General features: G+C 59.7%; 101 protein-coding genes and 1 pseudogene (1 of these 102 running past the window's edge). 29 read left to right on the forward strand and 73 right to left on the reverse strand.

Features of this window, described 5'->3' with window-relative positions:
• Positions 1-972: 972 nt before the first annotated feature.
• Positions 973-2,253, forward strand: coding sequence for a DUF4238 domain-containing protein (locus tag FY152_14050; protein UXS33298.1), 1,281 nt, complete (start codon positions 973-975; stop codon positions 2,251-2,253).
• Between the two features lie 40 nt (positions 2,254-2,293).
• Here FY152_14050 and FY152_14055 read toward each other — a convergent pair whose 3' ends face one another.
• Entirely contained in the window at positions 2,294-3,301 is a 1,008-nt protein-coding gene (locus FY152_14055) for a trypsin-like peptidase domain-containing protein (protein ID UXS33299.1), read from the reverse strand.
• A gap of 205 nt (positions 3,302-3,506) precedes the next feature.
• Here FY152_14055 and FY152_14060 point away from each other — a divergent pair.
• Both FY152_14060 and FY152_14065 read left to right on the forward strand, forming a co-directional pair.
• Positions 3,507-3,749: pseudogene (locus FY152_14060) on the forward strand (cupin).
• A gap of 52 nt (positions 3,750-3,801) precedes the next feature.
• On the forward strand, positions 3,802-4,164 hold the full coding sequence (locus tag FY152_14065) for a hypothetical protein (protein ID UXS33293.1): 363 nt from the start codon (positions 3,802-3,804) through the stop codon (positions 4,162-4,164).
• A gap of 128 nt (positions 4,165-4,292) precedes the next feature.
• On the opposite strand, the gene FY152_14070 is transcribed toward FY152_14065, so the two are convergent.
• On the reverse strand, positions 4,293-4,937 hold the full coding sequence (locus FY152_14070) for a hydrolase (GenBank protein ID UXS33300.1): 645 nt from the start codon (positions 4,935-4,937) through the stop codon (positions 4,293-4,295).
• A gap of 154 nt (positions 4,938-5,091) precedes the next feature.
• Between FY152_14070 and FY152_14075 the strand changes: the two genes are divergently transcribed.
• Entirely contained in the window at positions 5,092-5,985 is an 894-nt protein-coding gene (locus FY152_14075) for a LysR family transcriptional regulator (GenBank protein ID UXS33301.1), read from the forward strand.
• Positions 5,986-6,041: 56 nt separating this feature from the next.
• Here FY152_14075 and catB read toward each other — a convergent pair whose 3' ends face one another.
• The 14 genes from catB to FY152_14145 all read right to left on the reverse strand — a co-directional run bounded on the left by catB (position 6,042) and on the right by FY152_14145 (position 22,867).
• The gene (gene catB, locus FY152_14080; protein ID UXS33302.1) at positions 6,042-6,671 is read right to left on the reverse strand and encodes a type B chloramphenicol O-acetyltransferase; all 630 of its coding nucleotides are present in this window, start codon (positions 6,669-6,671) and stop codon (positions 6,042-6,044) included.
• 382 nt (positions 6,672-7,053) lie between these two features.
• A complete protein-coding gene (locus FY152_14085) occupies positions 7,054-8,844 on the reverse strand; it encodes an ABC transporter ATP-binding protein (protein UXS33303.1) in 1,791 nt (596 codons plus the stop codon).
• 465 nt (positions 8,845-9,309) lie between these two features.
• The gene (locus tag FY152_14090) at positions 9,310-10,299 is read right to left on the reverse strand and encodes a tripartite tricarboxylate transporter substrate binding protein (GenBank protein ID UXS33304.1); all 990 of its coding nucleotides are present in this window, start codon (positions 10,297-10,299) and stop codon (positions 9,310-9,312) included.
• Between the two features lie 107 nt (positions 10,300-10,406).
• Positions 10,407-11,102 (reverse strand): superoxide dismutase, encoded by a 696-nt coding sequence (locus tag FY152_14095; protein ID UXS33305.1) that lies wholly within the window; start codon positions 11,100-11,102, stop codon positions 10,407-10,409.
• Positions 11,103-11,283: 181 nt separating this feature from the next.
• Complete coding sequence (locus FY152_14100) at positions 11,284-11,613, reverse strand: hypothetical protein (GenBank protein UXS33306.1); 330 nt, start codon at positions 11,611-11,613, stop codon at positions 11,284-11,286.
• Between the two features lie 244 nt (positions 11,614-11,857).
• Positions 11,858-12,898: a response regulator gene (locus tag FY152_14105; GenBank protein UXS33307.1), complete on the reverse strand. Its 1,041-nt coding sequence runs from the start codon at positions 12,896-12,898 to the stop codon at positions 11,858-11,860.
• A gap of 4 nt (positions 12,899-12,902) precedes the next feature.
• A complete protein-coding gene (locus tag FY152_14110) occupies positions 12,903-13,340 on the reverse strand; it encodes a response regulator (protein UXS33308.1) in 438 nt (145 codons plus the stop codon).
• Positions 13,337-14,791, reverse strand: a complete 1,455-nt coding sequence (locus FY152_14115; GenBank protein ID UXS33309.1) for a histidine kinase — start codon at positions 14,789-14,791, stop codon at positions 13,337-13,339. The genes FY152_14110 and FY152_14115 overlap by 4 nt, the downstream gene beginning before the upstream one ends.
• 183 nt (positions 14,792-14,974) lie before the next feature.
• Entirely contained in the window at positions 14,975-16,786 is a 1,812-nt protein-coding gene (locus FY152_14120; protein UXS33310.1) for an ABC transporter ATP-binding protein, read from the reverse strand.
• 4 nt (positions 16,787-16,790) lie between these two features.
• Positions 16,791-18,575: a gamma-glutamyltransferase family protein gene (locus tag FY152_14125; protein UXS33311.1), complete on the reverse strand. Its 1,785-nt coding sequence runs from the start codon at positions 18,573-18,575 to the stop codon at positions 16,791-16,793.
• 21 nt (positions 18,576-18,596) lie between these two features.
• Positions 18,597-19,469, reverse strand: coding sequence for an ABC transporter permease (locus FY152_14130; protein ID UXS33312.1), 873 nt, complete (start codon positions 19,467-19,469; stop codon positions 18,597-18,599).
• 12 nt (positions 19,470-19,481) lie between these two features.
• The gene (locus tag FY152_14135; GenBank protein ID UXS33313.1) at positions 19,482-20,429 is read right to left on the reverse strand and encodes an ABC transporter permease; all 948 of its coding nucleotides are present in this window, start codon (positions 20,427-20,429) and stop codon (positions 19,482-19,484) included.
• A gap of 66 nt (positions 20,430-20,495) precedes the next feature.
• Positions 20,496-22,004, reverse strand: coding sequence for an ABC transporter substrate-binding protein (locus FY152_14140; GenBank protein ID UXS33314.1), 1,509 nt, complete (start codon positions 22,002-22,004; stop codon positions 20,496-20,498).
• Positions 22,005-22,093: 89 nt separating this feature from the next.
• Positions 22,094-22,867, reverse strand: coding sequence for a FadR family transcriptional regulator (locus FY152_14145; protein ID UXS33315.1), 774 nt, complete (start codon positions 22,865-22,867; stop codon positions 22,094-22,096).
• Between the two features lie 251 nt (positions 22,868-23,118).
• Here FY152_14145 and FY152_14150 point away from each other — a divergent pair, with 251 nt between their 5' ends.
• The 4 genes from FY152_14150 to FY152_14165 all read left to right on the forward strand — a co-directional run bounded on the left by FY152_14150 (position 23,119) and on the right by FY152_14165 (position 25,772).
• Positions 23,119-24,597 carry a PAS domain S-box protein gene (locus FY152_14150; protein UXS33316.1) on the forward strand — a complete coding sequence of 493 codons (1,479 nt, stop codon included), beginning with the start codon at positions 23,119-23,121 and terminating at the stop codon, positions 24,595-24,597.
• 138 nt (positions 24,598-24,735) lie between these two features.
• Positions 24,736-24,915 carry a CsbD family protein gene (locus tag FY152_14155; GenBank protein UXS33317.1) on the forward strand — a complete coding sequence of 60 codons (180 nt, stop codon included), beginning with the start codon at positions 24,736-24,738 and terminating at the stop codon, positions 24,913-24,915.
• A 30-nt stretch (positions 24,916-24,945) separates the two neighbouring features.
• The gene (locus FY152_14160) at positions 24,946-25,269 is read left to right on the forward strand and encodes a BON domain-containing protein (protein ID UXS33318.1); all 324 of its coding nucleotides are present in this window, start codon (positions 24,946-24,948) and stop codon (positions 25,267-25,269) included.
• Positions 25,266-25,772, forward strand: a complete 507-nt coding sequence (locus tag FY152_14165; GenBank protein ID UXS33319.1) for a DUF992 domain-containing protein — start codon at positions 25,266-25,268, stop codon at positions 25,770-25,772. The genes FY152_14160 and FY152_14165 overlap by 4 nt, the downstream gene beginning before the upstream one ends.
• A 49-nt stretch (positions 25,773-25,821) precedes the next feature.
• Here FY152_14165 and FY152_14170 read toward each other — a convergent pair whose 3' ends face one another.
• Together FY152_14170 and FY152_14175 are read right to left on the reverse strand one after the other, a co-directional pair.
• Positions 25,822-26,538: an aspartate/glutamate racemase family protein gene (locus FY152_14170; GenBank protein UXS33320.1), complete on the reverse strand. Its 717-nt coding sequence runs from the start codon at positions 26,536-26,538 to the stop codon at positions 25,822-25,824.
• Positions 26,539-26,560: 22 nt separating this feature from the next.
• Positions 26,561-27,190, reverse strand: coding sequence for a flavin reductase family protein (locus FY152_14175; GenBank protein UXS33321.1), 630 nt, complete (start codon positions 27,188-27,190; stop codon positions 26,561-26,563).
• 130 nt (positions 27,191-27,320) lie between these two features.
• Between FY152_14175 and FY152_14180 the strand changes: the two genes are divergently transcribed.
• Positions 27,321-27,998, forward strand: a complete 678-nt coding sequence (locus FY152_14180) for a GntR family transcriptional regulator (GenBank protein UXS33322.1) — start codon at positions 27,321-27,323, stop codon at positions 27,996-27,998.
• Between the two features lie 8 nt (positions 27,999-28,006).
• Here FY152_14180 and FY152_14185 read toward each other — a convergent pair whose 3' ends face one another.
• From FY152_14185 to FY152_14215, 7 genes are all read right to left on the reverse strand, one after another.
• Entirely contained in the window at positions 28,007-29,017 is a 1,011-nt protein-coding gene (locus FY152_14185; protein ID UXS33323.1) for an ATP-binding cassette domain-containing protein, read from the reverse strand.
• A complete protein-coding gene (locus tag FY152_14190; protein ID UXS33324.1) occupies positions 29,014-29,997 on the reverse strand; it encodes an ABC transporter ATP-binding protein in 984 nt (327 codons plus the stop codon). The genes FY152_14185 and FY152_14190 overlap by 4 nt, the downstream gene beginning before the upstream one ends.
• Positions 29,990-31,483 carry an amidohydrolase family protein gene (locus tag FY152_14195; GenBank protein ID UXS33325.1) on the reverse strand — a complete coding sequence of 498 codons (1,494 nt, stop codon included), beginning with the start codon at positions 31,481-31,483 and terminating at the stop codon, positions 29,990-29,992. The genes FY152_14190 and FY152_14195 overlap by 8 nt, the downstream gene beginning before the upstream one ends.
• Positions 31,483-32,676, reverse strand: a complete 1,194-nt coding sequence (locus tag FY152_14200; protein UXS33326.1) for an amidohydrolase family protein — start codon at positions 32,674-32,676, stop codon at positions 31,483-31,485. The genes FY152_14195 and FY152_14200 overlap by 1 nt, the downstream gene beginning before the upstream one ends.
• Before the next feature lie 5 nt (positions 32,677-32,681).
• Positions 32,682-33,632: an ABC transporter permease gene (locus FY152_14205; GenBank protein ID UXS33327.1), complete on the reverse strand. Its 951-nt coding sequence runs from the start codon at positions 33,630-33,632 to the stop codon at positions 32,682-32,684.
• Between the two features lie 18 nt (positions 33,633-33,650).
• Entirely contained in the window at positions 33,651-34,619 is a 969-nt protein-coding gene (locus tag FY152_14210; GenBank protein ID UXS33328.1) for an ABC transporter permease, read from the reverse strand.
• 259 nt (positions 34,620-34,878) lie between these two features.
• Positions 34,879-36,444, reverse strand: a complete 1,566-nt coding sequence (locus FY152_14215) for an ABC transporter substrate-binding protein (GenBank protein ID UXS33329.1) — start codon at positions 36,442-36,444, stop codon at positions 34,879-34,881.
• A 167-nt stretch (positions 36,445-36,611) separates the two neighbouring features.
• On the opposite strand from FY152_14215, the gene FY152_14220 reads away from it, so the two are divergent.
• Entirely contained in the window at positions 36,612-38,099 is a 1,488-nt protein-coding gene (locus tag FY152_14220) for an amidohydrolase family protein (protein ID UXS33330.1), read from the forward strand.
• 242 nt (positions 38,100-38,341) lie between these two features.
• Here FY152_14220 and FY152_14225 read toward each other — a convergent pair whose 3' ends face one another.
• The 7 genes from FY152_14225 to FY152_14255 all read right to left on the reverse strand — a co-directional run bounded on the left by FY152_14225 (position 38,342) and on the right by FY152_14255 (position 46,135).
• Positions 38,342-39,388, reverse strand: a complete 1,047-nt coding sequence (locus FY152_14225) for a porin (protein ID UXS33331.1) — start codon at positions 39,386-39,388, stop codon at positions 38,342-38,344.
• A 443-nt stretch (positions 39,389-39,831) separates the two neighbouring features.
• A complete protein-coding gene (locus FY152_14230; protein UXS35072.1) occupies positions 39,832-42,006 on the reverse strand; it encodes an EAL domain-containing protein in 2,175 nt (724 codons plus the stop codon).
• Positions 42,007-42,232: 226 nt separating this feature from the next.
• Positions 42,233-43,168 (reverse strand): 2-hydroxyacid dehydrogenase, encoded by a 936-nt coding sequence (locus FY152_14235; GenBank protein UXS33332.1) that lies wholly within the window; start codon positions 43,166-43,168, stop codon positions 42,233-42,235.
• A 23-nt stretch (positions 43,169-43,191) separates the two neighbouring features.
• Positions 43,192-43,923: an amino acid ABC transporter ATP-binding protein gene (locus FY152_14240; protein UXS33333.1), complete on the reverse strand. Its 732-nt coding sequence runs from the start codon at positions 43,921-43,923 to the stop codon at positions 43,192-43,194.
• Positions 43,904-44,563 carry an amino acid ABC transporter permease gene (locus FY152_14245; protein ID UXS33334.1) on the reverse strand — a complete coding sequence of 220 codons (660 nt, stop codon included), beginning with the start codon at positions 44,561-44,563 and terminating at the stop codon, positions 43,904-43,906. The genes FY152_14240 and FY152_14245 overlap by 20 nt, the downstream gene beginning before the upstream one ends.
• Entirely contained in the window at positions 44,560-45,264 is a 705-nt protein-coding gene (locus FY152_14250) for an amino acid ABC transporter permease (GenBank protein UXS33335.1), read from the reverse strand. Before FY152_14250 ends, FY152_14245 begins: the two co-directional genes overlap by 4 nt.
• 67 nt (positions 45,265-45,331) lie before the next feature.
• Positions 45,332-46,135 (reverse strand): transporter substrate-binding domain-containing protein, encoded by an 804-nt coding sequence (locus FY152_14255; GenBank protein ID UXS33336.1) that lies wholly within the window; start codon positions 46,133-46,135, stop codon positions 45,332-45,334.
• Positions 46,136-46,429: 294 nt separating this feature from the next.
• Between FY152_14255 and FY152_14260 the strand changes: the two genes are divergently transcribed.
• Together FY152_14260 and FY152_14265 are read left to right on the forward strand one after the other, a co-directional pair.
• Positions 46,430-46,750: a hypothetical protein gene (locus FY152_14260; protein UXS33337.1), complete on the forward strand. Its 321-nt coding sequence runs from the start codon at positions 46,430-46,432 to the stop codon at positions 46,748-46,750.
• 157 nt (positions 46,751-46,907) lie between these two features.
• Positions 46,908-47,930, forward strand: coding sequence for a LacI family DNA-binding transcriptional regulator (locus FY152_14265; protein UXS33338.1), 1,023 nt, complete (start codon positions 46,908-46,910; stop codon positions 47,928-47,930).
• A gap of 278 nt (positions 47,931-48,208) precedes the next feature.
• Here the strand turns inward: FY152_14265 and FY152_14270 are convergent, their stop codons facing one another.
• From FY152_14270 to FY152_14300, 7 genes are all read right to left on the reverse strand, one after another.
• Positions 48,209-49,237 (reverse strand): proline racemase family protein, encoded by a 1,029-nt coding sequence (locus FY152_14270; GenBank protein UXS33339.1) that lies wholly within the window; start codon positions 49,235-49,237, stop codon positions 48,209-48,211.
• Positions 49,238-49,247: 10 nt separating this feature from the next.
• Positions 49,248-50,957: a DUF521 domain-containing protein gene (locus FY152_14275; GenBank protein UXS33340.1), complete on the reverse strand. Its 1,710-nt coding sequence runs from the start codon at positions 50,955-50,957 to the stop codon at positions 49,248-49,250.
• Positions 50,958-50,969: 12 nt separating this feature from the next.
• Positions 50,970-52,211 (reverse strand): FAD-binding oxidoreductase, encoded by a 1,242-nt coding sequence (locus tag FY152_14280; protein ID UXS33341.1) that lies wholly within the window; start codon positions 52,209-52,211, stop codon positions 50,970-50,972.
• A complete protein-coding gene (locus FY152_14285; protein ID UXS33342.1) occupies positions 52,211-52,933 on the reverse strand; it encodes an amino acid ABC transporter ATP-binding protein in 723 nt (240 codons plus the stop codon). The genes FY152_14280 and FY152_14285 overlap by 1 nt, the downstream gene beginning before the upstream one ends.
• Positions 52,926-53,579: an amino acid ABC transporter permease gene (locus FY152_14290; GenBank protein ID UXS33343.1), complete on the reverse strand. Its 654-nt coding sequence runs from the start codon at positions 53,577-53,579 to the stop codon at positions 52,926-52,928. The genes FY152_14285 and FY152_14290 overlap by 8 nt, the downstream gene beginning before the upstream one ends.
• 12 nt (positions 53,580-53,591) lie before the next feature.
• Positions 53,592-54,257 (reverse strand): amino acid ABC transporter permease, encoded by a 666-nt coding sequence (locus FY152_14295; GenBank protein ID UXS33344.1) that lies wholly within the window; start codon positions 54,255-54,257, stop codon positions 53,592-53,594.
• A gap of 71 nt (positions 54,258-54,328) precedes the next feature.
• The gene (locus FY152_14300; GenBank protein UXS33345.1) at positions 54,329-55,135 is read right to left on the reverse strand and encodes a transporter substrate-binding domain-containing protein; all 807 of its coding nucleotides are present in this window, start codon (positions 55,133-55,135) and stop codon (positions 54,329-54,331) included.
• A gap of 537 nt (positions 55,136-55,672) precedes the next feature.
• Here FY152_14300 and FY152_14305 point away from each other — a divergent pair.
• The gene (locus FY152_14305; GenBank protein ID UXS33346.1) at positions 55,673-56,710 is read left to right on the forward strand and encodes an Ldh family oxidoreductase; all 1,038 of its coding nucleotides are present in this window, start codon (positions 55,673-55,675) and stop codon (positions 56,708-56,710) included.
• Between the two features lie 199 nt (positions 56,711-56,909).
• Here FY152_14305 and FY152_14310 read toward each other — a convergent pair whose 3' ends face one another.
• From FY152_14310 to ftsZ, 3 genes are all read right to left on the reverse strand, one after another.
• Complete coding sequence (locus tag FY152_14310; protein ID UXS33347.1) at positions 56,910-57,875, reverse strand: dihydrodipicolinate synthase family protein; 966 nt, start codon at positions 57,873-57,875, stop codon at positions 56,910-56,912.
• 108 nt (positions 57,876-57,983) lie between these two features.
• Positions 57,984-58,682: a GntR family transcriptional regulator gene (locus tag FY152_14315; protein ID UXS33348.1), complete on the reverse strand. Its 699-nt coding sequence runs from the start codon at positions 58,680-58,682 to the stop codon at positions 57,984-57,986.
• Positions 58,683-59,070: 388 nt separating this feature from the next.
• Positions 59,071-60,033: a cell division protein FtsZ gene (ftsZ, locus tag FY152_14320; protein UXS33349.1), complete on the reverse strand. Its 963-nt coding sequence runs from the start codon at positions 60,031-60,033 to the stop codon at positions 59,071-59,073.
• Positions 60,034-60,410: 377 nt separating this feature from the next.
• Between ftsZ and FY152_14325 the strand changes: the two genes are divergently transcribed.
• Positions 60,411-60,854, forward strand: coding sequence for a response regulator (locus FY152_14325; GenBank protein ID UXS33350.1), 444 nt, complete (start codon positions 60,411-60,413; stop codon positions 60,852-60,854).
• A 480-nt stretch (positions 60,855-61,334) separates the two neighbouring features.
• Here the strand turns inward: FY152_14325 and FY152_14330 are convergent, their stop codons facing one another.
• From FY152_14330 to FY152_14380, 11 genes are all read right to left on the reverse strand, one after another.
• A complete protein-coding gene (locus FY152_14330) occupies positions 61,335-61,481 on the reverse strand; it encodes a DUF1127 domain-containing protein (GenBank protein ID UXS33351.1) in 147 nt (48 codons plus the stop codon).
• A gap of 169 nt (positions 61,482-61,650) precedes the next feature.
• On the reverse strand, positions 61,651-62,253 hold the full coding sequence (locus tag FY152_14335) for a hypothetical protein (GenBank protein UXS33352.1): 603 nt from the start codon (positions 62,251-62,253) through the stop codon (positions 61,651-61,653).
• 134 nt (positions 62,254-62,387) lie between these two features.
• A complete protein-coding gene (locus FY152_14340) occupies positions 62,388-63,506 on the reverse strand; it encodes an ABC transporter permease (GenBank protein ID UXS33353.1) in 1,119 nt (372 codons plus the stop codon).
• Entirely contained in the window at positions 63,503-66,280 is a 2,778-nt protein-coding gene (locus FY152_14345; protein ID UXS33354.1) for a ribosome-associated ATPase/putative transporter RbbA, read from the reverse strand. The genes FY152_14340 and FY152_14345 overlap by 4 nt, the downstream gene beginning before the upstream one ends.
• A gap of 11 nt (positions 66,281-66,291) precedes the next feature.
• Positions 66,292-67,356: an HlyD family efflux transporter periplasmic adaptor subunit gene (locus FY152_14350; protein ID UXS33355.1), complete on the reverse strand. Its 1,065-nt coding sequence runs from the start codon at positions 67,354-67,356 to the stop codon at positions 66,292-66,294.
• A gap of 474 nt (positions 67,357-67,830) precedes the next feature.
• Complete coding sequence (locus FY152_14355) at positions 67,831-69,204, reverse strand: alpha-glucosidase/alpha-galactosidase (GenBank protein ID UXS33356.1); 1,374 nt, start codon at positions 69,202-69,204, stop codon at positions 67,831-67,833.
• A 22-nt stretch (positions 69,205-69,226) separates the two neighbouring features.
• Complete coding sequence (locus FY152_14360; protein UXS33357.1) at positions 69,227-70,897, reverse strand: ABC transporter ATP-binding protein; 1,671 nt, start codon at positions 70,895-70,897, stop codon at positions 69,227-69,229.
• Between the two features lie 12 nt (positions 70,898-70,909).
• Positions 70,910-72,046, reverse strand: a complete 1,137-nt coding sequence (locus FY152_14365) for an ABC transporter permease (protein ID UXS33358.1) — start codon at positions 72,044-72,046, stop codon at positions 70,910-70,912.
• A gap of 1 nt (position 72,047) precedes the next feature.
• Positions 72,048-73,055, reverse strand: coding sequence for an ABC transporter permease (locus FY152_14370; protein ID UXS33359.1), 1,008 nt, complete (start codon positions 73,053-73,055; stop codon positions 72,048-72,050).
• Positions 73,056-73,220: 165 nt separating this feature from the next.
• Positions 73,221-75,308, reverse strand: coding sequence for an ABC transporter substrate-binding protein (locus tag FY152_14375; GenBank protein UXS33360.1), 2,088 nt, complete (start codon positions 75,306-75,308; stop codon positions 73,221-73,223).
• 108 nt (positions 75,309-75,416) lie between these two features.
• Positions 75,417-76,883, reverse strand: a complete 1,467-nt coding sequence (locus FY152_14380) for an alpha-glucosidase/alpha-galactosidase (protein ID UXS33361.1) — start codon at positions 76,881-76,883, stop codon at positions 75,417-75,419.
• Between the two features lie 198 nt (positions 76,884-77,081).
• On the opposite strand from FY152_14380, the gene FY152_14385 reads away from it, so the two are divergent.
• Together FY152_14385 and FY152_14390 are read left to right on the forward strand one after the other, a co-directional pair.
• Positions 77,082-77,975, forward strand: a complete 894-nt coding sequence (locus tag FY152_14385) for an AraC family transcriptional regulator (GenBank protein ID UXS33362.1) — start codon at positions 77,082-77,084, stop codon at positions 77,973-77,975.
• 74 nt (positions 77,976-78,049) lie between these two features.
• Positions 78,050-78,517 carry a hypothetical protein gene (locus FY152_14390; protein UXS33363.1) on the forward strand — a complete coding sequence of 156 codons (468 nt, stop codon included), beginning with the start codon at positions 78,050-78,052 and terminating at the stop codon, positions 78,515-78,517.
• An 11-nt stretch (positions 78,518-78,528) separates the two neighbouring features.
• On the opposite strand, the gene FY152_14395 is transcribed toward FY152_14390, so the two are convergent.
• The 3 genes from FY152_14395 to FY152_14405 are packed head-to-tail and all read right to left on the reverse strand — an operon-like array spanning position 78,529 to position 83,085.
• Positions 78,529-79,440, reverse strand: coding sequence for a DMT family transporter (locus tag FY152_14395; protein ID UXS33364.1), 912 nt, complete (start codon positions 79,438-79,440; stop codon positions 78,529-78,531).
• Positions 79,437-81,839, reverse strand: a complete 2,403-nt coding sequence (locus FY152_14400) for a PIG-L family deacetylase (GenBank protein ID UXS33365.1) — start codon at positions 81,837-81,839, stop codon at positions 79,437-79,439. Before FY152_14400 ends, FY152_14395 begins: the two co-directional genes overlap by 4 nt.
• A gap of 19 nt (positions 81,840-81,858) precedes the next feature.
• On the reverse strand, positions 81,859-83,085 hold the full coding sequence (locus tag FY152_14405) for an ROK family transcriptional regulator (protein UXS33366.1): 1,227 nt from the start codon (positions 83,083-83,085) through the stop codon (positions 81,859-81,861).
• Positions 83,086-83,329: 244 nt separating this feature from the next.
• On the opposite strand from FY152_14405, the gene FY152_14410 reads away from it, so the two are divergent.
• From FY152_14410 to FY152_14435, 6 genes are read left to right on the forward strand one after another with little or no spacing between them, the layout of a single operon-like run.
• A complete protein-coding gene (locus tag FY152_14410; GenBank protein UXS33367.1) occupies positions 83,330-84,595 on the forward strand; it encodes an extracellular solute-binding protein in 1,266 nt (421 codons plus the stop codon).
• A gap of 15 nt (positions 84,596-84,610) precedes the next feature.
• The gene (locus FY152_14415) at positions 84,611-85,552 is read left to right on the forward strand and encodes a sugar ABC transporter permease (GenBank protein ID UXS33368.1); all 942 of its coding nucleotides are present in this window, start codon (positions 84,611-84,613) and stop codon (positions 85,550-85,552) included.
• Entirely contained in the window at positions 85,549-86,391 is an 843-nt protein-coding gene (locus FY152_14420) for a carbohydrate ABC transporter permease (protein ID UXS33369.1), read from the forward strand. The genes FY152_14415 and FY152_14420 overlap by 4 nt, the downstream gene beginning before the upstream one ends.
• Positions 86,392-86,395: 4 nt before the next feature.
• The gene (argH, locus tag FY152_14425; protein UXS33370.1) at positions 86,396-87,910 is read left to right on the forward strand and encodes an argininosuccinate lyase; all 1,515 of its coding nucleotides are present in this window, start codon (positions 86,396-86,398) and stop codon (positions 87,908-87,910) included.
• On the forward strand, positions 87,910-88,950 hold the full coding sequence (ugpC, locus tag FY152_14430) for a sn-glycerol-3-phosphate ABC transporter ATP-binding protein UgpC (protein UXS33371.1): 1,041 nt from the start codon (positions 87,910-87,912) through the stop codon (positions 88,948-88,950). The genes argH and ugpC overlap by 1 nt, the downstream gene beginning before the upstream one ends.
• Positions 88,947-89,837 carry a carbohydrate kinase family protein gene (locus FY152_14435; GenBank protein ID UXS33372.1) on the forward strand — a complete coding sequence of 297 codons (891 nt, stop codon included), beginning with the start codon at positions 88,947-88,949 and terminating at the stop codon, positions 89,835-89,837. The genes ugpC and FY152_14435 overlap by 4 nt, the downstream gene beginning before the upstream one ends.
• 15 nt (positions 89,838-89,852) lie before the next feature.
• Here FY152_14435 and betC read toward each other — a convergent pair whose 3' ends face one another.
• Both betC and choX read right to left on the reverse strand, forming a co-directional pair.
• Positions 89,853-91,367, reverse strand: a complete 1,515-nt coding sequence (betC, locus tag FY152_14440) for a choline-sulfatase (GenBank protein ID UXS33373.1) — start codon at positions 91,365-91,367, stop codon at positions 89,853-89,855.
• Between the two features lie 15 nt (positions 91,368-91,382).
• Entirely contained in the window at positions 91,383-92,336 is a 954-nt protein-coding gene (gene choX / locus FY152_14445; protein ID UXS33374.1) for a choline ABC transporter substrate-binding protein, read from the reverse strand.
• 94 nt (positions 92,337-92,430) lie between these two features.
• Here choX and FY152_14450 point away from each other — a divergent pair, with 94 nt between their 5' ends.
• A complete protein-coding gene (locus FY152_14450) occupies positions 92,431-93,327 on the forward strand; it encodes a LysR family transcriptional regulator (protein ID UXS33375.1) in 897 nt (298 codons plus the stop codon).
• A 30-nt stretch (positions 93,328-93,357) separates the two neighbouring features.
• Here FY152_14450 and FY152_14455 read toward each other — a convergent pair whose 3' ends face one another.
• The 6 genes from FY152_14455 to FY152_14480 all read right to left on the reverse strand — a co-directional run bounded on the left by FY152_14455 (position 93,358) and on the right by FY152_14480 (position 99,328).
• Entirely contained in the window at positions 93,358-94,809 is a 1,452-nt protein-coding gene (locus tag FY152_14455) for an aldehyde dehydrogenase (GenBank protein UXS33376.1), read from the reverse strand.
• A 16-nt stretch (positions 94,810-94,825) separates the two neighbouring features.
• Positions 94,826-95,548, reverse strand: coding sequence for an ABC transporter ATP-binding protein (locus FY152_14460; protein UXS33377.1), 723 nt, complete (start codon positions 95,546-95,548; stop codon positions 94,826-94,828).
• Positions 95,541-96,269: an ABC transporter ATP-binding protein gene (locus FY152_14465; protein UXS33378.1), complete on the reverse strand. Its 729-nt coding sequence runs from the start codon at positions 96,267-96,269 to the stop codon at positions 95,541-95,543. Before FY152_14465 ends, FY152_14460 begins: the two co-directional genes overlap by 8 nt.
• Positions 96,266-97,174 (reverse strand): branched-chain amino acid ABC transporter permease, encoded by a 909-nt coding sequence (locus FY152_14470; protein ID UXS33379.1) that lies wholly within the window; start codon positions 97,172-97,174, stop codon positions 96,266-96,268. The genes FY152_14465 and FY152_14470 overlap by 4 nt, the downstream gene beginning before the upstream one ends.
• Positions 97,171-98,043, reverse strand: a complete 873-nt coding sequence (locus FY152_14475) for a branched-chain amino acid ABC transporter permease (protein ID UXS33380.1) — start codon at positions 98,041-98,043, stop codon at positions 97,171-97,173. Before FY152_14475 ends, FY152_14470 begins: the two co-directional genes overlap by 4 nt.
• A gap of 70 nt (positions 98,044-98,113) precedes the next feature.
• Positions 98,114-99,328 (reverse strand): ABC transporter substrate-binding protein, encoded by a 1,215-nt coding sequence (locus FY152_14480; GenBank protein UXS33381.1) that lies wholly within the window; start codon positions 99,326-99,328, stop codon positions 98,114-98,116.
• A 134-nt stretch (positions 99,329-99,462) separates the two neighbouring features.
• On the opposite strand from FY152_14480, the gene FY152_14485 reads away from it, so the two are divergent.
• Complete coding sequence (locus tag FY152_14485; protein UXS33382.1) at positions 99,463-100,335, forward strand: helix-turn-helix domain-containing protein; 873 nt, start codon at positions 99,463-99,465, stop codon at positions 100,333-100,335.
• 94 nt (positions 100,336-100,429) lie between these two features.
• Here FY152_14485 and FY152_14490 read toward each other — a convergent pair whose 3' ends face one another.
• Positions 100,430-100,786 (reverse strand): antibiotic biosynthesis monooxygenase, encoded by a 357-nt coding sequence (locus tag FY152_14490; GenBank protein ID UXS33383.1) that lies wholly within the window; start codon positions 100,784-100,786, stop codon positions 100,430-100,432.
• A gap of 126 nt (positions 100,787-100,912) precedes the next feature.
• Between FY152_14490 and FY152_14495 the strand changes: the two genes are divergently transcribed.
• The gene (locus FY152_14495) at positions 100,913-101,800 is read left to right on the forward strand and encodes a LysR family transcriptional regulator (protein UXS33384.1); all 888 of its coding nucleotides are present in this window, start codon (positions 100,913-100,915) and stop codon (positions 101,798-101,800) included.
• A gap of 40 nt (positions 101,801-101,840) precedes the next feature.
• On the opposite strand, the gene FY152_14500 is transcribed toward FY152_14495, so the two are convergent.
• Genes FY152_14500 through FY152_14515 form a run of 4 tightly spaced genes read right to left on the reverse strand, consistent with a single transcriptional unit; the run spans position 101,841 to position 105,749 of the window.
• A complete protein-coding gene (locus tag FY152_14500; GenBank protein ID UXS33385.1) occupies positions 101,841-102,665 on the reverse strand; it encodes an ABC transporter ATP-binding protein in 825 nt (274 codons plus the stop codon).
• Positions 102,662-103,702 (reverse strand): iron ABC transporter permease, encoded by a 1,041-nt coding sequence (locus FY152_14505; GenBank protein UXS33386.1) that lies wholly within the window; start codon positions 103,700-103,702, stop codon positions 102,662-102,664. The genes FY152_14500 and FY152_14505 overlap by 4 nt, the downstream gene beginning before the upstream one ends.
• A complete protein-coding gene (locus FY152_14510; protein UXS33387.1) occupies positions 103,699-104,742 on the reverse strand; it encodes an iron ABC transporter permease in 1,044 nt (347 codons plus the stop codon). Before FY152_14510 ends, FY152_14505 begins: the two co-directional genes overlap by 4 nt.
• Positions 104,739-105,749: an iron-siderophore ABC transporter substrate-binding protein gene (locus tag FY152_14515; GenBank protein UXS33388.1), complete on the reverse strand. Its 1,011-nt coding sequence runs from the start codon at positions 105,747-105,749 to the stop codon at positions 104,739-104,741. Before FY152_14515 ends, FY152_14510 begins: the two co-directional genes overlap by 4 nt.
• Here FY152_14515 and FY152_14520 point away from each other — a divergent pair.
• Entirely contained in the window at positions 105,748-105,969 is a 222-nt protein-coding gene (locus tag FY152_14520) for a hypothetical protein (protein ID UXS33389.1), read from the forward strand. The genes FY152_14515 and FY152_14520 overlap by 2 nt on opposite strands.
• 2 nt (positions 105,970-105,971) lie before the next feature.
• On the forward strand, positions 105,972-108,092 hold the full coding sequence (locus FY152_14525; GenBank protein ID UXS33390.1) for a TonB-dependent siderophore receptor: 2,121 nt from the start codon (positions 105,972-105,974) through the stop codon (positions 108,090-108,092).
• Positions 108,093-108,236: 144 nt separating this feature from the next.
• Here FY152_14525 and FY152_14530 read toward each other — a convergent pair whose 3' ends face one another.
• Positions 108,237-109,112 (reverse strand): helix-turn-helix transcriptional regulator, encoded by an 876-nt coding sequence (locus FY152_14530; GenBank protein UXS33391.1) that lies wholly within the window; start codon positions 109,110-109,112, stop codon positions 108,237-108,239.
• A 167-nt stretch (positions 109,113-109,279) separates the two neighbouring features.
• Here FY152_14530 and FY152_14535 point away from each other — a divergent pair, with 167 nt between their 5' ends.
• Positions 109,280-109,558 carry a hypothetical protein gene (locus FY152_14535; protein UXS33294.1) on the forward strand — a complete coding sequence of 93 codons (279 nt, stop codon included), beginning with the start codon at positions 109,280-109,282 and terminating at the stop codon, positions 109,556-109,558.
• 208 nt (positions 109,559-109,766) lie between these two features.
• Here the strand turns inward: FY152_14535 and katG are convergent, their stop codons facing one another.
• On the reverse strand, positions 109,767-111,938 hold the full coding sequence (gene katG, locus FY152_14540; GenBank protein ID UXS33392.1) for a catalase/peroxidase HPI: 2,172 nt from the start codon (positions 111,936-111,938) through the stop codon (positions 109,767-109,769).
• Between the two features lie 215 nt (positions 111,939-112,153).
• Here katG and FY152_14545 point away from each other — a divergent pair, with 215 nt between their 5' ends.
• Complete coding sequence (locus FY152_14545) at positions 112,154-113,062, forward strand: LysR family transcriptional regulator (protein ID UXS33393.1); 909 nt, start codon at positions 112,154-112,156, stop codon at positions 113,060-113,062.
• Positions 113,063-113,108: 46 nt separating this feature from the next.
• Here the strand turns inward: FY152_14545 and FY152_14550 are convergent, their stop codons facing one another.
• Entirely contained in the window at positions 113,109-113,987 is an 879-nt protein-coding gene (locus tag FY152_14550) for a DUF3313 domain-containing protein (GenBank protein UXS33394.1), read from the reverse strand.
• A 107-nt stretch (positions 113,988-114,094) separates the two neighbouring features.
• Positions 114,095-115,343: the 3' portion of a HAMP domain-containing histidine kinase gene (locus FY152_14555; protein ID UXS33395.1), read on the reverse strand. Its footprint extends 86 nt past the window's final position; the window shows 1,249 of its 1,335 coding nt (coding positions 87-1,335); its start codon lies off the right edge, out of view; the stop codon is at positions 114,095-114,097.

Here is a 115,343-nt window from a genome sequence, read left to right on the forward strand (position 1 = left end):
ACCTTCAGGTGTGCGTATATAATTCACCACGGTATATATTTTATATGTTTGCGCGCTGGTTATTATATAAATATATATTTACGGAAGCCGCCCATATCGCATCTGGCCTACCCTACTCATATCCGTCAACGAATCCATATTCTCCTTTTGGTTGTGTAAATATTGCTTCTTAAGCTGCCGATTTCGAAGCTTTGTCCTGGCATAAAGAGATCGCGCCAGCTTTCTCCTCATCAAGGCAGTATCCGCCCGAGCGGCAAGAACGTATATCTCGTAAAGACCCATCAAACACACCTTTCTATCACGCGACGCGTTTGCGACCGTGTTATGAACTTCATCTCTTCTTTCCATCAGCCTTTCAGCTCGATGGGCATTTCAACGGGGCACTGAAAATTGCCGCCTATGGGAATGAATGACACTTATCAGTGCCCCGCTTCAGCGGTTTATGCCTGTTAGAGAGACTGCCCTTCAGCCAATGGATTTCGGAGAAATAGAAAGGTTCACCACCAACCAGATTCCATCTCACCTCCGGTCATTGCCAGAGGGCTTTCCCTTTCAGGCCCCGAAATATGAGAGCGACGTCTTCTCTCACAATCGGCGCCGGCTCCGCATCAAAACAGGAACATTTCCCGGTTCATCGCGGAACAGGGGCATTATAGGTCAGGCAAAAAGAGTGGGGATGAACGGGGACACAAAAAAGTCCTTCCCATAAAACAAAAAAACAGGGGTAGGGAGAAAAGTCGTTAAAGCATTAAAAAAAATACATTACTAACCTCGAAATATACAGGCCATAACCACGACAGCACAATCAAAACAACTTTTGAGTTCGGCATCATCGCCCCGCTAGGATCTGGGATATTAAATGGTGGATTCGTTTAGTCCACGAATCCGCCTGATATCTGCTAGGGCTTTACTTGTTGGGGAAAAATATCACTGATAGGTGATCGAGAGCACCCGCCCAGTTATAATTCGCACATGTCGAACGGCAAACCGAATCAGCAATATCGCCACAACCACTATGTTCCCGAGTGGTATCAGCGTCGATTCATGCTCCCGGGACAGCACAAATACTGGTACCTTGACCTAAAACCGGAAAAACGGACCAGCGGCGGGGTGACGTACACTCGCCGTGGCCTTCTTCATTGGGGCCCTGAACGCTGCTTCGCGCAAGACGATCTCTATACGACCGAGTGGGGCGGCATCGTAAACACCGAGATCGAGCAGTTCTTCTTCGGCAACGTGGACTCCGAAGGCAAGAAGGCGACTGAGTACTTCGGCGGCTTCAAACACCCGTCCGTCAACGGCGGCATGCTGGAGACGTTTATTCCCTACATGAGCGTCCAGAAACTTCGGACACCTAAGGGGATGGCCACGCTGCAGGCCATGGCCCAGCCCGGGAACCGAAACCTTATGTTGATGCAGCTCCAACGCATGCAGAACATATACTGCGCGATATGGACAGAATCCGTATGGCAGATCGCGGACGCGACCGACTCGCCCACGAAGTTCATCATATCCGACCACCCGGTTACGGTGTATAACCGCGAGTGCTTTCCCATGTCGCAATGGTGCCAGAACCACAACGATCCCGACATCCGGTGCCACGCGACGCATACCTACTTCCCGCTCTCCCTGGATCGGGTTCTCATCCTGACCAACCTATCATGGGTGAGAAATCCGTACCAAAATGCTTTAGCGTTCCGACCGAATCCAGAGTTCTTTCGGCACACCATCTTCAACTTCCTTGCCATCCAGACGGATCGAATGCTTTCCGAGCAGGAAGTTCTCGAGATCAACTGGGTCACCAAGCAGCGCGCATACCGATACGTGGCCGCAGCAGAGAAGGAGTGGCTGTATCCCGAAAGGCAACTAAAGAACCCGCACTGGCGGAAACTTGGCGACGGCTATCTGTTCATGCCTGACCCACGGCATATCCACATGGGTGGGGAGATTATGATTGGCTATGAGGGTGGCAGGTCCGACGCGTTCAGCGAGTATGGGCACAAGCCTTGGGACCGAGATTACAAGAACGAGAAGCGGGATCGCAGGGACGGCGCTGCCCTCGACAGGTTCCAGGCCGAGTGGGCGTCGATGATGGGCCGCCGCTACCGTGGCATTTCCTACGACTTCTACAGCCCCGATCGTCCTCCTACTACCGAAGAAAACGAAGAAATGCACACGCATCATCTCGAGATAGACCGTAGGAATCGCCGGCAGCCCGAAGAGAGACAGCGCAGACGCCGCCTGATGCGCTGATCAGGCCGCTTTCGGCCTCAAAAGGTTACGGTAAGGCTACTCAATGGCAATAGGGACCGATAAAATCCAAAACGTGTCTGGCTGGTATGGCAGAGCTCGCCTTTTCTGTTCCACCTTCGTGTTGGGTCTCAAATGAATTGACTACAACTCCCAAACACAGCCCCGCTTCGTCCAAGACAGGTCCACCGCTGTTTCCTGGTGCGACCAAGTTTGAAATGATTAACCGATCCTCGCCGTGGTAAGTATTGACGACGGCGTTTAATTCGCCGCCATGGGCCAAAAGGTAAGACGAGTCCGTTGTAGCTATACCCGGATAGCCGAGAGTAATGGTTCGCGTGAGTACCGATGGACTGCCTATTGGGAAAATTGGTGCGACAGTGTCATCGCATTCAACCTCCAGAAGTGCCAAATCAAGTTTCGGATGCAAAATCCATTCCCCATTGATCGGTTTTAAAATGCTTCCATCAGGCTGATTCAGCCCAACGAATATGATGTTATCATTGGGATCGACGTTATGTTTTGCAGTAACGATAACGCATTTTCCACCATCGCCCCTATTGGTTGCAATAAATCCGGTGCCTGTAAATTCATCGCCCCCTCGACGAACGTATAAAGCTGGGACACTTCCACGATACTTACGCGCGACATAGCTGGGTCCGAGGAGAATATTGTCGACAATTCGCAGTGTCACGAACAACGCGATTCTAGCTTTGTTCCAAGTGTGACTTATCAAAGCACGGCCGCCGAACATGGACTGATCTACGACAAGTCCCCACTCAATCAGACGCCGAAATAAAGGCATCAAGGCTGAAGTGCTTGTTCCCTCGCCGTCCCCACAAGCATGCACAAAATGGAGGAAGTCTTGCGTGTCGAAATATCCCATCTCAAGCAGTGATTTACGTGTATCGAAGTCTGCCAAAGTGGTCGAGTTACTATTAAGAAATTCGCAATAAGGAGCGTCCTGTGCGGCTAACCCGACAAGCTTTATCAGAGCTATGATTTCCTTTGGGGGATTAGTGGCGATCTCATCTAGAAGTCTAGCAACCATCGCTTTTGTTTCTCACCTTATTGACTACGAGAACTAAACTTCTACAGCTTTCTGCGTTGATGGTCATCGCGCTATAGCCGCACAAAACTAAGAAGGACAGTTTTCGCGAAGTCAGCGCCCGTGATGCGGCGAAAATAGTTGGCTAGACTCGTCACGCGGGTCTGAAACTACAGCTACAACGGCCAGATGCGCGAGGGGCAGTAATATGAACGTCGAAAAAATCATCTTCAATCCAAGCGATCAGATTCCCAACAACCAGACCTTCCCTGTTATCATCTATTGGCAAACGAACTCGCGGCTCGACTCCACCTCATTCGAAGTAATGTTTTCCCGAAACGGTTGGAGCGGCGCCTGGCGCAATGGTGTGTTTGACTACCATCATTGCCACAGCGGCGCGCATGAGGTTCTGGGTGTGGGGCGTGGTGAGGCAACATTAAAGATCGGTGGCCGGAAGGGCGCGATTTCTAGTCTAGCGAGAAAACACGAATGAGGATCAGGAATTGAAAGTCATCACAGGAACCGGATTTACCGTTGCCGCCCTGCTTTTTTCGGTTTCAGGCGCCCTTGCCGCGCCAACATACCTTAGCTGCGAGTTCGCCGGTTCGAAGGGAGCCCCTCAGGTGTTCAATTTCGTTCTCGACGAAGCCGCCGGGACATTTGGAGTTTATGTCCCGGCTTCTGGAAGCCAGAGAATGGAGAAAGGCACCTTTGCCGGTGGTAAAGCGAGCCTGAATGAAGGCTCGGTGGCGTGGGAGATCGACATTGCCAAACGTTCAGTCATTCGTGACAAGCGCATGGTTGGCGAGAAGGATGGCGGGACCTGCAAGACGATCTCGGAAGCGCAGAGCGGCTTTGAAGAATAATTGCCGGTCTGGACAGGAGTCAGCATCAAGACGTGTGCACATAGGGCTGATGGCCATGAGTTGAAGGTGGTGAAGGCCGGCAAACGATCGTTCCGCCCCTCACCGGAATTTCACAATGCCAGCTGGGATCAGCCAGCGACCGGCGTGTTGAGAAGCTGCTGTTCCCAAAGATAGGCGATGCCGCTGCCGGCGAAGTGCTGAATGAGAATCTCGGTCAGCTCCTCGACATGCTCGGTGCGCGCCCAATCGCGTTGCCATTCGCCAGCCAGCGCCATAACGGTCATGACGTTCGCGCCGGCGGAGATCATCCGCTGGACGGCAACTTCGTGAGACTCCTTCGAAATGCCGCCCGAAGCGTCGGTGATGACGGTTACGTCCCAGCCTTCGCCTGCGGCCTGGATCACGGGCATTGCGACGCAAACTTCGGTCCACAGGCCGGCGATGATCAGCTGCTTGCGGCCGGTAGCCTTGACGACATTCACCACATTTTCGTCCTGCCAGGTGTTCACCCAGGTGCGATCGATAACTTCCTGACCCGGAAATACGTCGGTGATCTGCTTGAATAGAAGTCCACCGCGTGCCGCGATCACGCTGGTGAGAATGGTCGGAACATTGAAAGCTTTGGCCAGCTTCGCCAGCGCGGTCGTGTTGTTGACCACAGCTTGCGGATCGTGGCTGTTGAGATTTGCTAGTTGGTAGGGCTGATGGTCGATCAGAACGAGGACCGAATCTTCGGGACGAAGAAGAGAATCGAGGCCGTTACGAAGGGTCATCAAGACTTCCTTTCTCTGCCGCCATGGGCGGCGATGGGTTCAAGAGAGACATGCGTCAGCGGGCGACGTTGCCTGGAAGCAATTTGCTGTTCCTTTTAATGGTGCGGTAGTGCCATAGTCTGGCGAGCTGTGTCGCGAAATGAGGAACGCCAGAATGGACATCGAAGATCTCCGGACATTCGTCGCCGTGGCGGATGCCGGGGGCGTCTCGGCCGCTGCGCGCCGGCTCGGCGTCTCCAAATCAATCGTCAGTCGGCGGTTGCTGCGGGTTGAAGCGGACCTTGGCGTTCAGCTGCTTGCGCGAACGACCCGTGGCGCCGCACTTACGGAGGCGGGCATCACCTTCAGGGAACACGCTGCCCGGGCAAGCGCCGAGATAGATACGGCCAGAGAAACGATCCTCCCCACTGGTGAATTGCGCGGCCGTTTGAGGGTTTCAATGCCGCTGACTTTCGGCCCGAGCCATTTCGCCCCCGTGCTTGCAGAAATGGCGCGCCAGCACCCGCAGCTTCACATCCATACCTCCTACAGCGATCGCTTCGTCGATCTCATCGCAGAAGGTTTTGATTGCGCGATTAGGAGTGCCTACCTCCAGGATTCAAATCTGATCGCGAAGCGCGTTGGGCCGATCAACGGAAAGCTTGTCGCCAGCCCGGCTTATATCAAAGCCCATGGTTCCCCTGAGACGACAGAGCAAATCGCCGACCATCAGGCCCTCATGCAGGGAACGGAACCCTGGCAGTTCATGGATGGCGACAGGATCGTCACGGTGCAGCCACAGGGCAGGTTCAAGGCCGACAGCGCCACGGCGCTTGCCGCAGCGGCGGCGGCAGGTCTCGGCATAGCCTGGCTGCCCGATTGCATCACGCATGCCTATGTGGCCTCCGGCGAACTGGTTCCGATCATGACACGTTATCCGGTCCCTCCGGGGGCCACATATGTCGTGCGCCCGCCGAGCCAACATCCCACCCGCAAAGTGCGGGTGCTTACCGAAATGCTGGCGGAGTACTTCAAACGGAACCCGGAACTTTGGGGCGTGGATAATTAAATCCACGGGCTTGGGATGCTGGCCCGCCCTGATCAGACGGGCCAGCAGCTTCAGCTTTACAGAATGTCCGACTGCCAGAAGCGATGAAGCTCTGCGACATTGATGCTGGTCATCAGCGGCATTGCGGCTTTGAGCTTTTCTGCCGGCCACTCCCACCATTTCATCTCCAACAGAAGAGCGACACTATCGTCATCAAACCGCTTGCGGATGGTTCTGGCGGGGTTGCCGCCGACGATGGCGTAAGGTTCGACATCCTTCGTCACCAGCGCTCGTGTTCCGATGACAGCGCCATCACCGATCTTGATGCCGGGCATGATGATCGCTTCCGAACCGATCCAGACATCATTGCCGATGACGGTATCGCCAGCCGGCAGATAGCCGTTCTCAGCATTCTCAAATTCCGGCACTTCGGGCATGAAGAAGAACGGGAAGGTGCTGATCCACTCATTGCGATGACCCTGATTGCCCGCCATGATGAAGGCGGCACCCGAACCAATCGAGCAGAAGCTGCCGATTATCAGCTTATCCGCACCGTCATCAGATAGCAGATAACGAGCGCAATCCTCGAAGCTGTGGCCATGATAATAGCCTGAATAATAGCTGTATTTCCCGACCACGAGGTTCGGGTTCTTTACCTGCTTATCAAGCGTGATGCCCCGGAACGGGCTTTCGAAATAATTTTCCATTGAGGTAATCTCACTGCATGTGTTCGCTTTCGCTTGCCTTCAGGCAAGCAGACGCCGAGCGCGAAGCCGGCCGGCTTCTCGCCCAATGCTCCTCGCGCTGCGGCGGGAGCTAGATGCAGGTGATACTCGATGCTTTTATCATTCAGTCTGGTTACCGCAAAAAGCGAGGAAGGCCAAGCCGTTGCGAGGTCCGATCGTCGAACAGGCGCCGATCCACCTCACCGTTTGACCTTCCCCATCCTTTGGACGCGTCGCGCGACACAGGCTGGCTGATCTGATGCACAGACGAGCCAAGCGCAATGTCACCGCCGAGAAGAGCAGCCCCATGCCGGCAAGATCGATACCACAGGCAAGCGATCCTCAACCTTCGGCATAGCGTTTCTCAGGCCACCAGCCCCTTCGTCAGTTCCAGCGCCTGCCGCTCGAACAGCCGGCGGTAGATGCCGTCATTCAGCCGGATCAGCGCCTGATGGTCACCTTCTTCGACGATATTGCCCTTGTCGAAGACCAGCAGCCGGTCCAGCGCCCTGACCGTGGAGAGGCGGTGCGCGATGACGAGCGTGGTGCGGCCTTCCATCAGGCGTTCCATGGCCTGCTGGATCTGCACTTCGCTTTCGCTGTCGAGGCTTGAGGTTGCCTCGTCCAGGATCAGAACCGGCGCATCCGCAAGGAATGCGCGGGCGATGGCGACGCGCTGTCGTTCCCCGCCCGAGAGCTTGACGCCGCGTTCGCCCACCATGGTTTCATAACCCTTGGGCAGGGACATGATGAACTCATGGGCGCTCGCCTGTTTCGCCGCCTGCTCGATTTCGCGCCGCGAGGCGTTTGGCCGGCCATAGGCGATGTTTTCCGCCAGCGTGCGGTGGAACAGGATGGGTTCCTGCTGCACGATGGCGATCTGGCCACGCAGGCTCGATTGCGTGACGCCGGCGATATTCTGGCCGTCGATGCGGATCGCGCCCGACTTGATGTCGTAAAGCCGCTGGATGAGCTTGACGAAGGTTGTCTTGCCCGAGCCGGAATGGCCGACCAGCCCCACACGCTCACCCGGCTTGATGGTGACCGAGAAGTCCTCATAAAGCGGGGTGGGATGCGCGCCATATTGGAAAGTGACGTTATCGAAGACGATCTCGCCCTTGCCGATATTGATGCGCCTGGCCTCCGGCCTGTCTTCGACGCCAAGCGCCATCTTGTCGAGCAGCACCAGCTCTTCCATGTCGTTGACGGCGCGTTGCAGGTTGCGGATATCCTGACCGACATTGCGCAGATAGCCCTGCAACACGAAGAACATCGCCAGCACGAAGGTGATATCACCCGGCGTGGCCAGCCCCTTTTGCCACATGAGAAGACCCGTTCCGAGGATGCCGGCCTGCATGGACACCATCATGAAGCCCTGAATGGTGCCGCTCAGCGTGCCGCGGCGCCATGTCCGGCGCGTGCGGTTGTCCCATTTGGCCAATACATGGCCCAGCCGGGTTTCCTCACGGTTTTCGGCACCGAAGGCTTTGACCACCGAGTTGCAGCTGACGGCATCCGCCAGCGCGCCGCCGAGCTTGGTATCCCAGGCATTGGCAAGCCTTGCCGCCGGAGAGACGAAGCCCATGGAGAGCAACACGGTGACGCCGATATAGATCAGCGAACCGGCACCCACGATGAGGCCCATGACCGGCCAGTAACTGCCCAGCACGATGGTGGCGCCCAGCAGCATGGTGATGGACGGCAGCAGCGCGATGAGCAACAGGTCATTGAGGGAATCCAGCGCCCACATGCCGCGCGTGATCTTGCGGACCGTGGAACCGGCAAAGCTGTTGGCATGCCAGTCCGTGGAGAAACGCTGCACCCGGTGGAAGCCGTTATTGGTGACATCAGCCATGATTTTCAGGGTGAGCCTGATGATGCCGTTGAAGATGAACCAGCGCAGCGCCACGCTGGTGAGACCCAGCGCCACCACGATGACGAAGGCGCGCAAAGCCTTGTCAGCCCCGTTGCCGCCGGCGATGGCATCAACGATCTGGCCGGAGAAAACCGGCACCATGACTTCGGCCAGCGTGCTGGCGACGACCAGCACGATGATGAAACCCACCAGCGCCTTTCGGTGGCTCCAATGATGAAAAACAAAGCCGAGCACATGGCGATAGGCATCGGCGCGGAAATCGAGCTTCTTGCGAGACATTTTAACCAGCACGGCGCCAAAGGGTCGGCAACCGGTCCTCAAAAACGGAAGTTGGATGGCACAGCCCGGGCGGGAAACGATATGATCCCGTCAGATCAATCGGGCTATGAAGGGAAACAGAACCGCATGGCGCTTGCGCGGGGCGGGCCGCGAATGGATATGACCTAGTGTCGGGTCATTCCCTGCGGGAGGATTTCGGTGAATGCTGGTGTCATGCAACGCCTCCCTTTGTTCGATCTGACGCGGTGATGTTTTTTTTGTAGCGGAGCAGCCCGTTTTTGCCAAGCGGGATTTTGCAACCTTATGGCAAGTGATGCGGAAACGACACATCGGCCAGGGCGCTAAATACAACCGTGGCCGATGCCAATGACGGCTTCGGCCACGTTTTTCTGAATCAAGAGCTTATGTTGCGCATCCCGGGTGGGCTGCGCGACGAGAGAACAGGACCCTGCCTATCGTTCCCGATCAATCCATCTGCACATTGGCATTCTTGACGACGGGTTCCCACTTGGCGATTTCGGCCGCGACGTGGTTTTTCAGCTCCTCGGGCGACGAAGCGACGATTCTGGCGCTGAACTCCGCCATGCGCGCGGCGACAGCCGGATCGGCAAGCGCCTTTTTGGCGGCGGCATTCAGCGTGTCGACCACCTCGGCCGGCGTGCCGGCAGGCGCAAAGAGTGCGTTCCATGTGTAGGTCTCATAACCCGGCACGGTCTCGGCAATGGTCGGCAGATCCGGGAAGGATGAGGCGCGCTCGGCGGTGGTGACACCAAGCGCCTTCAATGTGCCGGACTTGATGTGGCCGGATGACGACGGCAGATTGTCGAACATGATCGAAATCTGGTTGCCGAGCAGATCGTTGAGCGCCGGGCCTGCCCCCTTATAGGGAACATGCTGCATGCTGACACCAGCCATGCTCTTGAACAATTCGCCGGAAAGATGCAGCGGCGTGCCGTTGCCGGAAGAGGCATAGGCATATTTATCCGGTTCGGCCTTCAGAAGCGCGATCAGTTCCGCGACGCTGTTGACGTTCAGCTTGGGATTGACGACCAGCACATTCGGCACCACCACCAGCAGCGAGACCGGCGCGAAATCCTTTTGCGGATCGTAAGGTTTCGTTTTGAGAATGAGCGGGTTGAGCGCATGGGTGGCAACCGTGCCCATCAGGATGGTATAGCCGTCAGGCTCGGCCCGGGCGACCCGGTCGGCACCGAGATTGCCGCCGGCGCCGGCGACATTTTCAACGACGATCTGATGGCCGAGCTCATCGCCCATTTTCTGCGCGATGACCCGCGCCACCACATCGGTGGAGCCGCCTGCCGCGAAAGGAACGACCAGCGTAATGGTTCGATCGGGAAAGCCCTGTGCGCTTGCCGTCATTCCCAGCATGCCAAAAGAAACCGCCGTGGCGGCAAGTTTCAACAGCATGCGCCGTTTCGAAGACCGGTAATTCATGAACCCTCCTGTAAACATGGCCTCCCCGCCATGCCGGGCATAGTAGCTCAAATGAACCTGAGGGCAACCCGTTGGCCTTGCTGCGGGAAACAAGAGGACGTGACGTCCTAAGCGTTCATGCGTTCTTCAACGACCCGCCAGTTGACCAGCCTGTCGAGCACGGCGCGGATATGCTCGGGTTTGCGGTTCTCATAATCGAGGTAATAGGCATGCTCCCATATATCGATGCCGAGATAGGCCGGTCGGCCCACCGCGACCGGGTTATTGCCGTCCTCGTAACCAATGAGTGCGAGTTTATCGGCGTCGTCGCGCGTCAACCAGACCCAGCCTGTCCCGAACACGGTGTCGGAAACATCGACTGCGCGTTTGATAAACCCTTCATAATCGCCAAAGCTCTCGTTCACACGGGTCGCAAGCTCACCCGTCGGTCGGTTCGGCCCACCCGGAACGAACTGATCCCAATAGGCGACGTGGTTCCAGGCCTGCGCGGCATTGTTGAAAATCTTGACATCTGCCGCCTCTTTGGACTTGGCCGCCTCCTTGACGATATCGACAAGCTCCATGTCGGCATAGCGGGTATTGGCTGCCAGCGTATTCAGCTTGTCGTAATAGGCCTTGTGATGTTTTCCGTAATGGAGGCCGACCGTTTTTGCCGAAATAACGGGCGCCAGATCTCCCTCCGCAAACGGAAGGGACGGCTGTTTCAATGGCAGGGCGGCACGCGCCACATGCGGCCTGGGGAAAATCGTTGCGGCAGCGGCCACAGCGCCGCCTGCGAGAATTGTGCGTCTGGTGATGTTCATGTTTTCCTCCTTTGAATGACAGCCACATGGGTTAACCCGCAACTGCGGCGCAGGTTTCCTCAGGTCGAATCAATTCGACCGCGGACACAGGGTCATCATGCAAAGACGGGGATTGGGGCAGTCCGCTACGGGAAGGGACATAAAGGAAAGGCCCTCCCGGTTGAGAGAGGGCCTGATCCGATTACCAGCGATAATAGTCGCGGCGGTCTCGCCATTCGCGGTGTTCCCGCCAGTCTCGCCGCTCACGCCATTCTCTGCGTGCCTGACGCTCGCGCCACTCGCGGCGGCCCTCCCAGCGATCACGCCGGTCCCAGCCGCGCTCATAGCGTGGCGGTCCGTTTGGCCGGCAATATCCACGCGGCGACAGATGAAAACCGCGTCCACAGGCATAGTCGACGGTTTGAACATTCGATGTCGCGGGTGCGGACGGTTGACCGATGGGCATGGCGTTCGCGCCACTACCGAACAAAGCGCTAAGAATTATTCCAGCGCTTAAAATCATCTTGCGCATCTCATTTCCCTCCTTGTGGGATGGGGTGATTTAGCGCCATTGCCCGTGAACTGCAGGTGAATGAAACGAGGTGTTTTCGTGGCAGCGGAGCCGCAATTATGGCCATTTTGGGCGAGTTTTCGCAGCGAATAGCTGAACACCCTGAACACGAAAACAGAGAAATCCGCTGTGGCAACGATTATGGCTGAAGGTGTGGAACGCCCCGAGCAGGCCAGATCATTCAGGAGCAGACATCACGCCCTGCTCACTGCTTTTCATTCCACGTCATCACGTAACGCGTGCCCTTGCCCAGCTCCGGGTGCGTATGCGTCTGTTCAACACGCGCGCCAATATTCTGGGCCATCGCCATGATCAGCTTTGTACCGAGGCCCGTCCCGCGGGGTGTTGCCTCGGGCTTCGAGCCGATACCGTCGTCTTCAACAACGAGAGCAAATTGCTGGTCCTCTTCCGAAAGCCGGACGCGAACCGTGCCGGACTGATCGGGATAGGCATATTTCAGCGCATTGGTCAGAAGCTCGGTGATGATGACGCCGAGCGCCACCGCGTGATCCGCTTTCAGACTGACGTCGCAAAGCGATGTTTCCACCGTGACGGAGGACGAACCGGGAACGGCCTGAAACAGGTCGCTGATGATCGACGTCAGGTAGGAATTGAGCGACACCAGGCCGACATTATCGGTATTGTAGAGGCTGCGATGAACGCCGGCGATCGCGGAAATCCTGCTCTGGGTTTCCAGCAGGGCGACCTCGGCTTCCGGCGATTTGACGGTGTTGATCTGCAGCCTGATCATCGCAGAGACCAGCGAAAGACTGTTGGCGACCCGATGGTTCATCTCCTTGACCATCATTTCCGCGTGTTCCTTCGCCTTTACCAGCAACCGGTCGGATTCCTCCTTGGTCTGGCGCAGGCGATGGTTTTCCAGGGCCTGATTGATCGCGGTGCGCAATAGCGGGAAAAAGTCGTCGCCGACATTCTTTATGACGAAGTCGGCAGCCCCCGCCTTGAGGGCATCGATCGCGATCTGGGCTTCATTGGATCCCGTAACGTAAAGCACGGGAACGCGCCCCGGTAACGACTGGATCGCCGCCAGAAATTCCATTCCCGTCGACATCTGAAAATAGTGATCGAGGACGACCACATCGAATTGCTCGTTTTGAAATAGCTCGAGCCCCGAGGCGACGGAGGCGGCATGCACCACCTCCATTCCATGACGACCAAGGACACGGCTGGAAAGCCGCGCCAGCGCTGGATCATCATCAACATACAAAACGCGCAAATCCATCATGCCTTCAAGGTATCTGAATCACAGAGAAAAACAGGCCGAGGTTCTTGATCGCGTTGGCGAAACCTTCGTAGTCGACCGGCTTCGTTATATAGACATTTGCGCCAAGGTCATAACATTTCTGGATTTCGGTTTCGTCATCCGTCGTCGTCAGCACGACGACCGGCAAACGGCGTGTATGTTCGTTGCTTTTGATCTGCTCGAGAATGCGGATACCCGACATATCGGGAAGATTGAGATCGAGCAGGACGAGAAGATAACGATCCTTGCTGACAAGGCCATCCCGGCTTTCGCCAAGGATGAAATCAAGCGCCTTTGCACCCAGCGTAAAGGGCACGATCTCGTTGTTCACACCCGCACGACGCACGTTTTTTTCGATGAGACGAGCATGACCCTCGTCATCCTCGATCATCACGATCGTTACCTCTTGACCGGTTGCCTTCATTGTTCGCCTTCTTTCGTCACTTTTCTGAGGTCGCTCGGCAGGAGCAGCGTGAATGTGCTTCCTTTGCCAAGCTCGGACTCCACCCTAATGTCACCTCCTAAATTTCTGATTAGCGAACGAACATGAGCAAGGCCAATTCCTTCCCCGGGCTGATCCTGATTGCCGGCGCGGCGGAAGAGCTCGAATATGCGCTCCAGATCCTGCTCGCCAATGCCGCGACCATTGTCGCTGACCGCGATGGAAATGGCGCCACGTCCGGCCGGATAGGCGCGTGCGGTCAATTTGAGCGGGCGTCCCGGCATCTGGTATTTCACCGCATTGTCGAAGAGATTGCCGAGGATCTGGTCGAGAGAGATACGATCCGTATAGACGGTCAATTTTGAGCTATCGACATTGATCTCGCCGCCATTGGCAGTGACCTGGTGACGAACCGTCTCGGAAAGCGACGACAGCAACGTTTCTATATCGACCTTTTCCGGTTGCAGCTTTCGCTGGCCATCACGCGAGATTTTCAGGATCGCATTGATCAGCTGGTCCATTTTACGGGTCGAGGAGCGGATGAAGCCGATTGCCTCGGGAATATCCTCCTCGACGGCCAGCCGCGCTTCGCGGATGACGTCTTCCGGCGGCGTCTTGCCATCGGCGAGAACATAGGCCGAGACCGGCTTCAGCGACGTATCGAATTCGGCGAGGAACCCCATGATATTAACGAGCGGCGCCCGCAGATCATGCGTGACGATATAGGCGAAGCGCTGGATTTCCTGATTGGCGCGGCGAAGGTCGCGCGTTCTTTCTTCCACACGTTCCTCAAGATGGCGATTGAGCTCGTCCACATCCTCCCGGGAGCGGTTCAGGGCGCGGATATAGGTAAAGACCAGCAGGATCGAACCGCCGACGACGATCATGATGGCGAAGGCACCGCCGATCGTCACCAATTGCAGCCTGTTGGCGGCCTCGAGTTGATCGCCGACGATGACGCGCAACCGATCATCCGTGTCCGATTGCAGCTTCGACAGCACCGTTCTGATTTCATTCATGAAACGTTTGCCGTCATTCTCACGGACGATCTCGACCGCCTCGGTGATGCGCCCCGCCTTTTGCAGATCGATGGTTTCGCGGGTTTCGGCCAGCTTGTTGTCAATCGCGACTGCCATATCTGACAGAGGCTGCCGATATTGATCGCGATCCTTCAATAGATCGAGAAGCCTGGAGCGCCGTTCCGGCAGGCGGCCCAAAGCCTCCTCATATGGCCCCAGATACTCGACATTATTGGTCAGCAGATAACCTCTCTGACCGGTTTCGATGTCCTGCATCGAGGTCAGCACATCGAGGATGGCCGCGCGCACGCGGCGCAGTTCGGCTGTTTCCTGAGAGTACCGGTTGTTCACCTGCACCAGCCATAACGACATGGCGACCATTCCGGTCAGGATGGCGACACCAACAGCGAGCATGAGAAGGCTTCGCTGAGCGAACGGCGAAAAATTGGTCACAGTAATAATATTCCCGGTAGGCAGCTTATTTGTCGGGCAAATTAGAATATGACAGACGCGGAAGCGAACATTTTATTTCCCGCCGGCGCCGGAACCACTTTTCACAACAGGCGTTAAGCACGGTTCGGAAGTAGAAAAGTCGCCTCACGCCACCTGAACAAAATGGCCCGGGGAAACCGTCCTGTAGCTTCGCTGCGGCACCTCATAACCCATCGGCCGGATCGGGCTTTTCAGTTCGTCATTGGATATGCCGCGTCTTATCCCGCGCCGCGCCGGATCGGGCACCGGCACCGCCGCCATGAGCTTCTTCGTATAGGCATGTTGCGGATTGTCGAAGACGGCCGCACGCGGACCGATTTCGACGATCTCGCCGAGATACATCACCGCGACGCGGTGGCTCACGCGCTCGACCACCGCCATGTCATGGGAAATGAACAGAAAGGCGAGGTTGAGGCTCTGTTGCAAGTCTAGCAACAGGTTGCAGACCTGCGCCTTGATCGAGACATCGAGCGCCGACACGCTTTCATCGGCGACGATGACCTTCGGATCAAGCGCGAGCGCACGGGCGATTGCGATGCGCTGGCGCTGGCCGCCTGAGAATTCATGCGGGTAGCGGCTCGCCATATCGGCGGTGAGACCAACCTTCTCCAGAAGATCGGCCGTCTTTTCCTTTGCCTGTTTCGTAGTGCCCAATTTGTGCTTGATGAAGGGTTCGGAAATCGCGGTCCCCACCGTCATGCGCGGATTGAGCGACGAGAAAGGGTCCTGAAAGATCATCTGGACCGACTTACGCATATTGCGCAGCCCCACCGTATCGAGCCGCATCACATCATAACCGTCGAGCGACACGTCGCCGGACGACGGTTCCACAAGACGCATGATAGAGCGCCCGGTGGTGGATTTCCCGCAGCCCGATTCACCGACGAGCGACAAAGTTTCTCCCTGGAAAAGATCGAAAGAAACGTTTTCGACCGCATGAACCGCGCCCGTCTGGCGCGCCAGCAGCCCGGAACGGATGGGAAAACGCGTCACGAGGTTCTTGACCGCCAGAACCGGCGTCTGTCCGCTCGCAACCGTTTCCGCCACCTGCACCGGTTCTGTCGACAGGCCGGTCTTGATGTCGAGAACCGGAAAGCGCGTCGGCCATTGCCGGTCCTTCATCGAGCCGAGCCTCGGCACCGCCGAAAGCAAAGCACGCGTATAGGGGTGCTTGCCGCGCTCAAATATATCCTCCGTCGGCCCGGTCTCGACCTCGTCGCCCCGGTACATGACGATGGTGCGGTCGGCGATCTCTGCCACCACGCCCATATCATGGGTGATGAACAGGACCGACATGCCCTCCTCTTCCTGCAACAGCTTGATCAGGTCGAGAATCTGGCCCTGAATGGTCACGTCGAGCGCGGTTGTCGGTTCGTCGGCGATCAGCAGTTTCGGCCGGGAGGCGAGCGCCATGGCGATCATCACGCGCTGGCGCATGCCACCGGAAAACTGGTGCGGATATTCGTCGAAACGGCTGCCGGCATTGGGAATACGGACCTTTTCCAACAGTCGGATCGTCTCTGCCCTTGCCTGCTGCTTCGAAAGGCCCTTGTGCCTGATGAGGACTTCGGAGATCTGGCGACCGATCGTGAAGATCGGATTGAGCGACGTCATCGGCTCCTGAAAGATCATCGAGATGTCGTTGCCACGCACGCCCCGCATCTCCCTTTCGGAGAGTGCAAGAAGATTGCGCCCGTTCAGCAGGACCTCACCTTCGATACGGCTGGAAGCCGGGGCAAGGAGGCGCATCAGCGACAGGGATGTGACGGATTTTCCGGAACCGGACTCGCCGACAATGGCGACGGTTTCACCCGGCGCGACATCGAAGGAGACATTGCGCACAACGCTTTTCCATGCGCCATCGACAAGAAAGGACGTGGTCAGGTTACGAACGGACAGGACAGGTGCTGGTGTCATGATGTCATCTCCCCACGGCATAGGCCTGCATCAACCGCGGTGTCGCGGCGGCGCGCAGCAGACCGTCGGCATCGCGGCGCGCAGCGGTAAGCCGCCCGACCGACCAGGCATCGGCAACCGTGACGCGGTGGCCACGGCGGCGAAGCGCCTCAAGCGTTGCATCCCCCACCGTAGCTTCCACCATGATCTCGCCCGGCGAGCTGGTACGCGGATAAAACGAACCCGGAAAATGCGAGGTGTGGAACAAAGGCATGTCGATGGCCGCCTGCAGGTTCTTGCCGTGATGCGCATAACGCAGGAAGAAGGGCAGCTGCCATTGGTCCTGCTGGTCGCCACCCGGCGTGCCGAAGACCATGGATGGACGCCCCTGATGCAGCGCAAGCGATGGCGTCAGCGTGGTGCGCGGGCGTTTGCCCGGCGCGAGCGAGGTCGGCAGGCCCTCCTTCAGCCAGAACATCTGGGCGCGGGAATTGAGCGCGAAGCCGAGGCCCGGAACGATGGGCGAGGATTGCAGCCAGCCGCCCGACGGTGTGGTGGAAACCATGTTGCCCCAGCGGTCGATGACATCGATATGCACCGTATCACCGCGCTTTTCCGTCAGATGCGACATGGTCGGCTCGTAGACGGCCCCGGTGCCGCTCATCTCGGCCAGCATCGCCATGGTGGCATCCACCTGTTTTTCATAGCCCGGCACCGTGCCGGGGCGCAATTCGAGCGATGCCTCGCTGCCGATCAGTTTGCGACGCCCGGCATTATAGCCCTCGGAAAGAAGATATTCCGTCGGAATCTGGCCGAATTCCGGATCGCCGTAATAGACCTCCCGGTCGGCGAAGGCGAGCTTCATGGCTTCGACGACGGTATGGATGAAATCGGGACCGGACGGGTCCATCGCCGCAATGTCGAAACCCTTCAGCAGGGCGAGCGATTGCAGCAGAACCGGCCCCTGCCCCCAGGCGGGCGTCTTGGCAATCGTCCAGTCGTGATAGTCGAACGTCTGCGGCGCTTCCACGGTCGCGCGCCATTCCGCCATGTCCTGCGCCGTCAGCACGCCCTTGTGTTTCGCGCCACTGGCATCCATCACCTCCGCGGTCCTGACGTAACTGTCGATGGCTTCCGCAACGAAACCCCGGTAAAAGGCATCACGTGCCGCCTCGATCTGGTTTTCGCGGCCGGAGCGCGCTTCCGCCTCGGAGACGATCCGCTGATAGGTTGCGGCGAGAACCGGGTTCCTGAAATTGGCGTGCGGCTCGGGTGCGGCACCGCCCGGCAGCCAGGTCTCATGGGATGTCGGCCATTCCTTCTCGAAGAACTCCGCCAGTCCCTTGATGGTGGCGGAGACGCGCGGCAGGGTCGGATGCCCATGGTCGGCATAATAGATGGCGGGTTCCAGCACCTCGCGCACGCTCATCGTGCCATAGTCGCGCAGCATCAGCATCCAGCCGTCGAAGGCGCCGGGAATGACGGTGGCCAGCAGCCCGTCGCCGGGGATCAGCTTCAGCCCTTCCGAGGTGTAGTGGTCAATCGTCGCCCCGCTCGGGGCCGGGCCCTGTGCACAGATGACCTCGACCTTGTCCGTCTTCTTCGAATAGAACACGGCGGGCATGTCGCCGCCCGGGCCGCAGAGATGCGGTTCCACGATCTGCAGAACGAAACCGGTGGCGACGGCGGCGTCGAAGGCGTTCCCTCCCTTTTCGAGGATCGCCATGCCCACGGCCGATGCGATCCAGTGCGTCGAGGTAACGACGCCGAATGTGCCGAGGATCTCGGGGCGTGTGGTGAATTCGGTCATTCAGTCAATTCCTTATAAAAATCATGCTTCGCGCGGATCGAGCGCATCACGCAGGCCATCGCCCAGAAGATTGAAACCGATGACGACGAGGAAGATGGCGATGCCGGGCCACATCGTCATCCATGGCGCCTGGCTCAGGAAATTCTTTGCCGTGTTCAGCATCGAACCCCATGAGGGTGCGGGCGCCTGCTGGCCAAGTCCTAGGAAGGAAAGGCTCGCCTCCGCAATGATGGCGGTCGCGACCGTCAGCGTCGCCTGCACGATGATGGGGGCAAAGACATTCGGCAGGATGTAACGCGTCATGATGTCGACGTGGTTGAGGCCGATCGACCTTGCGCCCTCGACATAATCCTCCATCTTGACCGCCAGCACCTGCCCACGGGTCAACCGCACGAAAATCGGCATGGCGGAAAGGCCAATCGCGATCATGGCATTGGTGAGGCTCGGCCCGAGGAAGGCTGCGAGCGCAATCGCCATGATGAGGAAGGGCATGGCCAGCAGCGCTTCGGTGATGCGCGATATGACCATATCCACCCAGCCGCCGAAATAACCGGCAATCAGGCCGAAAGGCACGCCGATGACCACCGCGATCATCACCGAGACGACGCCGGCCATCAGCGAGGCGCGTGCGCCATAGATCATGCGGGAAAGGATGTCTCGGCCGAGATCGTCGGTGCCGAGCCAATGGGCCGCTGAAGGCGCCTTGCGGATGGCGGACCAGCTGGTCGCAACCGGATCGGCAATCGGCAGGATCGGTGCGGCTATGGCAAGGACGGCGAAAAACAGCACGATAATCATGCCGGCCAGCGCCGATTTGTTGCGCTTCATCTTCTTCCAGGCGCGGCTTTCCTGCCGCGTTACCGGTACGGAGAGGTTTTGATCGAGAACGGTCATGATATCAGGGCCTCAGATCGTCGCCCTGAGGCGGGGGTTGAGCAGGACATAGGCGATGTCGGCCAGAAGGTTCATGAGAATGAAGCCGACGGCGGTGCAGAGCACGATGCCCTGTACGACGGCATAGTCGCGGGTGAACACCGCATCGACCGTCATCTTGCCGAAGCCGGGAATGGTGAATATCTGCTCCGTCAGAACCGCCCCGGCAAGCAATTCGCCGAAGAGCAGCGCCAGCAGCGTGATGACGGGCAGAAGCGCGTTGCGGAAACTGTGCGACAGGATGATCTCGCGCGGCGAGAGCCCCTTGGCGCGGGCGGTGCGGATGTAATCGGAACTCAAGACCGCGACCATCGCCGAGCGCGTATGCCGCATCAGCGTCGCCGCAAGCGCATTGCCCAGCACGAAGGCGGGCATGATCATGGTTTCGATGGAGCGGACGGGATCGACGAAGATCGATTCATAACCGGATGCCGGCAGCCAGCCGAGTTTGACCGACACCAGCAGGATCAGCATGATGCCGAGCCAGAAGTTCGGGATCGACAGGCCGGAAAGCGCCACGATATTTGCCGTGTAATCGATCCACGTGTTCTTCTTGACGGCAGCCAGAATGCCGATGGGAATGCCGATGACCATGGCAAAGAACATCGCCATGACAGCCAGCTGAATGGTGACCGGCAGCTTCTGGCCGATCAGTTCCAGCACCGGCTGGTTGGTGCGCAGGGAAATGCCGAAATCGCCGGTCACCACGCCGCCCAGCCAGTTGAGATATTGCAGCGGAACCGGATCGTTCAGGCGATATTTCTCGCGCAGGAATTCGATTGTCGCGGGATCGCGTTCCTCACCCGCCATGGCAAGAACCGGATCGCCCGGCAGGAGCTTCTGCAACGAGAAAACGAAGATGGAGATGATCAGAAGGGTCGGGATCGCGACCAGCAGTCGCTTGCCGATATAAACAGGCATGGCATTGCCCCCGTTTGGGTCCGGTCTGGGGGCCGCACGGCAAGCCGTGCGACCTGTTCGAAGCTGTCAGTCCTTGCTGACGCCGAGAAGGCGGATCATGCCATCCGGCGATGGCGCCCAGCCCTTCACCTTCTTGGAGATGGCATAGGCGTAGGGCTGATGGCCGAGATAGATGATCGGCATGTCGTCGTTCAGGATGACGCCTGCGGCATCGTATTTTTCCTTGCGGACCGCATCTTCGGTCGAGGCGCGGGCCTCGTTCAACAGCTTGTCGACCTCGGGATTGCAATATTTCACATCATTGATGCCGCCCTTGCAGGTGACGAACTGGTGCAGGTTGCCATCGGGATCGATACGTCCCGACCAGTCGGAACGGCTGAGCTGGTAATTGCCGGCCGTCTGTTCGGACAGAAGCGTCGCAAATTCGGTCGCCTTCAGGGTCACGTTGAAGCCGGCTTCCGCGACCATGGACTGGATCACCTGCATCATCTGTGTCTGCGTGGTGTTGTTGGCGTGCTGAAGTTCGACATCGAGCTTCTCGTAACCCGCCTCCTTCATCAGCTGCCTGGCCTTGTCGATATCGCGGGGTGGCACCGGCAGATTCTGGTTGAACCAGGGGCTTGTCGGAGGATAGGCCTGATTACCGGCCTTGGAGGTGCCCTCGAAAACGATCTGGCCGATCGCCTCGCGGTCGATCGCATAGGAGAATGCCTGACGCAGGCGCTTGTCCTTGCCGAGCGGGTTGTCCGCCCGCGCACCATTGTTGACGTTGACATACATGGCCATATAGCCCGGCCCGATCACATCCGCATAGGTAAGATTGGCGTCGTTCCTGACGGATTCCGCATCGGAAGCCGAAATGCGCTCGGCTATGTCAAGGTCGCCTGCGCGAAGGTTAGCAAGCTTAACTGTCGTATCGGGTATCGGCAGATAGACGATCTTGTCGACAAGGATCTTGTCCTTGTCCCAATAGTCGGCGAATTTTTCCAGCACGATACGATCCTGCTGAATGCGCTCGACGAATTTGAACGGACCGGCGCAGACCGGTTTCGAGCCGAAATTCGCGCCCAGTTCCTTGGCTGCCTTCGGCGCAACAATCATGCCGGCGCGGTCGGAAAGCTGGGCGAGCAGCGTAACGTCAGGCGTCTTCAGCGTGAACTTGACCTCCAGCGGGCCGGTCGCCTCAACCTTCTCGACCGAGGAAAGCTCGCTCTTGCGGCGGGATTCCGGCAGGGTCATGTTCCGCTCGATGGTGGCGACGACAGCGGCCGCATCCAGCGTCTCGCCGTCGTGGAACTTCACGCCATCGCGGATTTTCATCGTCAGCACCTTGCCGCCCTCGGACCAGGCCCATTCGGTGGCGAGCTGGGGAACGATCTTCATGTCCTGGGAGATGTCGACCAGCTTGTCGCACATGGCGGTATAAACGATGCGGCCGACGAAGGTGCGCGATTGCGCGGGATCAAGCACATCCGCGTCATCGTTGAGACCGATGCGCAATTCGGAAGCCATAACGGGCGCGGTCAGGAACGCGCTGGCCATCAGGGCCGCGGTCAAAATATATGTTTTCTTCATTTTCCATCCTCTGGTCTGGTTTTCTTTGTTTTTGTATTTGTCTTGTTATTTGGCCGGCCCCAAGAGGCCGAAGGCTCCTGACCCACGGCCTATGAGGCCGGGGCAAGCGGGTTGCCGGCTTCGTCGTGGCTGTGGGCCGCCCCGCCTTCTTCAGCTTTATCCTCCTGAAATCCGAGCGACGTGGCGCGGATCAGCCTTTCCTGATGCATGAGAAGGTGCTGGCGCATCGCTTCTCCGGCTCTGGCCGGATCACGGTCGGCTATGGCATCCACGATGGCCATGTGCTGTTCGAAAGAGGCCCTGCCATTCGTGCCGGTGCGGCGGGCAAGCTCGCGTATCGACTGCCAGGCATCGTCCTGGCGAATGCGGTTGACGACGTCAAAAATCGACAGGAAGAGCTTGTTGCCGGCGCTCTGGGCAATTTGCCGGTGGAGCGAGCCGTCCCATAATTCCTTGGCGTCGGCATCCGTGCTCTGGCCGGTCTTCTGGACAAGGGCGCGCATGCGTTCCACCTCGGCAGGCTTGGCCCGCATGGCGGCAAGCTGCGCCAGCTGCGGCTCGATGCGCAGACGCACCTCCATGATTTCCATGATATCCGTGCCGGCGACCAATTCAGTGACCTGAGCGGACCAATCATCCGGCTTTTCACCCACAAAGGTTCCGGCCCCCTGCCGCCGCCAGATCAGGCCTTCGGCCTCAAGAACCTCAAGAGCACGGCGAACAGCCCGTCGCCCGACATTAAAAGTCTCCGCAAAGGCCCGTTCCGTCGGCAAACGCCCGTCTTTTGCAAGATCCTGCGTCTGAATATACGACCGCAGCTTCGCAAGAGCGTAGTTGGAATTGTCGTTAGGGCCTGCCGCCACGTCGCACCATTTTTTGAACCAATCTTACATTGGTTCATTTGTTGAGAAATTTTCGCGGACGTCAAGCGCATTTTTGAGCGGTAAAAATGGCCGCTCAAAATATGGGCACACAGCGTTTTTTGAGTGCAGGAAAAGCATGGCTCTGCCGCATTGCTGACCCGTACACATTTCCCCTCCACTACCGCCCAACGCAACACTTGCCGAAACCGCGCGTTATAACGGGCGCAAACCAACAGAATGCCGGGGGCGACATGGACGACAGCGTAAACATTCCCAAGATCAACCGGCTGGTACTGCAAAACCTCATAGCCGGGCTGAGCGACGGGCTTATCCTGCTTGAGAATGACGGGACGATTGCCTGGGCGAACAGGGCGGCGCTTGAGATGCACCGCATTGAGGCCCTGTCGGACCTGGGCGAGAACGCTGTCGATTACAGGCGCAGATTCACGCTCCGCTATCGCAACAATCATCTGCTCGGTGAAGGACAATATCCGCTGGAGCGGCTCTTGGCCGGCGAGACTTTCGACGAGGTGACGGTGGAAGTATTGCCAAGCGGTGATGAGGCGGAAAGCCGGGTGCACACGGTTCGCGGACTTATTCTGGAAGATGCCGGCGCCAAGCCGGATGTTCTGGTTCTGATCATTCGCGACGAGACGCCGCGCTTCGAAGCGGAGGCACGATTTGAGAGCGCTTTTAATGCCAATCCCGCCCCCGGCCTGATCTGCCGTCTGGAGGATGAGCGATTCATCCGCGTCAATCAGGGCTTCCTTGAAATGACGGGCTTTACGCGCGAGGAAATCATCGGCATCAGCGTCGAGGAACTCGGGCTTTTTTCCGCTTGCGATACCGGTGAAGACGCACTGAAGAGACTGCATGAAGGCAGGGTCATCCGCCAGCGGGAAGCGCTCATTCCAATGCGTGGAGGCGACCGGCTGGTCATCGTTGCGGGCGAGACGATCGCAGTTGCCGAAGAGCCCTGCATGCTCTTCACTTTCGCCGATCTTGATGGACGCCGCAAAGCCCAGAACGCGCTGCGCCAAAGCGAGGAGCGGTTCTTCAAATCATTTCGCCTCTCACCTACACCGGCCGCCGTCTCGAGGCTGGAGGATTTCGTGCTGACCGAAGTCAATGACGCCTTCCTGCAATTATGCGGGCGCACGGAAGCAGAGGTGGTGGGCAAGACGGCAAGCGAATTGCGGCTCTGGGAGGACGTTTCGGCCCGCCGGGATCTGGAAAAGCGGCTGCGGGACAATATCCCGATTCGCAACGAAAACATGCGCATGAAGCTGAGCGATGGTGATGCCGCCGAATGTGTCGTTTCCGCCGAGCGCGCCGAAATCAACGACCAGCAATGCGTCATCTGGGCGATACAGGATGTGACCGAGAGGAGACGGTCGGAGAACGAACTGATCGAAGCGATCGAAAGCGTGATGACCGATACCTCCTGGTTCAGCCGCACTGTTGTCGAGAGGCTGGCGGGACTGCGGCAGAACGCAAGCAGGGCAACGCCGTCCGCCTCGCTGAAGGACCTGACGGATCGCGAGGAAGAAATCCTGTCGCTGATCTGTGACGGTTGCAGCGACAAGGAGATGAGCGAAAGGCTTCACCTTTCCAAACACACGATCCGAAACCATATTGCATCGCTTTACGGCAAGATCGGCGTGAACCGCCGCACCGCCGCCGTCATCTGGGCGCGTGAGCGCGGCTTTGCCGGGCGCAAGGGAAAATAAGCCTGATCGAGTGAAAATAGGTCATTTTGTACCAGTTCAACTAGTAGCTAATGCCCTGCTAAAGGCGCCTGCGCCGGACTACCTTTCCATCATGCCGTTATCAACAGCGGCAACATCTAACGATGGAAGGAGTTCGTTATGGATAAGAACCGGATCGACGGAATTGCCCGCCAGGCAAAGGGCACCATCAAGGAAGCCACCGGCAAGATAACCGGCAACGAGAAACTTCAGGCGGAAGGAAAGGCTGAAAAGATTGCCGGCCAGGCACAGGAGAAACTTGGCAAGGCAAAAGACGCCGTCGCCAAAACATTCAAGTGATCCCAAATGTTCAAGGCAGGAGGTTTCACGATGATGCTCTCAGGCGATGCACACACGGCGACGGGTTTCAATCCGCAGGAAGTCAGCCTGTGCGCCGCGCTGCAGGCTCTGATTACTTATGCAGATGGGCAGGAAAACAGCTGCATATCCGTCACATCTTCGGATGGGCGCATCATCCTTACCGGTGAGGTTGAAACTCTTTCCGCCTTCGAACGAGCGGTCATCATCGCAGAATGTTTCGCGTCGCGGCCGATCATCGCCGATCTGGCGATCCGTCAGCAAACGCAAACTTACCTGAGTGCGTCTTCCCCACGCATTCATCTCGTGACCAACAACAGGAGTGATACACCATGAAGAAATTCGTTCTTGCAACCGCAATTGCAACGCTTGCGCTCGCGCCAATCGCTTCCGCCGAAACAAAACATAACTCCAAACCCGCGAAAGAGACCGCACAGAAGGAACGCGTGGGCACCCTTTCCTGCGAAATCGCCGGCGGCGTTGGCCTTGTTGTCGGCTCCAGCAAGAGCGTGGACTGCCAGTTCCGTCAGCGCTCCGGCAAGACCGAGCGTTATACCGGCAATATCGGCAAGCTCGGCCTCGATATCGGCGTGACGGGTAAGACCTACATGAGCTGGATCGTGCTCAACACCGCCGCCAGCCGTATCGGTGACGGTGCGCTGAGCGGTGACTATGTCGGCGCTTCCGCCGGAGCTTCCGTTGGCGTGGGTGTCGGTGCCAACGCGCTCATCGGCGGTAACGCCAAGAACTTCGCACTTCAGCCCATCAGCGCCGAAGTCGGTACGGGCGTGAACGTTGCAGCCGGCGTCTCCCGCCTGCAACTGAAGCAGGTTCGCTAACCTCTCTCCCCGATGCGCGGTTTCGGGCCCTCCCGAAACCGCGACTCAGTCAGGCCACAAGTTTGGTTTCCTTGATGCGCGGATAATCATAGGCATTGACCTTTGAGGTGCTGTATCCAGCGCCCACCAATGCCTCCGCCAGCTTGACGGCGGCCGTGACACCATCGATCACCGGAACGCCCGTTGCCTCGCGCAGCCTGTCGCACAGCGCCGACATGCCGGCGCATCCAAGGATGATGGCCTCGGCCGCATCCTCTTTTTTGGCCGCTTCGATTTCGCGGATCAGCATCGTTTCTGCGGCAAGCGGGTCCTCCTCAAGGCCGAGCACCGGCAGATTGATGGCGCGGACCCGACGGCAGTGACGCTGCGCGCCATAATTGTCGACGAGGTCTTCGATAATCGGAATGGAGCGCGGCAGCGTCGTGATGATGGAAAAACGGCGGCTGATGGTCATGGCCACCTGAATGCCGGCCTGGCAGATGCCGATGACGGGGCCGCGCGCCACTTCGCGGGCAGCATGCAGGCCGGGATCGTCAAAGCAGGCAATGACATAGGCATCGACGCCCAGACGTTCACCCTTGCGGATTTCCTCCAGCATGCCGGGAACGGCCAGCGCCTCATCGGCCCCGCCTTCAATGCTGACGGGCGTATCGAGGGGATTTGTCGCTGAGATCGTCGTGTGCGCCTGTTTCACACGCATGGCGCTGTCCAGCGCCTGCGCCGTCATGGAGGCGGTTGAGTTCGGGTTGATCAGACGAATATGCATTCGGGCTCGCCTTTCAGGACGCTCATTTGCCATCTGGCTTGATGAAGTCGGTCATCGGTGGCGCCTTCAGGACAAACTGGCGATCCGAGGTGATGTAATTGTCGGCATGGAGGCGCGCGATCGGCTGGTATCGGTCCGGATCGACATAATGCCCCTCCGTGTCGAGGCAGTCCCTGTGGACGTGCATATGCACGACCTCCCCCAGAACCAGCGCACGGCGCGGGTAATCGATCACACGTTCGACGCGGCATTCGAAGGCGCAGGGCGATTCCGCCGCAAAGCTCGCATCGATCTTGCTGCAGGGCGCAGGCGTCAGCTTCGCCATGGAAAGCTCGTCGACCTCGCTGTCAAAACCGAGACCGCAGACGAGCATATGTTCGGAGATAGTCATATCGACCATGTTGACGACAAACTCGCCGGTGCGGCGAATATTGGCCATCGTATCCTTCTCCTCGCCATTCAGACGCGGCTGGATACCCAGAACGACGATGGGCGGATCATGGGAGAAAACGTTGAAAAAGCTCATCGGGGCCGCGTTGTTGTGGCCCGCTGCCGAACGCGTCGTGACAAGCGCTATCGGCCGGGGACCGATAAAATTCGTCAGCAGCCGATAACGGCTCTGCGGCTCAAGCGTGGTGAAGTCGAATTCCATGACAGTGGCCCTATTTATAGTATACAATATTGTTTCATATTGTTGACAATTATGCAACCAAAACCCTGTTGAAACAGTTGACTTTTTCGGCGGCATCACGCTTCTCTAACCCTAATGGAGAGCGAAACAAATGACCGAGCAGAACGGCCAGTCCACGCAGCAAATTGTCGAGAAAGTCTGGCTGTCCATCGCCGAGCGACGGCTGCGCCCCGGCGTGCAGCTGAAAGAGGAGCAGCTGGCGACGATTTTCAACGTCAGCCGCGCGCGTATCCGTCAGGCGCTCTCGGTGCTGGAGCGTGACGGTCTCGTCACCATCGTCCCCAATCGCGGCGCCTTCGTTTCGAAACCATCGGTCGAAGAGGCGCGAGACGTGTTCTTCGTGCGCCGCACCGTGGAGCAATGTGTCGTCGAGCGCCTGTGCAGATCGGCGACCAAGGCCGATCTGAAGCGGCTTCGCGACCATGTGGCCAAGGAGCGTGTCGCCAATGCTCACAACATCACCACGGATATCATCAAGCTTTCCGGCGGGTTCCACCTGCTGCTTTCGGAAACGCTGGGTTCCGATTTCCTGTTCACCACCATGCGCGACCTCATTTCGCGTTCCTCCCTCATCACCGCCGTTTACCGCAATACCGACCGCTTCAATTGCGGCCCGGACGAGCATGCGGAAATCGTCGACGCGATTGCCAACAACGATCCGGCAAAAGCCATACATCTGATGACCCATCACCTGGAACATGTGGAAGCGGAACTCGATCTTAGCGAAATCCGCGACCTTTCCCACGATCTGCGCGCCGCACTCGCCTGACCTTCCGGTCAGACGAGTTCCTGTGCCGCTACCACCCGTTCTTCCTGCTCTTCCACCAGATGGCATGCGACACGTGTGCCGCCGGCAAGCGTGCGCACCTGCGGCACCTCCGCCGAACAGCGGGCCGTTGCGAGCGGACAACGCGGATGAAACGTGCAGCCGGATGGCGGCTTGAGCGGGCTTGGGACTTCACCGGCAACCAGTTCCCGGTCGCGGCGCGGCGCGTCGATATTGGGAATGGTCTGCAGCAGAAGCTGGGTATAGGGGTGGCGCGGGCGGGCGAACAGCTCCTCGGTGTCGCCCTCCTCCACGATGCGACCAAGATACATGACCGCGATACGGTCCGACATGTGGCGAACGACGCTCATATCGTGACTGATAAACAGATAGGTCAGCCCTAGCTCGTCCTGAAGGCGACGCATCAGGTTCAGCACCTGCGCCTGCACCGAAACGTCGAGCGCGGATGTCGGCTCGTCGCAGACCAGAAACTCCGGCTCGCTTGCCAAGGCACGGGCAATCGAGATGCGCTGGCGCTGGCCGCCTGAAAATTCATGCGGAAACTTTTCGCCGTCCGAAGCGGAAAGGCCGACGGTGCGCAGCAGCTCTTCCACCCGCTCCATGGTCTCTGCACGGGTCGCGCGCAGTTTCAGTTCGCGGATAGGCTCGGCGATGATGTTTTTCACCCGCCAGCGCGGATTGAGCGAGGCATAGGGGTCCTGAAAGATCATCTGCGCCGAAAGCGGCGTATCCTTGCGGCCCTTGGCGAAGCGGAAATCACCGGCGCTTGGGCGGAACAGGCCCGTCACCAGCCGGGCAACCGTCGATTTGCCGCAGCCGCTTTCCCCGACGATGCTGAGACAGCCGCCAGCCGGCACCGTAAAATCGATGTCGTTCACGGCCTGCACGAATTGCCGGGGCTTCCGCTCGATGACCCGGTTGAGCCATGGCGCGGAGACATCGAAGGTCTTGGTGAGACCTTTAACCGTCAATGCCGGCGTTTTAACCACGGACGTTTTCATGCTGTACCTCCTGCATTCATCCAGCAGGCGCTGGCGCCATCGCCCGCCGCTTCCAGTTCCGGCCGCTCGCGAAGACAGCGCGGCCCTGAAAATCCGCAGCGCGGATTGAAGGCGCAGCCGGGCGGGATGGCGTCAAGACGCGGCATCGCCCCGTCGATCTGGTTGAGCCGTTCCACCCGCACGCCAAGCGAGGGAATGGAGGCCATCAGGCCCTGCGTATAGGGGTGCTTCGGCGCATGCAGAACCTGCTCGACCGGACCAACCTCGATCAATCTGCCGGCATAAAGCACGGCAACGCGGTCGGCAGCCTCGGCGATGACGCCCATATCATGCGTGACGAGCATAACGGCGGTCTGCTTCTCCTTGCAGAGCCTGCGCAGCAGCGAGATGATCTGCGCCTGGATCGACACGTCAAGCGCCGTCGTCGGTTCGTCGGCGATGATCAGCTTCGGCGACGCTGCAAGTGCGAGCGCTATGACGACGCGCTGGCGCATGCCGCCGGAGAATTGATGCGGATAGTGATCGATGCGGTCTGCCGGAGACGGAATGCCGACATCCCGCAAAAGCTGCACGGCACGCGCCTGCGCATCTTTTTTCGAGAGCGGCAGATGCTGCCGGATCGTCTCGACCAGCTGCGCACCGACCGTGAACAGCGGGTTGAGCGAGGTCAGCGGATCCTGAAAGATCGCGCCGATTTCCCGGCCGCGGATGCTTTCCATCGCCCTGTCGTCGAGTTTGTCGATGCGGCGCGAGCCGAGCCATATCTCGCCATCCGCGATGCGGCCCGGTTTTTCCAGCAGGCCCTGTATCGCAAGGCCGGTCATGGATTTTCCGGCACCGGATTCCCCCACCACACCGAGAATTTCACCGGGGCGGATGGAAAGGCTGATGTCCGAAAGCGCCGTCACCGTTCCCCGGCGGCCGGGAAACTCGACTTTCAGATTGCGGACATCGATAACCGACTGGTTCATGTCATCCATTGGCGTTCACCTCCACCGGGTAGCTCGGGGGGAAGATTTCCGAAACGGGCGGATTGGCCCAGCTTCGCTCGGGATATTTTGCAATCAGCCCATCGAACTGCGCCTGCGCCTGAATGCGGGCACGCGCCATGTCGATATTCGCGACCTGTCTCTCCCGCATGGAGAGACGGCCATCGACGAAGACCGCGCGCGTGATCTTGCCCGAACCGCCGGTAACAATTGTCGTGATCGGATCGACGCTCGGCGCCATGACCGCGTCATCGAGATCGAAGACCGCGATATCGGCGCGGGCACCCTTGGAAAGATGCCCGAGATCGGCGCGACCCAGCGCCCGCGCGCCGCCAAGCGTTGCGGCATCGAACAGATCGGCCGAGCGGACCCTGTCGGGAGCGCCATCATTGATGCGGCAGGTGATGAGGCCGACAAGCAGGTTCATCAGCATGTCGGCGGGCGCCGTATCGGTGCCCATCGCAATGTTTATTCCAAGCTGCCGGCACGCGGAGAAGGACGACAGCGTGCTGCCGCTTCTGGCCGACACCAGCGGACAGTGGACAATCGACACGCCGTTTTCCGCGTAAAGCGCCAGATCTTCCTGCGTCGCATTGGTGGCGTGCGGCGCGATAAGGCGGTCGCTCAAGAGGCCGGCCCTGGCGAGCCATACCGGCGCGGTCGAGCCGTGCAGCTTGCGGACCGTGTCCACCTCCATGGTGCCCTGCGCCATGTGCAGGCGGAACTTGCAGCCAAGATCACGGGCGGCGGCATCGGTTCTCTGCATCAGCGCGAGCGTGGATGTTTCGACACGATCAGGTGCCAGCAGGCCGCGTACGAGGTCGCCGTGCCTCCCGGTCTGTCGCTCGATGAACGATACCGCATCCCTCAGCCCCTGAAGACCGCGTTCCTCATCAAACACCGGCACCATGCGTCCCGGCTCTTCCAGCACCATGCCGCCGGAGCGGAAGGCGGGGCTGAGATAGACCCGCAGGCCAAGTTCGCCGGCGGCATCGGCTGCGGCTTCGAATTCGGCGACCGTTTCTCCCCATTCACGATAAAACAGCGAGGCGATGGGTGCCGCCGTGGTGATGCCGTTGAGGAGAAGCTGGCCGAAGGCGAAACGCTTCTGGAAGGCAAGCTCTTCCCGGGAATACATTTCGTAGGGACCGGCCTCGACATAGGAGCGCGGCCAGACACGGCCCTTCGCCCAACCGGGGTGATTGTCGATGCCCAGAATGGTCGTATCGAGATCGGAAAGGGCATCGAGGTCGATCAGGCCGGGGCTGATCAGGGCATTGCCGAAATCGACGCGGCGAGCAACCTCACCGGGAAAGTCATGCCCGACGAAAAGGATTTCGCCGTTCTCGAACACGACCTCGCCGTTTTTCAGCAGCCGGTGAGACCCGTCCTTATGGCCAACCACCCAGCTGGCGTTAAGCAGCGTGCGGCCGGAAGGGCGTTCACCGAGCGCGAGGGACTGAAGCGAAGCGTTCATCAAGGTGCCTCCACCACGGCCTTGCCGCCTCTGGCGGTGACACGCCCGCCCTTCACGACCAGCGGCCTTGGCGCGATATCGACAACGGCATGGGCCAATGTCTCGCCGGTCAGCAGCGTGAAATCGGCGGCGCAGCCAACCTCAAGACCGTAATCCTTGAGGCCCATGACATCGGCGCCGCCCTGCGAGACGACATGCAGGACGTGGGCAAGCTCGATATCCGAGCGCAGACCGTTCTTCATGCCGATGATCTTGGCACGGTCGAGCATATCCGGCTGACCCCACGGACCCCAGGTATCGCGAATGCCGTCACAGCCGCCGCCGACACGCACACCGGCTTCCTTCAGGCGCATGATAGACGGCACATTTGCCGAGGGCGCGCCCGTCGTCAGGATCGCCACATCGAGCCGGGCGATCTCATCGATCAGCTTGCCGACCCGGAGATAGTCATTCATGCCGAGCGCAAAGGCGTGGCTGATGGCGACCTTGCCTTCCATGCCGTTGGCGCGGATGCGCTCGAAAATCAGCTCCATGGTGAAGGCGCCGAGATCGGCAGCCTCATGCAGATGAATGTCGATCGGCACGCCGTGCCTGACCGCGAGTTCAAACAGGATATCGAGCTGGCCCTTCGGATCGCGATCGATGCCGCAGGGATCGATGCCGCCGAGGACTTCACAGCCCTGTTTCAGCGCCTCATCCAGCAGTTCCACCGTGCCGGGCATGACCATGACGCCGGACTGCGGGAAGGCAACGACCTCGATGTCGATGATGCCTTTCAGCTTCTCGCGCGTTTCCCATATGCCTTCGACAAGCTTCAGGCCATGGGTCGGATCGATATCCACGTGGCTGCGAATATGCGTGCCGCCGTTTGCGGCAAGACCGATGGCGTGGCGCATGGACTGGCGGTGCGGATCGATGCCGATCTGGCTGCGGTTCTCGCGCTCGAAATCGATCCGCCCGCGCAGGATTGCGGCACGGTTGTTCTCATGCCAGGGCATTCCCCAGGTCGTCTTGTCGAGATGGGTGTGGGCGTCGATCAGGCCGGGCGCAAGGATTGCGCCGTTGCCATCCTCGACCGACATGCCGGGTTCGGCCTCGAACTTTCCAAAACCGGCAATCTTTCCCTGCCTTATCATGATGTCGCAGGTGTCACCCGCCATGGGCCTGATGTTGCGGAGCAGAAGATCGTGCATGGAACTCACCTCAGTTTCGGATTGAGCGCATCGCGCAGCCAGTCACCCAGAAGGTTGACGGTGACGACGAGCAGGCAGAGTTGGAAAACGGGAAACAATACGATCCACCAGGAGCCGGAAAACAGGAACTGGTTGCCGATGCGGATCAGTGTTCCAAGCGACGGCTGGCTGGGCGGCATGCCGATGCCGAGGAACGACAGGGTCGCCTCAGTCAGGATCGCCATGCCGAAATTCAGCGTGGCGGCAACCATGATCGGCGTCAGCGTATTGGGCAGAATATGGTTGGCCATGATGCGGCGCGCGGGAACGCCGATGAGCTTGGCCGCCTGCACATAATCCTTGCCGGTCTCCACAATCGCCTGCGCACGCACGGTGCGCGCATATTGCACCCAGGCGGAAAGCGCGATGGCGAGAATGAGCACGGCGGAGGCGCCCACCTCTCGAAGACTGTCCGGCAGCATCTGCCTGACGACCGTGGAGACGAGGATGGCCACCAGAATTGTCGGGATGGAAAGCGTGATATCGCCGATGCGCATCAGGAGATTATCGGAAAAACCGCCGAAATATCCGGCAACCAGACCGGCGGTCATGCCGATGACCAGAGACAGCGCCACGGAGGCGACACCGATGACGATGGATATGCGCGTGCCGTAAAGGATGGCGGAGAGCATGTCGCGCCCCTGCGTATCCGTGCCAAGCAGATAGGGCCATTCCCCACCCTCCTGCCACACCGGCGGCAGTTCAGCCTTCCACATGTCGAGCGAAGCGCCGTCATAGGGGTTCTGCGGTGCGATCAGCGGCGCGAAAATGGCGGCAAGGATGAGGATTGCCAGGATTAGCGCGCTGATCTTCGCCGATCTGCTGTGGCTGAACGACCAGTAGAGATCGCTGTTGCGTATGCGCTTGATGAGCGACGGGCGGGCAGGTTTTGCCGTTTGCGGAAGGTCTGTGGCCATGAAACCGGCTCCCTTCGGTTAGCGCGCGGTGCGCAGACGCGGATCGATCACCGCATAGGCAATGTCGACGAACGTGTTGAGGACAACGAAGATGAAGGAAATGATGCAGAGATAGGCCGCCATGACGGGGATATCGAGAAACGTCACCGCCTGTATGAACAGCATGCCCATGCCCGACCACTGAAACACCGTCTCGGTGATGAGCGCAAAGGCGATGAGCGAACCGACATTCATCGTCGTCAGCGTCACGACAGGCATCAGACAGTTGCGCAGCGCATGGCGGAAATAGATGCGCCAGCGGGGAATGCCACGGGCACGGGCGAACTTGACGAAATCGGACCGCAGCACCTCCAGCATTTCGGCGCGGACCAGACGCATGACCAGCGTGATCTGGTAAAGCGAGAGCGCAATGGCAGGCAGAATGAGCGCTGCACGCCCCGACGAGGTAAGCAGGCCCGTGGACCACCAGCCAAGCTGCACGACATCCCCTCGGCCGAAGGCCGGCGCCCAGCCAAGCGACACCGAAAAGACGAGGATAAGCAGAATGCCGACAACGAAGCTCGGCAGCGAGACGCCGACAATCGACAGGAACTGCAGGCCCTCCGTATACCATTTTCCGCGCCGGATCGCCGTCAGCACCCCAAGCGGCAGGCCAACGACGAGTGAAAGGACGGTGGCCACCAGAACAAGCTCCAGCGTTGCCGGAAACCTTTCCGCTATCAGCGGCAGCACCTGCTGGCCGTTGCGATAGGAAACGCCGAAATTGCCCTGGGCCGCGTCTTTGACGAACCGCAAATATTGCGTCGGCAGACTGTCGTTGAGGCCGAGCCGCTCACGCAAAGCGGCGCGATCTTCCTGCGATGTCTGCTCCCCCACCATCAGCTCGACAGGATCTCCCGCCAGCCTGAAAATGAGAAATGCAATAAGCGCGACGGAAAGCATGACCAGAATGGCATTTCCCATACGCTTGATGATGAAAACCAGCATTGTTACCTCTCGGATGCGAACCCATGGACATGATGCCAGCCAGGTTCGACCATTCTTTTCCAGAGACGGGGCACAGGTCGTTTACGCCTGCCGCATTGTCGACAATAACATCGGCAGCTGATCGCCGATCAGGCTGGCAAATCTCCAGCGGCGACGAGCCGCATCGCTTTTTGCCCAATATGCCCGCAAGTGACGAAGGCTGCCCCGGATGGCCCAAAAGGCGTTCGGCACGATGCCGAACGCCTTTCAGAGTTCCGGATTATTTGTCGAGTTGTGTCAGCCAGTGGCGCGGCTTGTTGTCGGCGCGGAAATCGACGCTCTTGACCTTGCCAAGCATCGCCCATGCAATCGGCTGCTGGTGCAGCGGCACAAGCATCGCCTCATCCTTGGCGATTTTCAAGGCCGCCTCTTCTAGGGCAAGACGTTTGGTATTGTCCTGCTCCTGCGCTGCCTGGTCCACCAGCTTGTCGATCTCGGGGTTCGACCAGCCGCCATAGTTGGAGACGCCCATTGCGCCCTTTCGGGTGGAGAGGATCTGCGACAGGAAGGAGAAGGCATCGAGCGTCGGTTCGTTCGCCCAGCTGAGGTTGAAGACATCCGCCTTGCCGCCATTACGCTTCGGAGACTGCACGGAGCGCGGCGCTATATCGATCGTCGGCTGGAAACCGCCACGCTTCAGCATGTTGGCGACGCCCGAGCAGATATCTTCCTCGTTGATGCTCTCATCATTCATGCAGGTATAGGTGAAAGCGAGGTTCTTCATGCCGGCATCGGCAAGAAGCTTCTGCGCCTGTGCCGGATCGGCGGGCTGGAATGTATCGAGCGACTTGGCGTAACCCGAAATTTCAGGCGCGATGAGCGAGCCGGATGGCCTTGCAAGGCCGCGCATGACCTTCTTATTGATGAGATCGCGATCGATCGACAGTTCGAATGCCTGGCGAACACGAAGATCGTTAAAGGGGTTCGGCTTGCCGTCCTCCAGCTTTTCGCGGCGGTTGAAGCCGATGAACAGCGTGCGCAACTCGGTGCGCTTCTTCACCGTGATATTGGGCGAGGATTCAAGCCGCGGCAAATCCTGGATCGGTGCGGAATCGATCAGGTCGATTTCACCGGAGAGCAAAGCTGCGACACGGGTGGCAGCAGAGGCGATCGGCACGAATTCGATGCGGTCGAGATTGTGTTTTTTCTGATCCCACCAGGCCTCATTGGCGACAAGAACCGTCTTGCTATCGGGCACGCGGCTTTCAAGCTTGAAGGGCCCGGTGCCGTTGGTGTGCATCGTCGTATAGCCATCGACCTTGGAGGCGAAATCGGTCGGCTTCTCGCTATTGTTATCCTTCAGCCACTTGGCGTTGAAGATGAAGATATTGGTGATGTCGTTGAGGAAGAGCGAGGTGGGCGCGGTGACGTCGAGATCGACGGTATAATCATCGACCTTCTTCACGCCCGCAAAAACCGGAATATTGCCGCGCAGCGGCGAAGTGGCATCCGAGGCGCGCGTGAAGGACGCGACGACATCGTCAGCGGTGAAATCAGCGCCATCATGGAATTTCACGCCCTTGCGCAGGGTGAAACGCCAGGTCTTTCCATCAACAAGCTTCCATTCCGTCGCAAGAGCCGGCTCGATCTTGAAGTCGGGTCCGTAACGGACAAGCCCCTCATAGATATGATTGAGAAAGGCGAGGTTGGAGGTGGACGGCACCGAATATGGATCGAGCGAATAAAGGTCGGCGCGGCCGGCCCAACGCAGGGTTTCCGCGCTTGCGGGAACGGCAATGGCGGCCGCCGCCAGAGCGGCCAGGACGAAACTTCTCATTCGGGACATTTGATCCCCCCTTTTTATAAATCGTTGAAGTGCCGGCTGACCTACCGGCCGGACAAGGCGGAGTATTGTTTCGCTCAGCCTTATTGTCAATAATATTGTTGACAATTATCGTATCCAAAATCGACGCATCCTGAATACCAGCTGCGAATACAAGGGAGGAAGGCTGAATGGGGAATTTTCTGCTGCTGCACGGCACGATGGTGACCGTGGACCGTGAGCGACGCATCATCGAGGATTGCGGCCTTGCCATAAAGGACGACCGGATTGTTGACATCGGCACGGCGGAGGAACTGGCGCCACGCCACACCGACAAGCAGGTGATAGACTGTCGGGGAAAACTGATCATTCCCGGCCTCATCGATGCCCATGGCCATGCCGGGCACGCCTTGATCCGCAGCATTGCCGCCGACACCAATGCGATGTGGATGAAGGTGGTGACGCCGACCTATTACCACTATGTCACGCGCGACTACTGGTATGCGGACGGCCTTGTCTCCGGCATTGAGCGGCTGCGAGCCGGTGTCACCACCGGCGCCAGTATCATCACCTCGATGCCACGCGCCGACGACCCTGTCTTTGCCATCAACCACGCCCGCGCCTATGACGAGATCGGGATTCGCGAAATCATCTGTGTGGGACCTTCCGGCCTGCCCTGGCCGCACCCGGTGACCCGATGGGAAAGCGGCTCTCCGGAGCGCCGCAACATCAGCTTCGAGGAGATGATCGAGGGCAGCGAAGCCACGATAGAGGCCCTCAATGGAACGGCTGATGGACGCATCAGCGTCTTCCTGACACCCTTCACCATCGTTCCTTCCGTCGAGCCCTCCAACGCTTCAAGCCCCGACCAGGCGGTGAAACTGACGGATAATGACCGCATGCAGGCCCGCCGGATACGTGAGACCGCCCGCAAAATGGGCGTCCGGCTGCATTCGGACGCATTTGCGGGACAAATCCGCATGGCCTTTCAGGACAAGGAAAATGCGCTGCTTGGCCCCGATATCCACCTTCAGCACTGCTGGGGCATTTCGCATGACGAGATTGACATTCTAGCGGAAACCGGCACACGCGTGACCCATGCCCCGCCGGGCCGCGCGACGCCGATCATGGAAATGATGTCCAAGGGAATTCGTGTCGCCATCACCACCGATGGCGCCGCACCCAGCCGTCACTTCGACATGCTGCAGACCGCCCGCATGGCGCAATTCACGCAGCACCTGCTGCACAATCACGATCGTTACCTGCTGCCACCCGGCAAGATATTCGAAATGATCACCATCGACGCCGCCCACGCCATCGGCATGGAGGATGAAATCGGTTCACTGGAAATCGGCAAAAAGGCCGATATCGCCATCATCGACATGCGTAAACCGCATCTGATGCCGATGTGGATGCCGGTACACCGTCTGGTACATCAGGTGCTCGGAAGCGACGTCGACACCGTTTTCGTCGATGGCAAGATGCTGATGGAAAACGGCCGCGTTCTGACGACGGATGTCGATGCTGCCATCTCCTTTGGGCAGGAAGAAGCACTGGCCCTCGCCGCCCGCGCCGGTCTTGAAGCGCATATGCACGATCCGGGTTGGGGACGCCTGTTGCGGACCTTCGAGGAACCGGTCCACCCGCCCCTGCCACCCGATCCGGCGTTCGGTCGGTAATCTGGCAAAACAGGGCCATCAAGCGCTGCAATGCATCCACGCTTGCAGATGGCCGCAATAACATTGTCGACAAAACCGCGCGCAATCCCTTACGACAATAAAAACTCCCCGGCCTGGAGGGGTCCGGGGAGCAAACCTGACTTCATGTCAGGAACTTTGACTGGAGCTAGCACTCACCCGTTCGAAAACGGGGTGGATCTGAGTCATCTAACCAGGTTTATGCTTTTTTCTTATGTGCAGTATTAGAACGAACGCTGCAGGCGAACGAAGCCGGTCCAAGCCTCAGGCTTGTTGTCGACGTCGAGGTAGTTGGCGGTGAGCTTCGTGGTGAGGCCATCCGTGATCTTGTAATCAACAGTCAGACCAGCCTTCCAGGCGTCGTTGTTGGAGAACTCATCCCAGGAAACGAGGCCGTAGCTGCCGTAGTACTGGAAACCGGGGGTGATCTTAAGCTTGTCGGTAGCCTTGATGGCGTATTCCGCAGCAACTGCCCACTCGGAGACATTGTAATAAGCGTTTGCGCCGGAGGCCCAAACACCGGACAGGCCAAGAGTGCCGGGACCAACGCCAGCCGTTGCGATCAGGCGGACGGAGCCGTTTTCGCGATCGGTGTCGTAGCCGCCGATGAGCTGCAGGGTTACGCTGTCGAACTTTGCACCAGCGCCGAGAGCAACACCGATATTGTTGTCGCGCTCGTTGTAAGAGCCAACGGAGATGCCTTCGAGTTCGTCAACCGAAGCGCCTGCCCAGAAGGAACCGGCGTCGTAGGTGTAACGAATGGAGTTGAACAGAGCGTTGGAAGCCAGTTCGTCCGTTTCGCCAGAGAGGCTATCGTCCCACCAGCTGTAGAACTTACCAACCTTCAGGCCGCCGAGTTCGATGAAAGCCTGGTCAACGAAAACTGCAGAACCCTTGTCGCCCGAGCCAGACGTGGTGGACGCAGCGGCAGAACCCGTGTCAGCATTGCCACGGAGGCCAATGAAGCCACGCAGGGCACCGAGGTCGGTATCGGTGCGGGTGTCAATTTCAAACTGGGCGCGTGTGAACGAATCCCAGTCAGAGGTGCCGGTCTTGTCACGACCGAAGTCGGTCTGGAAACGGACATAACCCTGAAACTTCAGGCAGGTTTCGGTGCCGGGGATGTAGAAGAAGCCGGTGCCGAAAGCGTCGCAAACGCGAACATATTCCATGGGCTCGGGCTCGGCAGCGACGATAGCGTCAGCGGCCTGTGCGCCGGATACTGCTGCGAGAGCGGCAGCGGAGCCGATAAGAAGGCTCTTGATGTTCATTTTTAATCTCCAGTCAAAAATTTTTCAACGAATGCGCAAATTTGAGGGCTGGTCTTTCCCTGCCGCCCGCTTCCCTGCGCTGATTCAGCAAATGACAGAAACAACCGGAGACTCGCAATTCAAATCGGCAAAATCAAAATACAATAAAAGCAAGCAATCCAATTACGTAGTAAAATTACAACAAATAAGTATTTTAAACTATAATAGTTTTATGATTTAATTCTAAATAACATTATTTATTACTTATATAATGTGGGCTTATATGAAAAATTTATGACAATATTGCAATACAAAACGGAAGAACAAAAGACATGGCCTTCGCAGGGATCCGTGCACAGACGATTGGAGTTTGCCGTAATGGAGACGGCGCAAGGCGGCAGATACCAGCATGGGCATCGCCGGATCAGTTCAACACTGTCAGGACAAAGATCGCCGCGCAGAGCCTATATCGAGTCGCTGGACAATCCCGTGAGAAACCTCGTCATGTTTCCCAGCATGTCACCGATCACGTCCGCCTGCACCGGCCGGCTGAAATAATAACCCTGCCCATAGGGACAGCCGGCGGTGCGCAGAAATGCCGCCTGTTCAGCCGTTTCCACACCCTCGGCAATGACATCGATATCGAGAGACCCGGCAAGCTGGATCATGATGGAGACGATGGCGCTGTCCTTGGTTTTTTCCGGCAGATGGGTGAGGAACGAGCGGTCAATCTTCATGCAGGACAAGGGGAAGGTCTTGAGCATGCCGAGGCAGGAATAGCCAATGCCAAAATCATCCAGCGCGAGGCTGACACCCATCTGCTTGATGGCGCGCATGATCCTGACAGATGTTTCCACATCCTGAATGATGAGCGTCTCGGTGATTTCGATTTCCAGGAGGGATGGTGCAAGGCCGGTTTCCGTCAGCGCCGATCTGATCTGCTCGACAAGCCCGCTCTGGAACTGCCTCGGCGAAATATTGACTGCCATCTTCACGGGTGAGAGGCCCACAGCCGCCCAGGCCTGCGCCTGCCGGCAGGCTTTTCTCAGAATGGTTTCCCCCAGCTCCACGATGAGGCCGGTTTCTTCCGCAAGACCGATGAATTCCGCAGGTCCCAGCAGACCTTCTGAGGGATGCTGCCAGCGCACCAGCGCCTCCACACCGCTGATGCAACCGGTCTGAAGATGGACCTGCGGCTGGAAATGCAAGACGAACTCATCCCTCTCCACCGCCTTGCGCAATTCCTCTATGCGGGTGAATTTCTTGCGCAGATCATCCGCCATGCGCGGCGTGAAGGTGGCGATGCCATCGCGACCATTATGTTTGGCCTCATACATGGCAAGATCGGCTGCCGCGACGATTTCCGCCGTGGTTTCCCCATGCTCCGGGAAGAACGCCATGCCGATGCTGCATGTGACCTTGATATCGTAATTGCCGATGCGCAGCGGCTGCGAGACCGTCGCCCGGATGCGCTGTAGCCGGCTTTCGAAATCGTCCTTCTGCTTTTCCAGAATGATGACGAATTCATCGCCGCCCACCCGCAGCACAAGATCGTTACGCTTGAGGCTGCGCGCGATACGCTCGGCGGTTCTGGACAAGAGAGCATCGCCAATGCTGTGGCCCAGCGTGTCGTTGATCTGCTTGAAATTATCGAGATCGAGAAAGCCGATGCCAACCCTTCGGTTTGCCTTTGCGGCCGCGGCCAATATTTCCGGCAGTCTCGTATCCAGAAACCGCCGGTTGGGCAGCCGGGTCAGCATGTCGTGATCTGCCAGAAAGGCAATATGCTCCGCCGCCCGCTTGCGGTCGATTGCGAGACCCGCCATGCGCGCAGCGGCACCGATAAATTCCACGAGGGCCGCATCCGGCTTGCGGGCGGCCAGCATGCACCACACAAAACCGTGGGCCATGCCTTCGCTGGCGGGAATATCGAAACTGAAAGCAATATGATCCGCCGGACAGTCGAGATCACCGGGATCGTCGACGGTGGAAATATGTGCCGTCAGGCCTTCATGAGGCGCGAGCGCCGGCGAAGCATAGACGGAGGGCTCACCCGCCGCCGCATCGAATACCCGCACCGCGCAGGCCAGCCCGGTGGCGAGATTTTCGATCGCCTTGACGAATTCCTCAAGAAAATCCTCGATACGCGCGGCAGCAACGATCATTTCGAGAATACGCGCCTGCGCCTGAAGCAGCCTTTCCGAGGCCTTTTTCTGAGTTATATCGCGGGAAGCGCCAACCACGCCGATGATCTTGCCAGCCTTGTCCTTTAAAGGCACGCGCGACATCATCAGCCAGCGGTCGATATCACCGCGCATGGCGCGTTCCTCATAACCGAGATCGGGCTCTCCAGTGCGCATCACCCGCGCCTCGGTATCGGGAATGCCGGCAAGCCGCGCCGCATCGCCATGAATATCGGAATCGGTCAGCCCGATCAGCTCTTCGACGGTGTCGAAACCATTCTCGGTAACGATCGCACGGTTGGCAAAAAGGAAACGCCCCTCCAGATCCTTGGCATAGATGAAATCCGGCACATGATCGATCATCGCTTCCAAGAGCGTGTGCCGGTCGGAGGGGTTGGCGGTTCTGGCGGTTTCAGGAGGAGCGGAAGGGCTCGCGTCGCGCTTCTTTCGCGACATCCGGTTCTGCACGGGTGTCTTCGGGCCTTTGGAACGCACCTCTCCGCCTCATCGCTTTATAAGGAAGCAGAATAGTAGGATTATACATATTATATAAATATGAACGGTGGGAGGAGATTACGAGGAATACGGCCTTTTACGGCCTTGCCCGCAAGCGACGACAGCCGAAAGCAAAACGGCGCGACAGAAGCCGCGCCGTGAGACCACAGGCATCAATTCCTTGCCGTCACACCACCGGTGTCGGCAGGTCCTTGCCGGCGAAATGCGCGTCAAGATTGGCAAGAACGAGATCTGCCATGGCGCGCCGCGTCTGGTGCGTGCCGCTGCCGACATGCGGCGCGAGCGTGACATTATCAAAAGCGAAAAGTGCTTCCGGCACACGCGGCTCGTCTTCGAAGACATCGAGCGCCGCGCCGCCGATCGTGCCGTTTGAAAGCGCCTCAACCAGCGCCTTCTCATCCACCAGCGAACCGCGCGCCACATTGACGAGCACACCCTGGGGACCGAGCGCCTTCAGCACATCCGCATTGACGATATGGCGTGTTTCGGCGGTGGCGGCGGCGGCAATGATCAGCACATCGCAATTGGCGGCCAGCGCCTCGATGCTGTCGTAATAATCATAGGCAACATCGCGGCGGTTTCTGGCGGTGTAGGAGATACGCGCATCGAAACCCTCGAGCCGCTTTGCGATTGCCTGGCCGATGCGGCCGAGGCCGAATATGCCGTAACGGCGGCCGGCGACGCGGGTGGAAAGCCCCATATCACCCTTCAGCCATTGGCCGGTGCGCACATGCTGGTCGGCCTGCGGCAGCTTGCGCGCCTGTGCCAGAACGAGGCCGAGCGCGAGGTCGGCGACATCGGCTGTCAGCACGTCAGGCGTATTGGAGACGCGGAAACCGCGTCGTTTGGCGTCAGTCAGATCCACCTTGTCGAAACCGACGCCGTTGATGGCGACAATTTCAAGATTGGGAAGTGCGGCACCAATATCCGCCGGCAGGCCGATATGGCCGCCGGTGACGACGCCGCGGATTGAAGCACCCTTGTCAGCAAGGAACGCCGCCTTGTCAGCAGCCTCGAACAGGCGATGCACGGTGAAGCGCTGCGCGAGTTCTTCTTCCAGTGCCGGGATGAGCGGGCACAATTGCACGATTTCAGTGGTCATGAAGTTTCCTTTGCGCCGGTGAACTACTTCACATCGGCCTTGACGAATTGCCGGAGTTCCGGCGTTTGCGGGTTGGCGAAGAGTTCGGAAGAACGGCCCTGCTCCCAGATCTTGCCCTTGTGCATGAAGATGGTTTCGGTCGCCACGCGGCGCGCGAAGGCCATTTCATGAGTGACAAGGATCATGGTCATGCCGTCTTTGGCGAGGTTTTCCATGACGGTCAGCACTTCCTCGGTCAATTCAGGGTCGAGCGCCGAGGTCACCTCGTCGAACAGCATCACCTTCGGCCGCATGGCGAGCGAGCGGGCAATCGCCACGCGCTGCTGCTGGCCGCCGGAAAGCTGATCCGGATAGGAATCGAATTTCTCGGAAAGACCGACGAGTTGCAGAACCTCGCGGGCAATATCCTTGGTTTCCGATTTCGCCACATCCTTGACGATGCGCGGCGCGAGCATGATGTTCTCGCCGACCGTCAGATGCGGAAAGAGATTGTAGCTCTGGAACACGATGCCGACATCGGTGCGCAGCTTGCGCAGCGCCTTGGCATCTTCCCCGATGGCGTGACCGGCGATTTCGATGCGGCCCGAATTGATCTTCTCCAGCCCGTTCATGCAGCGCAGCAGCGTGCTTTTGCCCGAGCCCGAGCGGCCGATGAGGGCGAAAACTTCACCGCGGCCGACCGTCAGCGACACGCCTTTGAGGACTTCCAGAGCGCCAAAGCTCTTGTGAACGTTTTCAACGATTACTTCCGGCATGAAGCCTCCTTTCCAGCCAACGCGACAGCTGGGACAACGGGTAGCAGACGATGAAATAAAGCACGGCCACGGCGACGAAGACGCGGAACGGCTGGAACGTGGCATTGTTGATGAGCTGCCCCGCTCTCGCCAGTTCGACGAAACCGATGATCGATGCGATGGACGTATTCTTGACGACCTGAACGGCGAAACCGACGGTCGGCGGTAGCGAAATGCGGATCGCCTGCGGCAGGATGACATAGCGATATTGCTGGGCGCGGGTCAGCGCCAGCGATTCCGACGCCTCCCATTGCTGCTTCGGCACTGCCTGGATGCAGCCGCGCCAGATTTCCGCGAGATAACCCGATGTATAAATCGTCATCGAGGCGCCGGCGGCAAAGAGCGGCGGCAGTTCCAGCCCGGCAAGGCTGAGGCCGTAATAGGACAGGAACAGGATCATCAGCACCGGAATGCCCTGGATCACCTGGATATAGGTGCCGGCGGCAATGCGCAGCGCCTTGAAATTCGAGGTGCGGGCGAGCGCCACGAAGCAGCCGACAATGCCGCCGCCGATAAGCGCAATGATCGTCAGAAGCACGGTCCATTGCAGGGCGGTCAGCAGGAAGCCGAATTCGTTCCAGCCGAAAGTTCGAAGAGTCATGACTGCACCTCCGGCATGGCGGTCATCGTCTTGCGGGCAACGCGGCGGCCGAACAGCCACATGCCGACAAGGGCAAGGATGAGCCGCAGGCTGAGCGCCAGCGCAAGATAGATGAGCGTGACGACGATATAGACCTCGAAGGAGCGATAGGTCTGCGATTCCACGAAGGCTGCGGCAGCCGCGAGCTCATGGGTGGAAATGGCGGAACATATGCTCGATGCCAGCATCATCAGCACGAACTGGCTGCAAAGCGAGGGATAGACCTTGGCGATGGCAGGCACGATGATGACGTGGCGATAGATCTGATACTTGGTAAAGCCGAGCGCCTCGCCCGCCTCGATCTGCGACTTGTGCACCGCCTCAATGCCGGCACGGATGATTTCCGTCGAATAGGCGGCAAGGTTTATTGTCATGCCGATCAGCGCCGCCGTATCCGCCCCTACCCTGAAGCCGAGGCCCGGCAGGCCGAAATAGACGATGAAAAGCTGCACGAGAAACGGCGTATTGCGGATGACTTCCACATAACCGTCCACGATGATGCGGACGATGCCGCCATTGATGGACCGCAGCGAGGCCAAAAGAATGCCGAAAGCGCAGCCGAGCACGATGGACAGGACCGACAGCTTGATCGTCAGCCATATGCCGTTCAGAATTTCATTCTGATACTGGGCGAGCGCGCCGAATTGGAATGTATAGGACATGCGTCACTCCGTTGACATTTCCCGGGCCCGCCGAAAATCTTCCCGGCGGGCGCGTTGAAAGGCTCAATCAGAAGCTTGGCAATTGCGGCAGCGGACGGCCGGTCCACTTGACCGAGATGCGGTCGAGATCGCCGGACATCTTCATGAGGTAGATGGAAGTGTTCAGCCACTGGCGCAGCTCGAAATCCTCAAGCTTGGTCGCCATGGAATTGCCCTGCTGGAAGAAGGTGAAACCAACCTGCAGACCGGCTTCCGGACGCTGCTTGATGATCGCTTCGCCAACCGTGGACGGCAGGGCGACAGCATCAACCTGACCGGCAAGCAGTGCCTGGGCGCTGGTGGAATCGTCTTCGTAAACGACGATTTCGAGACCTTCGACATTGGCCTTGCGCAGCGCGGTTTCCTGCGAGGAACCGCGATTGACCGAAACGCGCTTGCCCTTGAGGCTGTCGAGATTTTCGAACTTCTGGTCCTTGCCGGAGATGATATCCATGTTGAAGGCGCTGTAGGGTTGCGTGAACATCACGGTCTTGGCGCGTTCACCGGTCGGCGCGAGCGTCGCAACAAGGAAATCGACCTTGCCGGTCTGAAGTGCGGGAATACGCGCAGGCGGTGTCAGCGGCACCAGTTCCACCGGCAGCGACAGGTAAGAGCCGATGAGATTGGCGACATCAACGTCGTAACCGGAAGGATTGCCCTTCTCATCCACCATGCCCATCGGCGGCGCACCGGTCAGAACACCGATCTTGACCTTGCCGCGCGCCGTGATCTCGCTGAGCGAGACGGCATGGGCGGATGTGGTTGCGGCGAGCGTTGCTGCTGCAACACCGACGGCAACGGTCATGTTTTTCAGAAATCTTGAAATGCTCATGGTTTCTCCTCCAACCTTATAGTGGCTGCCCAAATGGAACAGCGGCCTTGCGCAAAACCGAAAAATGTTCTCGATAACATTTTAACGCGATTGACTAAAAACTCCTCCCAAGAAACCGCGAAAGCACAAAACCAGATGAATTTCCCATTAAATTCAATGTTTCTGGCTGGTTATCGATTTTCCTCTGTTCGACACCGTTTCACGTTCTTGGCAGGATCAATAATGCATGTTATCGGTATCATTGCAAGTCCGATCTACAGAACTGTTTCGGTCGGCAATCATTCGGGAGGAAACATGTACACACGCTCGGCAATTTTCGAAGGCAGGATTCACCCCGGCCGGGAGGAGGAGTTTTTCCGCATCGTCGAGGAGAAATTGCTGCCGGTCTGGAAACGCATGCCGAATGCGCAGGCGGTGCGGGTGATGCGTACCGAGCGCACCGATCCGGACGCAGCCTCAATCATCATGGTGCAGGAAATCGACTATCCGTCGATGGAGGCAGTGGAGGAAGCGCTGGTTTCGCCGGTCAGGCTGGAAGGCCGGGTGCTGACGGATGAGATGATGAGCATGTGCGACGGGCGTTTTTACCATCTGGTCTATAGCCGCGTCGCATAAATCCGGTGCACGCCGCATCGATCTGCAATCATACGGCGTGCTTTCCCTTGATATCTTCGTGTATGTCTTGTCCTGAACCGGTTCGAATTTAGGGAGACATGCTTTGGTGGAGCGCACGCCCTTGGCCGCAGCGTTAGTCACGTCAAAAAAAGCAACCATGAGCGATGTCTCGAAACTCGCGGGCGTCTCCAAGATGACCGTTTCGCGAGTGCTGGCCGATCCTGCCCTGGTGTCCGAGGACACTCGCCAGAAGGTGATGAAGGCCATTGAGAAGCTGGGTTATGTGCCGGACAGGATCGCCGGTTCGCTATCCTCCCGCCGCACCAATTTCATCACCGCCATCCTGCCGACGCTCACCAACTCCAACTTCGCCGATAGCGCTCAGGGGCTCGCCAATGCGCTGCGCGCCGCCGACTACCAGTTGCTGATCGGTTACACCATGTACGATCTGCAGGAGGAAGAACGCGTCATCCGCACCATGATGGAGCGCCGCCCCGACGCCATCGTTGTCGCCGGCACGGTGCATACCAAGATGGCGAGCGAAGTTTTGATGCGCGCCGGTATTCCCATCGTGGAAATCTGGGATGTGCCGGAACACCCGATCGATCACGCGGTCGGTTTTTCCAATTACGAAGTGGGAAGAACCGCCGCCAAGCATCTGATATCGCTTGGCTTCAAGCGAATCGGCGCGCTCGGATCGAGGGCCGATGGCGATGTGAAGGACTGGCGCGGCGAAAGCCGCCTGCTCGGCTTTGGTGCCGCACTTCGCGAAGCCGGCATTGCCGATGACCTCATCATCCGCGAAGGCAGCGCCCCGGTCTCCTATGACCACGGGGCAAAGACCCTCGGCTCGCTGCTGGCCAAGGCGCCAGATGTCGAGGCCATCTTCGCCGTATCGGATATTTCCGCCGTCGGCGCGCTGATGGAATGTCATCGCCGTGGCATTCATGTGCCCGATCAGGTCTCGATTCTCGGCTTCGGCGATTTCGATATCGGCCGGCAATGTTATCCGGCGATTTCAACGATCCGCGTCGATGCCCAGATGATCGGCCGCAAGGCGGGCGAATTGCTGCTGTCGATACTGGAGGCGGAAAAGGATGCCATTGTTCCCGAGGGTGCAAGGGTGGATGTCGGCTTCGAGCTGATCGTGCGGGAGACGACAAAGCGGCTGGGTAGGTGAGACTCTAGCCAGGGGGAACGAGCGGGTGCTGCTTGCTTCTTCTCCCCGCCGGGGAGAAGTCCGCGGCAGCGGGATGAGGGGGCTAGCTCTCCGCATATCGTTAGCGTTGCCCCCTCATCCGACCCTTCGGGCCACCTTCTCCCCGGCGGGGAGAAGAAATATCATCGCTCCCCCATTCTCGACGTCATCCTCGGGCTTGACCCGAGGATCCATGGTAACGCCGGAAGGTGGATCCTCGGGTCAAGCCCGAGGATGACAGAGGAGGTATGGAGAGGGTCTTACCGCGCACCCCACGTATCCGTCAGACGATACCCTTCCGGCCACGGATCGGACGGATCGAGCATATGCTGGTGGATGCCGGTGATCCAGCCGCGACCGGAAATTTCCGGCAGGATGGCCGGACGATCACCGACCTTGGTGGTTCCAAGAATGCGGCCGGTAAAAGTTGAGCCGATCAGCGACACCGCCGTCAGTGTTTCGCCTTCCTTCATCTCGCCGCGCGCATGCAGCACCGCCATGCGGGCTGAAAGTGCCGTGCCTGTTGGCGAACGGTCCACCTTGCCCGGCTGGATGGCGACGGCCGCCCCTGCCCGCAGGCCTTCGGCCGTGCGCTCCACCTTGCCGGCAAACAGGCAGAAGGAAAAATGCCGCCAGTCCGGGTTGTCGGGATGCTCGAAGCTCAAAGCCCTGTTGGCGGCATTGGTGATGCGCACGCCGAGGCGGGCGATCTCATGCGCCTCTTCCGGCTTCAGGCTGAAGCCCATCGCTTCGGCGTCGACGATGACGAAGCTGTCGCCGCCATAGGCCGTGTCCACCTTCAGCGTGCCGAGGCCTTCAACCTCGAGTTCGACATCGAGCTTTGCCGCAAAGCTCGGTAGGTTCTGCACGAAAATGCGCTCGGCCTTGCCGTTGCGGCATTCGGCACGCACCTTCACCAGACCGCCCGGCGCTTCCAGCAGCATATGGGTTTCCGGCTCCTGCATCGGCACGATGCCGCCATCGAGAAGCACGGTGGAAACGCAGATGGAGTTGGAACCGGACATGGGCGGCGTATCTTCCGGCTCCATGATGATGAAGGCGGCATCCGCGTCGGGATGTTTCGGCGGCACCAGCAGGTTGACGTGACGGAACACGCCGCCGCGCGGCTCGTTGAGCACGAAATTGCGCAGCGTCTCATCGCGGGCTATGAAACGGCTCTGCTCCCAGATCGTTTCGCCCGGCGGCGGCTTGACACCGCCGACAATCACATCCCCCACTTCGCCTTCCGCATGGGCGGAAATGACATGAACGGTCTTGATACTGCGCATTCAAAACTCCTTAGGAAAGCCATGAAGGAAGAAGGGATGGGGCACGGCCGGTCAGCGCGCTTTCAACGCAATCGGCAAGGCTGCCGAAGCGCACTGCGCGGCCGCTGAGACCGGGGCCGTAATGGGCGTATTTGCCGGAATTGGTCATCAAAGCGCGGGTCTTCGTCGGGAAAACCGGCTCGGAAATGGAGCACCAGCAAAGATCAGGCAGCACCTGCACCCCGCTGTCATGCAGGCTTTTCAAGGTGCCGTCCTGGCCGGCCGCATTGATGACCTGCTGCCCGGCTGTCACGATGACGGCGACATCCGCATGCCGCTTGCGGCCGGCGAGCACAGCGGCGAGCGCGCGGCACTCCTCCAGCGAGGCATGCGGGCTGCCGATGGCAACGAGCTGCACGTCCTCCGGCCCCTCATTCAGCAGCGACCAGCCAGCGGCCATATCGGCAAGCGAAATGGTGACGGTCTCGGCTGTTTCCAAAGGCGCGAGCCCGGCTTCCGGGGTGACACCCTCGATATGCAACATGGGCGCGGCGGAGGTGGTGCCGAAGGCGGCGCAAAGCGCCTTGAGATCATCCCGCGACGGCTTTGCAGGGCCAAGGCCACGCAGCAGCGGAATGCAATCCGGCGCGGCCTTGCCGGCAAGATAACCGATGAGTGGCCAGAACGCATCATCCACGCCCTGCGGCAACGCCACATCGACAATGCGCTGCGGCCGGCGGTTTTCCTCCAGATAAACGCCCGAAAGCGGCGCCCTGCCGGTCATCGCGATGCAGAGATCGAGAAAATCCGGATGTTTGGCCGTGCGCGCGCCGAGAACCGTATTGGCGAAGATCACGGCATTCGATTCGGCCCAGGCGATGGATTCGCCGGCATTCGGAGCGCTGTCGAGCAGGTAAGGCGAACAGGTGAAGGTGGGGCGACAGCCCATGCGCACATAGGCATCCGCCAGCCTTGCGGCCGGATCGCCGAAATCCTCCGGCACGCCCTGCGCACGCCAATGCGCCTTGTCGACCGAAATGGCGTTCATCGTCGTCGGCACGCGCACCCTGCCGCCCATGTCGGCCATTTTCTCCGCGAAGGTGAGATTGGCGGGGCTCGCATAGATGCAGCCGTCAATATGACCCTGCGTGACATCGACAAGCGCTGACGCCCCCTGCTGGGCGGCCATGGCGATGATGATGCGCATCGCCTGCTGCGCGGCAATGCCGTCGCGGCCGTCGAGCATTGCCCTGTCGTCACCCTTAAGATCAAGATGCGCCGTCGCCGGCGGTGCGATGGCAAGGGAAACGCCATCGGCCTCGATGGTCTTCTCATCGATACGGACACGAGCAGCCTTTGAGAACCGGGCAAAATTCTCCGCGTCAAGACGCAGCACCGGCAGAGGCTTGCCGAACATTGCCGCCGCGACGAGCGCGCCCAGCGTCAACACATCCTCGGCCTCGCAGAAGACCAGCGCCGAGGGCGCACGGCCCGTGAGGATAAGATCGAGCAGGACGCCCGAACCGGTGCAGGACCCACGGCTGGTGGGCATGAACAGCACGCCGCCGGTGAGACAGATGCCGTGCAGCGGGTGGTGCACGTCGATGACCCGGCCCGTGGCGGGATCGACCCCGCCCCAGAAACTCAGCGCTTCTGTCGTGGCGATCACGGGACCTTCAGCCGCACCGGCCAAAATGCTGCGGGCTTCAGGAACGGCTGTTGTCGAAAGGGAAGAAGACATCGGAAATCCCCGTCAGAAACGTTGTGGCGAAAATGCCCTTGTATCGATGGCGGGCTTTTGCCCCGTCAGAAGATCGGCGACGATGCAGGCCGTGCCAGCCGATTGTGTCAGTCCCAGATGGCCGTGGCCGAAAGCATAGACCACCCGCGCCGTATGCCGTGCCTGGCCGATGGCCGGCAGGCTGTCCGGCAGCGAAGGGCGAAAGCCCATCCATTGCTTGCCGCCTTCGGTTTTGAGACCGGGCAGGAAGCTCGCCGCCTTTTTCAAAAGCGCTTCGGAGCGGGCGAAATTGGCGGCAAGTTCAAGCCCGCCCAGTTCCACCGCGCCGCCGACGCGGATGCCGGAAGAAAGCCGCGTGACGACAAAACCATGGCCGCCGAAGGTTATCTGCGTGCGCAGCTCGAAAGCGCCGGCCGGCAGGGTCGTATTATACCCCCGTTCCGTTTCCAGCGGAATTTTTTCCCCGAGCGAACGGGCGATGCGATGTGAAAATGCGCCCGCCGCCAGCACCACCTTGCCGGCCTTACGGCTGCGTCCGTCATGGCTCACCACCTCGATCCCGTCTTCAAGCGGCCTCAGCGCCGCAATATCGAGGCGCTCGAGACGTCCACCAATGGCGCGGAAATGCTCGGCCAGTGCGAGCGTATAAAGCTTGGGATCGGCGATGGAATACCAGCCGGGCGTAAACGTGCCGCAGGTGAAACGCGGCGCGATGCCAGGCTGGATTTCGGCCATCTGCTCGGCATTGAGGTGCCGGAACTCGATACCGTGCCGCTCGCGCGCCTTCCAGCCGGGAAGCGAGCTTTCGAATTCGGATTCGCTTTCATAGACCTGGAGGTTGCCCTCCTTGCGCAGCATGGCGATCGTGTCGGTCTTTTTAAGGAACGGCTCGAGCCTGGCCTTCGACAGATCCATCAGCGCCGTCTGGGCGGCGGTGGAATGTTCCACCTTCGAGGCGGCACAGGCCCGCCAGAAGCGGAACATCCACGGCGCGATCTTCAGCGCATAGGCCGGCGGCACGCTGAGCGGACCGAGCGGATCGAGCAGCCATTTCGGCGCCTTCCACAGAATGCCGGGCGATGCGAGCGGCAGAATATCGGTGAAGGCGAAGGCACCGGCATTGCCAGCGGAAGCGCCCGCCGCCGGACCCTCGCGGTCGATGACCGTGACCGAGAGGCCACGGCCCTGCGCCGCGATTGCCGCCGAGAGGCCGACGACGCCGGCCCCGATGACGATGACATCATTGGCTGGCATTACCGCACGCTCGCCAGGAATTTCTGCGTCTCGGCATGCTGCGGCGCGCCGAACAGCTGGTCCGGCGTGCCGATTTCCGCCATCACGCCCTGATGGAAGAAGGCGACACGGTTCGAGACATCACGCGCGAAGGCCATTTCGTGGGTGACGCAGATCATCGTCATACCCTCATCCGCCAGCATTTTCAGCGTATCGAGCACTTCGCCGACCAGCATCGGGTCGAGCGCAGAGGTGACTTCGTCGAACAGCATATATTCCGGCGACATGGCAAGCGCGCGGGCAATCGCCATACGCTGCTGCTGACCGCCCGACATGCGGTTTGGATAGACCTTCAGCTTTTCGGCGAGACCCACATGGGTCAGTTGCTTCACCGCAATCTCTTCGGCCTGCTCCTTCGAGATGCCGAGCACCTTGCGGGGCGCCAGCATGACGTTTTCGAGCACCGTCAGATGCGGAAAGGCGTTCCATTGCTGGAAGACGATGCCGACCTTGCGGCGCAGCTTGTTGAGGTCCGTGGACTTCGCATGCACCTCGGTGCCGTCAATGACGATCTTGCCACTGTCGATCGGCTCGAGGCCGTTGATGCAGGTCAGCAGCGTCGACTTGCCGGAACCGGAGCCGCCAATGATGGTGACGACCTCGCCCTTGTTGACGGTGAGGTTGATTCCTTTCAGAACCTCCAGCGGGCCGAAGGATTTACGGACGTTTTCGATCTCAATCATTGGGGGACCACCGTCTTTCGAGATACCCGCCGAAACGGGCGATGGGGAAGCTGATAAGGAAGTAGATGGCGCCGCAGATCATCAGGATCGTCAGCGGTTCCTGCAGTCGGGTGACGAGGATCTGCGATGCGCGCAGAAGCTCGATGAGGCCAAGCCACAGCACCAGCGCCGAATCCTTCATGACGCCGAGCGTCAGTCCGATCCACGAGGGCAGCGACACGCGGGTGGCAAGCGGCAGCACGATGTATCGCATGTCCTGCGACCAGGTCATGCCCAGCGACCGGCAGGCGCGGCGCGTGTTGGACGGCACGGCGCCGATGCCGCCACGCACGATTTCCGTGCAATAGGCCGCCGTATAGAGCGACAGCACCACGCAGGAAGTGGTGAAGGGCGGCCAGCCGAGCTTGGCGATCGACTGGAAGGCGTTGCCGAGCACGAGCTGGATGAGCAGCGGCACGGAGCGGAAAATATCCAGCACGAAGGTCAGCGGCAGCGACCAGTAGGCCCCGAGCTGGAAGCGGATGATGCCGAAGATGATCCCCATGATGGTGCCTGCCGTGACGGCGACGGCGGTGACGGCGAGCGTCATGCCGGCACCCTTGGCCAGGAAGGCGAGATCACTCCAGGTGAGAGCGGTTTCAAACATGGCTCACCTCTCTCAGTAACGGAACAGACGCCAGGCCAGCAATCTGGCGGCGAGCGTGACGATCTTGGCGATCACATAATAGATGACCGCGGCGAGCGCGAAGAATTCGAAGGTGCGGAACGAGCGCGCATTAAGCGCCTGCGTGACGCCGGCAAGATCCGTATTCATGCCGACCGTGACACCGAGCGACGTCATGAGGATCGCCCAGACCATCTGGTTGGTGGCCGGCAGAAAGGCGACACGCAACATCTGTGGCAGGATGATGAGCCGGAAGGTCTGCATCGAAGTCATGCCGAGCGAGCGGCCGGAGCGCGTCTGCGTATCGGGAATGGCCTTTAGCGCGCCGCGGAAATTTTCCGCGAGATAACCGGCATTGTTGAAGGCGATACCGACCAGAAGCGCCGTATAGGGGCTGAGGTGAATGCCGAAATTGCCAAGGCCGAAATGGGCCATGTAGATCTGGAACAGCGCCGGCGTGTTGCGGGCGATTTCCACCCAGACGGAGGCGAAAGCGCCGAGAATGCGGTTGCCGGAGAGCCGGAACAGCGTCAGCAGGATGGCGAAGGAAAGGCCGATCACCATCGACAGAATGGCAATCTGCAGCGTCACCACCGCACCGTCCAGAAGCTGCGGCAAAGCCTTCAGCGCCTGATTCCAGTGAAATGTATAGTTGAACATGGGCGTCCCGCCTCTTCAGAAACGATCAACGGCGCGATCATCTTGACCGCGCCGTTTACGAAAAGTCCTGATCAGCGATAAACGCCGTTGACGGTGAGCGAGGGAACTTCACCGCCAACCCATTTTTCATAGAGTTCGGCGTAACGGCCGGTGCGAACCTGCTGGTTGATGAAGAGGTTCAGGTAGTTGATGAAGCCGTATTCGTCACGGTTGGTGAAGAGCGCGACATAGTCAATGTCATAGGGCGCCTTGCCGACCACGGAGATACCCGCGAACTTGCCGCCCTTGACGTTGGACTGCGCAACCGTCGAGGTGGAAACGGTGGCGTCGATCTGGCCCTGGCTGAGCGCGAGGAACACATCGGCCTGCGTCTGGTACGGACGGAATTCGCCGACGCCCCATTCCTTGACCGTCTTTTCGAGCGCGATGGCTTCGAACGTGCCGGCGGTTGCACCGACGGTCTTGCCCTTCATGTCTTCAAAAGACTTGATGCCGGACTTGTCGTTGGCGGTAACGGCCATTTCGAAGGCGAAGTAAGGCACCGTCATACCGACCGTCTTGGCGCGTTCCAGCGTATCCGAAGTGGAAGCAACGCCGACATCGACGCGGCCCGACATCAGCGCGGGAATACGCTCAGGGAAAGGCGTTTCGACGATTTCAGCGGTAACGCCGAGCGCCTTGGCGAGATCGTTGCAATAATCGACATCGAAGCCGATCGGATTGTTGGCGTCATCACGCGCGCCCATGGGCGGGAAATCGAGCACGACAGCGCAACGCAGCGTGCCGGACGAAATGATGTCGTCAAGTTTGTCGGCCTTGGCCGGCGTAATAGCGAAAGTGGCGGCCAGCAGGCCGGCGACGATGACCGATTTTTTCATTCTTTATTTGCTCCCACAATTGGTCTGCCCTTGAAGGCGCGGTCACTATTTCCCTATGGCGGCGATAAATCAACATAAAAATACAAGGAGTATACAAAAAGAATTTTTGCACCTGCGAACAATAAGAGCGAGCATCGGGGATAAATAGCGCACGAGGAAATGGGGTGATGTAGAAGCGCGTTTTCGCGAAGGTTTCGGCCAAGGGCTGGTCAGGAAGGAGACAAAACCTCTCCACCGTCATCCTCGAGCTTGACCCGAGGATCCATAACCCGTTGAAATCGATGGATCCTCGGGTCATGCCCGAGGATGACGTCGAGTGTGTGGGGAGGTTCGTGAAAATGGGAATCCATGGAAACAGGCCGGCTGGATGTCGGAGAAAATCACGGGAGCAAGGCCGGGGAAATCGTCACGGATGACGAAAATTCTCTATCGGAAACGCTTGATTTCCAGCACCTCACCAAAAAGACGAGTTGCAATAGAGACACCTTTGTATACTTTATGTATTCAAAATGTGCGGACCACTATCGGAGAATTATGATGAGCGACACCACCACCCTGACCATTGACGGGCTTTCTGAGAGGGTCGAGGCGATATTCCGCAAGGCCGGCCTCAATGCCGTGCAGTCGGGGGCGCTCGCACGCGTCATCACGGCGGGCGAGCGGGACGCCTGCAAGTCCCACGGCATCTACCGCATTGAAGGGGCCCTGCGCACCGTCAAGGCCGGCAAGGTGAAGCCCGATGCGATACCGGAAGTCGCAGAGGACGACGGCACCGCCATCGTGAAGGTCAACGCCAATGGCGGATTTGCCAATCCCGCTTTCGAGCTTGGCCTGCCGGTTCTGGTGGAGCGGGCAAAACGCTCCGGTATCGCGGCGCTCGTCATTAATGACTGCACGCATTTCTCGGCGCTCTGGCCGGAAGTCGAGGGCCTTACCTCGAATGGTCTTGCCGGGCTGGTCATGTGCCCGAGCTATTCCACAGTAGCGCCCACCGGCGGCAGCAAGCCGCTGCTCGGCACCAACCCCTTCGCCTTCGGCTGGCCGCGCAAGGACACCTCCCCTTACGTCTTTGATTTCGCCACATCCGTGGCGGCGCGCGGTGAAATAGAACTGCACCGGCGGGCAGGAAAATCCCTGCCGGAAGGCTGGGCTCTGGATGCCGACGGCAAGCCGACGACCGACCCGGAAGCCGCTCTTGCCGGCTCCATGCTGCCCTTTGGCGGCCACAAGGGATCAGCCATCGGCACCATGATCGAGCTTCTCGCCGGCATCATGATCGGTGACCTGACCAGCCCTGAAGCGCTCGAATTTCTCGGCACCACCACGCTTGCCCCCACCCATGGCGAGCTGATCATCGCTTTTTCGCCGGAAGCCTTTGCCAAGGGCCGCCCCGGCGATCCTTTCCAGCGCGCCGAAATCCTGTTCGACGCCATCATCGGCCAGGGCGCCCGCCTGCCCTCGGGCCGCCGCTTCACGGCCCGCGCCAAATCCGAAAGCGAAGGCATCACGCTTACCGCCGCCGAAATGGCCGGGCTCGACCGGCTGCTGGAAAAGGGGCTGGATGCGGTTTCCTGACCGCGTCTGGATGTGGAAATGAAAAAGGCCCGCGATTGCGGGCCTTTTTCATAGGTGACATAGCATCCCTGCTCCATCACCCCGGCCTAGATCCGGGGGTCCAGCGCGATCAAGTCCTTGATCGCGGAAGGGTCCTTTCACAGCGCAGACGCGCCGTGGCTGGATGCCGGATCAAGTCCGGCATGACGGAGGAGAGATATCAGGCAGCCTTGCAGGTCTGCACAGCGCCCGGAAGCTTGCTCCAGTCTGCGTACCAGCTGTTGAACAGCTTGAACTGCGCCTCGACATAACCGCGCTGGCTGTCCGTCAGGGCGTCGGTCTCGTTGAAGTGCAGCGTGTACTCCTTGTCGCCCTTCAGCACCATCATGTGCTTGAAATAAAGAACCAGATCCGGGCCTTCATCGAAGGAGGAGAGGACGGCGAGCGCCTGTTCCAGCTCCAGTGCGCGGGCACGGGCATCGGCATCGCCCTTGGCGGCGGCCTGCGACAGCTTGCAGAGATGAATGACTTCCTTCGGCAGAACATTGCCGATGCCGGTGATGGCGCCGGTCGCGCCGCAATTGACGAAGCCGTGGACGACAGCGGTATCGACGCCGATCATCAGGGTAACCTCATCGTCACGGCTGGTGATGTTTTCAGCGGCGTAACGCATATCGGCCGGGCCGCCGAATTCCTTGAAGCCGACGAGGTTCTTGTGCTCGGCGCGCAGCGCGAAGAAGAGATCGGCGCGGGTGGCGAAACCGTAATAGGGGCTGTTGTAGATGACAGCAGGCGTTTCAGGTGCCGCCGCGAGGATGGCCTTGAAATGCGCCTTCTGGGCGGAGATGACCGAACCGCGCGACAGGACGCGCGGAATGACCATCAGGCCCTTGGCGCCAACCTTCTGGGCATGGGCGGCATGGGCAACGGCGGATGCCGTGTTGACGGCGCCGGTGCCGACGATGACCGGAATGCCGGCCTTCACCAGGCGCTCCACGCCTTCCATACGCTGCTCGTCCGTCAGGAGCGGCCAGTCGCCCATGGAACCGCAATAAACGACGGCGGACATGCCATCGGCGATCAGTTCCTTGCCCTTGCGAACAAGCGCATCGAAATCAGGGGTGCGATCATCCTTGCAGGGGGTCATCAAGGCGGGAATCACGCCGGAAAAAATGCTGGCCGTCATTACTAGCTCCTAAGGGACAGTTTTTCGGGAATGGACGCACCTCCGCGCCACCCTTTCGACAAGGACATTACAATCTTGTATTTTATTTGTCGACAAGAAATCGACAAGCTACAGATTTATTTCCAGACGCTCGTTTCGCACCAGCAGTTTCTGCACCTGCCGTACGATCTGCTCGGCGTGCTCGCGGGCCAGTTTCTCGGAAAGAACAGTATCGCGTGCGGCAATCGCCGCGATCATCTCATCATGATCGTCGACAAAACGCTTCGGCAGGCGATCGTCATAGGATTGGTAATAAAGCCTGAGGATGCGCCGTCCCTCATCCAGCAGGCGCTTGAACAGGCTGGTGAAATAGGGGTTGCGCCCGGCTTCGGCGATCGAAAGATGCAGGGCGGCATTGGTGGAAATCATTGCCAGCGCATCCTGCGCTTCCACCGCAGCCGCAAATTCGGCCTGATGCGCACGGATTTCCGCCAGATCTTCCGGGCGGTGATATTGCGCGGCGAGCTGGGTCGTGACCCGGTACATCAGCACCAGCGCATCGAAATAAGTATGCATGTTGAGGAAATCGATGTTCGACACCATGGTCGAGCGGTTCGGCAGCGTATCGATCAGCCCCTCGCCCGACAGCCGCACCAGCGCCTCGCGGATCGGCGTGCGCGACATCTTGAACCGTTCGGCAAGCTGCACCTCGTCAATGGGGCTACCGGGCGGCAGGACCAGATCGAGAATCTCGTCGCGCAGCAGATCGTAGACCATCTTCACGCCGGAGCCGCGCTTGCGCTCGGCAGAAGCAATTATATCCGTCATCATCAAATCCCTCTTGTCGACATAAAGAGTACTATTATATTTTTTCGTTATCAACGCCGCGTTGCAGCGCCTGCGCTTCGAATGGCGGAATAATTGTTCAAAAACAACAAAAAGCCGTCGCGAAAATTGCCCGCGACGGCTTTTGATCGTTCAGTTTGTGGCGTGGACGCTGTTTATACGGCATCACCGACTAAAGAAGGACGATTTCCCCAGGAAGCGAAGAGTAAGCCGCTTGTCTCTTCTCCCCGAGGGGGAGAAGTCCGCGGCAGCGGGATGAGGGGCAAGGGCAGAGATATTCGGAGAGGGTGCCCCCTCATCCGGCCCTTCGGGCCACCTTCTCCCCGGCGGGGAGAAGAAAGGCCCAGCAATGTCCCGCCTCAAGCCAGCATCAATTGCGCAGGCCGGTGGCCACGACGGAAATCTTGAAGGCGCCGTCCAGCGTCGGATCGAAGGAAGCACCCATCACCACATCGGTCTCCTCGCTCACCGCCTCGCGCACCAGCGTCATCGCCTCGTCGATCTCGTAAAGCGTCAGGTCGTTGCCGCCGGAGATGGAGACAAGCGCACCGCGTGCTTCCTTGAGAGAAGGCTCCCCGAGCAGCGGATTGGCAATGGCAGCGGCGGCGGCTTCCGAGGCGCGCTTCTCGCCCTTGGCCTGGGCGGTGCCCATCAGCGCACGCCCGCCATTCTTCATGACATAACGCACATCGGCGAAATCGAGATTGACCAGACCTTCGCGCAGGATGAGATCGGTGACGCAACGCACACCGAGCGACAAAACCTTGTCCGCCGTCTTCAGCGCATTTTCGAAGGTGGTGCCGGCATCCGCAATACGCAGAAGGTTCTGGTTGGGAATGACGATGACGGTATCGGCCGTGTTCAGCAGATTGGCGAAACCATATTCGGCAGCCCGCATGCGGCGCGCGCCTTCGAAGCTGAACGGCAGGGTGACGACGCCGACGGTCAGAATGTTCTTCGCACGGCAGGCTTCGGCGATGACGGGAGCCGCCCCCGTGCCGGTGCCGCCGCCCATGCCGGCGGTGATGAAGCACATGTCGTAACCGCTCAGGTGATCCATGATCTCGTCGAGCGAATCGATCGCCGCCTGCCGGCCGACTTCAGGATCGGCACCCGCCCCCAGCCCGCCCGTCAGCTCGGAGCTCAGCTGCACAAGCCTCGGCGCGTTGGTTTTCTTCAGCGCCTGCGCGTCCGTATTGGCCGCGATGAAATCGACGCCGCCGATGCCCTCGGCAATCATGTTGTTGATCGCGTTTCCGCCACCGCCGCCAACGCCGATAACGGCAATATTGGGCGTGTTGCGGGCAATGGTGGCGCGCGGAGACTGGGTCATCGTCTTATTCTCTTTCTGAACTCATAGGGTCCCGCGCCGTTTTTAAGCGCGGCACGCGAATGATCGGCTAGGCTCCAGCACGTCCTTCCTCACGCGGGAAGGAGGCTGTAACGCCTTGAATTTGCAATAAGCCTCTTGGCCATATGCGGCAAAAAGGCCTGTACTCCAGGGGCGAAAAATACGCTACGGCGACGTTCCCCCACCCTTTCCCCGGATGAAAACCAAACCGAATCAACTGCTTCGCTATTCAGAGGTGATAGCTGAAAAGCCATGCCGTTTACACTCCATTCACCATGTTTATCTCACTTTGGAACGAGTTGCCCCGACAGGTGTTTGCCTGCCAGCAGCGCCAAAGCGCACAGAATGGAGGCAGGCATATGTTGGCAGACGTCTTGCAGAGCGAACCGGGTTTCCGCACGCAACAGCCGCGCGTGCTGATCGTGGAAGACGAGTTTCTCATCGCCATGGATATCGAAGATTCCATACTCCAGGCCCAGGAAGAAGCAAATGTCATCGGCATCGCCAACCGGCTGGAGGACGCGGTCATGCTCGGCAGCCGGGCCGATATCGCCTTTGTCGACGTCAACCTTGCCGATGGCCAGACCGGCCCCGAAATCGGAAGGCGGCTTTCGCAGGATCACGGCGTCGTGGTGATTTTCATGACGGCGAACCCGGAAGTGGTGGTCAATCTCGGCATCGGTGCCGGCGTGATCGCCAAACCCGTGCCTCAGGATGCCGTTGAACAATGCCTTGCCTATGCGCTTGCCAAGCTGGCAGGCACCCGCGCCGTCACGCCCATCGGCATGATGGCCTTCGACTGAGCTATTCCCTTACAATGAAGTGAAACGCCAGAAACAAAAAAGCCTGCCGCGGGAGGAGGTGCGGCAGGCTTTTTGAAAAAATGAACAGCGATATGGGAGGAGGAAAACCGCTGTCCCCGGGGCAATCCTTGGGAGGAGGAGTGGATTACCCGCAATACCGAAAGGATGTGGGAGGAGGTACATCCGTTTCGATGATTGGAAGATAACATTTTCCTGCGCGTTTTGCAGGCACAAGGTTGCAGCACAGATATGCGTTTGGCGCATAACCAATATTGGTGACAGAACTACCGGCGACTATTGCGCCAAGACCGCCGCGATATCGCTGCAATGGCACCAGTCGCCGTCCCTGAATACAGCGCCTCCCGTTGCAGGCAACGATCAACGGATCAACCACGGCGATATCGCAGCAGCAGAGTCCAAAAAACAAAAACGCCCGCTAAGCGGGCGTTTGGGCATTCAAAAGCGGCATTTTCGCCTTGATTACTTGCCAACTGCGGCGCGGGCGACGCTGGTGATCTGGCTGCGATCAATACCGAGATCGTGCAGTTCACGAGTGCTCATGCGGCCCAGTTCGTTGATGGTCTGACGATATTTACGCCAATTGTTGAAGCTGCGTGCTACGTTCATGACATTACCCTTTCTGAGGTTTAGGTGACGTCAGTAACATTTTCGTTCCGGCGTCCTTTGATGCCCCCTATATGCGCTTTCTCTCGCCCAATGAACAGGCAGAATAAGGCAGGACACCCATGCGCTGCACGCAATGGTTCCAAAAGGGGCACGGCGTTACTGGAAGGATTCAGAACTTGTAGCGGACGCCGAAGACGTTGGCGTTTGTTGCGCCCTTCATATTGCCCAGCGTCTTGCCGCCGCCGGAACGGTGGTGAAGACGCCAGAAGAATTCCGTCGAGGAATCCTCGCTGAAGGAAACGTTGATTTCAGGCCCCAGATAAAACAGGACATTGGCGTTGCCATCATCCTTGATTTCCTGTTCGCGCTCACGGCCTCGCTGCGCATCGTTCACGAGGCTCAGGCCCGCCGTGAAGCTTGGCGTGACGAACAGCCGTTCTCCGAGCTTGATCTGCTCGTAGCGCGCAACCGGCCCCGCCCAGACCTCACCGGTGAAGCCCTTGCCAAATCTCGCGGCAATGCCGATTTCGCCACCCAGCTTCACATTGCCGATGCTGTAGGGATAAAACTGGTAACCGCCACCAATAATGGCGTTCCTCTCATATTCCACCGGAATGAGAGCAGCGCTTTTCAGCATGTCCTCCTTCGTCATGGCGCCGGCAAAGCCGAATATCGCTTCGCTCGTCTCCGAAGTCATATCCTCCGACGCGAAAGATGATGTCGCGGCCAGTGCTATCATGGCCGCCAGCGACAGACGTGCTGCAATATTCATTCTGCTACTCCTGAACAAAGCCCGCTTTACCCAGCCGTCCTCATAGGCATATTCCCCGAAGGCGAACATACCGTTACCGAACACAATAAATTCAACACGGGCGAATTGGCCGAAAAACAGGCATTTTCCCGGGTTCAGCGCAGGAATCGCCTGAAACGGCGAAGCGCAAAAACGAAAAGCGCGCTGCCGATGGCCAAAAGCGCCAGCAATTGCGGCCAGACGACATCCAACCCGGCCCCGCGGAAAAGCACCGATTGCGCCAGAATGACGAAATGGGTGTTGGGTGCGAGAAGCATGAGATACTGGATGATGTCAGGCATGCTCTCACGCGGCGTCATGGCGCCGGAGAGCACCTGCAACGGCAATAGAAACAGGATCAGCAGCATGCCGAACTGCGGCATGGAACCGGCAACCGTCGCAAGAAATATGCCCATCGAGGTCATGGCAAAGAGTTGCAGGGCGGTCCCAAGCAGGAAAAGCGAGAGCGAGCCTTCAATCGGAATGGCGAGCAGCCCCCTGACGACGACGAACAGCGAAAATGCCGAGGCCACCAGCACCACGAGGCCCATGGACCAGACCTTGCTCAGCATTATCTCCAGCGGCGTCACCGGCATCACCAGCAGATGCTCGACCGTGCCATGCTCACGCTCGCGAATGAGCGCCGCCCCCGTCAGCACGATGGACAGCATGGTGATGGCGGTGATGATGTTATTGATCGATCCGAACCACGACTTGTCCAGTTCCGGATTGAAACGGGAGCGCAGCGTCAGATCCACCGGCACCGAGGTCGCACCACGATAGCGGTTCATATATTCCTGGATTTCGCTGGTCACGATGGTCTGGACATATCCACCGCCGCTGAAAGCCTGGCTCATGCGGGTGGCGTCGATGTTGAGCTGAATGGCCGGCTGCTGCCCCGCCATGAGGCGGCGCTGGAAATCCGGCGGAATGTTGAGCGCGAAAGTATCGAGCCCCGCATCCATGCGCTTGTCCATTTCAGCAATGGAAATCTGCTTTGGCGGCGCAAAATAGGGCGGATAGAACGCCGTGCTGATGCGGCCCGAAAGCGGTGACTGATCCTCATCGACAATCGCAATGGCGGCATTGTTGAGCGTCTCCGGCAGCGCGCTGGAGCCGGTATAGATCTGCAGCGTGAAGGCGTAGACGATCAGCAGCAGCAACATGCCGTCACGCGCAAGGCCGCGCAGTTCCTTGATGCCGAGCTGGAAGATGTTGGACGAAAACAACCTCATGACGCCTGTTTCCTCAAGAGAGCGGCACCGGCGACGAGAAGCAGTGGAATGGCAATGATCAGCGGCAGGAAAGAGCCGGAAAGGCCGGCGAAATCCAGCCCCTTCGAAAAGGTCCCGCGTGAAATCGTCATGAAATAAGTTGCGGGGTAGATATTACCGATGAAGGCACCTGCGCCCTGCAGCGACGAGACGGGATCAATCATGCCCGAATATTGCGTCGCCGGAATGAGCGTCAGCAGGGCCGTACCGAAGATCGCGGCAATCTGGCTCTTCATGAAGGACGACATGACGAGGCCAATCGAGGTGGCGATGATGACGAAGAGCAAGGCTCCCGTTGCGTAAGCAAGATAACTTCCCGTAAACGGCACCCGGAAGATGAAGATGGCGAATGCCGTCAGAAGCAGGAAATTAAGCATGCCGAGGGCGACATAAGGCAGCTGCTTGCCGATCAGGAATTCCAGCCGGGTGGTTGGCGTTACGTAAAGATTGACAATGGAGCCGAGCTCTTTTTCGCGGACGACGCTGAGCGCCGCCAGCATGGCCGGAATGAGCATGAGCAGCAGCGGAATGACCGCCGGCACCATGGCGACAAGGCTTTTGACATCAGGGTTGTATCGATAGCGCGTTTCGATGCTGAAGCTGTTCTGCGTCGCCGCGCTGCCATAAATCTCGGCCGCCTTCCTCGCCAGCCATGTCTGGTGCATGCCCTGCACGTAACCGCGCACCGTCTCGGCCCGCTGCGGCATGGCGCCATCGATCCAGGCGCCCACCTCCACCGTCTTGCCGCGCAGCACATCCCGACCGAAACCGGGGGGAATTTCAATGGCGAGGCTCAGTTCGCCATCGCGCATGCGCCGGTCCATATCGGCATAGTCGCGGATCGGTTCCTTTTCGATGAAATAACGGGAACCGGCTATATCCAGCACATAATCGCGGCTGATGGTGGAATCGTCACGGTCCAGCACCGCAAAGGTCAGATCCTCGACATCCAGATTGATGCCGTAACCGATCACGAACATCAGGATGACGCTGCCAAGCACCGCCAGCGTGCCGCGAATGGGGTCTCGCTGCAGTTCCAGCGCCTCGCGGCGCGTATAGCTGAACATGCGCCTGACATCGAAAAACCGTTTGCGGGCGGGCGCTGCATGTGGCGTCACAGGCACGGCCGCTGCCGCGACCGGCGCGTCCGCAGGTTCCGCCTTTTTCACGCCGGACGCATCTTCGAGATAGGCGACGAAAGCCTCTTCCAGCGTTGCCGCATTCCGGCTCTTGGTAATCGCGTCCGGCGTATCGCTGATCAGCACCTTGCCGGCATGCATCAGCGAAATCCGGTCACAGCGCTCCGCCTCGTTCATGAAATGGGTGGAGATGAAAATCGTGACATTATCGTTGCGTGAGAGATCGACGAGGATCTGCCAGAACCCGTCCCGCGCCACCGGATCGACACCGGACGTCGGCTCGTCGAGGATAAGAATGTCAGGCGAATGGATCATCGCCACCGCCAGCGACAGTCTCTGCCGGATGCCAAGAGGCAGATCGTCCGGCAGGGTCTCCATGACCGCGCCGAGATCGAAACGCTGCGCCATCTCGGCGATGCGCGGCTGAATTTTCTCTTCCGGCAGCTTGAACAGCCGCGCGTGAAGATCGAGGTTCTGGCGCACGGTCAGTTCGGAATAAAGCGAAAATGCCTGGCTCATGTAACCGACGCGGTGACGGATGGCCATGTCGCTGGCATCCACCTTGTGCCCGAAGAGCTTCGCCTCGCCTTCGCTCGCGGCCAGAAGCCCGGTCAGCATCTTCATGGTAGTGGATTTTCCGCAGCCGTTCGAGCCGAGAAAGCCGAAAATCTCGCCGCGCGGAATCTTGAAGCTGACATTGTCGACGGCAGTAAAGTCACCGAAGCGCATGCTCAGATGCGAGGCCTCGATGGCATAGTCGCCATCATCGCTCACCTTGCGCGGCGCGATATGCACCTCATGGTAACCCTTGCGCTTTTCTTCCGGAAGAAGCGCGATGAAGGCCGCATCGAGATTGGCAGCCGAGGTGCGCTCCAGAAGTTCGGCAGGGGATCCCGTTGCCAGAATTTTTCCGCCATCCATGGCAACCAGCCAGTCGAAACCGGCGGCTTCCTCCATATAGGCGGTGGCGACGATGACGCTCATGCCCGGACGCCCGGCCCGGATCGAATCGATCAGTTCCCAGAACTGCCGGCGCGACAGCGGATCGACACCCGTGGTCGGCTCATCGAGAATGAGCAGGTCCGGATCGTGGATCAGCGCGCAGCAGAGCCCGAGCTTCTGCTTCATACCGCCCGAAAGCTTCATTGCCGGACGATCGGCGAAGGGCTCGAGGCCGGTACTTTTCAGCAGTTCGGCAATGCGCGCCTGCCGCTCCCTGCCGCCCTGCCCGAACAGCCGCCCGAAAAAGTCGATATTCTCGAACACGGACAGGGTGGGATAAAGGTTCTTGCCCAGCCCCTGCGGCATATAGGCAATGCGCGGGCAGGTATCCTCGCGGTGGCGCGGATCGGACATATCGCCGCCCAGAACCTCCACCTTTCCCTTCTGTATCGCCCGCGCCCCGGACACAAGCGACAGGAGGCTGGATTTTCCGACACCGTCCGGCCCGATAAGCCCGATCATCCGCCCGGACGGAATTTCAACCGATATGTCGGCCAGAGCGACCGTGCTGCCAAAGGCCAGCCGCACATCTGTCAGCCGCGCAACCGGCGCGTTCCTGTCGTTTTCACTGTTCATCGCGGAGGGTGTGCCCATGGCGGCCACCGTCACTTGACGAGGTTACGTTCGAGATTTTCCGGCCAGGCCGCCTGCGGATCAAGCCGGACATAGGCCATGCCGGGCAGGCCGGTTTTGACATATTGAATGTATTTCTGCAGCAGTTCCTGCGGGATCTGCGCCCGCACCCGGAAGGTCAGCTTCTGGCGCTCTTCCTCGGTCTCGACCGTTTTCGGGGTGAACTGCGCAACATCGGCCACGAAGGAAACCTTGGCCGGAATGGTGTATTGCGGCGCGGCATCGAGGATGAGGCGCACGTCGGAGCCCATCGATGTGCGGCCGGCCTCAGCCGTCGGCAGGAAGAACGTCATGTAGACGTCGCCGAGATCGACAAGATTGAGAACGCGGCCACCGGCGGAAAGCACCTCTCCGGGCTGGGCGATGCGATATTGCACGCGGCCGTCGCGCGGCGATTTCAGCGTCGCATCGGTGATGTCAGTCTCGATGCTCTCAATATCCGCCTGTGCGGCATCAACCGCCGCTTCCGCGTCGACGATCTGCGCCCTGGCGGCGTTGATGGCGGCATCCGAGGCGGCAAGCGAGGCCTCAGCCGAGGCAAGCGTGGCGCGGGCGGATAGCTCGGCCGCTTCGCTGTCGTCGACGATCTGCTGCGATACCGCGTTACCCGTCAGCAGCTGTTTCGAACGTGCATTGGTCTTGGAGGCGGAATCGAGTTGCGCCTTGCGCTGTTCCACCACGGCCAGAGCGGATGTTTTTTCCGCCTCCCGCTGGGCAACGAGGCTGTTTGCGGTATCGATCGCTATTTTTGCGCGGCGAAGCTGTGCTTCCGCCTGGCGCTTTTTGGCTTCCAGCTGAGCCGTGTCCATCTGCGCCAGCACCTGCCCGGCCTTCACGAAGTCGCCTTCGCGCACCATGATATCCTGAAGGCGACCCGCTGTTTTCGTGGAAATATCGATCTCCACCGCCTCGATCCGGCCGTTACTGGCCACGAACCCGGCGGGAAGTCCCTCCCCCGTCAGCTTCGACCAGAAGAAATAGGCGGCAACGGCAACAGCCAGAACCACCAGACCAATGAGCAAGCCTTTTTTAGACATCCGTCTTCCCCATGAACCCTTCAGGTTTCAACCGTAATACGTAAAAACCGAAGAAGCCAGCCACCATCGCGTTCAGAATTCGCACCCGGCATTTCTTCTGTTTGAGGAAATGGGCCGGGTCATGCGGCTGTTTAAGTGAGGGTGCGCTTCGTGGCTTTGACACAAGTCAAGTGCATGAGAGGTTTCGGGCAAGGGCCTAAACCGGTTGACGATGGCAGGCAGCAGCGATTGCAAAGCCATATGAAGTGGCCTCGTTTGGCAATGCCGCATCATCCGCACTCGTCACCCCGGACTTGATCCGGGGTCCAGGCGATCAAGTCTTTGATCGCACGAGACTCTCTATCTCACGGCGCAGACGCGCCGTGGCTGGATGCCGGATCAAGTCCGGCATGACGGAGGAGAGGGCCTGCACCTCAGATAGTCAGAGGCCGCAGGATGAAACCTGCAGCCTCGCATTGTTGTAGCGATCGCGCGTTACACCGCCCGCGCCCGTTTCACCTCCACCTGCGTCCACTCCGGCAACCAGTCGCGGTGTGCGACGAGGAGATCGTCCACCAGCGACCAGATCTGGTCGAGGTCGAGCTCCGCCGCCGTATGCGGGTCCATCATCGCCGCGTGGAAGATGTGTTCGCGGTTTTCGGTCATCAGCGCCCCCACCGTCAGTTCCTGCACATTGATGTTGGTGCGCATCAGCGCGGTGAGCTGCGGCGGCAACTCGCCGATATAGGTGGGCTGCACGCCGTTATGATCGACAAGGCACGGCACTTCCGCCGCACAATTGGCCGGCAACGAGGTGATGCAGCCATTGTTGCGCTGGTTGCCGTAAATCACCGAGGGTTCGCCGGTCCAGACCGAGTTGATGATGGAGGAGGCATATTCCTTCGATTGCTTGACCTCGATCTTCTCGGCTGAGCGATAGGCTGCCGCCTGCCCCTTCCAGCGCTCGATCTGCTCGATGCAGCGCTTGGGATATTCATCGAGCGGGATACCGAATTTCTCGATCAAATCCTCGCGCCCTTCCTTGATGAAATAGGGCGTATATTCGGCGAAATGTTCGGAACTTTCGGTGACGAAATAACCGAGCCGCGTCAGCATCTCGTAACGCACCTTGTTGGGGCAACGCGGGTTCCAGCCGGGCTTCGGCGCCCGGCCTTCACGGTAGCCGCGCACGAGGTCGGGATAAAGGTTCTTGTAACTGCCATCCGGCTGGCGGTGTTCGAACTCCAGGAAGAACGCCATATGGTTGATGCCGGCCGAACGGTAGCGGATTTCCTCATAGGGAATATCGAGATCGTGGGCGAGCTCCATGGCCGTGCCCTGCACGGAATGGCAAAGGCCGACCTGCCGGATCGTCGGGTATTTTTCCGCAATCGCCCAGGTGTTGATTGCCATGGGGTTCACATATTGCAGCATGATGGCGTTGGGGCAGACGGCCAGCATGTCCTCGCAGATCTTCCACAGATGCGGCACGGTCCGCAGGCCGCGCATGATGCCGCCGACACCGAGCGTATCGGCAATGGTCTGGCGCAGGCCATATTTGCGCGGCACCTCGAAATCGGTGACTGTGCAGGGCTCATAACCGCCGATCTGGAAGGCCACGACGACGAAATCCGCACCGGCAAGGGCCTTTTTTTGGTCCGTATAGGTCTCGGCCTTCGCCTTTGCGCCAAGCGTCAAAATCAGCTTGTTGACGACGATGGCGCTTTCTTCCAGCCTTTCACGGTTGATGTCCATCAGCGCGATGGTGGCGCCCGAAAGGGCCGGACGCTGCAGCACGTCGCCGATGATGTTCTTCATGAACACGGTGGAACCTGCGCCGATAAATGTGATCTTGGGATCTCTTGCCATTTCTACCTCCGGCATTTGGCATTCAAGCGATTTCGAAGGCGGCCCGGACGAGCCGCTGGGTATATTCGGTTTTCGGATTGGTCAGCACCTCCTCGACGGGCCCCTGCTCGACGATCCTGCCGCGCTGCATGACGATGACGCGGTGGCAGAGCGCGCGGACCACTTTCAGGTCGTGCGAGATGAACAGGTAGCTCAGGCCCCGCTCATCCTGCAGCTTGCGGAGCAGGTCGATGATCTGCGCCTGCACGGAAAGATCGAGCGCCGAGGTCGGCTCATCAAGAAGGATGAATTCCGGCTCCAGCACCACTGCCCGGGCAATGGCGATGCGCTGGCGCTGGCCGCCGGAAAACTCGTGCGGGAAACGCGAGAGGATGTTGCCGGGCATGCCCGCTGCCTCCAGCGCGTCGCGCACCCGGTCCAGCCTTTCGGCCCTGGTCCGGCCAAGGCCGTTGATGACAAGCCCTTCCTCGATGATCTGGCCGATGGTCATGCGTGGATTGAGCGAGGCGAAAGGATCCTGAAAGACGATCTGCATACGTGAACGCAGGGGCCGCATTTGCGCGCGGGAGCGGCCATCGACCCTCTCCCCGTCAAAGATCACCTCCCCGGCCACCGGCTCGTTCAGCCGCAGCAGGGATTGGCCGAATGTCGTCTTGCCGGAACCGGATTCACCAACGAGCCCAAGCGTCTCGTGCCTGTTGAGGGTGAGGCCCAGACTGTCGACGGCGATCAGTTCCTTCAGTTCCGGTTTGAACAGGCCGCCGTAACGCATCATGAAAGAGACCCGCACGCCATTCGCCGTCAGCAGCACGCCGGAATCTACCGGCAGCGGCTTTGCCGTGCCATGCGGTTCGGAGGCAAGCAGCTTTTTCGTATAGGGGTGCTGCGGCGCTTCGAAGAGCTTTTCCGTAGTGTTGTGCTCACGCATTTCGCCATGCTGCATGACATAAACGTAATCGGAAAACTGCTTCACGATCGTCAGATCATGGGTGATGAGAACCACGGCCATACCGCGCTTCTTCTGAAGGTCGCGGATGAGGTTGAGGATCTGCGCCTGGACGGTGACGTCGAGCGCAGTGGTTGGCTCATCGGCGATCAGCACATCCGGATCGTTGGAGAGCGCCATGGCGATCATCACACGCTGCCGCTGGCCGCCGGACAGCTGGTGCGGATATTGCTTCAGCCGCGCTTCCGGTTCGGGTATCTGCACCTGCCGCAGAAGATCGAGCGCCCTCACCTGGGCCTCTTTCCGGCTCAGTTTCGAATGAACGCGGATCGCTTCGACGATCTGGCTGCCGATCGTATAAATCGGGTTCAGCGAACTCATCGGCTCCTGAAAGATCATCGAGATGCGGTTGCCGCGCAGCGCCCGCCGCTGGCGGCTGGAAAATTTCAGAATGTCGTCGCCGTTGAAACGCACGGTCGCGGATTTCGAAACGGACGCCCGCTTCGTCAAAAGCCCCATGATGGTGCGGGCCGTGACGGATTTTCCCGAACCGGATTCGCCAACGATGGCAATCGTCTCGCCCCGGTAAAGCTGGAAGGAAATATCCTTCACCGCCTCCACCGTGCCGTGCTCCACCTTGAAGGTCACGGCGATGTTGCGCGCATCGATGATGGCGTCGTCGTTTCGGTCATCGGCATCGAAGCGGATGGCGGGCGCGTAAGTGTTGTTCTGTGCAGCAGCAACCATGTTACGCTCCTCTCAATAGGGATCGACGGCATCGCGCAGGCCATCGCCGAGCGCGTTGAAGGCGAAGACTGTGACCAGCACGAAACCAACAGGTGCGAGAATCCAGGGATAGGAACCGATGACGGAATAGGTCGCCGTATCCTGCAGCATCAGCCCCCAGGAGATGAGCGGCGGCTTGACCGCAAAGCCAAGGAAACCGAGGAAGGATTCGAGCAGCACGACGCTCGGAATATGCAGTGTCACGGCGACGATCACATGGCTCATCACATTTGGCAGGATGTGCTGGAAGATAATGCGCCGGTCCGTGGCCCCGACGGCAATCGCCGCCCGCACATAATCGATACGCGCCAGCGCCAGCGTCTTGCCGCGTACCTCACGCGACATCTGCGCCCAGCCGAGCGCCGACATGACACCGACGACGAAGACGAGGAAAACGGTCGTCGGCGCGGTGACAGGAATGAGTGAGGTCAGCGCGAGATAAAGCGGCAATTGCGGGAAAGCGAGCACCACTTCCACGAAACGCTGTATCCAGGCATCCAGAGGCCCGCCGAAATATCCTGATATCAGCCCGACACTGGTGCCGATGACGGTGACGATGGCGACGACGCTGAGCGCGATGGCAAGCGAGATGCGCGAGCCATAGATGGCGCGCGACAGCACGTCGCGTCCGAATTTATCGGTTCCGAGAAAATGCACCGGCTGGCCATCCGTCGAGCCGAAGAAATGCCGGCTCATCGGGAGGAGACCCAAAAGCTTGTATTCTGCGCCCTTGACGAAAAAGCCGAGATAAACCGGATTGTCATAGTCCGGCCCGACAATGGGCTGGAAGGTGATCGGATCGAGCTCTTCGGTCTCGGCGATGGCATAGACCCGTGGCAATAGGCTGACATTGCCGTCCTTGTCGCTGAAGCGCACCACCTGCGGCGGCGAAAAGCTGCCATGGGTTTCGAGCGGGTTCATCGGCGCAAAAAAATCCGCGAAGATGGCAATGAGGATCAGCAGCACTACCAGCACCAGCCCGATCATGCCGGTGAACGAGCGCCGCAGACGCCGCCAGACAAGCGCGAGATAGCTCTCATTGCCACGGGCGGAGCGGTCGGGTTTTGCTGCAACGGCGGTTTCGTTCTTCATCTCGTCAAACGCCATCATCTCAGGCCCTCCCGAATTCGCGCACGCGCGGGTCGAGCATGGCCAGAAGCATATCGGCGATGATGTTGCCGATGATGAGCGTGGCGGCCAGCACCATCATGAAGGTTGCGGTGACATAGACATCGCCCACTGCCATGGAGCCGACGATGGCGGGACCAACGGTCGGCAGCGCGAAGATGATGGCCGTCTCGATTTCGCCACTCAGCATGTAGGGCAGCACGACGCCCTGATACATGATGAGCGGGTGCATGGCATTCGGCACCGCATGGCGCATGATGACGGCGCCTTCCGAAAGCCCCTTGGCGCGTGCCGTCTCGACATATTGCGCATTCAGCGTATCGAGCAGATTGCCGCGCATCACCCGCATATTATAGGCCAGCCCACCGAAGACGGCGATGGCGACCACCGGCCAGACATGGCTGACGAGATCGACGAATTTGCCCCACGACCACGGCGCACCGCCATATTGCGGCGAGAAGAAACTGCCGATCTCAGACACGTCGAAATGAAACACCATGAGATAGACGAGGATCAACGCCATCAGGAAGCGCGGGATCGTCATGCCGAGGAAGGCGATGGTCGACAGAAGATTGTCGACCCAGGAATATTGCCGTGTAGCCGCCCAGATGCCGAAGGCGATGCCGAGAACGGATGCAAAGATGTGGCAGACCAGCGCCAGCGCAATGGTGCGCGGCAGGCGTTCGCCAACCACATCGGCGACCGGCTTGTTGTAATAGAAGCTGTAGCCGAAATCGCCGCGGGTGACGATGCCGCCGATCCAGTTGAAATATTGAATGACGAGCGGCTTATCGAGGCCGTGTTCGATGCGGTAGGCCTGCGCCTGCGCTTCCGCCTGTTCGAAGGACGCACCGCCCTGGTTCATCAGCTGCGAGCGGATGTAATCGGCATAATCGCCGGGCGGCGCCTGAATGATGGCGAAGGTTACCACGCTCAGGATCAACAGCACCGGAATGGCGGAGCCTATGCGTATCGTCAGGAATCTCAGCATCGAACGGTTTTCCTCCGTTTGGGCGGGCCGTGATGGATAACGGTCCGCCGGGTGCCTCCGGCCGCGCTTCACGCGCGACCGGTACCGGGTGTTCTCCGGGAGGAGTACTTCAAGGTATTCGCATTTCCGGACGGGAAACCGGGGTCCAGTTTTACCGGAAATGCTTTAGTTGATAGGCCCGCCCTCACCCGGCTTGCCGGGAAGCTGCTGCGGGAAGAGTTCGTATTTGCCCTGCTTATCCGCCGCGACCCAAAGGCGTTCGCGAATGATAGAGTCTTCAGCCCAGTTGAACATGAAGATCGGCGTGCCCTGCGGTACGTTGGAGAACCGCTTGTTGACGATCAGCGCGCCGGGATATTCGGTGAGACCGATCGTGTAGAGGTTCTGCGTATAGACCTTCTGATATTGCTTCATCAGTTCCGCCCGCTCGGCATTGTCCTGCGAGGAGATGAATTTGCGCACGATGTCGGCCATCTCCTTCTCGAACGGCATCAGATCCAGCTCCTTGCCTTCGGGCGAGCGATGGTTCCAGCTGGTGCGCGGGCCGACAGGGGCAAGCTGCTCGGTATTCTGCACCACGGATGAAAGCTCGGTGGAATTGCGCCGCACCAGCCAGTCGAACTGCCCGCCATAATGGGCGGCATCGCGCTGGTTGGAATCGAGGCTGTTGATGACGACGCGAAGGCCGAGTTTCGCCATCTGGCCAACCAGACCTTCCGCGAGGCTCTTGTCCGTCGCGTAACCGTTATTGACGAGAAGGGTAATTTCGACATTGCGACCGCCAAGTGTTTCCTTCGGGAAATTCAGGAAACCATCGCCATCCGTGTCCTTCAGGCCAATCGAGGCCAGTGCGGCCTTGGCGGCTTCGAGGTTGAAGGGGTAATAGACCGTGGAGGCGCGGTCATAGAAGCTGGTGCCAGACGAAATGCCGCCCGGATAGATCGCCGTGAACGGCCCTTTCACCAGCGAGTCGCCGACTGCCTTGCGGTCGATGGCCGATGTGACGGCCTGACGGAACACCTCGTTGCGGTTCAGCTCGCGAATGGCCTGCCCGCGCTCATCCGGATTGCCCCAGCCATTGCCGGAGAAATTCATCTGCAGATTATAGCCGATGAGGCGCGGCCCGAAGGCAAGGCGGGCCGGCGCATTGGGGTCGGCGGCGCGTTTGAGCGAGGCAACGAAATTTTCCGGCTGTTCGAGGTTGGAGAAATCGCCCGATCCCGCCACGGCCTGCACATCACGGTCAGCCCAGGTGGAAAGCTTGTAATGGACCTCGTTGAGATAAGGCAGTTGCTGGCCCTTCTCATCGACCTTCCAGTAATAGGGATTGCGCCGTAGCACGATGATGTCATCAGGCCGATAAGCGACCGGCACCCATGCCCCCATGACCGGCATGTTCATATATTCCGGCGGGAAAGCGTTCTTGAACTGATTGTAGGTGTTCTTGGAATATTTCGGATGCTGCGGTTTCAGGATATGCGACGGCCCTGGGCAGAAGCTCGGATAGGCCATGGTGTAGAGATATTGCTTGGGAAAGGCGCTCTTGAAGGTCCACTCCACCGTATAATCATCAACCTTCGTGAGCGTCGTTCCCTCACCGAAAGCCTCGGGCGATGCGCCGCCGCCAAGCGGTGAAACATTGGGATCGACGACCGCATCTTCCCAGTAGAACATCACGTCATCGGCGTTGAAGGGCTCGCCATCCGACCATTTGGCGCCCTTGACGAGATGCATCGTCAGCTTGTGGCCATCCTCGGACCATTCCCAGCTTTTGGCCAGATTGGGTAGCGGTTCGGTGTCCTTGGCGTCCACCTGGAAGAGCGGTGCGGTGCGCGTCAGGCATTCGGAAAGGGCGATATCGATGCCGCCCCAGCCCTGGCTCTGGCCGGCAATATAGTTCCAGCCCTCAGGCCTGCCGCCCACCACATGGCGCATCGTATCGCCGTAAACGCCCATACCATCGGGCATATTGCCGGTCTTGTAGACCAGCGGTTCTTCCGGCAGGCGCTCTTTCAAGGGCGGCAGCTTGCCGGTCTTTTCGAATTTCTCGCTGACCCAGTCAGGCTCGCTGTAGCTTGGCAGCGTCTTGAATTCGAGGATCGAGTCGCGCGCCACGTAATTGATCTTGCCTTCGGCCGGAAATTGCGGCGGCTCCGGCGGCGTGGCGGTCTCGAAGGCATTCGCATTGAGTGCGATCATCGAAACACCGAGACCCAGTGCCGAGATGATACCGATCTTGCGTTGAAGTAACATCGTCATTCCTCCCAAATGGCAGCTCTTCGACCGCCCACCCTCTGTGATCGTTCTGGCCGTGGCGGCGAACTCCCTTCCGCCGCCCGGCCTGTTCCCATGCCTTTTCCTTCAAACAGCCTTTTTCAGCGCCGACTTTTCGGCCCGCAGTTCTTCGATGGAGCGCACATTGCGGCGGGCGGCACCGGCCCAGTCGCGGGTCTTGACGCTGGATTTGGCAAGCCGCTCCTTCGCCGCCGGTACTGCATCCGCATATTGCGGCAGCCAGCGGGCCTGCGCGACGACCATCTCATCCACCATCTGCCAGACCTCCTCCGGCGTGGCGACGGCGCCGACCAGCGGATCGTGCAGCACGGCAAGCTTCAGCAGATCGATATCGCCGCTCACCGCCGCATGGACAGACATACGCTGCACATTTATGGAGGCCATGCAGGTGGCAGCGCAGGCTTCCGGCAGTGTGATGCCGGACACCATGTTGATGCCGAAACGGTCGACGAAGCCGGGCGACTCGATAATGGCGTCGGCTGGCAGATTGGTGATGACGCCGTTGTTCTTGACGTTGAAATGACCGCGATAGACACGCCCTGTCTCCAGCGCTTCCAGAATATGGCTTGCATGTTCGTTGGAGCGCTTCGCCGGATCGATGGGCTTTGCGGCCGAGGCGAGGAACTGCGGAAACTCGGTTTCGAACCAGTTGCGCGTTTCGGTGGAGTGGCGGAGATAACCGCCGGTTTCGCCGTGGATCCAGTCGGACATGTCGATCCAGCGGGCAATCTCTTCCGGCCGCTTGCGATACCACGGCAGATATTCGGAGAGATGGCCATTGCTTTCTGTCGAATAGACATCGAACCGCTTCAGCACGTCGATGCGCAGCTTCTCCTGCTGCGAGAAGACCGGATGCGCCTCGAAGGCGGCGACCAGCTCGTCCTTGCCGATCTTGCGGCCGTTGAGCCTCAGATCGATGAACCATGTCTGGTGGTTGATGCCGGAGCAGATGTAATCCAGCTCGGATACGCTTTTTGCACCGAGAATTTCGGCGATCTGTTCGGCGCCGTGCTGCACGCCGTGGCAGAGACCGACCGTATCCACCTTGCCATATTCGATGGCCGCCCATGTATTCATGGCCATGGGATTGGCATAGTTCAGGAATTTCGCACCGGGTGCGGCAACCTCGCAGATATCCTTGCAGAAATCCAGAATGACCGGAATGTTGCGCTGACCGTAGAGAATGCCGCCGGCGCAGATCGTATCGCCCACGCACTGGTCGATGCCGTATTTCAGCGGAATACGAATATCATCGGCATAAGCTTCGAGACCGCCGACCCGCACGCAGCTGATGATGTATTTCGCGCCCTCGAGCGCCCGGCGGCGATTGGTATCGGCCGTCACCTTCACCGGGAAACCATTGGCCTCGACGATCTTTTCGAGGATCGCCCTGATCATATCGAGATTGTGCTGGCTGATATCCGTCAGCGCGACTTCAATATCGCGAAATTCCGGCACGCACAGGAGATCGGTGAACAGTTTTTTCGTGAAACCGACGCTGCCTGCGCCAATAATAGCGATTTTGAAACTCATAACGCCACCTCTGTTGCAAATCGAACGGGTGAAACGGGCCGAAGGATCGTAAATATGGCACCACAGAAAAATACCCGTAAGAATCCCGGAAAACCGGCCTTACTCCCAATTTTTCAGCAGCAATATCCCGCTGGCTGTCTCCTCGGATCGGGATTATGCGTATAATAAGGGACAGGACCAGAGAAGGATTATGCTTTCATGGGTAATTTTGTGCTGCGTGATTTGATCGATCAGGGACCCGGCATGCGAACCGTCTCGCTGCCGCGCGGACGCCAGACCCTGCACACCATGCCCACCAGCAGCGGCTATGAAATCCGCCGTGGCGGCAACTATGATTGGGACGGGCGGCGGCGCGGCCAGACGCCGTTCACCGTGCTGCAATATTGCATCGGCGGACAGGGCAATCTGCGCTACGAAAACCGGCATTATGTGGTGAAGCCAGGTGAAACCCTGCTGCTGCTCATCCCCCACAATCATCGCTATTGGCTGGAAGACGGCAAGGAATGGGAGTTCTTCTGGATTTCCATGAATGGCGAGGAGGCCTTGCGCATCCACCGCAACATCCTTTCTGTCACCGGTCCCATCCTCAGGCTTCAGCCGGAAACCGTCGATCATCTCGCTTATTGCTGCTCGCGACTCGTAAATGGCGCGGAAACGCCGGGGGCCGCCTCCGCCGTCGCCTATGAGGCGGCGATGACACTTTATGACGATGTCTTCGGCTCGCATCCCTCCTTCGGCGGCGAATATCGCACCCTGCAGCAGGTGCTGAGCTACATCGACAGCCATCTCGGCGAGCGGCTTTCCGTCAGCGACCTTGCGGCCGTGGCCGGCCTCAGCCGTGCGCATTTTTCCCGCATCTTCACGGCAAGCGAAGGCCTGCCGCCGGCGGAATTCGTGCTGCAGCGGCGATTGCGGCGGGCAGCCAAGCTGCTGACCACCGCAGCCAATATTCCCATCAAGGAAGTGTCGGTGCTGTGCGGTTTTGAGGACCCGAACTATTTCTCAAAGGTCTTCCGCAGGCTTTATGGCACCAATCCGAGCGAATTCCGCACCACCGGCATGTATGCGAGCGTTCGGCAGGACGGATCCTGAAAAACAACTTGGTTTTGCCACGTTTCAGGAGATTAGGATGGATGACACTACGCGCATTTGGGAGATCGACTGAGGTGAAAGACAGAATCCGGATGATGCTTATCTTTCCGATTCGGGCGCTCATCATTTTCGCCCTGATTCTGGATGGCATTTTCCGCCCGCTCTACCGGCCCGTCATCAGGGCCATCTCCGGCCTGACAGTCATCAAACGGCTGGAAAACAGGATCGGGCAGTTGCCGCGTCTGGCCATTCTTCTCGCCCTTGCGGTGCCCTTCGCCATTGCCGAACCCATGAAGGTCATCGGCCTGATCCTTATTGCCCATGGCACCGTCAAAACGGGGGTGGTTCTGACGATCTTCGCCCATCTCGCCACCTTCCTGATCGTTGAACGGATTTATCACGCCGGTCGGGAAAAGCTTCTCACCTATGTCTGGCTCGCCTGGATCATGCGATATGTGCGTTTCGCACGTTCAATTTACGATCGCCTAAAGCTTGCGGCATTGAACTGGGTCAGGCTGCGGGTGCTCGCGCAGCAAAGGTGAAGAGGCATCCGTCACGATTTGCGACGCAACCTCTTCAGGAGAAACTCCGCAAGGACGGTTGACTGCAGCGACACGAGAATGATGGCGATACCCAGCACCACACGGACTTCGGGCACCTCATCGAACAGGAAATAGCCGACAGCCGTCACGAACAGGATCGACAGGTAGCCGACCGGCGCCAGGACACTGGCATCGGCAATGCGATAGGCCCGCAGGAAGCAATATTGACCGAGCTGCGCCAGCAATCCGATGGCCAGCAGCGGAGCCCAGTCGAACGGCGCAACCGGCTTCCAGGTCCAGATTGCGGGAAAGGCAGTGATGACGGCCAATCCCACGGTATAGAACACCATCATGACAGTGGTATTCTCCTGCCGCAGCGCCCGTGTCTGGATCACCGCCAGCGCCCCGAACACCACCGAGACGAGGACGACAAGCACGCCCGCATTGAAAGCCGTACCACCCGGCCCGATAACGACGAGAACGCCGACAAATGCAAGGCAGGCCCCGGCCCAGCGATATCGGCTCACCCGCTCACCAAGAAAGGCAACGGCCATGGCCATCGTCACCAGGGGGCGCGAAAAACCGATGGCATTGACGGTTGCAAGCGGCAGCAGGGTGATGGCGATGAAGTTGCTGGTGAGCGCAATGGCGTTGCAGCAGATACGGAAAAGATTGCGCCAGGGATATTTGACACGCACCATTTCCATCCTGTGCCGCCAGATAAGCGGCAGGATGAAGATCAGGCCGATCATCGCCCGGATGAAGACAAGCTGGAAGGCCGGATAGGTAACGCCCTGTGCCTTGACGAGTGCGGTCATCCCCCCTGACACGAGGGCCATATCCATAAGCAGCCAGCCTATGCCCGCGCGGGGATCGTTCTCGCGCGGGTTCTCCTGTTTTTCACTGTGGTCGTGGCCATTCACGCGGGTTGCACGAGGTTTGCCATGAGGCGGAACGCCCCCGGCACCAGCTTGTCCATCTGGTGGTGAAGGACGAGGCTGGTATGGGTGTGCCGGCCCTTGCCGATGACGCCCGAGACGAGAGCGCCCTTGAGCGGCTGTTCATCGACATCATGCATGGCGAGCAATGGCTCGTAGATACCGTCCCAGCGCGATGCGAAATAAAGCCCGCGTTCCTTGTCCCAACCGGCCCAGTCGCCGGCATCGATCACGTTGGGGCCGACAAGCAGCGGATGATCGGGCACCAGAACCGTCACCTCCGCCCTGGGATCGGTTACCCGCCAGCGCAGGGACGGTTTGCCGATTTCAAGCCGCCTGACCGGTGTCGTTTCCGGGTTCCACCCATCGGTCGGCCGGTGGTAAAGCGTCACAAGATGACCGCCCTCTTCGACGAAACGGTGAAGTTTCTCCGTTGCTGCGGCCAGATCCCTGCGGATGCCGAAGGCGAAGATGCCGACAACGATTGTCGTGAAGGACGACAGGTCGCGGCCAAGCGCCTCGGCATCCAGTTCGGTGACATCGAGACCCATGCGTGAAAGCCATGAGCCGACCCGGTCGGCACCGCCGCCAACATAACCGACGCGCGCATTTTGCGGCAGCTTGAGGTCCAGCGACAGGATCTTCAGGGCGGAAGGCGCCAGAAACCGTGCCCGGCCAATATGCGGATAGGCGATGGGCGTGATCTGGAAAGCCGGTTGCGAACCGGAAATTGGTTCGATCTGTGCAAGCCCCGCCTCGCCCGCGCCGGTGCGTTCCGCAATCCAGCCGCTTTCAGACCTGCGCACGTTCCAGCCGCCAGCGCCCTGGAAAGTAATAGGGCTATCTGCACCTTTCACATGGGCTTGCAACATCAGGCTATTTTGGTCCTGTCCAAGCGGAACGAGAAATGCATCCGGCGAAAGCGTGAGAGACTGGGCGGGAGTGACGAAAAACGGCTCCTCGAGATCGAAGGGCGCCGAAACCTCTCTGCCATCCACCTTGGCCGTCACGCGCACATAAGCATGGCCATTGCCGCCGGCGGCCTTCCAGTCTGGCTGGTAAAGGCCGGAAACAGCCGCATCGGGAGCGGCAGCGAGCGAGAATACCGTCGTCTGGCCAAGCGATTGAACCGATGAGGAAACGCCTGCGGGAAGAATGGGCTTGACCTCGACGCCGAATTTGGCCGCCCGGTCTGTCAGCTCCACATGAAGCGACGATGCACCGCCCGCCACGATTTCGGCGGGTTCCGCATAGGCGCGCTCGAAAAGATCGAGCGCCGTCAGGATGGCAGCATCGACCTGCGCACGTTTGCGCGCGATCCGATGGCCATGCAATTCCTGAAACTCCCGGGCTGCGGCCTCGTCTACCTTTTGCAGAAGAGCTGCCGCCCTTAGAAGGGACGCCGTGATCCGTTGCGTTTCGGGAAAGGCTGCGATTGCGTCAGTGATCGCCTGTTCGGCCTCGACCAGAGCTTTTGCCAGTTCGTCCTTAAGCCCCGGAAAAGCCGCGAGATCGGTAAGCGAAGACGGCAGCCTGTCGAGGATCGAGCTTTCCGCGCCACCCGCAACGCTGGACAGTTCGAGATGCAGCGGCCAGACTTCCTGCGCCCGTTTCGGCCAGTGCCCCATTCCCTGTGACGCGTGATAATAACGCGACCATTCACCGATACGGTCATATTGCGCACCGGTGGCCGCTTCGTTGCCCGCCGCGTTGATCGTCAGCGTCGTCTCGGGTGGAGGCACCTCGTCATCATAGGTGTCGCCGCCGCCCGACCATGCGGGAAGGTAGAATTTGGCCACCTTCCACGGTTTCAGCCCCTCGGAAAAATGTTCGGGATAGGCGGCTTGATCGGCAGCCATCGCGATTGCGCTTCTTGCCGCGCGCGTCATGGCACGGTGATGCCCGTGTTGTCCCGGCACATCGAGAAATGTCGGGATGACGATATCAGGCCGCTCCTTGCGATAGGCGCGCACCAGCCGCTCCACAATGCGTTGCTGCCCCCATCGACCGAAAGTCTGGTCGCCATCCTTGGAAAAACCGAAGTCGTGGATGATATCCGCCGGGCCATGGCCGAGCCAGCTTACATCCGCATCGATGACGCGGGCGGCCTCCTCCAGCTCGCGCGAACGGATGACACCGAGGGCGCCCAGCCGTTCCTGCCCCAATGCGTTCTGCCCGCCTTCTCCGCGCGTCGAGCAGGCAATGATGATCCGCATGCCCAGTTCCATGCGGAAATAGGCAAGAAGTCCGTTCTGCTCGTCGTCCGGATGCGCACCGGTATGCATGAGGGTGACCGTGGATTTCAGCGCGCTCAGCTTGCGGTGCAGGCGAACGAGCCATGGGTCGGCCATCTGCCGTTCGATACGTTCCCGGGGGTTAAGCATGCGCGGTCTCCTCCAATATTCAGCCCGGCGCCTGCGCTGCGGCACCCGGGGACGTCTCCAGTTTCGGTGTAACGATGTCGAACAGCGGCAAGGCGGCAGCACCGAGCGCCGCCGTCAATTGTCCGGACTTGCCGTGCATGACGCGCGGCAACTCCCTTTGCCGCCGGCTTGCGACCGAGGTGGGCAGATGCCCCATCCGCGCAATGATCTCGCTGATGATGACTTCGGGCAGCGCACCGCCGAGAATGACCGTCTGCGGATCCAGAATATTCTCGAGCATCGCAACCATTGGCGCCAGATGGATGGCGGCCTCGTCGATCCACTCCAGCACCACGGGATTACCCGCCTTGAACAGGGCTTCGAGATCGTCGAGCTCCGTATCCGCGACACCGTCGCAGACGAGTTTTTCCTTGAGCACGTAAACGGAAGCATAGGCCTCCAGGCAACCTCTTTGCCCGCAGGAGGGACAAGGCCTTCCCTTCGGCGAGACGGTGACGTGACCGATTTCGCCGGCATTGCCGAATGCGCCGCGATAGGGCGAGCCCTCCTGCATGATGCCGAGGCCGATACCGACGCCGAAATAGATCATGCAGAAATTCGGGATTGCCAGCCCCGCGCCGAACAGGCGTTCGCCGACGGCAGCGGCCGTCGCGTCGTTTTCCACCACCACCGGCTGGCCGCAGGCATCGCTCAGCATCTGGCGGGCATCAATGCCGCCCCAGCCTGAAAGGGTCGTCGGGCCAACGGAGGTCATGCCATCGATCTCGAACGGCCCGGGCATGACGACGCCGGTGCCGAGCAACCTGCAACCGAGATTTTTCGCAACCGCGGCATGTTCGGCCGCGAAGGTCTTGAATATGGCGTCCGGCGTGGTGTCCCTGAGCGGCGTGATACGCTGGGTGCGCAACATGCCGGCAAGATCGAGGCCGACGGTGACCATATGGTCGGCAGCGATTTCCACGCCAATCGTTGCACCCCCGTCCGGATTGACGGCGAACTGGATCGGCGGCTGCCCCCTGCCGCTGCGGCGGCGGCCAAGCTCCTTCAACAACGCCTCACCCACAAGCTCATCGACGATATTGGCCACCGCCTGCGGCGTCAGATGCGTGATCTTGGCAATCTGGGCACGGCCGAGCGACCCGTGCCGCCGGACGATGTCGAGGACGACTCGCCGATTATGCTCGCGGCTCCGCTCAGGATTTTTTCCGATTGCTACGGGATAATCGTCCACCGTGTGCACCGTCATCTCTTCAACTTCCCGTCCGTTAGAAAATTCATAGCGTCGAAATGACAATAAGCGCAATATAATAATTCAAGTAAATTATCTTATTGACAAATGCCCGCCTTCAGAGAACCGTAGAGAGCGACCGGGGGTCAGGTTTGCATGGGGCGGAATTGATGAAATCCCGCTTCCGGCAAATCGATGAGCGCGCGCGAAAGCGCGGATAAAGGGAACGATCGCTCCGCATCCGGAAGACCGGACGGAGGAAATGGAGGCTTACATGCGCAGGGCAACTTTGTTCGCCGGCTTGGTTGCCGGTTTCAGTACATTTGCATTCAACGCCGCGCAGGCGGTTGAAATCGAATATTGGCAATATGTCTTCGACACACGCGTCAAGGCCATGGATGAGCTGATCGCGGAGTTTCAGAAGGCCAATCCCGACATCACCGTCAAGCAGGTGACCTTCCCTTACGCCGACTATCAGACGCGCGTCATTGCCGCCAACATGTCCGGCAAGGGCCCTGATGTCATGCAGCTGTTTTACGGCTGGCTGGACAAATTTGCAGCCGGCGGCATCCTGCAGCCCCTGCCGACCGATGCTTTCCCGCATGACAAGATCGAGAGCGATTTCTTCCCGATCGTCAGCGCCATGAAGCGTGGCGACGATTATTACGGCCTGCCGACAGCGGTGCGTTCGCTCGCCCTTTTCTACAACAAGAAGCTCTTCACGGAAGCCGGCCTTGACGCCGCCAATCCGCCGAAGACGCTGGACGAATTTGTTGCCGCCGCCGAAAAGATCGCCAAGCATGATGCCGCAGGAAACCTCACCGTTGCCGGCTCCACGCTTGATATGGGCGGCCAGGACCACCAATGGTGGCGCGAGGTTCTCATCCGCCAGTATGGCGGCGAGCCCTATACCGACAATGACCAGAAAGTCGCCTATGACAGCGAAGCGGGCGTTCAGGCCCTGAAATTCTATACGAGCCTGCAGCTTGAAAAGAAGATCGGTCAGGTGGGCTTTATGGATGAAGGCCAGGCCGCCTTCCGCGCCGGCAAGGCGGGCATGACCATCGACGGCACGTTCCGTCTGGGATCCTTCAGGACCATCAAGGATTTCGAGTGGGGCGTGACCGAGCTTCCGACCAATGACAAGAATATCCGCTCCAACTATGCCAGCTATTTCGCAAACGGCATCAGCGCCAAGACGAGCGGCGAAGAGCTTGAAGCGTCGAAGAAGTTCCTCGCTTACATCTCGTCACCGGAAGCCATGGCGATCTGGCTGAAGACCGTCGGCGAGTTGCCGGCGCGGCGGGCGGCGGCACTGACCGAAGAGAACCTGAAGGACCCGGTCTACGCGCCGTTCCTGAAGGGCCTCGAATACGCCCATACGACCCTGTTCAAGGACGAAGCCGCCCAGCGGCAGAATGCCATCGACATGACGAACCGGATTCTGCTCGAGGGTCAGTCCGTCGAGGATTCCGTCAAGCAGGCTGCCGGCGCCGAGCAGGAAATCATCGACGCGGCGAAACCTTAAACCGCAGGTCCAGACATGACAGCGATCGATCAACAGGGGGCGGCATCCGGCCGCCCCGGCGGCTCCATTGGAGATCGCCTTTCCATGCGCACAAAACGGCTTTTGTGGATCTGGAGCTTTCTGGCGATCCCGATCCTGTTTTACAGCGTCATCCGCTTTTACCCGACGCTGCAGGCGTTCTGGCTGTCCTTCACCAACTGGGACCTGCTGCGGCCGGCAAAATTCATCGGCATCGCCAACTACGTCAAGCTGTTCAAGGACCCGCAGTTCTGGAAGGTCTTCAGGAACACCTTCACCTATCTGATCATCGGTACGCCGATCAGCCTCGTTCTGGCTTTCGTGATCGCCTTTTATCTTGACCGGGTGCGCATTCTGCACGGCCTCATCCGCGCGCTCTATTTCCTGCCCTATCTGACCACGGCAGCGGCCATGGCCTGGGTCTGGCGCTGGTTCTATCAGCCGCCGCCCATCGGCATCATCAACGATGTCTTCGGCCTCCTCGGCATTCCGCAGCAGCCTTTCATACGCTCCACCGATCAGGCGCTTTATTCGATCATGGTGACGGCCATCTGGGCAGGTCTCGGTTTCCAGATCATCATCTTCATGGCCGGCCTGCGCGCCATTCCGACGACCTTCTACGAGGCCGCCCGCATCGACGGGCTCGGTGAATGGGCAATCCTCAGAAAGATTACACTTCCGCTTCTGAAACCCACCACCGTTTTCCTCGTCGTGTTTTCCTCGATCGGCTTCCTGCGCATTTTCGACCAGGTCTACAACATGACCACCAATGATCCGGGCGGACCGCTCGGCTCAACGAAACCACTGGTGCTGATGATCTACCAGACCGCGTTTAATTCCTATGCCATGGGTTATGCGGCAGCGCAGACGGTCGTCCTTTTCACCATTCTTCTCGTCGTATCGCTGATCCAGCTCTGGGTCCTGAGGGAAAAGAAATGAGCGAAGCGCCGCCACTCTCCCACGCCCGCATCCGCCCAGGCCGCATCATCGCCTGGACCATATTGTTCATCGGCGGCCTCATCATGGTCTCGCCGCTGCTCTTCATGTTCTCGACATCGTTCAAGACGGCGGACCAGGTCTATGATCTCAGGCTCATTCCCGCCGCACCCACGATCGCGAACTACATCACCGTCATGGCCGACGGCCGTTTCCTGCGCTGGTTCTTCAATTCGATGCTGGTTGCGGTCATCGTCACCGTGTCCAACTGCTTCTTTGACAGTCTAGTCGGGTACACGCTGGCGAAATTCGAGTTTCGTGGCCGTTATTTCATCTTCCTCGCCATCCTCTCGACGCTGATGATACCGACAGAAATGCTCGTCATTCCCTGGTATCTGATGTCCAGCCAGCTGGGCTGGCTCGACAGCTACTGGGGCATCATGTTCCCGGGCATGATGACAGCCTTCGGCACCTTCCTGATGAAGCAGTTCTTCGAGACGGTTCCCAACGACTTCATCGAGGCTGCGCGCGTTGATGGGCTCAACGAATTCCAGATCTGGTGGAAAGTCGCCCTGCCGCTGGTAACGCCGGCACTCTCCGCGCTCGCGATCTTCACCTTCCTCGGCAATTGGACGGCATTCTTCTGGCCTCTGATCGTCACGACAAGCAAGGAACTTTACACGCTGCCGGTCGGTCTTTCGAGCTTTGCCGTGGAGCAGCAGATTCAGTGGGAAATGATCATGACGGGCGCAGCCATTGCGACCATCCCTACCCTCATCGTCTTCATCGTCCTGCAACGCTACATCGTTCGCGGTGTGATGCTGGCGGGTCTGAAAGGATAATATCATGGCCGATATGAACCCGCGCCAGTCGGATACCAGCAAGTTTCCTGATCCGGTTTACAAGGAAACCGTGCTGCGCCCGCTTTTCGACGGCGCCAAGAAACACCACGTGGACGGTTTCCGCCGCATCGACCGCGCACACCTCGTCATGCTTCGGGAAACCGGCATTCTCGATGCGGACACGGCGGCGAAGATCGCCGGCGCGCTCGAAGACATCGACAGAACCATCGAACCATCGGAGCTGGTCTATACCGGCGAGGTCGAGGATTTCTTCTTCCTGATCGAAAAGGAACTGAAAGCCCGTATCGGCGTCGATGTCGCCGGCCGCCTGCACACGGCCCGTTCGCGCAACGATATCGACCACACGCTGTTCAAGATCGGCCTCAAGGACAAGATCGATACGCTCACCGCCAAGGCGCGTGTTCTGCTGAAAGCGCTGATCGATGCGGCCGAGCGCAATCAGTCCACGCTGATCGTGGCCTATACGCATGGGCAACCCGCCCAGCCCACCACCTTCGGCCATTACCTCTCTGCTGCCATCGAGGTGTTGATCCGGGATATTGACCGCTTCGCGGAGGCCCGCCGCATCGTCGATCTGTCGCCGATGGGGGCTGCCGCCATCACCACCTCGGGTTTTCCCATCGACCGGGCACGCGTTGCCGAATTGCTGGGGTTCGCCGCACCCTTACGCAATTCCTATTCCTGCATCGCCGCCGTCGATTATACGACGGCAACCTATGGCGCGATCGAGCTGATGTTCCTGCATCTCGGCCGGCTCATTCAGGACTTCCAGTTCTGGACGAGCTTCGAAGTCGGGCAGATCTACGTGCCGAATTCGCTGGTGCAGATTTCCTCCATCATGCCGCAGAAGCGTAACCCGGTGCCGATCGAACATCTGCGTCACCTCGCCAGCCAGACCTTCGGCCGGGCGCGGACCGTGCTTGACGTGATGCACAACACGCCCTTCACCGACATGAATGACAGCGAGGGTGAAACCCAGGGCATGGGTTACGAGGCTTTCACATCCGCTGGCCGCGTTCTCGATCTCCTCGCCAGCCTCGTTGGCCAGATCAGCATCGATCCTGAACGGGTTGACCAGAATATTCGCCGCTCCTGCATCACCATCACGGAACTGGCGGATTCGCTCGTCCGCATCGAGGACCTGTCTTTCCGCCAGGCCCATGAAATTGCCGCAACCGTCGCCAGAAGCGTCGTCGCGCTGAAGGGCGATCTGCCGAATGACGGTTACCAGCCGTTCCTCAAGGCCTTCCATGAGCTGACAGGGCGCGACACCGGCATCGACGAGGAAAAATTCAGGCAGATCGTCTCGCCGGAACATTTCGTCGCGGTTCGCAGCCGCTTCGGCGGACCTGCCCCAGAGCCGATGCGGGAGGCCATTGCGGCCTATCGAGACAGGCTTGGTGAGTTGGCAGCGGAAGCGCAGCGATCCGCCGAACACGAAGCGGCGAAGGCCACCGAACTGACAGAGAAATTTACCGCCCTGACGGGAGCGCGATAATGGCGACAATCGAACTCAATCAACTCGTGAAGCGCTACGGCAAGGTCGAGGCGGTCAAAGGCATAGATCTTGCCATTAAAGACGGCGAGTTCGTCGTTTTCGTCGGCCCTTCCGGCTGCGGCAAATCCACCACGCTGCGCATGATCGCCGGGCTGGAAGAGATTTCCGATGGCACACTGAAGATCGCCGGTAACGTCGTCAATGAGAAAGAACCGAAACAGCGCAACATCGCCATGGTCTTCCAGAACTATGCGATTTACCCGCATATGACGGTTCGCCAGAACATCGGCTTCGGGCTTTATACATCGAAGCTCGATCGCGCGGAAAAGAACCGGCGCATCGAAGAGGCCGGCCGGGTGCTGGGACTGGAAGCCCTGCTCGATCGCCGTCCCGCGGCCCTGTCGGGCGGCCAGCGGCAGCGCGTCGCCATCGGCCGCGCCATGGTGCGCGATCCCGCCGCCTTCCTTTTCGATGAGCCGCTCTCCAACCTCGATGCGCAGTTGAGATCGCAGATGCGCATTGAAATCAAGCGCTTGCACCAACGTCTTAAGACGACCACCGTCTACGTCACCCATGATCAGGTGGAGGCCATGACCATGGCGGACCGGATCGTGGTGATGAAGGATGGCCATATCCTCCAGGTCGGCACGCCGACGGAACTTTACGAGACACCGGTGGATATTTTCACCGCGCGATTCATCGGCAGCCCCTCGATGAACCTGCTGCGCGGCACCAAAAAAACCAGCAGCGTTACGCCCTCCGCCACGGGTGAGCTTTTGATCGGCGTCCGGCCACATGATCTGCTGGTCGGGGAAAACGGTGCTGCACAGGGAACGTTTACGCTTGAGGGAACGGTCACGGCCGTCGAGCCGCTCGGGCCGGAGACGCTTGTTCATCTGGATACCGACACCACCTCGGTGATTGCGACGGCCAGAGGCAAATCCATTCCCGCTGTCGGCAGCCGATTGCAATGCCAGGCGGAAGCAGGCGCGCTTTATCTTTTCGATGCGAAAACGGAAAAGCTTCTGGGTCGCGCATGATGACAACAGAAAAAACAGCCGTCATCAGCATCGGCCGGATCTATTGCGACCTTATTTTCACCGGGCTTGACGAATTGCCCGTTCTCGGCCGGGAACTCTTTGCCAGCGACATGGAAATAGCCGCTGGCGGCGGGGCCTTCATCGCCGCCGCGCATTTCGCCCATATCGGCCGCCCGGCCGCGCTGCTTGCAAGGCTCGGCACCGACACGCTTTCGCGCGCGATCGGCGAGAAGATGCAGCAAAGCGGCGTCGACCTGCAATTTCTGGAGCATTCGGCGGATGCGGGGCCGCAGGTCACGGTGGCAAGCGTGGTCGGGCAGGACCGGGCGTTTCTGACGCGCCGCGCCGGTGCCGTTCGCCCTTCAACCCTTGATGCCGCCTTTGCCTGGAACGAGGCATGCCATCTGCATATCGCCGAATTCGCCACGTTGCACGAAATCCCCGATCTCGTCTCCCGCGCCAAGGCAAACGGCCTCTCCGTCTCGCTTGATCCGAGCTGGGACGCGGCACTGATATATGACAAGGGGCTGCTCAAGGCCTGTGCGGGGGTCGACGTCTTTTTGCCCAATCTTGAGGAAGCCGAAGCGATCACGGGTCATTCAGAACCGGAAGCGGCCATTGGGGCACTGGCGGAGGCTTTTCCCCTCGTCGCCCTCAAAGGCGGCGCGCAGGGCGCATGGGTATCCTCTTCAGCCGGGCTTCGGCACGCGGCGGCTCAAAAGGTCCCGGTCATCGACACGACGGGCGCGGGCGACGCCTTTAATGCCGGCTTTCTTGACGCATGGCTTCGGCGGCAGGGCGACGAACAATGCCTCAAGGCGGGTGTTGCGGCGGGCAGCCTTGCGGTGCAGGCGGCGGGCGGCGCGCCAAGGGCGACCGCCGCGTGACGCGCCCTGCCCGCGTCATTCCCCGCGCGGAAAGCGCTGGTTTTCCTCCAGCACGTTAAGGTCCATGTGGTTTCGCATGTAGCGTTCGGAGGCTTTCTGCAGAGGCTGGTAGTCCCACGGATAATAGGCGCCGTTGCGCAGCGCCTTGTAGACCACCCAGCGCCGTGCCTGGCTTTCCCGCACCGCCGCGTCGAAAACCGGGAGCTGCCAGCGCCGGCCGATTTCAGCGGAAAGCGATGAAAGAACGGCGCTGAAAGCAGGATCACTTGCAAGGTTCGTGCGTTCCTCAGGGTCTGCCTCGAGATCATAGAGCAGCGGCGGATCGGCCTCGCAAACCGACAGCTTGTAGCGGCCGTCGCGGAGGGCAACGAGCGGTGCGATGGAGCCTTCTGCGGCATATTCCATCGGCACCGGACCACGCCCGCCGGTTCCCTTGGCCAACGCCGCCAGATCCTCGCCATCCGTCCAGCGTTTGAGTGACGTAATATCAAGCCCGGCAAGTCCACACAGCGTCGGCGTGACATCGAGTGTCGAGACAGGGGCATCGATCAAAGCCGGCTGCCAACCGGGTGCGGCCACCATCAGCGGCACACGGGCGGAACCTTCGAAGAAACACATCTTGAACCACAGGCCACGCTCACCCAGCATATCGCCATGGTCTGACAGGAAGAGGATGATCGTGTCCTCCTCCATCCGCGTCGCCTTCAGAACCTCGAGAATTTCGCCGACCTTTTCGTCGATATAGGAGATATTGGCGAAATAACCGCGTCGTGCCCGGCGTATCTCTTCGGGCGAAATATCGAAAGCCCGGTGGTCGCAGGCTTCCAGCAGCCGTTTCGAATGCGGGTCGTGTTCATCGAAGGAAAGCGCTTCCGTCTCTGGGTCGAGCGCCGGGCAGTCTTCATAGAGGTCCCAGAATTTGCGCCGCGCCACATAGGGGTCGTGCGGGTGGGTGAAACTGACCGTCAGGCACCACGGCCGGTCATCGAGGCGGCGCGACAGGTCGTAAAGCTTGCGGGTGGCGTGATAGGCGACCTCGTCGTCATATTCCATCTGGTTGGTGATTTCGGCGACGCCCGCACCGGTGACCGAGCCGAGATTGTGATACCACCAGTCGATGCGCTCACCCGGTTTGGTATAATCAGGCGTCCAGCCGAAATCCGCGGGATAGATATCCGTCGTCAGGCGCTCCTCGAAGCCATGCAGCTGGTCGGGCCCGACGAAGTGCATCTTGCCTGAAAGGCCGGTGTAATAACCCGCCGCCCGCAGGTGGTGCGCATAGGTCGGGATATCGGAGGCAAATTCGGCGGCATTGTCATAAACCCGCGTCCGGCTCGGCAATTGCCCGGACATGAAGGAGGCGCGGGCCGGTGCGCAGAGCGGGCTTGCCGTATAGGTGTTGGCGAAGCGGACAGACCGCTCCGCCAATGCTTTCAGATGGGGTGCGTGGAGGAAATCGGCCGGGCCATCGGGAAAAAACGTCCCGTTGAACTGGTCGGCCATAAGGATCAGGATATTGGGACGCGGCATTTCCACTTTCCGATTTTAGAGGCCAAGCTTGCCTTTGACGGCGTCCGCACCCGGCTTGCCATCCAGCGTGGTAACGCCCTGCAGCCAGCCATCCAGCGCCTGCGGATTGGCCTTCAGCCAGGCCGCTGCCGCCGCCTTCGAATCCTCACCACCGAGAATGGAGCCCATCAGGGTATTTTCCATGCCGATATCGAATTTGAGGTTCTTGAGCAGCGTCGCCGCATTCGGGCATTGCTGCGGCCAGCCGGTGCGGGCGAGCGTATAGACTTCCGCGCCACCGAAATTCGGGCCGAAATAGGCGTCACCGCCGGAGAGATAGGCAATATCGATCTTCTCATTCATCGGATGCGGCGCCCAGGCGAGGAAGACCACCGCCTTCTTGTCCCTGCCCGCCCGTTCCACCTGCGCGAGCATGGCCTGCTCGCCGGATTCGACGAGCTGCCAGCCCTTCAGGCCGAAATCATTGGCGTCGATGATCTTCTGGATATTCTGGTTGGCCGGTGCGCCCGGCTCAATTCCGTAAATCTTGCTTTCGAATTCATCGGCATGTTTAGCCAGATCGGCGAAATCCTTGACGCCTTTTTCCGCCATATAGGCCGGCACTGCCAATGTGAACTTGGCGCCTTCGAGGTTCTTCGTCATCACTTCGGCCGCCTTTGCGGCGTTCAGATCGTCCACGAAGGATTTCTGCGCCGGCATCCAGTTACCGAGGAAAACGTCGATCTCTCCGTTTTTCATAGCCTGATAGCCGATTGGCACCGACAGCGTCTTGACGTCAGCCTCATAACCCAAGGCATCGAGCAGGACGGAGGCGACGCCATTGGTGGCGGTGATGTCGGTCCAGCCTGGATCGCTGAGGCGGATCGTCTTGCAGGCCGCATCATCGGCCGCCTGAAGCGGGGTGGAGAAGGCCGCCACGGACAGAAAAAGACCGGCGGCGATGCGATGCAGATGAGAAATGGTTTTCATTGCGGCTCCCCTTTTATCAATCCAGTTTATTGAACACCACGTTGCTTTTGCCTGTGAAGCGGGTATTTTTCGATAGTTGATATAAGGAATTTTAATGTCAGACCGGCCGCTTGATCTGGGATGGATGCGCATTTTCACCGAGGTTGCCCGCTGCGGCAGCCTGACGGCGGCGGCGGCATCCCTGCGGCTGACGCAGCCGGCCGTCAGCTATCAGATTCGCCGGCTGGAGGAGGAACTGGGTGTGGCGCTCGTGCAGCGCAGACATCGCGGCATCGAACTGACCACGGAGGGTCAGAGGCTGTTCGAGATCGTCTCGCGCAATGTCGATGCCATCGACCTTCTCGCACAACAGCTGCGCCGGACGGAGGAGCGGCAGACCATCCGTCTGCACACGGACTATGCCTTCTCGTCCCTGTGGCTCATCCCGCGCATGCACGGATTTCGCGCGCTCAACCCCGACATCAACATCCAGATCGTCGCCACGCAGGATCCACTCGGCCAGGGCAAACACGATAGCGACGTGATGATCATTTTCGGCACGCGGCAGGAGGCGGGTGACGGAGCGGTGCTACTGCTCTCGGAAAAGGTCACGCCGGTCTGCTCGCCTGCCCTGCTGGCCGGGACACCGGCACCCGCAACCGTTGCGGATTTTTCGCGGCGGAAGCTCATCCACCTCGAAAACACCTCACAGGCGCACTGGTTCGACTGGCCTTCCTATTTCAAGCATTTTGGCGTGCAGAGAACGGCCGACCATGATGGCGGCGATATCAGCTTCAACAACTACACCATGGTGGTGCAGGCAACCATTGGCGAGCAGGGTTTCGCGCTCGGCTGGGCCGGACTGGTCGATCCGCTGCTCGAGGCCGGCGTGCTGGTGACGGCAGGCCCAAGCCTCGACGCACCGGGGCGCGGCTACTGGCTGATGCGGCCGAAAAGCAGCGACAGCGCGGTGAGAAAACTCACCGGCTGGCTGATCGACGAGCGGCGATGACGCCGCCCGCCAGCCTGTACCATTTCCGGTTCAAATGGGGTAATGCAGCGGCCCATCCTGCAGCGTGACCCAGCGCAGCTCGGTGAATTCCGCAATGCCCGCCGTGCCGCCGAAGCGGCCGTAACCGGACGCCTTGACGCCGCCGAAAGGCATCTGCGCCTCATCGTGAACAGTCGGGCCGTTGATGTGGCAAATGCCGCTTTCGATGCGGGCGGCAATGGCAAGCGCCCTTGCCTGATCCCTGCCGAAAATCGCCGCGGAAAGACCGAACTCGGTTTCGTTGGCGATGCTCACCGCCTCATCGATGCTGCCGGCCCGGATGATGGAGACGACGGGACCGAAGCTTTCCTCGGCATAAAGCCGCATGGCGGGCGTGACGCCATCGACGGCGATCGCATCCACCATCGTGCCATTGCCGCCGCCACCGGCAACCTGCCGTGCGCCCTTGGAGACGGCATCATCCACCAGCGACCGAATGCGCGATGTCGCTTCGGCGCTGACCAGCGAGCCGAGCGGTGTTTTGCCCTCACGCGGATCGCCGGCCGTGAGGCTCGACGCTTTTTTGGCAAAGGCCTCGACAAATGTATCGGCGACACTGTCGAGCACGATGATGCGTTCCGTCGACATGCATATCTGGCCCTGATTCATATAGGCGCCGAAAGCGGCAGCCGCGACAGCCGCATCGATATCAGCATCGTCGAGCACGATGAACGGCGCCTTGCCGCCAAGCTCCAGCAAAGCGGGTTTAAGGTAACGGCCGGCGGTTTCGGCAATCACCCGGCCGACGCGGGTCGAGCCGGTGAAATTCACGCGCCTGACGGCGGGGTGCGCGATCAGCGTATCAACGATCTTCGCCGCATCTTCGGGCGCATTGGAGACGGCGTTGAGCACGCCCTTGGGCAGACCGGCGGAAGCGACCGCCTCGATGATCAGCGCATGGGTGCGCGGGCACAGTTCCGAGGTTTTCATGACAACCGTGTTGCCGCAGGCAAGCGGCGTGGCGATGGAGCGCACGCCGAGAATAACAGGTGCATTCCACGGCGCCATGGACAAGACGACGCCCGCCGGCTGGCGCAGCGCCATCGCCATGGTTCCCGGACGGTTGGAGGGGATGATCTCGCCCTTGATCTGGGTGGTCAGGCTTGCCGCCTCCACCAGCATATCGCTCGCCAGTTTGACGTTGAACCCGGCCCAGGCATCGGTTGCGCCAATTTCTTCCTTCATCGCCTGGGTAATATCAGGCCCGGCGGCGAGAAGCGCCTGCGCGGCAGCCAGGAGCAGGCGGCGGCGTTCACCGGGCGGGGTTGCCGACCAGACGGGAAAGGCCGCGGCCGCGGCATCGGCCGCACGGGTGGCGTCCTCTACCGTTGCAGCCGCCGCACTGGTCGCCACGTCGCCGGTAATGGGGTTGCTGCGTTCGAAGCGCTTGCCGCTCGCGGCCGGGCAATGATCGCCGCCGATGAAAAGATTGACAGTCTGCATGGTCTTTCTCCTGAGTTCAGACAATGGCGGCGGTGGTGCCGCCGAGAAACGCCCGTTGCACGGCGGGATCGGCGGACAGGGCTTCAGCCGTTCCTGCCCCGACAATCCGTCCTGCTTCCAGCAAATATCCGCGATCGGCAAGCGCGAGGCTTTCGCGCACATTCTGCTCCACGAGCAGAATGGAAAGGCCGCTCTTCTTGATCTCCGCCAGGGCGGCAAAAAGTTCCTGCGTAACGATGGGCGCAAGCCCAAGGCTCGGCTCGTCCAGCAGCAGATAATCGGGTGCAGACATCAAAGCCCGCCCGATGGCGACCATCTGCTGTTCGCCGCCGGACATGGTGCCGGCAAGCTGCTGCCGCCGCTCCGCAAGACGCGGAAACAGTGCAAAAATATGCTCTTTTGTCGCCTTTTCTGCTGAACGGGCATGGCGGGGATTGGCTCCGAGACGGAGATTGTCCTCCACCGTCAGCGCCGCGAAAATCCCGCGTCCCTCCGGCACCAGCGCCACGCCCCGTTCCACGATCTGATGGGCGGGGACAGCGGCAAGCGACGCACCGTTGACGCGCACGTCGCCAGAGGCCGGCGCAACCATGCCGCCGACCGCTTTCAGCAATGATGACTTGCCGGCGCCATTGGCACCGAGCAGCACCACCGTTTCGCCCTTGGCGACATTGAGCGATATGCCGTCAACCGCGAGATGTTTGCCGTAACGGATTGTCAGTGCATCTATTTCAAGCATGTGCCGCTCCCAGATAGGCGGAAATGACCTGCGGATCATCAAGCACCACGGCCGTCGGTCCGTCGGCGATCTTGCGACCGGCCGCCATGACCACGGAGCGCGGGCAAAGCGCCCGCACGGCGGCCATGATATGTTCCACCAGCAGGATCGTCGTTCCCTCGGAAGCCAGCCGCCGGATCAACGCAATTCCTTCCTGCAGCTCCGTGGGGTTGAGGCCCGCAAGCCATTCGTCAAGAAGCAGAAGCTTCGGTTCGCCCGCCAGCGCACGCGCCAGTTCAAGCCGTTTCTGGTCGATATAGGTGAGATCGCCGGCCGGCATGGTTTCCCGCCCGGCAAGACCTATTCTTTCGAGGCAGGCGCGCGCGACCTTCTCCGCCTCGGGACGCGAAAGCCGCTTCGGCCCGAACATGGCCGATACGGCGACGTTTTCAAGCAGGGAAAGCGACGGCAAAAGCCGCACCAGCTGGAAGGTGCGCGCCACGCCGGCGCGCGCAATCACATCCGGCCGCTTGCCGGCAATCTCCTGCCCTTTAAGCCGGATCGACCCTTCGGTGGGCTTCAGCGCCCCGGAGATGAGGTTCATCAGCGTCGTCTTGCCGGAACCGTTCGGCCCGAGCAGCCCGACGACCTCGCCGGCCTCGATTGTGAGGCCAAGGCCATCCACCGCCTTCAGCCCGCCGAAGGTCTTGCGGATAGCGGTGATTTCGAGAACGGCGCTCATGCGGCTTTCTCCTTTTTGCGCAACTTCTCCAGCGCCGCCAGCACGCCATCCGGCAGAACAAAGACGATGAGGATGAAGAGAGCGCCGAGAATGATGGAAAAATGGTTGGGGAAGTTGGCGCCCAGCCACTCGAACAGCAGGAACAGCGGCACCGCACCGAGAATGGGTCCCCAGCGGCGCGTGGCTCCACCAAGCAACGCCATGATGACGGTGAGGAACGATACCTGCGGATTAAAGACGATGGCCGGCTCGATATAGACCCAGCGCGGGGCTTGAATGGCGCCGACCAGCGTGATGATCGTGGCGGAAAGCACGAAGAGCGTCAGCTTGGTGCGGGCGAGATTGATGCCCGCATGGGCGGCCACGACCTCGTCGTCACCGATTGCCTTCAGCGCCAGTCCGAGCTTGCTGCGATCGATCAGGATCGCCAGCAGAAGGGTGATGACAGCCAGCGCCAGCAATTGCCACAACACATGCTGCGGCTCCAGCGGCAGAAAGATATAGCGCCCGAGCGTGCCGGTCACATTCACCTCATACCAGGTGATGAGCTGGCGGATGAGTTCGGCAAGGCCAAAGGAAAAGATCACGAAATAAATGCCGGCGACGCGCAGCGTGGAAAGCCCGACGACCAGCGCCAGCGCCGCGCCGACAAGAGCCGCGCACAGGAGCACGAGTGGCCATGGCAAAACCTCGCTCAGCACCGCAACCGTATAGGCCCCGACACCGAAGAAAGCGACGGTAGCAAGCGAAATATAACGGGTCGGGCCGGAGAACATCGCCCAGGCGGAGGCGAGCGTCGCATAGCCGAGAAGGCCGATGATGACGCCGACGCCATAGGCATCGAAGAAGAAGGGGGAAAGCGCCAGCAGCGCGGCTGCGGCAAGACCGATGAGAAGCGGGATCATTTGCCCCTCCTTGCGAAGATGCCTTCCGGACGCCAGAGCAGCACCACGAGGAAAAGCAGATAGGTGGCGGCAAGCGTGAGGCCGGGATCGACATAAACGAGCACGAAAGTTTCCACGAGGCCGAGCAGCAGCCCGGCCACCAGCGCGCCGAGGAGATTGCCGACACCGCCCATGATGACGACGACAAGCGCCTTCATGGTGAAGACCACGCCATAGGAGGCGGAAAAGGTCTGGTACATCGAGATCATCACTCCACCCGCCACGGCGAGTGCGCCGCCAAGGGCAAAGCCGATTGAGGCCACACGGTTCACATCAATGCCGACCAGCGGCGCGGACCGCGGCGCCAGCGCCACCGCCCGCAGGTTGAGGCCCCAGCGGCTGTGGGTGAGCGCCAGATAAAGCCCGCCGCCGATTGCGACCGACAGGATGAACGACAGGAGCCGGTTCAGCGCCACCGTCGTGCCGAAGATGTCGACGCCATCGGAGAGATAGGAATAGGAATGGTAGTTGCCGCCGAACACCACGAGCATGATGCCCTGGATAACGAAGAGCAGCCCGAAGGTCGCCAGAATGGAATCGACTTCCAGACGGCCGGAGCTACCCGAACGGCGCACCAGCGGCCGCATCATGACCCGGTAGATCACGAAAGACAGGGCGTAACCGAGCGGCACGATGATGAAAAGCGACCAGAGCGGCGACAGGCCATAGCTGGAAAACAGCACGAAGGTGATGAAGGCAGCCGCAATCAGCACTTCGCCATAAGCAAGGTTCATGATGCGGGCGATGCCATATTGCAGCGAAAGTCCAAGCGCGATCAGCGCATAGGTCCCTCCCAGCATCAAGCCGAAGATGAGGGTGGATAAAAACAAGGGAATGTCTCCAGTCTGGAACATGGCCGAAGCCTTCCGGCCGGGGTTTATGGCCCCGGCCGGCAAAGGTTCACCATTGCGGCTTCGGAACGACCGGCTTTGCCGCACCCGGACGGTCTGCGGGCGCAATCGCCACGAAACGGTCACCCTGCCATTGCCCTGCCCACCAGAGCTGGCGAAGCTGGTTATCTTCAAGCTTGACCGGGCCGATGACGGTGTCGAAGCTTCGCGTCGAAAGCTCATTTGCCACCGCCGCCTTGTCGAGGCCGACGCGTTGAACCGACTGGGCCAGCATTTCGAGGCTCGCATAGGTGATGGCGCTTGCCCAGCTGTCCGGCTTGGTGCCAATGAAGGCTTCGTGGCGCTTGAAATAATCCTCGATCTTGTCGCTGCTGCCATCAACGCCACCGATGCTGATCACGCCTTCCTGCTTGCCATCGGAGACCTTGGGGAAGATCGGGAAAGCACCGCCGACGCCGACATAAAGAACCTTTGGGTTGAACTTCGCCGTCTGCGCCTGTTTCGTCACCGCGAAGCTGTCAGGCGGATAGGAAAAGGCAATGAAGCTGTCCGCGCCGCTCGCCGACGCCTCGTTGACCAGCGCGGCGAAATCCGAGGTGCCAACCGGATAGGTCTTGTCATAGGCAAGTGTGAAACCCGCTTCCTTCAGTGCAGGCCGCGCAGCCTTGATGAGATCGATGCCGAAACCGTCAGCCACGGAAATCACCGCGACCTTGTCGTTGATCTGGCCGGCATCGCGCGCGGCTTTCAAAACATCGGCAAGCGCATTGGCATAGTCATGACCACCGCCCAGCATCCAGAAGCTCTTTTTCCAGCGCGCTGCAAAATCCGGCGCTTTGTCGGTCACGCCGGTCACAGCCAGCTGCGGATAACCGAAACGGTCGTAAAGCGGCGCAACGGCCAGATTGAAGCCCGTGCCCCAGGGCGGCAGGATGAAATCGACCTTGTCCTGGCTGGCCAGACGCTCGGTGAACCGCACCGCATCCTCGGCCGAGGAGCGGTCGTCATACTCCACCACTTCCACCGGCAGGCGCTTGCCATCCGGCAAAGTGAGGCCACCCGCATCGTTGACCTCCTTCACCCATAATTTGTAGTTCGGAATGGTGGTGATGCCAGCACCCGTGGCATTGGCGCCGCTTTTGGAAACGGCATAACCGATCTTCACCGAGGTGCGGTCCTGCGCATTGGCGTGACCGAAAGATACCGCCGACAGGGCAGCACCGGAGAGCAGGCAGAACAGCGTTCTGCGCTTCAGATTATTCATGATGTTCCTCCCAAAGCGCCTTATCGGGGTTGCCGTTCTCCTCAAGGCTTTCCCCTGCGCTGATCAAAGTTTAGCAATGACAGCCGCATATAAAATGCATTAATGTAGCGCATTATTGTACTTTTGGAGGATGAATGCCCCTGCACAGCCAGATTGCCGGCAATCGCGTGGAGATCACGGCGCGCACGCTCGCCTCGACGCTGCGCATATCCGAATTCCGACTGGAATCGGACAGCGCCCATCTGCTTCTCCTTTCCGCCGGGGAAGCGGAGATAATACAGGGTGAAAAGACGCTGCCCGTTGCCGCACCGGGGCTCGTCTGGCTACCCATCGGCCCCACTGGCCGCCTGCGGCTGACTGCCGGAAGCCGTGGATCGCTGCTGAGGACGACGGAAATCGGGCTTGCTCATGCGATGCCCACCGGCACGAGCGCGAGCGCCGTGCGCAATATATTGCAGCGTGTTCTGACACAGGCGCCGGCGGAGAAGGACCGGCAGGAGCTGGCGGGTTATCTCGAGACCATCGCCAGCGAAAATGTCCGCGCGACAACCGGTTCGGACACGATCATCGCCAGCCTGCTCTCCGTCACCCTCATCCGCATCTGCCAGCACGCCATCGCCGATATTACGGCAGCCCTCTCGACCCCCGGCAGCCTCACCGAGCGTTTCGTGCTGCTCGTCAGCCAGCACAAACGCGATCAATGGGGTGTGGAAGACTATGCGAGGCAACTCGGCGTCAACCGCGAACGTCTTGGATTTGCGGTGCGCAAGGCGACGGGGCTTTCGCCACAGGCCTATATTCACCGCGAACTACTGTCCGAAGCGCGTGACCTTCTTCTGAACTCATCGCTGCAAGTGGCTGAAATCGCATTCCGATTGGGATTTCAGGACCCTGGCTATTTCAATCGCTTCTTCACCCGCAATGAACTCACCTCTCCCGGCCGTTTCCGGCGAATGGGGATGCGCATGCAGAATGTTCCGCCACCTTCCTATGCGGCATGGCCGTGACCGTTCTGGTGTGAGAGCGCCACGCCCGCACCGGCAGGGTCAGCCCCTGCCGGTCCGCTTCATTTCAGTCAGAAAAACATACCGCCCCGGACCTTCACTCGGCCGCGATCCGTTTTGGAAGGACGAGATCATCGACGGAATAGGCGTGGAACTCGCTCTTCGAAACCGTATCCAGCCGCCTGAATTTCTCGACGAAAACCGGATCGGTGAAGAACTCGTCGACATTGCCGGCATCCTGGATCGCCTCGATATTCACGACAGTCAGGCCGTCTTTGCTTTTCGCAAGGTTGCTCCAGAGAAATCCTTCCTTGCGTTCCGCAACGTAGTGCACGACGTCCTGGATGATGGCAAAGGCTTCTTCCTGCTTGCCCGGGTGAACGTGGATGACGTTGACGATGAAGGTTGTGGCAGCAGGCGCGCCTGAAAAGCAGGCAATCGGTGTCGTTTCCATTGATATCTCCGTTTGATACGCACAGCCCTTATCGGCGTGGCATGGTCTGGATATCTCCTCGGAAATAGCGGATAAACGGGCCGCAACTCTCAACATATCGGAAAAAATTTCCGCAATGGAGCAATCTTGGATAAGCTTGGTACGCTCGGCATCTTCGTTCAGGTGGCGGAAGCCGGTAGTTTCGTCGCGGCGGGACACCGTCTGGGAATATCCGGTTCCGCGGTTGGAAAAGCCGTCGCCCGGCTGGAAGACGAACTGGGTGTTCGTCTCTTCAATCGCTCGACGCGCAGCATCGCTCTCACGGAGGAGGGAAGCTATTTTCTGGACACCTGCCGGCGCATCCAGTCGGAATATGAGGAAGCGCAGGCGAAACTGTCGCGATCACAAGCCGTCCCGCGCGGGCAGCTGCGTGTCAGCCTGCCGCTTGCCGGCATGCTGCTGATGCCGACAATATCCGCCTTCATGAGCACCTATCCGGAGATTAATCTCGATCTCGATTTCACCGATCGCATCGTCGATGTCATCGAGGAGGGTTTCGACGCCGTGATCCGCACCGGCGATTTGAAAGATACACGCCTGATGAGCCGAAAGCTCGGAACATTCCGGCATGTCATCGTCGCGTCGCCCGAATATCTTTCCGCACACGGTTACCCCAAAGCGCCGGAAGATCTGCTCCTGCATCGCTGCCTGCACCACCGCTTTGCCAATTCCGGCAAGCTGGAACCCTGGCCACTCGTTCGCGATGGGCAGGAAATCAAGCTGAACCTTCCGGCAACCACCGTAGCAAGCACGCTCGAGCCGTTGATCCACCTCGCTCAGCACGCCTTTGGCATCACATGTCTTCCACTCTTCGCGGCCGCATCTGAAATCGCGGAGGGAAAGCTGGTATCCGTGCTTGACGACTATCTGGCGGCGACCGGCACCTTCAGGGTACTATGGCCAACAAGCCGGTATCTATCACCCAAGGTGCGGGTGTTCGTAGACTATATGGCGGCTAATCTCTTCAAGCCGTGAAGGCTTAACAGACGCCTACCCCAGGATAAGTCGCGTTCAGCTAGGCATTGCTATCTTGCGGCCGCTTCACGCCAATCCGGTGCCGCCCGATCGGCAGCATCATCGGCTTGCCCGAGGTCGGGTCTTCGATGACCCGGCTTTCGATGCCGAAAACCTGGCGCACATTTTCCTCCGTCAGCACGTCCTCAGGCGTGCCGCAGACATGCAGCTTTCCGCCCGTCATCGCAACCAGATGATCCGCGTAACGCGCTGCGAGATTGAGATCGTGCAGGACCATGACGATGGTGGTCTGGCGGGCGTTGTTAAGATCGGTCAGGAGATCGAGCACCTCGACCTGATGGCTGATATCGAGGAAGGTCGTGGGTTCGTCCAGCAGCAATATATCGGTCTCCTGGGCGAGCGCCATGGCGATCCAGACGCGTTGCCGCTGTCCGCCGGAAAGCTCGTCCACCGGTTGCTCGGCAAGTTCCACCGTATCGGTGGCGACGAGTGCTGCGGCCACGGCCTCATCGTCCTGGCGCGACCAGCGGGCGAACAGGCCGTGATGCGGATGCCGTCCACGGCTGACGAGATCGGCGACAACGATGCCTTCCGGCGCAATCGGCGACTGCGGCAAAAGACCCATGCGCCTTGCAAGTTCACGGGAGGGAAGACGATGAATAGACTTTCCATCGAGCAGGACCTGACCGGCACGGGGAGAGATAAGCCGCGACATGCTGCGAAGAAGTGTGGACTTGCCGCAGGCATTGGCACCGACGATGACGGTGATTTTTCCACGCGGGACGACCAGATCCAGCCCTTCGATGATGAGGTTTTCGCCGTATCCCGCTGAAAGATCGTTCACGGAAAGAGAATGGCTGGTCATAACGAGCCTCCGCTGCGGTTGACCCGCACGATAAGGTAAATCAGATAGGGCGCGCCGAGAGCACCGGTCACGACCCCGACCGGGTAACGGCCGGGCAACAGGAATTGGCCGCAATAATCTCCCACCAGCACCAGCGCCGCGCCAACCAGCGCTGCCGGAATGAGCAGGGACCCGTTGTTGCCGACGATACGCGCGGCAATCGGCCCCGACAGAAATGCGACGAAAGCGATGGGACCCGATACCGCTGTGGCAAAGGCGATCATGCCCACGGCGGCGATGATGACGATGATGCGCGTTCGCCCCACCCGCACACCGAGAGCTGCGGCGGCATCGTCACCCAGTCTCAGCGCCTCGAGATCGCGCGCGCGGCTGATGAGCAGGCCGCCGAAGAGGACGAGCGCGATGAAGAGCGGCAGCGTCTGGGCAAGTTTCGCACCGTTGACGCTGCCCGTCAGCCAGCGCATCGCTTCCTGCAACGTCCATGCCGGTGCGACAGACAGGATATAGGCGATGAAACTTTCAAGCATCGCGGAAACGCCGATGCCGACAAGGATCAGCCGCGTGCCCGCCACCCCGTTGCGGAAAGACAGAAGATAGACCAGCAGCGCAACCCCAAGCCCGGCGACAACGGCAAAAACCGAGACGAGCGGTCCGCTCAGATGCAGGACGACGATGGCGAAGACAGCAGCCACGCTTGCCCCGGAGCTGATGCCGATAATATCCGGGCTGGCGAGCGGATTGCGCAGCATGATCTGGAAGGCAACGCCGCCAAGGCCAAAGCTCAGCCCCGCCAGAACCGAGAGCAGCGCCCGCGGCAGGCGCAATTGGCCGACGGTGAAAGTGACACCGGCAATATCCTCGCCAATGAGCACGCGCAGGACATCGCCGGGCGGCGTCAAGGATTGCCCCAGCATCAGCGTCAATGCAAAAGCGGCAATCAACAGGGCCGAGAGAGCCGTGATGACGAGGCGACGCCGGCGCTGACGCGCTTGACGGTTGAAAACCAGTGTTTCCATGACAAGAGCGTGCATGGTCATAATTCGCGCACCCGCTGGCGTCTGACGATCCAGATGAAGAACGGCCCTCCGACAAGGGCGGTGACGATGCCGACATCAAGTTCGGACGGCCGCGCCACGATTCGCCCGACAATATCGGCCGCAAGCAGCAGGCAGGCACCACCAAGCGCGGAAAAGGGCAAAAGCCAGCGATTATCCACGCCGACAAGCAGGCGGCAGAGATGCGGGACGACAAGCCCGACAAAACCGATCGGCCCGCAAATGGCGGTCGCCGCACCGCAGAGAAGAATCGCACCAAAGGATGCCACGGCCCTTGCAACTGCGACATTTTCACCAAGCCCGGCGGCCAGCTCATCTCCAAGCGCCAGAGAATTCAACTTGCGTGCAGAAAGAAGGCTGATGGCGAAACCGGCCGCGAGAAACGGCAGCACAGTCTCGATCCGTTCAAAGGTCGCGCCGCCGACACCGCCGATCTGCCAGGACCGGATGCCACCGGCAATATCGCTGCGCGGCAGCACGACGGCGATGACAAGCGACGAAAAGGCGACCGAGGTGGCGGCACCGGCCAAAGCGAGTTTCAGAGGTGTGGCCCCTCCCCGCCCGAGTGAGCCGACCACATAAACGAAAACCGCCGACGCCCCCGCCCCGACAATTGCAACAATGATAAAGGACTGCGCCGAGGCAATGCCGAACCAGACGATGCCGATGACGACAGCAAGCGACGCGCCCATATTGACGCCGAGAATGCCCGGATCGGCAAGTGGATTGCGCGTAACGCCCTGCATGATGGCGCCGGCGAGCCCAAGTGCGGCCCCGGCCAGCACGGCAAGCAGCGTGCGTGGCAGACGAACCGCTACGGCGGCTTCCGCCACCGTCTCGACGCGACCGGCGAGCGCCGCCGTAATATCCGCAAAGGATACGTCACGCGTGCCGATCGCAACCGAAAGCGCACATAGCAGGGCCAGAAGCGCCAGCACGGTGCTAAGCCATATGCTGCGCATCCGGTTGGAACGGCCGCCGGGTGGCGGGACCGGCGTTTGGGCAGGCGCCAGCATTGTCATTGCGCCTTTCCGGATGATTTGTCCGCTGCTGCCGCCAGAAGGTCGGCATAGTCCTTCAAAACCCAGGAAATCGACAGCGGCGTGGGGTTGGATGCGGTCCCGAGCGGATCACGCCCCAGCATGACGATAGCGTCATTGGCAACGGCTGGCATGCGGGCGAGAAGCGGATCGGCCCGCATCGCCGTGAGCAAGGGCTGGCTGCCATAGGTGACGACAATATCGACATCGTCGAAGGCATCGACACGCTCGGCACTGACGCCGGCTGCGAATTGCCCCGGTTTCGTTGCTTCCGCCACGCTCTTCGGCGAGGTGAGCCCCAGATCAGCGAAAAACTTCACGCGGCTGTCATTGGCGGTGTAAAAATTGACGACGCTGAGATTGGTGGCGTCAAGATGGGTAACGAACATTGCCGACTTGCCTTTCAGCTGCGGATGCCCCGCGACCACCTCAGCGATCTCCCCTTCGATGCGCGTGATGAGCGCCTCGCCTTCCGCAACCATGCCAAGCCCGGCGCTGTTCAGCCGGATCATCTCGCGCCAGTCCGTCGCCCAGGGGGAGACGGGATAAGCAACCACCGGGGCGATCTGGCTCAGCGTGTCGTAGTCGGACTGGCTGAGGCCGGAATAGGCGGCGAGGATGACATCCGGCTGCGTTGCCGCCACGGCCTCGAAATCAATGCCGTCCCCTTCGTCAAACAGCACGGGCTTTGTCGCTTTGAGTTCGGCAAGCCGCTTCGCCACCCAGGGCAGCAGGCCGTCGCCATCGTCATCTCCGAAGTTGGCTGCGGCAAAACCGACGGGCACGATGCCGAGCGCCAGCGGAACCTCGTGGTTCGCCCAGGCGACCGTCGCCACGCGCTCCGGTTTGCTGGCAATCGTGGTCGTGCCGAAGGCGTGTTTGATGACGATGGGATAGGCCGTCGTCTCGCCTGCCGCCAGGAGATTCGGCGCAACCATCGACAGGAAAAACACAAATGCCGGCACAAGACCGCGAAACAGGAAAAGCATGAGCGAAGCCTTCAAAGGTTCAAAAGTGGACTTGAACTCTCAGCTTCATATGTTCGCGTCAAGCCCGGGGAGGAAAAGCCGCCACGGCAACGGTGAAATTTCCGGGGTTTCGTACAAAACCGTAAAAAGTTACAATACCGGACAAACTTTCTCAAGTTATTGGGCGCTTCAAGAGTGGGCCGTGGAAGCGGCAATCGGGGCACCAACGTCTGGATTTTAGCAATGAGCATTGAAACAAACGGCGCAAACCGCAGCAACGCGCGACTGCGCTACGGGAAAGCGGCCCTTCTTGCCTGCACGGCGCTTGTGGCCCTCGTGCCCGGCCGGTCGCTGGCGCAGCAAGCGGCCAACACCGGCAGCACCACTGTTCTGGAAAAGATCACCGTCGAAAGCGGCGACAACGACCAGAAGTCGATCGTCGCCACCCGCACCACGAGCGGCAGCAAGATGGCGACCGATATTCTCGATACGCCGGCCTCCGTTTCCGTCATCACCGCCAAGGAAATGCAGCAGCGCGGCGTGCAGACAGTGGAAGAAGCCCTGCAATATACCGCCGGTGTGACCACGGACTTCTACGGTTCTGACGACCGCTTCGATTATTTCAAGATTCGCGGTTTTGACGCCTATACCTATCGCGACGGGCTGACGCTCGGCCGTCCCTTCGGCGCGTTGCGCGAAGAAACCTATGCCTATGAGCGCGTGGAAGTGCTGAAGGGCGGCAATTCCACCACCTTTGGCGTCTCTGATCCCGGCGGTTCGGTAAACTACTCCACCAAGGTGCCGAAACGCACCCGTTTCGGCGAGGCCTATGTGACCGGCGGTTCCTATAGCCGGGCAGAAACCGGCTTCGATTTCGGCGACAACATCACCAGCGACGACACGCTGTCCTACCGTCTCACCGGCAAGCTCAGGAATGCCAATGCGGAATATGACTATTCCCGCGATGACGAAAAATTCTTCATGGGTGGCCTGACATGGCGCCCGAGCGACGCCACCAGCCTTACCGTCGTTTACGATCATCTCAACAAGGACGGCGTTCCAGGCGGCGGCGGTCATCCGGTCGGTTCGCATTTCGACCGGAGCCGCTTCTTCGGCGAACCGGACTACAATTATCGCGGCACCAACCGCAATTCGCTGAGCGTGATGTTCGACCATGATTTCGGCTCGGGCCTGACCCTGAGTTCCAACGCGCGCTACAGCAAGACCAATACCGATTTCGGTTATGCCTATATCTCGTCCACCCCGACGAACGGCTCGACCATCGCCAACCGCGCCTTTTTCGGCAACGACACCGAAACCGAGAATTTCCTGATCGACACGCGGCTGCAATATGACACGACGTTCGAAAGCGTCGAGAGCCGCAGCCTCGTCGGCGTCTTTTACAATGACTACTCATCCGGCAGCAAAAACTACTTCGGCTCGGCTCCGAGCATCAACTGGATGAACCCGGTCTATACCGGCGCGCCCGCCTCCGTGCCGCTCTATGCCAGCTCGCTGACCGATCAAAAGACGAGGGCTCTCTATCTTCAGCAGGACCTGACCTTCTTCGACAGGCTAATCGTCAGCGCCGGCCTGCGCAACGACTGGATAGACACCGATCAGACCAACAGGCTGAATGGCACGAAGGCAAGCGGCGACATCAGCGAGATGACCAAGCGTATCGGCGTGTCCTACAAGATCACCAGCGAAATCGCGCCCTATATCAGCTATGCCGAATCCGTCGTGCCGGCCTCGGGCCTGACCGTCGAGCCCGAACGCGGCGAGCAGATCGAGCTCGGCGTGAAGTACCGGCCGGATGCCTTCCCCGCTTTGTTCACCGCTTCGATCTACGACCTGAAGAAAAACAACATCACCGTCACCAGCCCGATCACCAGTCTGCCGACAACCATTGGCGAGGTGCGTGTGCGTGGCCTCGATCTGGAAGCTAAGGCGGAAGTGACCGACAATGTGAGCCTGACGGCGGCCTATTCCTATCTGAATGCGGAAATCACCGAGAACGGCACCGCCGGCAATGTCGGCAACCGCCCGCAATTCGTGCCGGAGCATCAGGCTTCGCTGTGGGTCAACTACACACTCGCCGGTAACGATCATTTCGGCGACATGAGCTTCGGTCTGGGTGGCCGCTTCACCGGGTCCTATTATTTCGACAATGCCAACAAGGTATCGACCGGCAGCAGCGTGACCGTGGATGCGGCATTCAGTTACAAGATTCAGGAAACCGCTTCGCTGGATGTGAATGTTTCCAACCTGTTCAACGAAAAACACGTCTCTTATGGCGGGTTCGGCGCTGACTTCTACAATCCCGGCCGGGCATTTTCCGTGACGTTGCGAAAGACCTGGTAACCATCGATATTAGCAATATTTTTCAAAATATTGCATGTATTTTCTAATATACAACATCATCCTCGTTCCCGTCCCGAGGATGATGTAGAGCGTGCTTGTGGAATTGCGCCCAACCACTGAACATGGACGGCACAACACCAACCATCAAAGCAGCCTGTGCATGCGCCGCCAGGCAGCCGGCGTATTGCCCACGGACTGGCGGAAGGCCTTGGTCAGATGGGCCTGATCGGAAAAACCGAGCTGGGCGGCTATATCGGCCACGGTGAGATCACCCTCCAGCAAGAGTTTCTGGGCAAGGTCGATGCGCCGTTCCAGTTGCCATTGCAGCGGCGTCTTGCCCGTTGTCTGGCGGAACACGGTTGCAAACCAGCTTTCCGAAAGCCCGACAATGTCAGCCATCTCCGCGACCGTCATGCGATCATCACCGCGCCTTTCGACACGGGCGAGCAATCTGTTCATTTGCGCCTGGGTCAACCTGCCATTTGCCTGCTCCGGCGATGGCCCGGGAATATCCAGCAGTCCCGCAACGATGCTGCCGACAAGGCTTTCCGCATAGACCGCATGTTTCGAGGGTTCGGCCAGTTCATCGACAAGCAGCCCCGCCAGCGTTTCGACCGACCCGATATCCTGTATCTCAACCGGACGACGCAGCGCCGTCATCGCCGCCGAGCTGCCGACGGATGGCGACAGGAAACGCAGCAGACGGTCTTTATGAATATGCAGGTTGAGATGCGAAAACCGGTGTGTGGCACTGCTGCCCGTCCACATGGGAACGCCTGCAGGCACATAGACCGCACGCGTCATGGGTCGGGAATGCTGCGCCAACTCGCCGTCCCGGTTGGAAATTCTTATCCGCGAAGAGACATCGTTGAAAAATATCATGATACGCGGATCGGCGGCCAGATAATAACCCTTAGCCCCCATCTGGCTCTCGGCCTCCCAGAAAGCACTGACCAGCCCGTCCAGCTGACGCCATTTAACCGGCGCAGTGACGCTGATCCCTTCCGTGTGCCAGGTCATGGAATGCCAGAAACTCAATGCGGGTACCGTCCGGTTGTCGAGCCGAGGTTGGGGATATGGGAGACATGCGCGCCATGATAACGGCGGCCGCAAGCTCCATCGGTAAGGCCCCAATAACATGACTTATCAATTCATGTTAATAGCAAAGATGGTTGTAATGCAAAACATTGCTGTGGCTGGGCGCAATCCCGCAACAAACTGAGCCCTGGAACCTCCAGGCCGGCCATCCGTTGATCTTCGGACGAACGACACCTCAAAGGGAGATCACTATGAACGGCAAAAAGGAACCGGGCGATTTCGCCGACAAGAAGCGCGAAGAGCAAGGCCGTGGCGTCATCGTCGCTGGGCCGGATGCGCATGAAAATGAAAAAGGCGGCAAGGCGCCATCGGGGAAAGCCGAAAAATCTTCACCGGGCAAGCCGGCTGCTTCCTCCGAACGCCGGTGAGTTTGTGAGGCTGGCCTTTTGGCCGCAACCGAATGGCCCCTATGCGCTCCCACCCCAGTCCAAAGCTGTCCCTCTTCCCAAAGCTCTGTACTGTCATCCTCGGGCTTGACCCGAGGATGACGACTAGAACGGTGGGAAACGTGTTCACAAAAGTAAAAAGTCCCTGATCGCTCAGGGACTTTCTTTATTGCAGTTGCTTCGCTTCTGCTCAGAGAAGGTCGAAACGGTCGGCGTTCATCACCTTCGTCCAGGCGGCGATAAAATCGCGCACGAACTTTTCCCTGCTGTCATCCTGCGCATAAACTTCCGCATAGGCGCGCAGGATGGAGTTGGAGCCGATCACGAGGTCCACGCGGGTCGCCGTGTATCTGGCTGCTCCGGTCTTGCGGTCGCGAATCTCATAGAGATTGTTACCGGTCGGAACCCAGGAATAGGCCATGTCCGTCAATGTCGTGAAGAAGTCGGTGGTGAGCGCACCAGGCTTCTGCGTGAACACGCCATGTGCCGCGCCGCCGTAATTGGCGCCGATGACACGCAGGCCGCCGATGAGGACGGTCAGTTCAGGCGCGGTGAGACCGAGAAGCTGCGCCCTGTCGAGCAGAAGCTCTTCCGGGCTGACGACGTAATCCTTCTTGACCCAGTTGCGGAAGCCATCTGCCAGCGGCTCAAGCGGGGCAAAGCTGTCGGCATCCGTCTGCTCGGCGGAAGCATCGCCACGGCCGGCCGCAAAAGGCACGGCGATGTCGAAGCCGGCCGCTTTCGCCGCCTGTTCCACACCGTAATTGCCGGCCAGAACGATCACATCCGCAATGCTCGCGCCGGTTTCACGGGCAATCGGTTCCAGAACCGAGAGCACGCGGGATAGACGGGCGGGCTCATTGCCTTCCCAGTCCTTCTGCGGTGCGAGGCGGATACGGGCACCATTGGCGCCGCCGCGATTGTCCGAGCCACGGAAGGTGCGGGCGCTGTCCCATGCGGTCGAGACCAGATCGGCAACGGGCAGACCGGAAGCAGCGATCTTCGCCTTGACGGCGGCAACGTCGTAGCTTGTGGAACCCGCCGGAATGGGATCCTGCCAGATCAAGTCCTCAGTCGGAACGTCGGGACCGATGTAACGGGCCTTCGGACCCATATCGCGGTGGGTCAGCTTGAACCAGGCGCGGGCAAAGACGTCGGAGAAATGGTCCTGGTCGTCCTTGAACTTCAGCGAAATCTCGCGGTAGATCGGATCGACCTTCAGCGCCATGTCGGCATCGGTCATCATCGGGATGGTGCGGATCGAGGGATCCTCGACGTCAACAGGCTTATCCTCTTCGGCAATGGTGATCGGCGCCCATTGCGATGCACCGGCGGGGCTGTGCGTCAAAGTCCACTCATGCTTGAACAGCATGTCGAAGAAGCCATTGTCCCACTTGGTCGGTTCGCTCGTCCACGCACCTTCGATGCCGGACACCACGGTGTCACGGCCAATGCCGCGGCCCTTGGTGTTGATCCAGCCGAGGCCCTGATATTCCGGGCCTGCGGCTTCCGGATCGGGGCTGAGATTGGCGGCGCTGCCATTGCCGTGCGACTTGCCGATGGTGTGGCCGCCGGCCGTCAGGGCAACGGTTTCCTCGTCGTCCATGCCCATGCGGGCAAAGGTCTCGCGCATCTGCGCCGCCGTCGCCAGCGGATCGGACTTGCCATTGACGCCTTCCGGGTTGACGTAGATGAGGCCCATCTGCACGGCGGCAAGCGGGTTTTCCAGCGTCGCGGGCTTGGTCACGTCGCCGTAGCGGCCGTCGCTCGGCGCCAGCCATTCCTTCTCGTCACCCCAATAGGTGTCCTTTTCCGGAGCCCAGATATCTTCGCGGCCAAAGGCGAAGCCGAAGGTCTTCAGACCGGCGACGTCATAGGCAATGGTGCCGGCGAGCGCGATAAGGTCTGCCCAGGAAATCTTGTTGCCGTATTTCTTCTTGATCGGCCACAGCAGGCGGCGGCCCTTGTCGGTGTTGACATTGTCAGGCCAGGAATTCAACGGCGCAAAGCGCTGGTTGCCGGTGTTGGCGCCGCCACGACCGTCCGTTACGCGGTAGGAGCCGGCCGCATGCCAGGTAACGCGGGCCATCATGCCCACATAGCTACCCCAGTCGGCCGGCCACCATTCCTGGCTGTCGGTCATCAGGGCGCGCAGATCGGCCTTCAGGGCCTCGACGTCGAGCGTCTTCAGCGCTTCGCGGTAGTTGAAGGAGGTGCCGAGCGGATTGGTCTTGGTGTCGTGCTGATGCAGGATGTCGAGGTTCAGCGCGTTCGGCCACCATTCGGTCACCGATTTACCGGAGGCCGTATTGCCTCCATGCATGACAGGACACTTGCCAGCCGGTTTTGAAGTTGCGTCCATTTCGCCCTCCGATGGGTTTAGCAATTAAACGAAATAATCAATGCGACATGTGCAGCATGTGGGAGCCAGAGCCCAGGCAGGTCATCGCGATGGAAACCGTGCAGCGACGCTGGTGATCTTTCACAGCTACATCCTCTTTCTGTCATGAAGATGACTAACAGCCGGGTTCCATAATTTCCAATTGTATATTCTAAAGGCTGCGATATGCTGAGCTTATGATTGCCCTCTCCATGAAACATCTTCGTTATTTCGACGCTCTGGCCAAGATCGGTCATTTCGGTCGGGCGGCGGAAGCCTGCGCCATTTCCCAGCCGGCACTTTCCTTGCAGATCCGGGAACTCGAGGAATTGATCGGCGCGCCGCTGGTTGAGCGGGGCAGCCGGCAGATCAGGCTCACCGCTCTTGGCGAGGAATTTGCCGAGCGTACCCGTTCAATCCTGCGCTCCGTGGATGAGTTGCAGGATCTGGCGCGGGCGCGGCACGGTCCTCTCAGCGGCCGCCTGCGCATCGGCGTCATTCCAACCGTTGCACCCTATCTTTTACCACAGGTCATCAAGACGCTCACCCGGCATTATCCCGGGCTGGAGGCGCGCCCGCGCGAGGCGGTGACGCAGAAGCTCATCGAAGACCTTCTGGAAGCCCGGCTGGACATGGCGATCGTCGCCCTTCCAGTGTCCGAACCGTCGCTCGAAGAGGTTCCGCTGTTTTCAGAGGAATTCATTCTCGTACGGCCGATGGAAGATGCGGGCATGCCGGTGCCGAGCGCCGACAAACTTGGCGAAATGCGCCTGCTGCTGCTGGAGGAAGGCCATTGCTTCCGCAATCAGGCGCTGTCTTTCTGCAGCACCACCAATGCGCCGCCGCGCGTGCTGATGGAGGGCAGCTCGCTCTCGACGCTGGTGCAGATGGTCGGCGCCGGTATCGGCGTCACGCTCATTCCGCAGATGGCGGTCGATATGGAAACCCGGCAATCCACCGTCTCGGTGTTCCGGCTGGCGGAACCGCGACCCTCGCGAACCATCGGCATGGTGTGGCGCAAGAGCAACCCGCTTTCGGCGCAATTTACCCACATTGCCGAGATCGTGCGCGAATGCGGCCTGCAGAAACTGGGGCTGTCCCCGTGAAGGCGGCCGGATCGACCGCCTTCACAAGCCTTGGAGATTGCCGATCCTACCTCGCCGACGTTTTGGACTGCCTGTCCGTCCATTCGGGCGGTGCACCGAACTGATCGGCCACCATGCCCTGCAAACCGCGTGAGCGGCCGTAGGCGTCGCATTCGGCATATTTCGGTTTCCCACCCAAAGCCGATCTCATGCGGTGGCCGGAAGGAATAGAAATGTCGAGACCATCGGATACCTTGCCGGTCACGAGAATGCGCGAGAAATAATTGGTGAAATCCGAAGCAAGCCCATAGGCATCGCCGATTTCCGAGACGCGGGCGCTGTCGGTAAAGGAATTCGCGCCCTTCGACCAGACGGCCGCCGCCCGCTGGACGCCCCCATTATCCACCGCTTCCGCCTCGACGGCCAGGCCACCGAGACCGACGGGCAGACGCGGCACGCCGACCGGCAGGACTAAATTGCTGCCGAGCGATACGGCCGTCGACACTCCGGCCATTGTCTTGTCGGTCGGCACCAGATCGGTAATCACCGTCCGGACGGTCATGTCCGCCGGCTGGCCGGCGGCGGCAATCCGGTATTTATCGCTGAGGGCCACGCAGATGGCGCGGTCCAGCGCATTTGACACAAGGGTGCGGTCCTTCTCGGCCGTAATTTTCGACGAGGCGGCGAAGGAAAATGTGGTCGGCATGATGGCCACGGTTTTGACTGCGGCCAGCCCATTGGCATCCACGAAGGTGCGCGACTTGGTGAACTTGCCTTTGGCCGGGCTGAGCTGCGCATAGGAAGACAATGTACCGCCTTCCTGAAGCGGCACCGAGGCGCAGCCGGACATGATGATGGCGAAGGGCAAGGTGGCAAAGGCAACGCCACGGCGCCCTAGCGCCGTGTCGATTGAGGGCCGGGGAAACAGATTTCGCTGGTGTTTCACTGCATGTACTCCGGTTGGCATGATTGCCCCTGTGCCCAAACGTTACGACAGCAAAAATTGCGGCAACATTACAATCGCCCCTTGCGAAAACCGGCAGGCAGGCGCGGTCAGAAGCGAAGCCGGAAGGTGCTTCCGAAGGCGCTGCTCTCCAGCAGTATCTGTCCATTGTGGTTGGTGACGATCTGCTTGACTAGGCTGAGGCCAAGTCCCGCTCCCGTGCTGCGCGGCGTAACGCGATAGAATGGCTCGAATATCCGTTCCTGCTGGTCTTCGGCTATTCCCTGCCCTTCATCGGCAATGGCGATCTCGCCATTTGCAAGCACCGACACATGGATCGTTCCCCTGTTTCCACCATGATCAATGGCGTTTCGGACGATATTGCTGATGGCGCGCGGCAAGGTGAAGGGGTTGGCCTGCATCTCGTATCGCGCGATCTGCGTTTCGAAGGAGATGTCATAACCCGCCGAGAGCGCGAGCGGCGCGAGATCGGCAACGACGGTGCGCACCATCTCGACAAGGTCCACCGTCTCCCGCCGGTCGTTCACCTGATCGTTTCGCTCGAAGGCAAGAAGCTGCTCGGCGGTTTCGCCAAGCCGGGCGACATCCGCCATCAAACGCTGCCGTTCCGGCCCGGGTAAGCCCTCTATTCTGGTCTGCATGATGGCAATCGGCGTTCTGAGCTCATGCGCCGCGTCGATAAGGAACCGTTGCCGCGCCCGGAATTGCTCTTCCAGCCGCTCAAGAATGCTGTTGAAGGAAAGGATGAGCGGCACGACTTCCCGCGGCACATCTTCGACGGGAAGCTTCGAACCGCCACGCCGGGGATCGATCTCTGGAGCTTTTTTGACGACGGAACTAAGACCGGCAAGCGCTCGACGCACGATACGGGGAACGGAAAAGAATACGGCCGGCAGGATGACGGCCAGCAAGGGAACGTAAATTTTGTAGGTTTCGGTAAGAAGCGTCAGAAACTGCGCCCTGACATGCGTAGTTCCACCAAACATGACCCTGACAGGACCCCACCTCGTCTCCATGCTTTCAACCAGTGCGGTCTCGGAAATACCATTACCGCCGCGAATATCAGCATCTGTCATCAGATAAAGGTATCGCGACAAATCGGCATAATCGGCTGGCACGGCACCATAGGTCGCTACCCGCCCATCCAGCGTCGACGCCACGAACCAGAGGGTTGTGTTCTGCGCCTTCAAGGCCTGCAGCGTCGGGCCATCGGTAACGACCAGTCCATTTTCCGGATCGAGTGAAAGCGACTCATCAATTGTTGCCGACAGGTCGTCCCAGAGCGCAATATTCGGAGAAAGGATCATTAACCCGTAAACACAGAGCCCGACGATAACC

The organism is Agrobacterium tumefaciens, from assembly GCA_025560025.1.
GTDB lineage: Bacteria > Pseudomonadota > Alphaproteobacteria > Rhizobiales > Rhizobiaceae > Agrobacterium.

What these genes read in the sequence shown, in the direction of transcription:
- FY152_14050 (UXS33298.1), top strand. Translation starts at nt 973, where the DNA reads ATGTCGAACGGCAAACCGAATCAGCAATATCGCCACAACCACTATGTT.
- FY152_14055 (UXS33299.1), bottom strand. Translation starts at nt 3,301, where the DNA reads ATGGTTGCTAGACTTCTAGATGAGATCGCCACTAATCCCCCAAAGGAA.
- FY152_14070 (UXS33300.1), bottom strand. Translation starts at nt 4,937, where the DNA reads ATGACCCTTCGTAACGGCCTCGATTCTCTTCTTCGTCCCGAAGATTCG.
- FY152_14075 (UXS33301.1), top strand. Translation starts at nt 5,092, where the DNA reads ATGGACATCGAAGATCTCCGGACATTCGTCGCCGTGGCGGATGCCGGG.
- catB (UXS33302.1), bottom strand. Translation starts at nt 6,671, where the DNA reads ATGGAAAATTATTTCGAAAGCCCGTTCCGGGGCATCACGCTTGATAAG.
- FY152_14085 (UXS33303.1), bottom strand. Translation starts at nt 8,844, where the DNA reads ATGTCTCGCAAGAAGCTCGATTTCCGCGCCGATGCCTATCGCCATGTG.
- FY152_14090 (UXS33304.1), bottom strand. Translation starts at nt 10,299, where the DNA reads ATGAATTACCGGTCTTCGAAACGGCGCATGCTGTTGAAACTTGCCGCC.
- FY152_14095 (UXS33305.1), bottom strand. Translation starts at nt 11,102, where the DNA reads ATGAACATCACCAGACGCACAATTCTCGCAGGCGGCGCTGTGGCCGCT.
- FY152_14100 (UXS33306.1), bottom strand. Translation starts at nt 11,613, where the DNA reads ATGCGCAAGATGATTTTAAGCGCTGGAATAATTCTTAGCGCTTTGTTC.
- FY152_14105 (UXS33307.1), bottom strand. Translation starts at nt 12,898, where the DNA reads ATGATGGATTTGCGCGTTTTGTATGTTGATGATGATCCAGCGCTGGCG.
- FY152_14110 (UXS33308.1), bottom strand. Translation starts at nt 13,340, where the DNA reads ATGAAGGCAACCGGTCAAGAGGTAACGATCGTGATGATCGAGGATGAC.
- FY152_14115 (UXS33309.1), bottom strand. Translation starts at nt 14,791, where the DNA reads ATGCTCGCTGTTGGTGTCGCCATCCTGACCGGAATGGTCGCCATGTCG.
- FY152_14120 (UXS33310.1), bottom strand. Translation starts at nt 16,786, where the DNA reads ATGACACCAGCACCTGTCCTGTCCGTTCGTAACCTGACCACGTCCTTT.
- FY152_14125 (UXS33311.1), bottom strand. Translation starts at nt 18,575, where the DNA reads ATGACCGAATTCACCACACGCCCCGAGATCCTCGGCACATTCGGCGTC.
- FY152_14130 (UXS33312.1), bottom strand. Translation starts at nt 19,469, where the DNA reads ATGACCGTTCTCGATCAAAACCTCTCCGTACCGGTAACGCGGCAGGAA.
- FY152_14135 (UXS33313.1), bottom strand. Translation starts at nt 20,429, where the DNA reads ATGCCTGTTTATATCGGCAAGCGACTGCTGGTCGCGATCCCGACCCTT.
- FY152_14140 (UXS33314.1), bottom strand. Translation starts at nt 22,004, where the DNA reads ATGAAGAAAACATATATTTTGACCGCGGCCCTGATGGCCAGCGCGTTC.
- FY152_14150 (UXS33316.1), top strand. Translation starts at nt 23,119, where the DNA reads ATGGACGACAGCGTAAACATTCCCAAGATCAACCGGCTGGTACTGCAA.
- FY152_14155 (UXS33317.1), top strand. Translation starts at nt 24,736, where the DNA reads ATGGATAAGAACCGGATCGACGGAATTGCCCGCCAGGCAAAGGGCACC.
- FY152_14160 (UXS33318.1), top strand. Translation starts at nt 24,946, where the DNA reads ATGATGCTCTCAGGCGATGCACACACGGCGACGGGTTTCAATCCGCAG.
- FY152_14165 (UXS33319.1), top strand. Translation starts at nt 25,266, where the DNA reads ATGAAGAAATTCGTTCTTGCAACCGCAATTGCAACGCTTGCGCTCGCG.
- FY152_14170 (UXS33320.1), bottom strand. Translation starts at nt 26,538, where the DNA reads ATGCATATTCGTCTGATCAACCCGAACTCAACCGCCTCCATGACGGCG.
- FY152_14175 (UXS33321.1), bottom strand. Translation starts at nt 27,190, where the DNA reads ATGGAATTCGACTTCACCACGCTTGAGCCGCAGAGCCGTTATCGGCTG.
- FY152_14180 (UXS33322.1), top strand. Translation starts at nt 27,321, where the DNA reads ATGACCGAGCAGAACGGCCAGTCCACGCAGCAAATTGTCGAGAAAGTC.
- FY152_14185 (UXS33323.1), bottom strand. Translation starts at nt 29,017, where the DNA reads ATGAAAACGTCCGTGGTTAAAACGCCGGCATTGACGGTTAAAGGTCTC.
- FY152_14190 (UXS33324.1), bottom strand. Translation starts at nt 29,997, where the DNA reads ATGGATGACATGAACCAGTCGGTTATCGATGTCCGCAATCTGAAAGTC.
- FY152_14195 (UXS33325.1), bottom strand. Translation starts at nt 31,483, where the DNA reads ATGAACGCTTCGCTTCAGTCCCTCGCGCTCGGTGAACGCCCTTCCGGC.
- FY152_14200 (UXS33326.1), bottom strand. Translation starts at nt 32,676, where the DNA reads ATGCACGATCTTCTGCTCCGCAACATCAGGCCCATGGCGGGTGACACC.
- FY152_14205 (UXS33327.1), bottom strand. Translation starts at nt 33,632, where the DNA reads ATGGCCACAGACCTTCCGCAAACGGCAAAACCTGCCCGCCCGTCGCTC.
- FY152_14210 (UXS33328.1), bottom strand. Translation starts at nt 34,619, where the DNA reads ATGCTGGTTTTCATCATCAAGCGTATGGGAAATGCCATTCTGGTCATG.
- FY152_14215 (UXS33329.1), bottom strand. Translation starts at nt 36,444, where the DNA reads ATGTCCCGAATGAGAAGTTTCGTCCTGGCCGCTCTGGCGGCGGCCGCC.
- FY152_14220 (UXS33330.1), top strand. Translation starts at nt 36,612, where the DNA reads ATGGGGAATTTTCTGCTGCTGCACGGCACGATGGTGACCGTGGACCGT.
- FY152_14225 (UXS33331.1), bottom strand. Translation starts at nt 39,388, where the DNA reads ATGAACATCAAGAGCCTTCTTATCGGCTCCGCTGCCGCTCTCGCAGCA.
- FY152_14230 (UXS35072.1), bottom strand. Translation starts at nt 42,006, where the DNA reads ATGTCGCGAAAGAAGCGCGACGCGAGCCCTTCCGCTCCTCCTGAAACC.
- FY152_14235 (UXS33332.1), bottom strand. Translation starts at nt 43,168, where the DNA reads ATGACCACTGAAATCGTGCAATTGTGCCCGCTCATCCCGGCACTGGAA.
- FY152_14240 (UXS33333.1), bottom strand. Translation starts at nt 43,923, where the DNA reads ATGCCGGAAGTAATCGTTGAAAACGTTCACAAGAGCTTTGGCGCTCTG.
- FY152_14245 (UXS33334.1), bottom strand. Translation starts at nt 44,563, where the DNA reads ATGACTCTTCGAACTTTCGGCTGGAACGAATTCGGCTTCCTGCTGACC.
- FY152_14250 (UXS33335.1), bottom strand. Translation starts at nt 45,264, where the DNA reads ATGTCCTATACATTCCAATTCGGCGCGCTCGCCCAGTATCAGAATGAA.
- FY152_14255 (UXS33336.1), bottom strand. Translation starts at nt 46,135, where the DNA reads ATGAGCATTTCAAGATTTCTGAAAAACATGACCGTTGCCGTCGGTGTT.
- FY152_14260 (UXS33337.1), top strand. Translation starts at nt 46,430, where the DNA reads ATGTACACACGCTCGGCAATTTTCGAAGGCAGGATTCACCCCGGCCGG.
- FY152_14265 (UXS33338.1), top strand. Translation starts at nt 46,908, where the DNA reads ATGAGCGATGTCTCGAAACTCGCGGGCGTCTCCAAGATGACCGTTTCG.
- FY152_14270 (UXS33339.1), bottom strand. Translation starts at nt 49,237, where the DNA reads ATGCGCAGTATCAAGACCGTTCATGTCATTTCCGCCCATGCGGAAGGC.
- FY152_14275 (UXS33340.1), bottom strand. Translation starts at nt 50,957, where the DNA reads ATGTCTTCTTCCCTTTCGACAACAGCCGTTCCTGAAGCCCGCAGCATT.
- FY152_14280 (UXS33341.1), bottom strand. Translation starts at nt 52,211, where the DNA reads ATGCCAGCCAATGATGTCATCGTCATCGGGGCCGGCGTCGTCGGCCTC.
- FY152_14285 (UXS33342.1), bottom strand. Translation starts at nt 52,933, where the DNA reads ATGATTGAGATCGAAAACGTCCGTAAATCCTTCGGCCCGCTGGAGGTT.
- FY152_14290 (UXS33343.1), bottom strand. Translation starts at nt 53,579, where the DNA reads ATGTTTGAAACCGCTCTCACCTGGAGTGATCTCGCCTTCCTGGCCAAG.
- FY152_14295 (UXS33344.1), bottom strand. Translation starts at nt 54,257, where the DNA reads ATGTTCAACTATACATTTCACTGGAATCAGGCGCTGAAGGCTTTGCCG.
- FY152_14300 (UXS33345.1), bottom strand. Translation starts at nt 55,135, where the DNA reads ATGAAAAAATCGGTCATCGTCGCCGGCCTGCTGGCCGCCACTTTCGCT.
- FY152_14305 (UXS33346.1), top strand. Translation starts at nt 55,673, where the DNA reads ATGAGCGACACCACCACCCTGACCATTGACGGGCTTTCTGAGAGGGTC.
- FY152_14310 (UXS33347.1), bottom strand. Translation starts at nt 57,875, where the DNA reads ATGACGGCCAGCATTTTTTCCGGCGTGATTCCCGCCTTGATGACCCCC.
- FY152_14315 (UXS33348.1), bottom strand. Translation starts at nt 58,682, where the DNA reads ATGACGGATATAATTGCTTCTGCCGAGCGCAAGCGCGGCTCCGGCGTG.
- ftsZ (UXS33349.1), bottom strand. Translation starts at nt 60,033, where the DNA reads ATGACCCAGTCTCCGCGCGCCACCATTGCCCGCAACACGCCCAATATT.
- FY152_14325 (UXS33350.1), top strand. Translation starts at nt 60,411, where the DNA reads ATGTTGGCAGACGTCTTGCAGAGCGAACCGGGTTTCCGCACGCAACAG.
- FY152_14330 (UXS33351.1), bottom strand. Translation starts at nt 61,481, where the DNA reads ATGAACGTAGCACGCAGCTTCAACAATTGGCGTAAATATCGTCAGACC.
- FY152_14335 (UXS33352.1), bottom strand. Translation starts at nt 62,253, where the DNA reads ATGAATATTGCAGCACGTCTGTCGCTGGCGGCCATGATAGCACTGGCC.
- FY152_14340 (UXS33353.1), bottom strand. Translation starts at nt 63,506, where the DNA reads ATGAGGTTGTTTTCGTCCAACATCTTCCAGCTCGGCATCAAGGAACTG.
- FY152_14345 (UXS33354.1), bottom strand. Translation starts at nt 66,280, where the DNA reads ATGGGCACACCCTCCGCGATGAACAGTGAAAACGACAGGAACGCGCCG.
- FY152_14350 (UXS33355.1), bottom strand. Translation starts at nt 67,356, where the DNA reads ATGTCTAAAAAAGGCTTGCTCATTGGTCTGGTGGTTCTGGCTGTTGCC.
- FY152_14355 (UXS33356.1), bottom strand. Translation starts at nt 69,204, where the DNA reads ATGGCAAGAGATCCCAAGATCACATTTATCGGCGCAGGTTCCACCGTG.
- FY152_14360 (UXS33357.1), bottom strand. Translation starts at nt 70,897, where the DNA reads ATGGTTGCTGCTGCACAGAACAACACTTACGCGCCCGCCATCCGCTTC.
- FY152_14365 (UXS33358.1), bottom strand. Translation starts at nt 72,046, where the DNA reads ATGATGGCGTTTGACGAGATGAAGAACGAAACCGCCGTTGCAGCAAAA.
- FY152_14370 (UXS33359.1), bottom strand. Translation starts at nt 73,055, where the DNA reads ATGCTGAGATTCCTGACGATACGCATAGGCTCCGCCATTCCGGTGCTG.
- FY152_14375 (UXS33360.1), bottom strand. Translation starts at nt 75,308, where the DNA reads ATGTTACTTCAACGCAAGATCGGTATCATCTCGGCACTGGGTCTCGGT.
- FY152_14380 (UXS33361.1), bottom strand. Translation starts at nt 76,883, where the DNA reads ATGAGTTTCAAAATCGCTATTATTGGCGCAGGCAGCGTCGGTTTCACG.
- FY152_14385 (UXS33362.1), top strand. Translation starts at nt 77,082, where the DNA reads ATGGGTAATTTTGTGCTGCGTGATTTGATCGATCAGGGACCCGGCATG.
- FY152_14400 (UXS33365.1), bottom strand. Translation starts at nt 81,839, where the DNA reads ATGCTTAACCCCCGGGAACGTATCGAACGGCAGATGGCCGACCCATGG.
- FY152_14405 (UXS33366.1), bottom strand. Translation starts at nt 83,085, where the DNA reads ATGACGGTGCACACGGTGGACGATTATCCCGTAGCAATCGGAAAAAAT.
- FY152_14410 (UXS33367.1), top strand. Translation starts at nt 83,330, where the DNA reads ATGGAGGCTTACATGCGCAGGGCAACTTTGTTCGCCGGCTTGGTTGCC.
- FY152_14415 (UXS33368.1), top strand. Translation starts at nt 84,611, where the DNA reads ATGACAGCGATCGATCAACAGGGGGCGGCATCCGGCCGCCCCGGCGGC.
- FY152_14420 (UXS33369.1), top strand. Translation starts at nt 85,549, where the DNA reads ATGAGCGAAGCGCCGCCACTCTCCCACGCCCGCATCCGCCCAGGCCGC.
- argH (UXS33370.1), top strand. Translation starts at nt 86,396, where the DNA reads ATGGCCGATATGAACCCGCGCCAGTCGGATACCAGCAAGTTTCCTGAT.
- ugpC (UXS33371.1), top strand. Translation starts at nt 87,910, where the DNA reads ATGGCGACAATCGAACTCAATCAACTCGTGAAGCGCTACGGCAAGGTC.
- FY152_14435 (UXS33372.1), top strand. Translation starts at nt 88,947, where the DNA reads ATGATGACAACAGAAAAAACAGCCGTCATCAGCATCGGCCGGATCTAT.
- betC (UXS33373.1), bottom strand. Translation starts at nt 91,367, where the DNA reads ATGCCGCGTCCCAATATCCTGATCCTTATGGCCGACCAGTTCAACGGG.
- choX (UXS33374.1), bottom strand. Translation starts at nt 92,336, where the DNA reads ATGAAAACCATTTCTCATCTGCATCGCATCGCCGCCGGTCTTTTTCTG.
- FY152_14450 (UXS33375.1), top strand. Translation starts at nt 92,431, where the DNA reads ATGTCAGACCGGCCGCTTGATCTGGGATGGATGCGCATTTTCACCGAG.
- FY152_14455 (UXS33376.1), bottom strand. Translation starts at nt 94,809, where the DNA reads ATGCAGACTGTCAATCTTTTCATCGGCGGCGATCATTGCCCGGCCGCG.
- FY152_14460 (UXS33377.1), bottom strand. Translation starts at nt 95,548, where the DNA reads ATGCTTGAAATAGATGCACTGACAATCCGTTACGGCAAACATCTCGCG.
- FY152_14465 (UXS33378.1), bottom strand. Translation starts at nt 96,269, where the DNA reads ATGAGCGCCGTTCTCGAAATCACCGCTATCCGCAAGACCTTCGGCGGG.
- FY152_14470 (UXS33379.1), bottom strand. Translation starts at nt 97,174, where the DNA reads ATGATCCCGCTTCTCATCGGTCTTGCCGCAGCCGCGCTGCTGGCGCTT.
- FY152_14480 (UXS33381.1), bottom strand. Translation starts at nt 99,328, where the DNA reads ATGAATAATCTGAAGCGCAGAACGCTGTTCTGCCTGCTCTCCGGTGCT.
- FY152_14485 (UXS33382.1), top strand. Translation starts at nt 99,463, where the DNA reads ATGCCCCTGCACAGCCAGATTGCCGGCAATCGCGTGGAGATCACGGCG.
- FY152_14490 (UXS33383.1), bottom strand. Translation starts at nt 100,786, where the DNA reads ATGGAAACGACACCGATTGCCTGCTTTTCAGGCGCGCCTGCTGCCACA.
- FY152_14500 (UXS33385.1), bottom strand. Translation starts at nt 102,665, where the DNA reads ATGACCAGCCATTCTCTTTCCGTGAACGATCTTTCAGCGGGATACGGC.
- FY152_14505 (UXS33386.1), bottom strand. Translation starts at nt 103,702, where the DNA reads ATGACCATGCACGCTCTTGTCATGGAAACACTGGTTTTCAACCGTCAA.
- FY152_14510 (UXS33387.1), bottom strand. Translation starts at nt 104,742, where the DNA reads ATGACAATGCTGGCGCCTGCCCAAACGCCGGTCCCGCCACCCGGCGGC.
- FY152_14520 (UXS33389.1), top strand. Translation starts at nt 105,748, where the DNA reads ATGAGCGAAGCCTTCAAAGGTTCAAAAGTGGACTTGAACTCTCAGCTT.
- FY152_14515 (UXS33388.1), bottom strand. Translation starts at nt 105,749, where the DNA reads ATGCTTTTCCTGTTTCGCGGTCTTGTGCCGGCATTTGTGTTTTTCCTG.
- FY152_14525 (UXS33390.1), top strand. Translation starts at nt 105,972, where the DNA reads ATGAGCATTGAAACAAACGGCGCAAACCGCAGCAACGCGCGACTGCGC.
- FY152_14530 (UXS33391.1), bottom strand. Translation starts at nt 109,112, where the DNA reads ATGACCTGGCACACGGAAGGGATCAGCGTCACTGCGCCGGTTAAATGG.
- katG (UXS33392.1), bottom strand. Translation starts at nt 111,938, where the DNA reads ATGGACGCAACTTCAAAACCGGCTGGCAAGTGTCCTGTCATGCATGGA.
- FY152_14545 (UXS33393.1), top strand. Translation starts at nt 112,154, where the DNA reads ATGATTGCCCTCTCCATGAAACATCTTCGTTATTTCGACGCTCTGGCC.